The following is a 115,343-nucleotide window of genomic DNA, read 5'->3' on the forward strand; positions in this document are numbered from 1 at the left end:
GTCCGGCTTATCCGCGCCACCTGATCGAGATCGTCCCGACCGTATAGCCGGTCGGGGCTTTTCCCTGTTTTGGGATAAAGGCGGCGCAATATTGGGTTCAGCGCATCCGGCTTTCATTTTTCATCTCGGATCGGCATTTTGTCGAAACGGGTTGTTGTCGGCTAGGGGTTGTGGGGATTTAGGATTGAACGAACTCGCTGACGCTCGACTGGTGCCTGGGGGCTGGCGAGAATGACCCCCTGGTGGGAGGATTTGGTTGCTGAAGACCAACCCCTCACCAGGAGTTCATCCCATGACAGACGTCACAGTAACGGTCAGCCCGCTGCGCCGTCGTATGATCGACGACATGAGCTTGCGCAACCTGTCCCCCGCCACGCAACGCTCCTATCTGCACGCGGTGACGAAGTTCAGTCGCTATTTCGGGCGATCACCGGATCGGCTGGGGCCTGAAGATGTCCGCGCATTTCAGGTCTATCTGGTGTCGCAGGGCATTTCCTGGGGCTCTTTGAACCAGATCGTATGCGCGCTTCGCTTTTTCTACGGCGTCACGCTGGATCGGGCGGAGATCCCGGAGCGGATCGTCTATGCGCGCATGCCGCGCAAGCTGCCAACGATCCTGAGCGCCGACGAGGTCGTGCGCTTCCTGGAGGCGGTGCCATCATTGAAGGCGCGCGCCGCACTGACCACCGCCTATGCCGCAGGATTGCGCGCCTCTGAAGCTGCAAGTCTGAAGGTTACGGACATCGACAGCGACCGGATGGTGATCCAGGTTCGCCACGGCAAGGGCGCCAAGGATCGTACGGTCATGCTCTCGGCGCAGTTGCTTGGGATCCTGCGGACTTATTGGCGGCTCGCCCACCCGCAGGATTTTCTGTTCCCCGGACGCAGCGCCGATACGCCGATCACCACGACCTGTCTTCACGCCGCCTGCCGGTCAGCCACCAAGGCGGCAGGATTGACCAAGCGGGTCAGCGTTCACACGCTGCGGCATAGTTTCGCGACGCACCTGCTCGAGAACGGGGTCGATATCCGGATCATCCAGGTTTTGCTCGGGCACAGCCAGCTATCGACGACGGCGCGCTACACCCATGTCGCGACGACCACGATCGCCACGACTCAAAGCCCGCTCGACCGTCTCAGCCTGGACGTGGTGCCGCCCAGCTGAGGCCGCCGCTGTGCGTCCGGAGCTGGAGGTGGCGGATATATTCCGCCGCCATGGCCCTCCTTACCGCATTGCCCATGACGGCCACCTTGGCCGCGTTGAACGGCGCGTCATGGCGGCGATCGAGCTGTGCCGGACCCCAGCGCTCGGCGGCCATGTCGAGGCCTGCGACAACTGCGGCCATAGCCGGGTCTCGTACAATAGTTGCCGCAATCGGCACTGCCCAAAGTGTCAGGGGATCGCGCGCGAACGATGGCTGGCCGCGCGCGAAGCCGACCTTCTGCCGGTGCCCTATTTCCACGTCGTATTCACCGTGCCCGCCGAGGTTGCGGCGATCGCCTATCAAAACAAAGTTCTGGTCTACGCCATCTTGTTCGACGCGGTGGCCGAGACGCTCAAGACGCTCGGCGCTGATCCCAAGCATCTCGGCGGCGAGCTCGGCTTTATCGCCATTCTTCATACCTGGGGGCAGACGCTCACGCACCATCCGCATATCCACTGCCTCGTTCCGGGCGGCGCACTGTCGGCCGACGGCTCCCGTTGGATCACCTGTAAACCGCGCTTCTTTCTACCGATCCCCGTGCTCTCGCGCCTTTTCCGCCGACTGTTCCTGGCGCGGCTACAGGCAGCGGATGAGGCCGGACGCCTGCAGTTCTTCGGGGCACTTGGCGGTCTCAGCGACAGCCGCGCCTTTGTCGCCACGCTCAGGTCGCTGCGCAAGATGTCCTGGGTGGTCTACGCCAAGCCGCCCTTTGGCTCACCGGCGCATGTTCTCGCCTATCTGGGCCGCTACACCCACCGCGTCGCTATCTCCAACAGTCGTCTCGTCAGCATGGCCGATGCAACCGTCACCTTCCGTTGGCGCGACTATCGGCATGGCAATGCCCAAAAGCATATGGCTTTGGCTGCCGACGAGTTTATTCGCCGGTTCCTGCTCCATACTCTGCCCGACCGCTTCCATCGCATCCGCCACTACGGTTTTCTCGCCAACGGGTGCCGTCGTGCCCGGCTTGCGACGATCCGCTCCCTGCTGGTGATTACGCGGCCGGTGACGTCCGACCACGACATCGCCTTGCCACATCCCAAGTGCGCCGATTTCGATCCCACCGTCTGCCCATGTTGCGGCGGGACGTTACGGATCGTTGCGACAATGCCGCGCGATACGGCGTGGCGAGCGCGCGGACCGCCGGCAAAGCCATGAACCAGCGTTATTTCCTCCCTGATCATGACGGCACCACGGCGACGCAGCCAACTGGCGCACGGAGGGCCGCAGTCATCCTCCGCCTAGACCGACATTACGGTACTTGCCGCTCACCCTTGCCCTCGCGCAACCATTGCCCACTTCGGCCTTCATACCGTCCCGGACGCCTCCGTCTCCGGTCAGCCCCCTCTCACGACCGCCTGTTCCTCGACAAGGACCGGGACAGAAGCCACTAACCCCATAGCGTCTGCCCAGCCAGCGAGTGCGCTCAATCCGGCTTCAATGAGGTCGCGCACCGCGCCATGACGCACAACCAACCCCGCGCGACCTCACAGAACCCTCTGGATTCATGTGTGGACGACCCCCGGTGGGCAAGGGCGATTTTCGGCAGATGATGCTTTTCCTGGTCAGGTTCATTCATGTGTCCGGCCTATTCGCGCGGCGCGAGAGGCCGCTGGCCATGATGGTGTCAGTGGATCGGATCCTCATCACTGTGTCGCGCTCGCGGCGCGGTGGATCACGCAGGTTGTTCCGATCCCCGGCTTGACCGAGTTGGCATCATTCGTTTCGTTCTCTCCTGCCCAGACTTTGTTCCGTGCGTGCTTCAGGCGATGGCCGGAGCCGCGCGGTAATCCTCCTCTCGCGTCATGACCGCCCAGGCGATCCTCGCCGTCTTGTTAGCGACAGCGACGCTCACCAGTCTCGCCGGCTTGCGCTCCAGCAGCCGGTCCGCCCAGATGCTGACGGCCGTCGTCTTGCGGCGGGTGTAGCGTAGGACAGCAGTGGCGCCGACAACGAGGAGATGGCGCAGATAGCGATCGCCCATCTTCGATATCCCACCCATGCGCTCCTTGCCGCCCGAGGAGTGTTGTTTGGGTACGAGCCCGAGCCATGCGGCGAACTGGCGACCCGAGCGGAAGACGCGGGCGTCGCCGACGGTTGCCGCGAGCGCGGTGGCGGTGATGAACCCGATCCCGGGGATCGTCTCCAGCCTACGGGAAGCAATGGTGGCGCGATGCCATCTCATCAGCTCGATCTCAATCGCGCGGATCTGCCCGCTCAGCCCCTCGATCATGTCAGCGATCAGCAGCAGGGTCTGGCGTGCGAGCTCCGGTACCAGCGCCGTGCCACTGGCAAGCGCTTCGACCAGCTCGCGAACATGCGCGCGACCCTTGGGCGCGATGACCCCAGACTCCGCCAGGTGCGCCCGCATCGCGCTGACTTGTGCGGTCCGCTGCCGGACCAGCAGATGGCGGGCACGATGCAATATCAACACGCTCTGAGCGTCGGCGGATTTGATCGGTACGAACCGCATCGTCGGCCGCCGCACCGCCTCGCAGATCGCCTCGGCGTCGGCTGCGTCATTCTTGTTCCGCTTCACATACGCCTTCACATAGGCTGGCGGCATCAGCCTTACCTCGTGACCAAGTGCCTGGAGCTGACGCGCCCAATGATGCGCCGTCGCGCACGCCTCGATGCCGATCAGGCATGGCTGCAGCTCGCCGAGCAGCGTGAGCAGCTGGTTCCGCTTGACCTTGCGCCGTAGCACCACCTTACCTTCGCAATCTACGCCATGGACCTGGAAAACGTTTTTCGCGATATCCAGTCCGATCGTGGTAATCTCCATGTGGGCGGCTCCTTCCTACTGATGGTCGATGACAGCACCATCATGGCGACTCGATGCCGTTTGGGTGGGGGCCGTCCACCTCATCACTTCAGATGGAACGCTTCGTACTGACCGATGCCCAATGGGCAAAGATGGAACCGCACTGTCCGGGTAAGCCGACTGACCCGGGGCGCAGCGGCAGGAACAACCGGCTGTTTGTGGAGGCGGTGCTTTGGATTGTGCGGACGGGCAGTCCGTGGCGCGATCTTCCTGCGATGTTCGGCAACTGGAGCACGGCGTTCAGAAGGTTTCGCGACTGGCGCGAAGCCGATGTTTTCAAGCGGATTTTCGATGCCCTGTCGGACGAGCCCGACATGGAATACGCATGGTTGATGCCACCATCGTCAAGGTTCACCGGCACGGCCAGGGCGCAAAAGGGGGACTCAGAGCCAGGCCATTGGTCGTTCCAAAGGCGGCATGACGACCAAGATTCTGGTGCTGACCGATGCCTTGGGCAATCTTGTGCGCTTCGAACTCCTGCCAGGACATCGCTACAATACGATCGGCGTTGCACCACTGATCGACGGCATCGACTTCGACGCACTGCTCGGCGACAAGGCCTTTGACTCCAACTGGATCATCGAGGAACTCGATCAGCGCGGAGCAAAGGTCGTCATCTCGCAGCATCCCGGCCGCGCCCAGAAGCTCAGGATCGACGCCGAAATGTACAAATGGCGCCACCTGATCGAGAACTTCTTCTGCAACCTCAAGGAGTTCAAGCGCATCGCCATGCGCGCCTGCAAAACCGACCAGAGCTTCTCTGCCATGATCTATCTTGCCGCAGCCGTCATCAACTCAAGATGAATCCCCACAACCCCTAGTTGTGTCAGTGTAAGCTGACAGATCATGTGCGATGGCGGTAGACGAGAACTGGCGGATCGATTTGGAGCGATGGCTGGATCCTTTTCTGGCGGGGCTATCGCATCCATCGCAGCGCCGGATCGCCCGCTTAATATTGCTGGTGTGATCGGTCCTGAAGGCCGCAAAGAGCGTGCAGCTGATGGCAGTCCGCGCCGGCGAGGTCGGCTACGACCAACTCCATCATTTTGTTGCGGTGGCATTTAGCACAGCGCGCCATTGGAAGCGGCTCTGCTGGCAGAAGCCGACCGACTGGTCGGCAGTGTTGATGCCTTCCTGGCATCGATGACACAGCGCTGCCGAACAAAGGGCGTCATTCGGTCGACGTGGCGTCACAATATGCCTCCTCGATTGGCAAGACGTCGAACAGCCAGTCGCTGGTGTCCGTGACGCTGGCGTCGGGAGAAGTGCCGGTGATGGTAGGTCTCCGGCTGTTTTTACCAGAAAGCTGGACGAGCGATCAGGGTCACATCCAGCGCCCGGCGCTAAGGCTGGAAAAGCGCGTCGCCCGCGTCAGCATGGCAAGCGCCGACGGAAGCTTTCAATTACCCACAAGTGGTCCGACGCCAGATTCCACTGATCGCAGCGGCATTGCGGCCAGGGAATCGGTTATGATTCCTGTTCGCACACAGGATCGCCGTTGCGAGGTGCACGATTGTGGTCGGGGGCTCGGAATCTCAGGCCTGGATCGATGACGAACTTGCTGCTTCGCGTTTTAGCGATGTGCGTCTTGGGCGTCGTCTGCGCCAGTTGGTGACGCAGATGGCGGGTGCGGTGGGCGGTCCAATTCCACTCGCTTGTCAGGACTGGGCCAACACCAAAGCCGCCTATCGCTTTCTCTCCAACTCCGATGTTAGCGAAGGTAAAATTCTGCATGGCCATTTCCAATCTACGGCATTGCGTGTTGCAGCCGTCGAGGGGCCGATCCTGGTTCTGCAAGATACCACCGAATTTTCATATGAACGCAAAAAGCCGGAGCAGGTTGGGGCCATCGGCTATGCCCCAAGCAAGCGCGAGACTGTCGGGATTGTCAGGCGACACACCATTTGCGGGCTGTTGATGCATAGCAGCCTGGTGGTGACGACCGAGGGACTGCCGCTCGGGTTGGCGGCGATCAAATTTTGGTCGCGCAGTAAATTCAAAGGCACCTCTGCGGTTAAGCGTCATATAAATCCGACGAGGGTACCGATCGAGGCCAAGGAGAGCATCCGCTGGCTGGAGAATATGCGCGCCTCCACAGCTCTGCTGGGCGAAGGCCAGCGCCTGATCCACATCGGAGATCGCGAAAACGACATTTATGAGTTCTTCTGTGCTGCGCGCGAAGCCGGAACCCATTTCCTGGTACGGACATGCGTTGATCGCCTGGCGGGCGATGGCAAACACACCATTACTGCTGAAATGGCGGACGCACCCATTGCAGGTCGCCACATGATTGAAATTGCCGATGGCGTGCCACCAGCCTGGCACTGAAATATAAGCAGATCCGGGTCTTACCGCTGATCGGAAAGCAGAAGCGCTACCCTGCGCTCGACCTTACCATAGTCCACGCTCAGGAACAGGATGTCCCGGAGAACCGATCTCCCATCGACTGGAAGATGATCACTGACTTCCCCATCACGTCGCGAAAAGGGGCGATCGAAAAGCTTCAATGGTATGCTTTGCGTTGGAAGATAGAGGTCTTTCACAAGATCCTTAAATCTGGATGCCGCGCAGAAGATGCCAAATTGCATATCGCAGAGCGGCTTGTGAACCTGCTCGCGATTTACTGTGTTCTGAGCTGGCGGATGTTCTGGATGACCATGATCAACTGCACTGCGCCCACAGCTTCGCCAGATATCGCGCTGCCCAAAGATGAAATCGACCTCATCGACCGCATTGTGATACAGCGGACGGGCCAACCACCGCCACGACAATTATCAAGTTACCTAACACAGATCGCCAGACTTGGCGGCGGGGGCGAAGCCGGGCCAGCCTTGGGTGAAGCTGGCCTCGATAGCCTTGTGATGGGCCAGGGCCGTAACGAGGCCGTGTTCGATCCGGGCCATGTCGGCGGCACCAGGCCGGGATCGCGGACCAGCGGCAGTTGCAAGGCGGGGGGCGGCGTCGCGGTGCTCATGCCGCCAGGGCACTATCGCGGGCCGCCTGCCAGCGCCATGGCAGGAGTTCGTCGATCCGGTTGATCGGATGGTTGCCGATCCGCTCGATGACATCGGTGAACCACGCCTCCGGCTCGACGCCATTGAGCTTGCAGGTCTCGACCAGCGAGTAGAACAGCGCCGAGGCATGCCCACCCTTGATCTGAGGCAGGCACCTGGGATGGCGACACTTACCCTTCAGCCTTCTCCAGTTCAGGCGAGGAAGCCATCGACGACGCGTGGGGCTTGCGGCGCAGCACATCTGGAATAACACCGTCGAGATCGGCCTTAATGAGCAAGGCGAGACGTTCCGACCCCGGCCGCATCTGGTTGATGCCGCCGCCGTTGAACCAGAGGCCGCGCTGTCCTGTCTGCCCCCAGATGTTGGCCCATTCGCCCTCCGCATCTAGCCGCGCCACTTCGCCGATTTTCTTGCCCACCTCGGCACCGAAGAAGTCGATCACTTCCGAGATGCGGCTCTGATATCCCGTGGCGAGAATGACGACGTCCGCCTCGAGAAAGCTGCCGTCCCTGAGCTTGGCGCCTTCGGGCACAAAAGTCTCGATCTGGTCGTACTGCGCAATCTTGATGGTACCATCGACGATCATCTCCGACGTACCGGTATTGAGATAATAGCCGCCGCCGGTTCGCAGGAATAGGTCGAGCCAGCCCTGACCGTTGACGCCGTCGCCCAGCTTGAGACCCCGGGCCTCGAGCTGCTTCAGGAGAGCGCCGTCAAGATCCTTCGCCATCTTATGATAGGTTTGGCTGGCCTTTTCGCGCAACGGGTTGATGAGGCCGATACCGTAGCGAATATCAACGAGCTCGGTCGGGATTTCGGGGTCGATATAGCCTGCATAGGCGAGATTGGCTGTCTCCACATTGTTGATGACGACAGCGCCGCGCTGGATCATCGTGACGTCGACTCCGCCCTCGGACAGATTTCGGGCAATGTCGTGGGCGCTCGTCGCTACGCCGACGATGATGGCTTTCTTGAAGTCGTAGTCCGAGCTTCTCGAATATTGCGACGAGTGCATGACCGGCCCGGCGAAGCGATCAAGGCCGGGCAGCCGCGGCATCGACGGCTTTCCGCCGATACCCCCGGTGGCCATGACGATGTGGCGTGGATGCAATACGCGCTCCGAACCGTCCGCAGTACGCACATGTGCGGTCCATCGACCAGTCGCCTCGTCAAACGTCGCGCCGGAAAATTCCGTCGAACTCCATACGTTGAGATCCATGTAGCGCGCATAGAGATCCAGCCATTCGCCCATGAGGTCTTTCGGCAGATATTCGGGATAGTGCGGCGGGAACGCCAGGAACGGAAACCCGTTCATCTCGATCGGATTGTGAAGCGAGAGAGAGTCGTAGCGCTTGTTCCAGCTGTCGCCCACTTTCTCATAACGATCGATATTGAGAACGCTGACCCCGAACCGTCGCAGATAGGCGGCCGTAACGACGCCCGACTGACCGGCGCCGATGACGATCACATCCGGTTCGGCATCGGCATATTGGCGCGCCTCGTCCCGATTTTGGAGCCAGGTCTGCCCTGGATAGCCGGGCTCGTAGCCACGGCCGCGCGGAAACGGCGGCGGCCGATCGATCGTGTGAAGGTCCTCGATCCGCGTGAAGATCGCGCGGGCCTGGAGTTCGCCGCCTTCTGCGGCAATTGCGTTCAGCAGCAGAACCGCAGAACCGGCTTTGGTTTCGAAGTCGAAAAACGCTTCGATGAAAGCAGCTTCGCCTTCACCCATCTGATGCGGCGCGGGCCATTTGTCCGAAATCTTGAAGTTCCGCGGCTCGGTCAGCGCGGCGAGTTCTAGAAGCTTCGCGACGACCTCGTCGCGCCCGTGAAACTGCCTGTAGTCGAACGTGAGCGCTCCATTGTCTCGAAAATAGGCCGGATCGCAGAAGATCGGCGTGAGCTGGGCAGCGTCCCTGGACTCCAAAGCCTTTTCGAATGCGGCAACCCAATCTGCGGCGGCGACCTGGATATTCACGTCTGTCATGGAGGCATCCCAGTTGAAACAAAAAACTCGATAGGTCGGGCTCAAGCTCCGCTCGGAGGCCCGCCGCACCATCGGGTTTCACAGGGAGCCTCTCCGATCTCGCAGCGTCATTAAGCCACCGTGCCCGCCTGCTTGAGATCGGGATAGGCCCTCGCCTCTGGCTCCGCAATGTCGATCACGCGTCTGTTCTCAATGCGAACACATATCAGAACGCTGACGGGCCGTTTCGCTCGGCCATTGGTCGGCATACCGCTAGAGCGCGCATCCTACCCCACGCCAAATCCCGCCCAGGTTCACTTTGCGAACATTTCAATGATCGCAGTTGCCGGCCCACAACCGAAAGCGCTAACGGACAGCGCGCCCGGCAGACCATGTCCCCGCGAGCCGACACCGTCGTGCGAGGAATGGGACGCAAGCGCGAGAGCGGCACGGAAGTCCCGGGCAGGAGAAGGATTATGGAAACCGTCGTTTACGCGAGCCTAGCAGATAAAGTCGCCTGGATATCGGGAGGTGCGAGCGGCATCGGCCGCGCCACAGCCTTGAGGATGGCGAAGAGCCGCAGCAAGATCGTCGTGGCCGATATGGACGATGCGCTCGGAGCCGAGACCGTGCGAAGCATCGAGGAGAACGGCGGGTCGGCAGTCTTCGCCAAGACCAACGTGTTGGACGATGAAAGCGTAAAGGCCAGCATCGCCAAAGCGGTCGAGCATTTCGGCGGACTTGACGTGGTCGTCAACTCCGCCGGTCGCACGAGCACCGATGATTATGACGACTTCGAGCGCAACGTCGACATGTTCCTGCTGGGCACCTGGCGCGCGATGCGGGCGAGCCTGCCGATCCTGCAGAGGACTGGCGGCGGTTCGCTAATCAACATCGCCTCCATCGCGGGCCTGACGGGATCGATCGGCCCGGCCGGTTACGGCCCCTCCAAGCACGGCGTGATCGGCGCCACCAAGGATGCCGCGCTCAAATATGCGAAGGACGGAATTCGCGCCAACGTCGTCTGTCCTGGCTATATCGAGACGCCGATGACCAAGCCGTTCCAGCCCACGCCGGAAGAGAGCGACGCGCTCATCAAGGAAAAGCTGCGCGTTCCCATGGCGCGTTGGGGGCAAGCGGACGAAGTCGCTGCGGTAATCACGTTTGTCGCATCGGACCAAGCCGCGTTCATCACTGGCCAGGCCATTGTGGTCGATGGTGGCCTGACAGCCCGTTGAGACGCACGGGGCCGCGCAGTTCGCCGCGTGCCCTCAATCTCCGGCGATGCTGTTTCGCTCCGCAAAATCTTTTAGCGAACGTTCAACCTCTCGCACGCACATTCTGAGCTTCTCAAGATAACGGTCCGCGGCCTGCTCGGTCGTCATGACACTTCTGAAGAATACGATGTTCACGGCGCCAGCGACACGCTCCTGAGCCGAACGGACTGGCATCGCGATGGCGCTTATCTTGGCTTCTGTCTGGCCCGCCGAGCTCGCGTAACCGCGGGCGCGGACAGTATCGAGCGTACGGTGCAATGTCTCTCGATTGCGAACGTCCTCGGCGTTGGAGCCGCCCATTCGTTCGATGATCGAGAGCGACGATTCCAGTTCGTCCTCGGCCATTCCGGATAAAATAGCGAGCCCGAGCGCGGATCGCATGAGATAACGCTCCTTGCCGACCATCCCTCGATGGATCGACATGGGGCTGATCTTGTGCGTCGAAAGCCGGATCAGGACCTTGCCGCCCTCGAAGCTCGCGAAGTCGCAAGGCCACAGAACGTCCTTTGAGAGTTCGAACAGCGATGGCCATGCGAACTGGGTAACGATGTCGTCATCCTTGAGAGCGTCGGCGAGATAGGCAAATTTCGTCGTCAGGGCGACCGCGCCGTCGTCGCTCCGACGCGTTACATAGCCCAGCTGCTCGAGCGTGTTCACGAGCCGGTAGGCCGACGAGCGCTGTATGCCGGCGGCAGCACTCAATTCGCCAACCTTAGCCCAGCCGAGCTCGCTCAGCATCTCGATCACACGCAAGCCGCGGACAAGCGATCGGACGTCTTTGTATGGATTGCGATCCTCTGGCTTCATGGCTTCTATCCGTTCACTAAGTGAACACCGCTGCAATTTGTGTTGCAAAAGGTCAAGGGGTTTTCGATCACTGGCGCCAAGATTTCGAAGGCGCCGGGGCGCGCTCAGTCGGGTCAGGGGAGATATGCCATGATAGTCGGAACTGTGTGCCTGTCACACAGCCCTTTGAAGGAAAGCAACCGGCCCGCCCCCGAAGTGGAGGCGCAATTCGACCAAGCGCTGCGCGATGTTGCAGCGTTTGTGGACGAGCGGAATCCGGACCTGGCGGTGATTTTCTATCCCGATCATCTGAACGGCTTTTTCTACCAGCTTCTTCCCTCCTTCTGCATCGGCATGGAAGGCGCGTCGGTCGGCGACTACGGCACGGCGTCGGGCCGATTGGACATTCCCACACAGCGGGCGGAGGCGCTGGCGCGCGCGGTCCTGGATGCCGGCGTCGATGTCGCCGTTTCCTACGACATGCAGGTCGATCATGGCGCCATTCAGGCGCTCGAATGGTTGTTCGAAGGTCGCGCCGGATTTCCGATCGTCCCTGTCTTCGTCAACTGCGCAGCGGCGCCCTTGCCCACTTTCGAGCGCGCGCGCGCCTTGGGGCGCGCGGTTGGAGACTGGGCGCGCGCCGCCCCGGAACGCATCCTCATCATGGGTTCAGGCGGTCTGTCGCACGATCCGCCGATGGCGTCCTTGAATACCGCAGGCCCAGAAGTTCGCCGTCGTCTGGTCAGTGGCGAGCCTCTCGCGCATGCGCAACGGTATGCGAGGCAGAGTCGCGCGAAGATTGAAGGGAAGGCGATGGTCGCGGGCCAGTCCTCGCTACTGCCTGCCAATGCGAAATGGGACCGCATGCTGCTGGATGCGTTCGTGGCCGGAGACCTTTCGATCCTCGATGCCGTCTCAGACGACGACATCGCCAAGATCGGCGGTCGAGGCGGACATGAAGCGCGGGCCTGGATCGCTGCGCTGGCCGCCCTGTCCCCCGGTTACCGAGCAAAGGTCCACTTCTACGAGGCAATCGACGCATGGATCACCGGAATGGGTATATTGGCCGCGACCGAAAGCTGAGTCCGGCCATCGCCAATGTATCAGGCAATAGGCAGCGAGAGTGCACATATGAGTGAATTTCACAATTCGGTCTGGGCGGATCTTACCGCCGCATCGTTCTCACAAGGCTATATCGATGCCGGCGGGATCAAGACGCGGTTCATATCATCAGGATCGCCCGACAAGCCATTGCTCATCCTGATCCACGGTACAGGCGGCCACGCCGAGGCCTACAGTCGGAACTTCGCATCCCATGGCGAGCATTTCTGGACGGTCGCGATTGACCTTATCGGTCACGGATGGAGCGACAAGCCTCAAAGCGGGTATGAAATTCCCGATTACGGCGCTCACGTCCTGGCGGTAATCAAGGCGCTCGGTCGCGAGAAGGCCCATATCTCAGGCGAGTCGCTTGGCGGATGGGTCGCGGCCTGGATTGCCTTGCATCACCCGGAGAAGATCGATCGCCTCATTCTCAACACGGCCGGAGGCTGGACGGCGCATCCCGAAGTGATGGAGCGCATCAAGAAGCTTTCGATGGAGGCCGCCCGCGATCCCAATCCGGATCGGATACGTTCGCGCCTGGAGTTCCTCATGCACGACGTTTCGAAGGTGAACGACGATCTGGTCGAGACGCGCCGCGCTATCTACGCGCAGCCCGGCTTTCCGGAAGTGATGGAAAGGGTGCTGTGTCTTCAGGATATGGAAACCCGGCGAAAGCATATGTTCAGCGACGAAGAATCTGGCCGCATCGCCGCGCCAACGCTCGTTCTGTGGACCTCGCATGATCCGACGGCATCGCCCGAAGAGGGACGCCGCATTTCCGAACTCATCCCCAATGCACGCTATGAAGTCATGAATGGCTGCGGACACTGGCCGCAGTTCGAGGATCCGGAGAAGTTCAACAAGATTCATCTTGATTTCCTTCTCGAAAGTTGAAGCGAAAACGGTTTCCGACCGGCGATGGGTATTCGGGGCGCCGATACCTGTCCCAGCTTTCGCGACAGCGGCGACGCGACGACCGCAAAAGGACAATTAGGCCAATGCAGCAAGGAACGGGGCAAATGACGGAAGAGGTCGATGTCGTCATCATCGGCGCAGGACCAGTGGGCCTCACGATCGCCAACTATCTGGGCTGCATGGGCGTCAGCGCAGTCGTGCTGGAGCAGCGTGACAAGCTGATCGACTATCCGCGCGGCGTGGGCATGGATGACGAATGCCTTCGCAGCTTCCAGGCAATCGGACTCGGCGAGGCGGTAGCGCAGCACACCACGCCGGGTCAGAAGATGCGCTTCCTTACGATGACGGGGAAAACCTTCGCCCTCATCGATCCGCAGACGCGCGAGTTCGGCTGGCCCCGCCGGAATTCGTTCATCCAGCCCATGGTGGACGAGATATTGTACGAGGGTCTTCAGCGTTTCGACTGCATATCCACCTGGTTTGGAACTGAGCTGCTGTCATTCGAACAGACCGGAGACGCAGTTCAACTGCAGGTGCAGCAAGGCGATACCCGCCTTTCGATCCGGTCGCGATGGCTCGTGGGTTGCGATGGCGGGCGAAGCATCGTCCGGAAGTCGCTCGATATCGGATTCGACGGCATCACCGATTCGACGCGATGGGTGGTCATCGACATTCTCGACGATCCGCTGGGATTGCCCGATTCCTACCTCCATTGCGTGCCGTCGCGCCCATATGTCTCGATCGCGCTGCCCCATGGAATGCGGCGCCTGGAGTTCATGGTCTTCGGCGACGAAACAGAGGAAGAGCTTTGCTCGCCCGCCGGCATCCAAAGCCTGTTGAAACGAGCGCTTCCCTTTCCCGAGCGCGCCAACGTGCTGAGATCACGGGTCTACACCCATAATGCCCGGCTTGCGCAGCATTTCCGCAAAGGCAATGCCCTGATCGCCGGCGATGCGGCCCATCTCATGCCTGTCTGGCAAGGCCAGGGCTACAATAGCGGAATACGCGACGCGACGAACCTGGCGTGGAAGCTCGCGATGGTCATTCGCGGCGAGGCCTCCGCAGACATCCTCGAAAGCTACGAGTCCGAACGGCGCGAGCATGCCAAGGCGATGATCGATTTGTCCGTGACTGCGGGCCGCATCTTCGCCCCAACCAACAAATTTGTTGCGTGGCTTCGCGACCGCATCGCGCTGGCGCTCAACGCCATCCCTCCGGTGAAGCGCTATTTCGTGCAGATGCGCTTCAAGCCGATGCCGCGCTTCACCAAGGGTATCGTTTTGACGAATGCGTCCGGTCAGCCTGAAGGACGGACGACCGGCCGGCTCTTCCCGCAGCCCATGGTCATCGCCCAGGACGGCAAATCGATCCGCTTCGATGACGTCATAGGGATCCGTTTCGCAATCGTGTCGTGGGGAACAGATCCGCAATTGCACCTGTCCGAGGCTGGCCGCGATTACTGGCGAACGCTCGGTGCCCGGTTCATAGCCGTGGTTCCGGAGACCCAGCTCAACAATTTCAGAGGAACGGTTCAGGACGGCACCATCATGATTGGGGACGCGCAAGGCGTTCTCCATGAATGGTTCGCCCACCAAGATGCGGACGGCTCCATCGTGGTGCTGCGACCCGACAGGGTCGTAGCCGCCATCGTGCAGCCCCAGCACCTTGAAGCCGCCAGCGGACGGCTGATGTCGATGATCGGCGACCGAACCTCTCAGACGCAATGTGCCCCCGACGGTCCCAAGCCGACGCCAGCCCAGCGCGATAAAGGCGAACGCGGCGCACCGATGTCGGTGACGTTCCGGGAGCGTTACTGACGCAACATGAAGGATCATGGCGTCGAGCCGCCATCAGGTCGACGCTGAACGTGGAGCCTTGGGCCGCCCCGCGCGGCTGGCGAGAGAGAGGGGACGTGAAATGAACGAAGGCAGTCTGTCGCGGCAATTCGCAGATGAGCTGTTCCGCGCTTTGCGTGCATGCCGCACCGTTGCCCCCCTGCGTGACAGAGCATCGCTCACGATCGACGACGCCTACAATATATCGCTCGGCATTCTGGCGCTGCGCGAAGCCGAAGGCGAACGTGTAGTCGGCAAGAAGATCGGCGTCACGTCGAAGGCCGTGCAGGACATGCTTGGCGTGGATCGACCCGACTTCGGTTTCCTCACCGATCGCATGCAGGTAGCCCCGGACGCTCCTGTGCAGATAGCGGGAAACCTGATCGCGCCGCGCGCAGAGGCCGAAATCGCATTCATTCTCAAATCCGACCTCATCGGCCCAGGCGTCACCGACGACGACGTTCTCGATGCGACCGAAGCGGTGTGCGCCTGCTTCGAGATCGTCGACAGCCGGATCGAGAACTGGAATATCCAGATCATCGACACGGTGGCGGACAATGCGTCCTGCGGCGTGTTCGTGCTCGGCGATCAGCGGATCGACCCGCGCAGCCTCGACCTCCCCTCGCTCAGATGCGAAGTCTTCAAGAACGGCGTACTGATCTCCGAGGGTTTTGGTTCGGCCGTCCAGGGCTCACCGCTCACAGCCGTCGCCTGGCTCGCGAACACGCTTGGGGCTTATGGCGTGCCATTGAAGGCGGGTGAAATCATACTTTCCGGCTCGCTTGTCCCGCTTGCACCGGCTGCAGCCGGGGACACGTTCGTCACGAAAATCGACGGCATCGGAGAAGCGCAGGTTCGCTTCTGCTGATCTGCGGGGAGGCGCCATCGGCGCCCCCCCCCATCCCGTCTCCGAGCAACCTCTCACGCCGACTGTCGTGCCTTCAGCATGTCGAGCGCGACATCGACGATCATGTCCTCCTGACCGCCGACCATCTTGCGCCGTCCCAGCTCGACGAGAATCTCGCGCGTGTCGAGACCGTAGGTTTCGCTCGCCTTTTCCGCGTGGCGAAGGAAGCTTGAATATACGCCGGCATAGCCCAAGGCGAGCGTTTCGCGATCGACTCGCACCGGCCGGTCCTGCAGTGGACGCACCAGTTCCTCGGCCGCGTCCATCAGCGCCATAACGTCGCATCCGTGGCTCCAGCCCTTGCGTTCCGCGGCAGCGACGAAGACTTCGAGCGGTGCGTTTCCTGCCCCCGCGCCCATTCCGGCGAGGCTGGCGTCAATCCGTACGGCCCCGCACTGCGCGGCCACGATGGAGTTTGCCACGCCGAGCGACAGGTTGTGGTGCGCATGAATGCCACGCTGCGTGTCGGATCGCAGCACGCGATCATAGGCTTCCAGCCGGGCCTTCACGCCGTCCATGTCGAGTGCACCGCCGCTATCGGTGACGTAGACGCATTGCGCGCCGTAGCTTTCCATAAGCAGGGCCTGAGCCGCCAGCGCCTCCGCATCGATCATGTGGCTCATCATGAGAAAACCCGAAACGTCCATTCCGAGGTCGCGGGCGATGCCGATATGCTGCTTCGAGACGTCCGCCTCAGTGCAATGGGTGGCGACGCGGACGGACCGAACGCCGATATCGTATGCGCGCTTCAGTTCCTCGACCGTGCCGACGCCCGGAAGAATGAGCGTAGTGAGCACACTTCGTTCAAGAACATCGGCAACCGCTTCCAGCCATTCCCAGTCCGTGTGCGCGCCAAAGCCATAGTTGAAACTCGCTCCCGAAAGCCCATCACCATGCGCCACCTCGATCGCGTCCACGCCAGCCTTGTCGAGCGCCGATGCGATCGCCCTCACATGGTCGACGCCATACATGTGCCGAATGGCATGCATGCCGTCACGAAGAGTGACGTCCTGGATGTAGAGCTTTTCGCCGCCATCCACATTGTAGCGCTTGCTCATCATGCGGCCTCCTTTGCGAGAATACGCTGAGCGAGCAATTCGCCCGTCGCTTTTGCTGCAGCGGTCATGATGTCGAGATTGCCGGAATAGGACGGCAGATAGTCGCCCGCTCCCTCGACTTCGAGAAGTATCATCGTCTTGAGGCCCGTAAATTCGCCCATCCCAGGGATTTTGAGTCGGTTGTTGTCGCCGAACCGCTCGAACTGGACTTGCTGTTTGAGCCGGTAGCCCGGAACATATTTCTGAACTTCAGCGACCATCGCTTCGACCGATGCGCGGATCGTTTCCTCTTCCGCGCCTTCAGATAGCGTGAACACAGTGTCGCGCATGATCATCGGCGGTTCTGCCGGATTGAGGATGATGATGGCCTTGCCCTTGGATGCGCCGCCGACCGCTTCGATGGCCCGCGCTGTCGTGCGCGTGAACTCGTCGATATTGGCGCGCGTGCCGGGACCCGCAGATCGCGACGACACCGAAGCGACGATCTCCGCATAGTGGACCGTCGCGACCCGACTCACGGCTGCGACCATCGGAATGGTCGCTTGACCGCCGCAAGTCACCATGTTCACGTTCGACGCGCCGAGATTGGCTTCCATGTTGACGGGGGGCACGATGAACGGGCCGATGGCGGCCGGGGTGAGGTCGACGACCTGAATTCCGTCTGCTCTGAGCGCTTCGTCGTGCACCTTGTGGGCGTAGGCGCTGGTCGCATCGAAGGCGATGCCAAGTTCCGCGTAGCAGGGAAGGTTCTTCAGACCGTCGAGACCCTCATGCGTGGTCGCGATGCCGTGGGAACGGGCCATCGCGAGCCCTTCGGAGTTGGGATCTATGCCGACGACGGCGGCCAGTTCCATGTTTTGGGGATATTTTATCATCTTCATCATCAGGTCGGTGCCGATATTGCCGGAACCTATGATGGCGGCCTTCACTCTCGCCACTGGCGGCCTCCTCTCAGGATGTTGGATATGCCGTCGCCTCGCGGTGGGCGACATCGTCGTCATTCTCCTTTTAAGAGGGGCTGACAACGGCACGTCTTGAGCTTACTTCCAAAGAACGGAAATTGACGAATGGAAGCTTACAGCAGGTGCCGATTGAAAACCCGCATCTCATAGAGAAAACGCTCGACATCCTCGAAGCTGTCGGCGCACTCGGCAGCGCGTCCATGCCGCAGATACAGGCACAATGCGGGCTGTCTACCACGACGACACATCGCATCATGCAGTCGCTTGCGCGTCGCGGATACCTGTTTCGGGCGGGACGCGGAAACTTCCGCCTAGGTCGTGCGCTGCTCGCTTTGGCAGACAGAATCTCCAGTCATGATATCCTGGCCGCTTCTGCGCGCCCCTGTTTGCAGCGGCTGTCGAAAGAGACGCGTTGCCATTCGCATCTGGGAGTCTGGGAAGACGGGATGGTCACCTATCTCGTAAAGCAACGGTTTGGACGCACCCGTGTCCATTCCGCCGAAGGGATGCAGCTCGAAGCCTATTGCTCCGCGCTGGGCAAAATACTCCTCGCAGCGCTACCCGACGATATCCTTGATAGATATCTGGAGGACGGTGCGTTCGTGGCGCTCACGTCGAAGACGATCGTCGACCCCGGTGAAATCCGAGACGAGATCGAGCGCGTAAAACAGCGCGGCTGGTCTATGGACGACGAGGAGATCATGGATGGTCTGCGATGTGTAGCCGTGCCTGTGCGTGACATTAGCGGAACCATTATCGCGGCGGTTTCGATCAGTAGCATAGACGCCGCCCGGTCCGGGCCGGATGTGACGGCCCTGCTCCCGACTCTCTTCGATGCCGCCAAGGAGATCGAGGGCAAAGGGCCTTGAAGGGGAAACGGTCGCCGGCGTCGGCCCATCGGCTGCTCGGACCGTCGGCGAATGACGGCGCCTGATCAAGTATACAGCGCTCTCAACGGATATGCGCGTTCGCGATGTGAACAGCTTGTCGAAAGCTGTTGTTGCGCCACAAATCCCTTCCTATCGATTTTCTATAATTGGCGTTGCCGAGCCGGCGATGTCAGGGAGAGGACGATGGTAGATCATTTCATCCGGTCGGCAGAAGCGGAGAGCCGCGTGCCTCACCGGCCTTTCCGGCTCAGCCGGGCGTGCGCCCGGTCTCTTCAAGCGCGCGCACGATCCACCCCTTCTCGCTTCCAAGAACATGCCCCCGAAAGGACAGTTTGCGATGTGTGACCAGCATGATCACGGCCATGACGCCGATCGTCGGGTGAGCGCACTCCTGGCGAACGCGCCCAGAAACTGGGGACGATGGGGGGATGCCGACGAGGTCGGTTCGCTCAATTTCCTGACGAACGCGGAAGTGCTGCGTGGCGTCCGTTCGGTCAGGCAGGGGAAAGTCTTCACGTGCGGAGAGGTCATCGGCCATCCCGACGGCGACCCCCTGTGGCCGGGCCGTGCTCCCGCCAGGCGCGAAATGACCGTGGACAAGGACAGTTACGTCCGTGGCGACATGGCTCCCCTCCCCGGGGGCGCCGAATTCGCGGACGACCGGATCGATATGTTCCTGCAGGGTTCGACTCAGTTCGATGCCCTTGGGCATGTCTGGTATGACGATCAGCTCTGGAATGGCTACCCGGCCTCCGGAACCGTGGGTGGTCTGCGCAAGGCCTCGATCCTGCCGGTAGCGCAGCGCGGCGTCGTCGGCCGGGGCATTCTGCTCGATATGGCGACCTATATGGGTAAGCCCTATCTCGAAAAAGGCGATCTCTTCGGGCTCGAGGATCTGCTCGATTGCGCCAAGCGGCAGGGCGTCACGATCGAGAAGCACGATATCCTCTGCCTGCGCCTGGGCTTCCTCCAGCTCTTGCGCGTGCAGGGGCCTGAGCTCTTCTACCAGGACTTTCTCGAGCCGGGCCTCACCTACTCGCCCGAACTGGTAGACTGGTTCTACGAGATGGAAATCCCGTGTCTGTCGACAGACACGATTTCCAACGAAACCGAACTCGATCCTGCGATCGGCGTGCAGATTCCGTTGCATTGCGCGCTGATGCGCAACCTCGGCGTGACGTTCAACGAAGTCTGCAATTTCGAAGCGCTCGCGCAGGATTCGCAAGCAGACGGTCAATGGGATTTCCTCTATGCTGCGGCGCCGCTCAAGGTTGCGGAGGCCGCCGGCGCGCCCGTCAACGTTCTGGCGATCAAATGAGACCGCGTATCGACATAGCAGCGGGCCGGTACCGGCTCGGCGAGATGGACGGTCGGGCGTGAACAAGATCTACGACCTTGTCATCGCCGGATCGGGAGCAGCTGGGCTCTCGGCCGCGATTCTGGCGCACGCCAAAGGTCTGAGTGTGCTCGTCATCGAGAAGACGAACCTGATCGGCGGCACCAGCTGCTATTCGGGCGGCGTCGCGTGGGTCCCCACCAGCCAGCACAATCTCGCGACCGGCATTTCCGACAGCATGGACCAGGCGGCCCTCTATCTCGACAGCACCGTACGCAACGATCACGAGCGGGACGCGCGCGTGGAGTATCTCCGACGTGGTGCGGAGGCTATCGCCTCTCTTGAACGGGAGACCGGACCGCTCTTCTACGTGCGGGCGATCAACTCGCCCGACTACTACCCCGACGCAGACGGCGCATCGCAGGAAGGCCGCGCGATGACGCCGCTGACGGTGGATGGCCGGGTTCTCGGCGCCCATTTTCGCGACCTCAGGGCGCCGCTTCCCGAACTCTGCCTGTTCGGGCGGCAGATGCTCGAACTGATGGACGTGTATCATCTCCTCAACGCGCGCCGCTCCTTCAAATCAGCCGTTCACACCGCCAAGCTGCTATTGCGGGACTTGCGCGACCGAACGGTCTACCGCCGTTACGGGCGAGGCACGCGGCTAACGGGCGGCAACGCGCTTGTCGCCAATCTCTATCGCACCGTGCTCGCACGCCAGATTCCGGTATTACGCGAGACAAGTCTCGTCGATCTGGTGAAAGACGGCGACGTCGTGACCGGCGTCGTGGTCAGGCGCGCAGGACGGCGAGAACAGATCCGCGCGCGACGCGGCGTCATCCTCGCAACGGGTGGCTTCCCATGGAGCAAGCCACTTCGCGAGACGATGATGGAGGATGCGCCCATCGGCTTTTCCGCGACAAGCCCCGACAGCACCGGTGACGGGATCGCCATAGCCATCGCCAAGGGCGCAAAGCTGGACGCCGACAATGTCGAGCCGGCCTTCTGGTCGCCGGTATCGACGGCGAAGCGTCCCGATGGCACGGTGGCGCGCTTTCCTCATCTCATGGCCGATCGCGCGAAGCCGGGGCTGATAGCGGTCAACAAACACGGCAAGCGCTTCTACAATGAAGCCGAGAACTATCATGACTTCGTTCGGGCGATGCTCGGCCGGTTGAACAACGAGGACCAACAGCCGGTCCACTTCATCTGCGATGCGGACTTTGTGAGCAAATATGCTTTCGGCTCAGTGCCGCCCCTGGCGTCCGAACGCCGTCGGGCGGTACGATCAGGGTATCTCATCAAGGCGGCCACGATCGCCGAACTGGCCGGTAAGCTGGGACTGGAGGCAAGCGCTCTGCAGGAGACCATCAACCGGCTGAACGTCGATGCGGCGGGAGGCGTCGACACCGAATTCGGCAAGGGCGCAAGCGCCTACAACCGCTATCTCGGGGATGCGGGCAACCTGCCCAATCCCTGCCTTGGGCCGATCGCCAAGGCTCCTTTCTACGCTATTCGCGTGCATGTGGGCGACATCGGCACGGCCGCCGGCCTTGCTGCGGATATTCACTCGCGAGTCATGGACGAGCGCGGCGAACCTATACCCGGACTCTACGCCTGCGGAAACGACCGCAACTCCATCATGGGCGGCTTCTATCCCAGCGGCGGCATCACGATCGGCCCGGCCCTCGTCTTCGCCTTCCTCGCGGTCGAACATGCGGCGCGTCCCCAATCGACGCGCGCTGCTTGAAAGCGCGAGAGCCGATGCCCCTCGCTCCGCCTGTCGACGGGGCTGCGCGGCCCTTCCAAATTCCAGCCCTTTATGGGCAGGCTCTTCGGCCTGCCACATCGAACAGGAACCCGACATGACACACAGCACCGGCGCGGCGCCGTTCGAACGCAAGGAAATCCTCGTCGACGGTATCGAGACAAGTTATCTCGAAGCAGGATCGGGCTCCCCGGTCCTACTGCTGCACGGCGGCGAATTCGGCGGTGAGGCCGAAGTGTGCTGGGAGCACACTATCCCTGCACTCGCGAAGCATTTTCGCGTCATCGCTCCCGACCTCCTCGGTTTCGGGCAGACGGCGAAGATCATCGATTTCGTCGATGGCCGCATGCGCCGCATTCGTCATTTCGCGCGGTTCGTTGATGTTATGGGCGTGACCGGCGCGCCTTGCATTGGCAACTCCATGGGCGGCATGCTGCTGCTCTTCGATGCGGGATCGACACCCCCATTACTCAAGCCCCGGAAGATCGTGAGCATCAACGGCGGTGGCGCCCTTACAGAGTCCGAGCATACGAACGCGCTCTTCGCCTATGACGGCTCCACGGAAAGCATGCGCAAGGTGGTCGAGGCGCTCTTCCACGGGGAGCGGTGGTATCGGGACGACGCCTATATCGAGCGGCGGCGGGCGACCAGCCTCGCGCCGGGCGCCTGGGAAGCGATCGCCGCGGCACGATTTCGACGGCCCAAGGAATATCAGGAAGCCCGCGCGCCTTCGGGTATCGACTACGCCCGTATCGAAGCCGAGACACTCGTGATCGCAGGCGAGCGCGACAAGATCAAACCACACGGCTGGTGGGAGGAGCTGACGAGCCAGATGGCGAACGCGCGGGCCGCCATCGTACCCGAAGCCGGACACTGCCCGCAGATTGAACAGCCCGCCATCGTGAACCGGTTGCTGCTCGATTTTTTGACGGCACCCTGACCAACGGAAGCGACCAGGGCGCCGCGACGACATCAAGCGTGGCCGGAGAGGGACAATGACATGAACGGGGGGCATCGGCTCGCCATCGGAACCCGGCTCTATGCGGCGATCCTGTTGGTCATCTCGCTGCCACTGATTGGCGGAGGCGCCTATCTGCTTTGGCTAGGCGGCTCAGGCGACCCCGATCACCTATATCTCGCCGCGAAGCGGAAGGCAGTTCGTCGCGATCGCCGCAGGCGGCAACCCGATATTGGGCTCCGTGCTCGGCGACTACGTCGTCGCGTACGCGCTCGAGAAATAAAGGCGGGGCCATCGTGCCCGGGCATCACCACACAACCGCGCGATCAGGACGAATCCTGGAATGGAGAAAGACGATGGATCCAGTCGAGATGCTGACAGCGATCGAGGATATCCGGACACTGAAGGCGCGCTATTTCCGATGCGTCGATACCAAGGCATGGCGAGAGTTCAGAACGCTCTTCACCGATGACGCGATCCTCGACTTCCCCGAGAATGATTTCAATGCCTGCCCGATCGACACCTTCATCGGGTTGGCCGAGGAATTCCTCGCCGGCGTCTGCAGCATCCACCACGGTCACACGCCGGAGATCGTCATCGAGGACACGACGCGCGCGCGCGCGATCTGGCCTATGGACGACAGCCTGTACTTTCCCGCCGATCCGCCACGCTCGCACAATATGGCGCATGTGCGCGGCTACGGCCACTACCATGAGACCTATGTCCGCGATGACGGTGTCTGGCGCATCCGCACCTTGCGACTGTCCCGCTTGCGCCTAGAACGGGTGCTGAACCCGCAGGCAGTCGCCTGAGTGTCAACACGCGCGCGCCGTCCTTCTCGCCTGGCTACCCAGGTCTCGGCGACCCCTGCCGCCAAAGAAACGGAACGTCGCAACACGTCCGAGCCTTCACGCGCGGGATCGTGATTTTGACCTTCATTTTGCCAATCTGATCCATCGCGCCCGAGAGCCTTCAACTTCGCGACGGGCGGATGTAACAGGCGACACTCAACATGCTGGAGAGCGATATGCGACTTCGTGGAAAAACCGCCGCGATCACAGGGGCTGCAGGCGATATCGGGCAAGCGCTGGCTCGACGTTTTTCCGAGGAGGGCGCACGGGTCGCCCTGATCGACCGCGACGAAGCCGGTCTGGCGACGATCGGCGCCGCGTTCGGCGAGACGGCTACCACCGTTGCGGCCGACATCACCGATGAAAGCGCCGTCCGCGCCGCCGCCGATGCGGTGAGATCGGCATTTGGTCATGTCGACATCCTGATCGCCAATGCCGGTATCGAGCAGTCGTATTCCACAGTAACAGACTTGAGTCGGGAGGAATTCGACAGGGTCGTGTCCGTCAATCTGACTGGAGCATTTCTAACGGCGAAGCATTTCATGCCGATCGTAGCGGACGGCGGGAGCGTCATCTTCACCTCGTCCATCGCCGGCTTGATGGCGTTTCCAGCCTATTCGGCATACTGCGCGAGCAAGGCCGGCCTCATCGGCCTGATGCGATCGACATCCCTTGATGTCGCCAGCCGCCGCGTTCGTTGCAATACGATCCACCCCGGACCGGTGAAAAGCAAGATGCTCGCGCGTTCCGCGCACGAGGCGACCGATGGTGGCGACACCGACGGGTGGTACGCAGCGATGGCGGGAATGGCGAAGATGGGTCGGCTCGTCGAACCCGAAGATGTGGTCGGGCTGGCGCTCTTTCTTGCGAGTGACGAGAGCGCGATGATCGCCGGCCAATCCATCGCGGTCGATGGGGGCATTGTACAGTAAAAGGAAAGCCCGGACCAATATCGACCCGGGCTGGTTGGAACGACCGCGGTTTTCAGAGAAAACCGCAGAAAATCGGAAAGAGAAGCCATTATGAAAGCCCTCGTCATCGGCGCAACCGGATATGTCGGATCCCATGTCGCGAAGACCTTCGCACAGCGCGGCTACACTGTGTCAGGTCTCGCCCGCACGCCGGAGAATATTCGGAGCCTGGAAGAGCAGGGCGTCGCGCCGGTGGAAGGAAGTTTCGACGATTTGAGCGCGCTCAAGCGGATCGTCGGCGGTTATGATGTCGTGGTCATGGCCGCGATGGTCCCGTTTGACGACGAGTTGAGTGTCATGGACGCGCTCGTCGAGGGCTGTACCCAAGGCGACACCCAGAATCTCCTTTTCACGTCGGGTTCCGGCGTGCTCTCGATAGAATCGCTCGACGGTCGCTGGTCGCAATATACGTTCGCCGAGGACGACCCATTTCCATTCCCCGCGCGGCCCAACCGCGCGATGCGAATCCAGACCGAAGAGCGCGTTCGGTCGGCTTCGACCGAAAGGCTTCGCACCTATGTGATTCGTCCGCCGCTGATCTACGGGAACGGCGGAAGCATCCAGATTCCGCAAATTTTCGAATCCGTTCGATCAACCGGGCATGCCTGCTATCTCGGCCATGGTCTCAATCTCTATTCCGCCGTCCACGTCGAGGATCTGGCGGAGGCCTATGCTCTTGCGGTGGAGAAAGGCACGCCCGGCGCATTATATCATACCGTCAGCGGAGAAGCGAACTTCCGCAGCATCGCTGAGGCCGTGGCGCAAGTGACCGGGACGACCACGAGGAGTCTGGATTACGCGCAGGCCTGCGAACTGTGGGGTAAATTCTGGGTCGATATCGCTCTTGCGGTAAACAGCCGTTCGATCGCCAAGCGCACCGTCGCAGATCTTGGTTGGCAACCAAAACATATCGACGTCATTGAGGATATCCGGAGCGGATCCTATGCTCGGAAATTTCAGGGGGGCCTTGAGGCCTACAGCTGGCAAAGCCACGGTTGAGGAGAGCGCGCCACGGTCGAACGCGCTGCCTCGTCAACCGCCATCGCCTAGCGAAACATGCGTTGCCGGAAGCGGGATGCCCCCACGGCTATTGGGGAAGCGCGTTCAATTCTGGAGGCGCGTCCGAAATCCGCTCGGCGTTTCGCCCGAGATTTTTCGGAACGTCGAGGAGAAGGTGCTGGAACTGGCGAAACCGAGCCTATACGCGACTTCCTTTAGCGGAAGATCGCTCTCAGCGAGCAAAGACCGCGCCTTCCGAAGCCGAACATTCGTCACATATTGATGCAGCGTGTCCCCGGTGGAATGCTTGAAAGAGCGTCGCAGGTGCGCGGAGCTGATGCCGCATTGCTTCGAAATTTCTTCGGTCGTCGGGGACCTGTTCACCACGCTCTCGACATAGTCGTAGATTCGGTTGAGTTCCCGCAGTGACAACCGCCCCTCCTGCGTTCTGACGCGCTTCGCCCGCCCGCCCGGAAGAAAATGCCGTGCGAGGTCGACGGCTACGGACTGGGCGAGCGACTCCACCATCAAATGACTGGCAAATCCGGGGCACTCCGCTTCCATGCCCAGTCGTCGCACCGCCTGCTCGATGCTAAAATTCTTCATATCATAGCATTCCGCGAGATCATTATCATTCCAGTCGTCGCGATCGAACGAAATCCGCCGAAACCATTCATAGTCGAACATGCACACGATCGACCGGGAGCGTTCGCTGGCTTTCGCAGGCGTCGTCTCGACCGCGGTACAGGCCGGAAAGAACATCAGCTGACCGAAGGTTTGTAGCCGACCGTGCTTGAGATGCGCAGCTACGCTGATCGGCCTCGGATCAGGCCGATAACGGAGTATGTACCGGTTCTCACATTCCGAGATCTGCTCGTTGGCGCTCCACTTGTAGTCAATCAGCTGGACGTTGACGTCGTCAACCCCCATCGACGCCGATATATGACATGCTTTCACCGTCACTTCGCTCTCTCCTTCGATGCGCGTACGCCGCCAGTCTAGATACTGGTCTGTTGTTTGAGCCAAATAATGCGAACTGGCTTCCCGGCCAAGCCGAGGTCATGATCAGGCGACCGCCAGGGAGCAACAGCTCCCAGATTGTGGAAGTTCGGTCGGAGATGACATATCACCTGCCCCTCGCTGCGGTCGACCGGAGACGTTCGCAATACCCGTGGTTCAATCTGAGAATTGTTCCGGGTTCGCCATAACATTCCAACGCGGCACTTCGTACCATAACGAGCTGCTTGTCTGCCCCGTCAATGCCTGAACCGAAGCCAAAACCGCCGGAATCCGAAACAAAACCCCAGTTTGCGCAAGGCTGCCCTTCTCCCATCCCGACGCCAGCAGTGGTCTAAGCTCAGAACCAGGCAATGAAATGGTCTGAATTATGACCTTTACCGCCTTAGTTGCAACCCATTCCACGGGATCGTACATGGAGAACGAGTGTGCTCTCGAAGGGTTTAACGCCAATCTCGCGATCGATTTCGGTGCCTTTGGGATAATTGCCAACTCCATCGCACCCGGCACGGTGCGCATGGGAATGACACGAGATTTGTTGAACGACCTGGTCGTAGCGGATCATTTCACGTCCCGCGTTCCTGCGGGTCGCGTCGGGGAGGTCAAGGATATCGCGTCTGCGATCGCACTTCTCGCCGACGAAGACGCTGGCTTCTGTAAGGGAACGAAAACCCGTCTCGATGGCGGATACGCGCTAGGCTCCTACACCGGCAGTTGGTCACAATAGCGCTCACCAAGGGATACACGCGATGGACATGGACCTTAGTGGCAGGACGGCGCTGGTGACCGGCAGCAGCGCGGGTATCGGGGCCGCGATCGCGAAGCGGCTTGCGTCCGAGGGTAGCAGAGTGGTGGTACACGGCCGTAACGCAGACAGAGCGAAAGCCGTCGCTGACGAAATCAGGGCCAGCGGAGGCGAAGCGCGCGTCGTTATCGGAGACCTTTCAACCGATGGAGGCGCCGCTGCGGCTGTCCGCGCGGCCTTGGATTGCTGGGGCGGCATCGACATCCTGGTGAACAACGCGGGAGGTCCTTCCAATCCGAGCCTCAACTGGGACAATGCCGGCCCGTCGGACTGGGTCGCCACCTTCCAACTGAACGTCGTTTCAGCTGTCCGGATGATTGGCGGCTGCCTGCCGGGGATGAAGGAACGCGGCTGGGGCCGCGTCATCCAAATCGGCAGCATCGCCGGTATTTCCCCTGCCCCCTTCACGATACCCGACTATTCGGCCGCGAAGGCTGCACTTCACGCTCTCACCATCCATCTGGCCAAATCGCTGGCCGGGTCAGGTGTAACCGCAAACGCTGTGGCGCCTGGGCTGGTCATATCCTCGGTCCTAGAGGATTATTTCCGCTCCCTTCCCGGCAATGCCGAGCGTGCATGGGAAGATATCGAGAAAGACGCGGCCGAAAGCTTTTCGGTGAAAGTGGGCGAGCTGACAAAACCCGACCATGTGGCGTCGCTCGTCACCTATCTGGCCAGTCCGCTGTCGGCACATGTCCATGGTGCCGTGCTGCGAGCCGATGGCGGCATATTGTCGTCGGCCGCATGAACACAGGATTGGAACTACATCCGACAGGTGAACCATGACCCTGGAAGACCTCATCAACGTCCGTGAAATCGAGCAGCTCAAATACCGCTACATGCGCGCCGTCGACACCCAGGACTGGGCGTTGATGGCCGAGTGTTTCACCACCGATGCAGACGTGTGGTACGGCAGCGGCCTCTACACATTCGAAGGCAAGGAAGCGATCCTTGAATTCTTTCGAAGCACACTGACACCCTCGTTCGTAAGCAGCCATGTCGCGCTGCATCCTGAAATAACCCTCGGGGCGGCAGGGACTGCGAAAGGCGTGTGGCGGATGCAAGACATCGTTCACTTCGCCGCCGCCAACCCACATGCGAAGGAAAGCGATTTCCAGGGAGGAGAACGGCTGGAGGGTGCCGGCTACTATTATGACGATTATCGCAAGGACGCCGGCGAATGGCGCGTTCGGCGATCTGGATATGTGCGGCTATTCGATGTCGTCAACCCGGGTTCGGACCGACCTGGAGAGCATTTCAAAGCGGATCCGCAACGTGGCATGCTTGCGACACAGGCGGACGAAAGCCGATAGCTAGACTCGGGACACGACTGCACCGGCCCACGGAGCCGATTGGGAACCGGCCCCACATGTCTTATCAGGCGCAACATTTGCGAACGCGCAGCCATCGGTTTTTTGCCTGTTCCTGCTCAGCGGCCGCTGGCCAAAAGGTAGCGGGCGCGCATCGCAAAGCGATGTGCGCATCGTGTGCACAATGTCCGGAATGGCAAACTGGCATCCTTTGATTTTGTCGGCGCGCTCACGTTAGAAAGGCGCTTGTCCAATAAGGGCGTCTCCCGCTGAGAACCTTTCGGAGAGTATCGATGGAAACGGATGAAATCGGCGCCGCCGCGTCGGCAAATGGCACGGTCGAGTTGGAAGGTTGCCCGATAACCTTCACGAACCCGGAAACCCGGCGATGCCCCTTCCCAGCTTATCACAAGCTCCGCGAGGAGCAGCCGGTCTATAAAGACCCGGTAAGCGGAAACTATATCCTGACACGCTATCGTGATGTCCGTAAAGCCGCGATGGATACCAAGGTCCTCTCGTGCAAGACCGGTGTCATCCAGACCCGGGCATCCGCCATCAGCGACCAGATCAACAAGATGTTCGAAGAGCAGGGTTTCCTGCCGATGGATACGCTCGTAACCAATGATCCGCCGGAGCACCGGACCTACCGGACCCTCGTAGACAAGGCGTTCACCCGCGACAAGGTCCAGAGCCTGGAGCCCCAGATCGAGAAGGCCGTCAAGGAGATGATCGACGGCTTCATCGAAAAGGACGAGATTGATTTTTTCGACGAATTCGCGATGCGGCTGCCGCTCGCCGTCTTCACGGAAATCCTTGGCGTTACTGATCGTGATCTCGACAAGTTCAAACGCTGGAACGACATGTCGCTCGAGACGTCCAATCCGGCTCTCTCACCCGAGCGCGAGCTTGAACTCGTTCCTGCAGTTATCGAACTGCAGCAATATCTCGCAAAGAATGTCGAACGGGTCAGAGCTGCACCCGACGACAGTCTGCTGAGCACTCTCGTCCATGCCGAGGTGAACGGCCGGACTCTCAACATGCGCGAGCTCATCAGCATCCTGTGGCTTCTCTTTCTCGCGGGAGGAGAGACGACGGCCAACGCAATCGCGGGCGGCATGGCCATCCTCATCGAGAGGCCCGAGTTGATAGACGAGATCCGTAGCGATCCCAAGAAGCTGGACGCCTTCATCGAAGAAACGTTGCGCATCAAGACTCCGGCAACCACGATGTTCAGGCGCGCGACTGCAGACCTGGAAATTGGCGGCGTCCATATCCCGGCGGGCTCGCTCATCGAGACCAGGTACGGCGCCGCAAATCTCGATCCCGAGATCTTCCCTGAACCGGAGACGGTGGATCTTGAGCGCGAAAATGCCCGGTCCCACCTGACGTTCGGGAGCGGTATCCATCTCTGTATCGGCAATCAGTTGGCGCGCGAAGAAATGCGCGCTTCCTTCCGCCAGCTTGTGGAGCGCATGCACAACTTCCGCACGACGCGGGGCGAGCAAAGCTACAGCTATACCAGCACCTATGTCGCCTACGGATTGACGGAATTGTGGATGACGTTCGACAAACGTTGAACTGGCCCGCTGACCTGCCCCCACCAGTAGTCCGCGTGAATTGTTAGTGCATTGCGCCGCCGTCGCCAGTTTGGGCCGTAACGGCAGCGCAAAAAGCGGCATTATCAGGAGCCAAGTTGCAACGTCGCTGGTTCCCCTTGGATGTGAGAAATAGCTGCGGTCGCCGTAAACGTCTGGCCGGACATGAGCGAAAATCGTCCAAATCACGCCGACATATCGATTCTTGCGGCCGGTGTGTTCTGTGGCCTCTAGAGGGATTTCCAGTCAGATGGCATCATCTGACGTTTAAGAAATCGCGGTAAAACAAAGGAATAGAGCGGTCTATCTGATTCAATCAGATCGAAAACCGCTCTAGTCACAGAATCGGTTGGGCGCCAGACGCACAGGACGTGGACCGGTGAAAACCGTGTACCATCTGCGCCCTGCCGAGCTACGCTCCCAAGGAAATCGCATTTGGCCAATCAAACAGCAATCCGACACCCGCGATCAGCACGGGACTCTTGGCGATGCTCCGCATAAGGCTACGCAAAGCGGTAAACAATCTATCTCACAGGTTCAGTTCGATCGCCGCATTCACAAGAGGCTAACAACGCCATCAGGCGAAACCATCCGATTAGGCCTGTTCACATAGAGAACATTTTTTCCATTGATATTGTCCGTCACGTCCTCAAACCCTAATATAAACCCATATACTGTCGACAAAATAAAATCGTCAATAATTCTGTAATCTCGTGCAATTTGAACATGTCATAGTGTTTAATTTGGATTTTCATCCGGACGAAAATTGCGCAGATGATGGTCAATGGGCCTTTTAATTGATGTGGCGCGGCCAATTACTATCGGATTGATAGGGAGAGTATCTTGAAAAGGTTAGAAGGGAAGACTGCGCTTATCACTGGCGGCACTACCGGAATCGGGTTTGCTACTGCCCGCCGCTTCCTGGCGGAGGGTGCGCGCATAGCCATAACCGGCCAGAGCGCTGATCGCCTAGCTGCGGCTAGTGCGGAACTAGGCCCGGACGTTGTGACGATCAGGGCCGACGCGTCAAATCTGGATGACATTCGCTCGCTGACGCGGGAGGTTGAACGGCATTTCGGGGGACTGGATGTTGCCTTTCTTAATGCGGGAACCGGTAAGTTTCAGACGCTGGCAGAAATCGATGAGGCAGTTTTCGACGCCATCTTTGCAGTGAACGTCAAGGCGGTTCTGTTCGGTGCACAATCGCTTGCCCCCCTGATGCGCGATGGCGGATCCATCATCTTAACCACCTCGGTAAACAATCAAATGGGGATGCTCGCTTCCGGCGTCTATGCGGCTTCAAAAGGGGCAGTGGCAGCTTTTACTCGCGTGCTCGCGGGTGAACTGGCTGACCGTCGAATCAGGGTGAACGCCGTGAGTCCAGGGCCTGTCCAGACCGAGATGGGCCCCAAGCTGGGCATCCCGGACGAGTTACGCCCGGCATTTTTGCGGGTCATTCAAGAAAGCGTGCCACTCAGGCGGGTTGGTCAGGCAGATGAACTCGCGGCTGCGGTTGCATTTTTGGCGAGCGATGACGCTTCCTATGTCAATGCAATTGAATTGGCGGTCGATGGCGGATGGACGGGCGTTAAGCGGTAGCATTGATATTAGATATTTTCGAGTACTTTCGCAATCCTGACGAAATAGGAATGCCGATCATGAAAACTAAGTTCATTGTCCTTTTGAAACGTAAGGATGGGATATCACCTGCCGAATTTCGTGATCATTACGAGAATAGTCACGTACCACTTGGCGCGAAGTTCATTGGGCACCTTCTGGTACACTTTAGTCGGCATTATCCGGGAATGATGGCGGACTTCACAAGCGATGATTGGTCTACTGGGCGTATGGGTGATGAAGATGCCGGCTGTGCCTATGACGCGATCAGCATCTATGAGTTCCGCGATGAAGCGGCAATTGCCGAGATGGCCGAGATTCTAAAGCAACCGCACGTCTCGCAAGCGCTCAGCGAAGACGAGAAGAAGTTCCTCGATCGCGCGGCCTGCCGGATGGGACTTTGCGATGTGATCGAAGGCAGTGGCATGGTTGCCAAACAGTCTTAAATTGATCCTTTGAAAATTTTAGAGGCGATTTAATTGACGCGCGAAGAACGCGGGAGATGGGGAGGTTATGATGAACAGAATCGTTATTGGATTGTTGTGCGGTATTTCGCCGGTAGGACTGCTTGGTTTGCCCGCACCTGCGCATGCAATGGCCTCCGGACAAGACACCGCCCCTTCAAACGCGCAAGTGGACACATCCGGAGAGTCTACTGGCCCGCAGGTATCGGAGATCGTGGTTACTGCGCAGAAGAGGTCAGAAAATATTCAGAAAGTTCCGCTGGCGGTCACCGCCTTCTCGTCGGAAGCGCTTCAGACAAGAGCAATTACGAATGTCACCGAGATCGCCACGCTTACGCCGGGTCTTTCACTCAATCCAAATGCCGGAGCGATCCTTCCGATTTTGCGCGGTATCGGCAATCCATCAAACGCGGTCGGTAACGAATCCAGTGTCGCTGTCTACGTTGACGGCGTCTATTATTCGCGTCTTCCGGCGGGCTTCTTTTCGCTCGACAATATTGAGCGGGTAGAGGTTTTGAAAGGGCCGCAAGGAACCCTGTTTGGGAGAAACTCCAGTGGAGGCGTGATCCAACTGGTCACCTCCGATCCCTCTTCTACTACGAAGGTCAAAGGCCGTATCGGCTATGGGTCGTTCAACACCCTGCAGGGCGGACTGTACGCCACCACGGGGTTGGCAGAAAATCTGTCCGTTGACGTCGCGGTGTCGGGCGTCAAACAGAAAGACGGCTGGGGTAAGAATCTGGCAACTGGCAAGCGCGTGGGTTATCAGGATAACTTCACGGCGCGCAGCAAACTGCTTTGGGAGCCAAGTTCAGATACCCGTGTTTTGTTGTCGGCCTTCTATGCCTATTCGCTCGACTCGCAACTGGGAAACACGTATCCCGGAACGATCGCCGGTTATCTGTCACCTCCTTTCGATGCCCGTACCAACGCCGGGTTCTACAACACGAACCAAGATGTGGACTCCAGCCAGAAGTATAATGGCGCAGGGGGTTCACTCCGCATTGAGCAGAGCTTTGGGGCTGTTCGCTTCACCAGCACGACCGGCTATCTCAATGTGAAAGAACATGGAATAGTAGATCTTGACTATGGTCCCCGTCCGGACGCTAGAGCCGATTTCTTCGGAAAAACCGAGCAGTTCACGCAGGAGTTCCAGATTGGAAATCGCGACCCACAACCCCTGACGTGGATTGTCGGCCTGTTCTATTATAATACATTGAGCTCCTATCATCCTTTGCGCTTCCAGGGGCCGGCGTTTATTCCCGGTGACGTCCTTGGTGATGGGACATTAAACGCAGCCGATTACGACGCACGTCAACGCGCGAAATCATACGCCGGCTACGCCCAGCTAACCTACGAAGTGGCGCCGGGATTAAAGGTCACCGGTGGTGCCCGGTACAGCGCCGACAGGATGAGTGGCTCGGGAAGCGGTGAGCTGACGCTCGGGGGCGGGGCCATGGTTCTTCCCATTGCTCCGTTGATCAAGGATACCGATAAAACCAACAAAGCAAGTTTTAAGGCAGCGGTCGACTACGAGGTCGCTTCCGACGTTCTCCTCTATGCCACCTTCAGTTCCGGTTACAAATCGGCAAACTACAACCTCTTGCCCTTCTCGCCACCTGCAACCAAGCCCGAATCGATTGAGGCATACGAACTTGGGTTCAAAGCCACGCTTCTCGATCGCCGTTTGCGGATCAACGGGGCCGTATTCCAGTACGACGTCAAGAACCCGCAAGTTCAGCTCCTTGTGAATAACGCGATCGCCTTCTCGAATGCGGGCAAGGCGCGCGTGCGTGGGGCGGAGATTGAAGGGGAACTGGCGGTCATCGATGGCCTTTCTGTAAACTTCGCAGCTTCGTATCTTGATCCTAAGTATACGGCCTATGCCGATGCGCCTGCCTACACGCAGAACGCCGCGCCGCCGTACGGAGCCCTGCTTGGTACTACGGATGCTTCGGGCAATCGGCTACCCCAGGCGGCCAAGTTCACTTCAACCGTTGGCGCATCATATAAGTTCAGTTCCGATGCCGGTGAGTGGGTGATCGGTGCCGACTGGTATCATAACAGTGGGTTCTTTTGGCAGCCGGACAACATTCTGTCGCAGCCGGCGTACGATCGTATAAATGCCCAGGTGCGCTTCGCGCCCAGTGAGGCCTTCTACGTCACCGCGTGGGTGAAGAACCTGGCTGACGAGAAGATTGCGACCTTCCAAGGTTCGCAAGCCGGACCGTCGGGCTTTCCTTACATCCCGGCGCCGCCACGCACATACGGCGTGACGCTCGGCTTCGGATTTTGATAGCGCTGAACCGCAGCGCCGGAGCGGACTTGTCCCCCGCCGCGCGGTTCGGAGTTATAGGTTCAGTCGACCTACTTCGCGGGGCTGGTGTTGCGGCGCGACGCCAGCCTTACGGGTCGGGGAAAGCGGCGCGAGAGGGTATGATGAACACCCCGCCCCAAGGCGGGACAAAGCTCTTGGGGGCATACAAGCACAATGGATATGGCGCGCTACCGCAAGCGGATCCGTCAAGGATGCGCTAAAGATCGAAGAGAAAAGTCATGATCGACACCCCCATGCAATGGGGGGATCTGGGACAGGAGCGATAACTTGGCATTCCCAAAAGAGGTGAAGGATTTCAACCTTGTCGTCGCGGCCATCAACCCCGACGGAACCTCCTCATTCATCGACAGCTGCAAGCCGCTGACGGCGGAGCAGGAAGGTGTCTTTGAGGCTGCGTGGTTCTGGACAGTCGAAGATCGCCATTCCTTAGGCGCGTTTGGCTCGCCGTCCAAAGCTCTGGCGGTTGCTGGCAAGGGCGGCTCGACCTTCGGCATTATGCGCTTTCCCGCTCGATCGGCGGGCCAAATGGACGTCGCGGCGACTTCAGAGGGAAGCTTGGTTGACGGGCATCATCATGGTGACCCCTCGATGCATGCCACCCATACGATCGATTACGAGATAATCCTGTCAGGCAAGATCGACTTTGCCCTGCCGAGTGGAGAAAAACGTACGCTCAGCACCGGAGACCTAATAGTGGTGGCGGGTGCGCCCCACGCCTGGCTCAATCCCTACGACGAAGACTGCATCTACGCGGCCATCACCATCGGAGCAGAAGTCTGATCGAACGGAAGCGCGCAATCACAATGTATTGATCAGTTGTTTCAAAACGTAAGGCGGCAATGTCCGCGGGCGGAGATTATGAGTAACAGGAAGACAACCCGGCTCAAGGCCCTGTTCCAGCGCCCCGAAACGGTGCTCATGCCCTTTGGGACGCTTCCGATCCATGCGCAAATGGCGGAACGCGCGGGCTTCGAAGCCTTTGAAATTTCCGGAAGCATGACCGCGTGGTGGACCATGGGTATGCCGGATCTCGGGCTAGTAACTCTCACCGAAATGGTCCAGCACGCGACGAGGGTCGCTCGCTCGGTGGACATTCCGGTCTATTGCGATGCCGATACCGGATATGGCGGCGGACCAGCCAACATCCGTCGTACGGTGCACGAGTTCGCTCACGCGGGCATCGCGGGCGTCCACATTGAAGACCAGCAGGAGCCGAAAAAGGCCGGAGGACAGAGCGGAATCGCGATCGTGTCCGACGCCGAGGCGATTGGGCGGCTTAATGCGGCGACCGACGCGCGGGACGAGATCGACAAGGATTTCGTCATTGTTGCGCGAACAGACGGTTACGGCGCGGCCGGAGGTGGCCTCGACGAAGCGATCCGCCGGGGCCAGCTTTATTGTGCGGAAACCGATGCGGATGTCATTTTCTACGAAGGGCTGCACACCTGGGAGCAGATCGAAACCGCAATCGCGGCCACGCCCCGGCCGGCCTACGCCATCCCCTCCGTGAAGATCGGGCGACGCCCGACCCTAGCGGAGCTTTCGGCGATGGGACAGTCGATCGACATCGTTCCGTTCATCCTCGCTGGCGTGCAAGAGCCGTGGAAACTCCTGGTCGATATCAAGTCCAGCGGCGAATACGGGCCCATGGACGAATACTACGAAAAGCTGAATTCATACCGCGGGACCCCTTATGACATGGGGTGGGGCGAAGTTTTTGCCCGGCCAACTTATCGCGAAGTTCGCGATTGGGAGGAGAAGTACCTCCCTGCTCAACTGCACCGCGATTACGTGAATAACGTCAATAGCGAAGACTAGAATATCTGGTTTTCGCCTAGAAGATGAGAATTTCCAAATTCTAAGTCATCCGATGGCTTTTAATGTAACAAATGAAAATGCAGTGTAGAGGATACGGTTATGGACAGGCCGATGATTTTCAACTTTTTCGTCATGAACACGCCCTCGCACATTACCCATGGCACATGGCGCAAACCAGGATGCGAGTCCGTAGACTACAACAACTTGGACATGTGGGTCGAGCTTGCGAAGTTAGCCGAATCAGCGAAAATTGACGGCCTGTTCTTTGCCGATGTCTTCGGGCTCTACGCCGGTCCGCTGGAAACCATCGCACGCCATGCCATCCAGTTTCCGATCAGCGATCCCAGCATGCTGATCTCGGCGATGGCGTATGCAACCAAAAACCTCGGATTCGTTTACACCAACTCGGTCCTTCAGGCGCATCCGTTCGCATTCGCTCGTGCGATATCGACCCTCGACCACCTTACGAAGGGCCGCGTGGGCTGGAATGTTGTGACGAGCGCCTCCGACAACGGGTCGCGCAGCATGGGACTGCCGTCGATCGTCGATCACGACGAGCGGTATCGCTGGGCGGAGGAATATATCGAGGTCGTCTACAAGCTATGGGAAGGGTCGTGGGAAGACGGCGCAATCGTCAAGGACGCCGCCACCGGCGTTTACGCGGACGCTTCGAAAATCCACAAGATCCATCATAAGGGGGAACGCTACAGCGTGGAGGGGCCGCACCTCGTGGAGCCATCCCCGCAGCGTACGCCGGTTTTATTCCAGGCAGGTGCGTCGACTGCCGGATTGGCTTTCGCGGCCAAGCACGCAGAAGGCGCCTTCCTCATTTCGGGCGCTCCGGAGGCTTCCGCAAGGAAGATCGCGGAGATCAAGAAACTGGCGTGCGAGGCCGGTCGGAACGACGACGACATACTTTTCATCGAGGGATTGACGTTTGTGGTGGGTTCGACCGAAGAGGAGGCTCGTCGCAAGGAAGCTGAACTTGAAGAATGGATGAGCGACGAGGCACAGATGACGATCATGGGCGGCGGCACGGGGCTCGACGTCCGCGAAATGGATCCGGACACCCCTCTTGTGGACCTACTTGAAAAAATACCCGGCATGCGCGGGGGTATCCAGCTGGCTCTCGACGCCGCCCCCGAGGGTACGACGCCCCGCCTTCGCGACCTGCTGCGTTTCTCCACCAAACGCTGGCGCGTCGTCGGAACACCCGAGACGATTGCCGATCGAATTCAGGACTACCGGGAAGTCGGAGTGAACGGCATCAACATTATGTATATGGACCTGCCGGGCACCTATCGCGATTTCGTCGATTTCGTCGCGCCCGTACTGAAGGACCGCGGACTGATGCAGCGCGAATATCGCGAAGGAACGTTCCGCGAAAAGTTGTACCCGGGGCGAGGGTCCAAGCTCGAAGCCAGCCACCCCGCCATTCAGTATCGCACGATTGCATCCTGATAGCTTCCAGTCATTCTAATGCCCAAAGAATTGGATATCATCTGATGCCAGAGAGCACACCTTCGCTTGAGGAGCGGTTGCAGAAAGTCGAGGATCTACTCGCGATACAGCAGCTCATCGCAGCTTATGGACCGGCTGCGGATTCCCGATCGCTCGATCTGCTTCGTAGCTTGTGGACCTCGGACGGAACGTATGACGTCGGCGGCTATGGAAATCTTGAAGGCGCTGACGTCCTCCAAATGTTCGACGGTCCGTTCTTCGATGATCTGATGGCGCAGGGATGTGCGCATGTATCGACGAACCCGCACATCGTGGTGGACGGCGATCGCGCATCGGCCACGCACTACGCATTCCTGTTCATGCACGAGAACGGACATTTCAAAGCTGCTCGGCTGAGTTCGTCACGCTGGGAATTCCTTCGTATCGGAGCGGGCTGGAAAATCGCTAATCGGAAGAACCGGTTGCTCGACGGGAATCCCGAGGCTCGCGAGATACTAGCCAAGGTTCTTGCCCCACCGCCTTCGAACTCTCCGGCTTTGGCCGACTGAGTCGTCCCGCCGGGAAATGAGCGAGACCAGCGACACATCAGGTCCGGGATCGCCGGCGCAGAGGCAATGGAACGAGCCCGAGATGCAGACTGAGGTAATCGAGAATGACTGAACTTCGATTCGACGGACGCGTGGCCGTGGTCACGGGCGCAGCAAGGGGTTTGGGGCGAGCCTACGCCGAACTGCTTGCTTCGCGCGGCGCGAAAGTGATTGTCAACGACCCGGGCGGCAATCTTGCAGGTGAAGGGGGCGATACGCGGCCTGCTCAGGAAGCGGCGGATGCCATTGTCGCGGCAGGAGGCGAAGCCATCGCGAATTTCGACGCGGTGGGAACTGTCAACGCGGCCCAGTCAATTATCAGTCAGGCGATTGATGCGTTCGGGCGCATCGACATCATTGTCAACAATGCGGGCAATTTCCTGCCGCTCCATCCGTTCGAAGAAGCCACGCACGCCAGCTTCAACCGGTTCTTCAGTGTGCATGTTCTGGGCGCGATCGATCTCATCCAGGCAGCATGGCCACATTTCAAACGCCAGAATTACGGCAGAATCGTCAATACCGGCTCCAGCGTAGGCTATTACGGCTCGGCGGGGCGGATCGAATATGGGGTCGCAAAAGGTGCTGTACACGGATTGACCCGCTGCCTCGCGCATGAAGCCGGCGATGCCGATATCCGCGTCAATCTTATCGCGCCTGGCGCGCTCACCCGTCCCGGAGAAGAGCGATTGGGTAACGACGTCAGCGAGGAATTGCGGCGCAGCTTCGGCCCGGCGCTCGTCGCGCCCATCGTGGCGTGGCTCTGCCATGAAAATTGTCCGGTCAGTGGTGCATCTTTCACCTCGATTGCCGGTACGACGACCATGATCGGCGTGGGGGAGACACCGGGTTTTGCCAGCGACGCTCCGACGCTGGAGGATATTCGAGATAATTTCGACCGCATCTGTGGCGCTGGAATGCTAGAGGCGTCATCGCTTGATTTCTGGGACAATGGAGAGACGCAAGGTCGCGAACTCCTGTCACGCTACGGCCGTCGTTAATAGTCTAGAGCGATTTCCAGTCAGATGGCATCATCTGACGTTTAAGAAATCGCGGTAAAACAAAGGAATAGAGCGGTCGATCTGATTCAATCAGATCGAAAACCGCTCTAGAAGAAAGATACCACCTTTTACTTCTGCTTTGTCGAAGCCATCGACCAGCAGGCCTGATGTACGCTATCTGAGGATTGCTGAGTGACGAGTGACAGGCTATTCAGCGAAGTCGTACGGGCGCATTTCTGCCCGACGCTGTTCCGGATGCTAAGATGCGCGCGGTGCTCGACGACGCCCGGCTAGCCCCATCAAATTGCAATACGCAACCATGGCAAGTCCATATCGTCTCAGGCAAGGCGCGCGACGAGCTGAGCGCCGCACTTATTGCCGCCGATGATGCGGGCAACTTCACGCCTGATTTCAGTTTCTCGCTTGATGATTATCATGGTATCTACAGCGAAAGGTCGCAGGCGCAGGGTGCTGCATATTATCAGGCGATCGGCGTCGCCCGGGACGCGCTCATGGATCGCCGCATCGCTTCCCAGCGCAATCTGAAGTTCTTCGACGCGCCCCACGTCGCCATGCTGTTCATGCCGAAGATGGGCGATTGTGTGCGGACTGCAGGTGATCTGGGGGCCTGGGTGGGATCCCGCAGACCATGCTGGGCTTCTTCGCCCAGACGATCCGAGAGACGCTCCAAGTGGGCCAAGACTTGAAGATGCTGTTCGGAATCTCGTTCGGTTACGTCGATCGGTCGCATCCCGCGAACGACTATCGCATCCCGAAGGCGCCCTTGGAAGAAAGCGTGACGTTCCACACATGACAACGAACCGCACGCAATTGAATATTTGGCGGCCAGCTGCGACAATCCAGCATATTCAGCGGTCAGACGTGTGATGCTCCCGGAAAGAAGTAGGGCTTTCGCCGTTCCAGCGACGAAAGGCATTGCTGAAGCTGGCTACCTCAAAGTAGCCCACGCGGTCGGCAATTATTGAGATCGGAAGATCGGTGTCGGTCAACAGCCGCTTCGATTCATGCTGTCGAGCTGCTTCGCGAAGTTCCTGAAACGAGGCGTTTCTGCCGCTCAGGCGGCGTTGAAGGGTTCGCGGTGACAATCCTAACTTTGCTGCTACCTCCCTTATTTCCAGTCCGCAGTTGCCCGGCTGCTTGAGCAGGGTCAGCGTCTGGTGATCGATCTCGGAAGGGGCGCGGACCCAGGAGTCCGATCGGCTGGCCTGGTCGAGATATAACTGGAACAGACCTTCGTTTCCCCGTGGGAGCCTCACGTCCATCAAATTCGAAGACCAGACGAGCCGAGTTCGGTCGATACTGGATTCAAGACGATAGGAAAGGGCAGATGCAAGGCCGGGCGGAACCATTGCAAAAGGAATCCCAATGCATTTCATCGGAAAGGGCCCTTGCCAGAGGCTTTCCAGCATCGTGACCGCCGCAACCAGATCACGAATGACGCTGAAACGCGACAGCTGCGCCGTTATGGCGCTGTTTGCAGGGAAGATGAATTCCATGCCGGTCCAGCCATCGGCGTCGGGTAGCGGAAATGCCATAGCGCCGGTGTATTTGGCTTTGAGGTCCACAATCGTGTCTCTGAAATGCCGCAAGGTGGGTGAGACCACCATTGCTAGACCGAAGGCCTCGAATGCAGGGAAGGAATACTGCCGCCCTACCTCCACCCATGCCTGAAAATCGCCATCGGTTAGGGCCGCGAACTTGGCCTGGAGGGCCATTTCCTGCGCCCATCCTACCCGTCGTCCCGGCTGGTACATCACCTCTGGCGAAATGCCGACGCTCTTGAGGATCGCGACGGGATCACGTCCCTTGCGGCGCAAGGCCGCACTGAGAATCCCCACGCTGATCGCCGGGACCTCCAACCAGTAATGCGCACAATCGACATCGCGCAGTTGAGGATATTCGGACGATGCTGCCTCTCCGTTCTCCGCTGCGCTTGTCACCGACGAGGAACCTCGATCTGCCCGCTGTGTAGCCTAGATGCTTCCACGAAAAGCCAAGATAACGGCGACCAGCGGTAGCTTATAGCGCATGCTATCTCATGGCAGACGGCCGCGCAAGGTCGCGGTCTCGTTGCCGGTCGTAAACGAAATGTGAACAAGGCGGCGATTCTTTAAGCAGGCGCGACTCTCCTGCTCACGGTGAGCCATTCGCTCGTTTGACGTGAAGCAACAAAAGTTTGACGCATCTCCACAACTAGGAGGCGCGCGAAAAGATGTATGGAGGGAAACGCAAGATAAGACCAAACAGGCATTCCCGCAACAAAGGTTGTTTTCGGCTGATTCAAGGGGGCGGAGTTCTGCGACACCAGTTGCCACGTCCTTCCGATCGGGAGATCCCCGACGTCAGTTCCGGACATCCTGCTGGATTGCCATCAATTGCAGAGAGGATGGTATGACCCACATTCCCTTGGCAGTAATGCCACACATCGGCGGGTGGCATCTTGCATCGTGGCGTCGGCCGGCTTCGCAGGCCAGCCGTTCCTGGGACCCGTACCTTTGGATCGATCTCGCCCGCGCGGCGGAGCGTGCAAAATTCGATGCCATATTTTTCGGCGACCAGTATTCACTCATTCCGGTTCCGGAACATCTGCGCCCCAACACGGCCCGCATGGGCTCATGGGATGCGCTGGTCATCTCCACCGCGATAGCTGCTCAGACCAGCAAGGTCGGCATCGTCGCGACAGCCTTCACCGAGTTCGTGGCGCCCTATGCGATGGCCCGTCAATTTGCGACGCTGGACCACATCAGCGCCGGCCGCGTCGCCTGGAACGTGGTGACGTCAGGGACGCCCGGGGACCAGAGGAACTTTTCGAGCAAGCCTTTGGCCGACCCCGTAAGCCGCTATGAACGGGCAGCCGAATATGTCGATGTCGTCAAGGGGCTGTGGGACAGTTGGGAGGACGACGCGGTCATCAATGATCGCGAGAGCGGAGTCTTCTTCGATGCCGGCAAGCTGCACAAGCTCGACCACCACGGCAAGCACTTCGATATTACCGGTCCACTGAACGTGGCGCGCCCGGTGCAAGGGTATCCGGTGATCGCACAGGCCGGGGGTTCCGGGCCGGGCAAGCAGCTTGCCGGCTCCATCGGCGAGTTGCTCTTCACCCCCCTGTCTGGAACTGCCGCGGCCGCCTATTGCGCCGAAGTAAGGGAGATTGCGGGCAATGCTGGTCGTAAACCAGGCGAAATCATCGTGCTCGCCCAACTGACGCCGATTGTCGGTAAAACCCGGGAAGAAGCCGAGGAAAAATGGCGCTGGTTGCAGTCGAAGCTGCCCGAGGAACTGCTGCGCCAGCCGATTGAGCTGATGCTCGGAGGCGTGGACCTGGCCGAGTTCTCGCCCGACACGCTCATCACGGACCTTGAACTGAGTGGAGGCATCGAAGGGTTCCGCAACGCGGTTCTTTCCTATCGCAACGCCGACGGATCGGTTCCGACGATCGCAGAGCTCCTGAGAGGCTATCGCGGACCGGGAACCGTGGTCGGCAGCGCCGAGGACATCGCCGACTACATGGAGCTGGAAGTCGCGGGAGGGTGCTGTGACGGGTTTCTCTTGCTGCTTCACGGCGTGCCGGAGGACTTTGAGGACTTTTGCGAGCTCGTGGTTCCCGAGCTGCGCAAGCGCGGTCGCTTCCGGAGCGAATATGACGACGATGGCACGCTGCGTGGGCGCCTTGGACTCCAAAGGCCGGCCAATCGCCATGGCTGTCCTGTTTGATGAAAGCGCGAGCCAATGATGACCAATCAATTCGATTCCACCGACTTCCGCAATGTGCTGGGACACTATCCAACCGGGGTGTGTGCAATCACGGCCATGGATGCGGGCATGCAAGTCGGCATGATTGTTGGTTCCTTCACTTCAGTGTCGCTCGATCCTCCGCTCGTGGCATTTTTTCCCAGTCGTACCTCCACCAGCTGGCCGAAGATCGAAAGCGCGGGGCGCTTTTGCGTGAACGTTCTTGCCAGCGATCAGCGGGATGTGTGTCGGGCGATATCATCGAAAGCTGCAAATAGGTTTGCGGATGTTCCCCATGAAATCAGCGAGTCGGGCTTACTAATGATTAACGGCGCGCAGGCCTGGATCGATTGCACTCTCGTCGCGGTTCACGAGGCGGGCGATCATCTCATAACGGTCGGCCAGGTCCATGCCCTAGCGGCCGATCAATCGCGTTCGCCGCTCATATTCCACAAGGGCGGATTTAAACAGGTTGTTGATTGCCACTGAGAGTTTGACCCGTCCGATATTGTGTTTCGGATATCATTGGGGTCAAGACGCGGCACGACATCGAACATTCGCAGGACGGGCGCCGCCGCGAGTAGCAGCGCTGTCAGGGGTCAAAGCCCGGTTTATGATAATACTTCCCAAGGCCGTAGATGGCGATGCGCTCCTCGCTCTCGCTACGGTCGAGCAGATACTGGACTTTCTCTTCAAGCGTCATCGCATATATCCCTTTTGTGCAACGAGATGGCACGCCGCAGCGAACGACCTCAGCAAGGACGACAATATCTCATAAGAAACCGGAGAAGAGGGCCGGCACTGCTTCCTCCAAACGTCAATGGGGCGTTACTACCCGTGGAAAGTGACGCTCTCTTCGAGCGGCGCCTTGCCGATCCGATAGCTGTTGGCGTCAGATGACTCATCGGGATAACCAAAGGAAATGCCGAACAGCATCTTCAAAGACGGATCGATCCCAAGCGACTCCCGGATCGTCTCGGCGTAGAAGCCGAGCATGGTCTGGGGAATTCCGCCAAGGCCATGCGCGGTGAGCGACAACAGGAACGTCTGCGCATACATGCCGATGTCGCCAGCGACGCGAACGGAGTCGCCAAACGCCGGCATGAAAAGAAGGGCGACATGCGGCGCGCCGAAGAATTCCAGGTTGAACAGCGAGGCGGTACGGCGCTCATCGAAGGCGTCTCGCGACACGCCGATTGCCTGGTAATAGGCAGCTCCCTGCGCTCTGGATCGCTCACTATAGATGCCGTGAAAGTCAGCCGTCGCGAAGCTGAAATCGGGCGTCCACCGCCCCGCTTCGTCGGCGGCGAGCAGGGCCTGGCTGAGGGTATCTCGCGCGCCGCCAGATACGATGTGAACCTGCCAGGGCTGGGTATTGCAGTTTGACGGGGCGTGCTGGGCATCCTCGACCACCCGGCGGATCACCGCATCGGAAACCGGAGTCGGCAAAAAGCGGCGAACGGAATGACGGTCACGCACAACGTCATGGAACAGCGGGGATTGGGGCATCTTGCAGATTTCCTGTCGAACAAGGGGAAGCGAATCAACGCAATTGCATTTTACCTAGCGCGCAAGATGAATGTGCGCTAGGGGTTCCGCATGGACGCCGAAAGAAACCGTCGTAAAGCCGGAAGGCATCTGTCGTTTTCGCTGTACGGGGCGGCCAACCGGATGATCCGGTTGCACAAGCCGTTTCTCGCGCCCCTCGGCCTCACATTCCCGCAATATCTGGTGGTCCTCGCTTTGCTGGATGATACACCATGCTCCGTCGGCGCGCTCGGCGCTCGCACCGATATGGATACAGGAACGATCACGCCGCTGGTGAAGCGCCTCCAGGCTGCCGGCATCGTCACGCGGACGCGCGACGCGGATGACGAGCGCCGGGTGCTGGTCGACCTCACCCCTAAGGGACGCGGACTGGAAGCGGAAGTTCGGGCCGTGACGGGCAAGATCAAGTCCGCTTGTCAGCTCACTGACCGGGACATGGATGACCTTAGCCATACGCTCGACGCGCTGGCACGCGCGGCGCAGGAGTGAACCTCATTGTTGGAAGGACCGTTTCATGCGCAGCGCGTCCATGATCCCGGCGAGGTCCTCGCCGCTGGCGAACAGGTCCTGGTTGAGTCCCACCCGCGTCGAATGGGCGCTGATCCCCTTGAGCAGGCGCGCGAGATCGTCTGCTGTCAAATCACCCAATCTGGCGCGCAAGAGGCCCTAACGAAGGCGGCTGATCCGGCGCAGCAGGCAGGCATCAACGACGATACCGCCCTACCCTTCGCCGGTCTGGCCCGTCTCAACGCCCTTCTGTGTGCCGATCCGCTATTCGCGCCGGTGGAACGCGCGGTGAAGAGCTTTTCGCTCGGGGATCGTGAGGTGGCAATCGAGCAGACCGCCCCACGCACTCCGCTCTGGGCCGTCGGCACGGCACTGGGTCGCCTGCTGAGCGCAAGCGGGACTTGGGCCCGCGCCCTACCCTGCCCGGGCGCGGTGACCGCTGAGGCCCTTCAGCCGCAGCTCTGGCCGGGCGAACGGGCGCTGCTGGCCGCGCGCAGCCTCCATGCCAGCGCTATGCGGCTTTGTGAGCTGGTCGCCGACGCACGGAGGCGAGCGGCGCTGATGGGCGAGCAGTTGGGGCACCTGCGCTCGAGCGTGCGGGCACCGCAGGTATGGACCTTCCTCTCCGCGTTCGCGCCGCTCGGACTCAATCAAATCGGCTTGGCGTTCGGCGTCAGTCGGCGCGGCACTTATGCGATTAGCGACGCCCTCGAGGCAACAGGTTTGGCGCAGCGGAAGACGGTCAAGGGCAAGGTTTTGCTGGTCGCCGACGAACCCCGCAGAGATCGGCTCTCGCCGTCCCTGGACCAGGCTCCCGCCATCCCCCGTGCGGCAATGGCCGAATTTGATGCAGCGATGGCCGATATCGACCGGCTGCTCAGCGGCAGTTCTCGCCAACACTGACGAAGTCTCGCATCGATATTCCGTATAGAAAATGATCCAATCGTTGACTTTCGTACAGATATAGTACATATGAATGAGTAGAAGGAGATGGCCGATGGCCACAGCTGCCCATTCTGCCCGCCGGGAAAGACCCATTCGCGCCAAGGCGCCCAGCCGTAAGGATCTGACGGGTCCGGCGCTGCGCACATTCTTCCGCATCGCCGACGCATGGGGCCTCAAGGAAGCCGAGCAAATGAAGCTGCTCGGGCTCGACAACCGTTCGACATTCCAAACCTGGAAGCGCGGCGCAGTTGCGGCCATCCCCAAGGACGCGCTCGAGCGAATTTCCTATGTCATGGGGATATACAAGGGGCTGAAAATCCTCCTGCCTCGCTCGGCTGACGAATGGGTTCGTAAGCCCAACGAGGCACCGCTGTTCGCTGGACGTCCGGCGATCGAACGGATGGCCTCGGGCAATGTCGCCGATCTCTACGTGGTGCGCCAATATATCGACGCACAGCGCGGCTGATGGATGCCATTGCGATGACTCAGGTGCGGTGGCAACCGTGCTACCGGATCGTCGCAAGCCGCTTTCCGCCCATATCGCTGTTTGAAGACGTCGCAGACCCGGCCGATTTGGAAGCAGTCTATGCGATAGAGGCGATGACCAACGACCGGCTCCGCGACGAAGTCGGCGATCTCGCACTCGTCCCGCCGGATGACCGGGTCTCGGGATCCGGCACGACGGCAATCATGGCGGCGTTCACCCACCTCAATCCCGATGGCAGCCGGTTCTGTGACGGCAGCTTCGGGGTGTTCTACGCAGCCAGGACGATCGAGACCGCCGTCGCTGAGACGAGCCATCACCGAACCCGCTTCATGGCATATACCCATGAACCGGCCCAGGAACTCGATATGCGTGTCTATGCGGTCGACCTGGATGCCATGCTGCACGACATTCGCGACCTGCGCGATGAACGCCCTGCCCTCTACGCCGCAGACAGCTATGCGGCCGGTCAGGTGCTCGCCCGGGATCTCCGTGAGCAAGGCTCGGATGGCATCGTATACCAAAGCGTGCGCCACGCCGGCGGCGAATGCGCTGCGGTGTTCCGCCCTCGCCTGCTCGCCAACTGCCGACAGGAGCGTCACCTGTGCTACGTCTGGGATGGCCGCGCGATCATCACTGTCTACGAGAAGAAGGCGTTTATCTGACTGTTCGACAGCCAGGATGTCGGATTACCTCTCGTTGCGACGCGACTCTTCCTACGCCCAATGCCGGTCAAGCAGCGCTTTCAACGCAGTCTCTGCTTCAGCGCGGGTCCCACCGGCATGTGGCAGCAAGCTAAGCTTGAGACCCTTGCGATCCGCAGCCTCCACCTTCAGCAGCGGCTTACCCGCCTCCGACAGGATGGTTTCCGCCTTTCCTGACTTCTTGGGGGATCCTGACTTCTGGGGGGGATCAGCGGCGAGAGCGAGCGCGCGGATAACATCAGGAACCGCCATAGGCGCCGTAGAATCAACCTTCTGCTTTGCAAGCCGCGTCGCTTCGTCAAAAACGCGCTGCCGCCGCTCCTCGGGCTTCAACAGCGGCTTGATCGCTGTCACATGTTTGATCCTCAAATCCTGCGGCACCGCGAAGGCCGCCATCAGCTGGGGGGCAGCCGCGCAAGATCCAGATAGCGGCTGAGCCAGCTTTCGGTCACGTTGATCCGCTCGGCCATAATCTTCTGCCGACCTTCATAATAGGCATCGAGCGCGCGCAGATAGTCGCGGGCGCGCTCGAGATCGGTGAGATCATCCCGGGCCCGGTTTTCGAGATCGGCAAGGCGGAAGGTCTCCTCGTCGGTGAGGTTGCGGATATCGATGAGGAAACGAAAATCTGGATAGATGTGGGCATGCAGCCAGCTAATCGTCCAGTGCCGCCGGGCGCCGCAGATCACCTCTTCACGACGCCCGGAGCCGGCGGTTCGGTCGTGCCGCTGATCAGGGAAGCGATCGCTAACGGCGAACTCTTTCGTGCCCCCCATTTGAGTATGCTTGTGCCATCAACGACATTGATCATCGAACGACCAAGCCCAAACATCCATACACCCGGCGCACTTTCGCACAGCGCGCAATTGCAGTTCGCAATGTGAACACTCACCGCATTGCAATTGCAGGCGCGCGATGTTCGCATCATATTGGTTTCCAACAGTCAACCTTTAAATTGTGATCACGGCTCATATTAATTTCAGGCGGATTACAAGAAATCCCTGAACTGATGACGTGCGGGCAATGATCATTGTCACCTATTGATGATGTGTGCCGTCATATTCCAATAAATGCGGCGACGATCGCATATTTATAGCTCTTGCATATCATACCAGGAGGGGAGTTACATGAAAACCAGAGCGCAGCGCATTTGCGCATTGTCGATCTCGGCGTTGAGTATTGGACTCACTTCGCCGGCTTGGGCTCAAGCGGCAGGCAGCGCGCAGGATCTGACGGGCGCAGACGCTGAGCATGCGGCGACCGATATCGTCGTGACGGCGCAGCGTCGCGCCGAGAATCTTCAGAAGGTCCCTCTGGCGATCACCGCCTTGAGCGCCGATCAGCTCAACAGTCAGGGCATCGAGACGGTAGCCGATCTCGGCGGCAAGGTTCCCGGGCTTTCGGTCCAGAAATTCAATGGCATTGTGCAGCCCTTCCTCCGGGGGATCGGATCGAGCACGTCGACCGCCGGTGTGGAATCGAGCGTCGCCGTCTACCTTGATGGCGTGTATTTCTCGCGGCTTCCATCCAGCTTCTTCGACCTTGCAAATGTCGAGCGGGTCGAGGTTCTCAAGGGACCGCAGGGCACACTTTTCGGTCGAAATTCGACCGGAGGCGTCATCAATGTGGTCACGCGCGAGCCCTCGTTCAATCCCGAACTTAAGGCGAGCATCGGCTATGGTCGCTTCGATGCCGTCGATGGAAGCATGTATGTGTCATCAGGGTTGAGCGACACAGTGGCGATGTCCGCGTCCGTGACAGGCAAGACAAGCGACGGATATGGTTTCAACGCGATCACCGACAACCGCTACGCCTTCGAAGACAGCCTGCTGATTAATTCCAAGCTGATGTTCAAGCCGAGCGCAGATTCCAAGGTTCTCCTCAGCGGCTTCTATTCGTGGTCGGAAAACTCGGGCAACAAGGCCGCTTTCCCGGGAACGTCGAGCCTCGGCCTGAACTATTATTATGATCAGATTCTGGGTCTGGGCCTCGGCGTTCCGCGCGCGGGAAACGTGTATGGCGACAACGCGCCAGACGCCAGGAAGCTGGGTTTCTACGAGTCGGTCAGCGATCCCGACCAGCGCGACGAATTCAAGGTCTATGGCGGCTCGCTGAAGATCGAGCAGAATCTCGGCATTGCGACCCTGGTGAGCATTTCGGGATATTCCCACGTCTCGCAAAACAGCAGCTATGGCGATTACGTGCCGGCGCCCGCTCCGCCCGCACCGATCGAATTCCTCGTCCCCGCCTATTCGCGCGTCAACCTTTTCACACAGGAACTGCAGCTCGTTAGCAAGCGCGGCTCCGCGTTCGACTGGATTTTTGGCCTCTACTATCTCAACAGCAAGACCTCCTACACCGCGGATACGGTCTTCGACATCCCTCTCTTCTATGGAGATACCCCGCTGACCGCACCAGCCGCGGCGCGCGTCAAATCCTACGCGGCCTATGCGCAGGCGAGCTACAATGTGACTCCGGAACTTAAATTCACCGGTGGACTGCGCTATACATGGGACAAGACCTCGGGCGAGGGATCACAGGGAGGAGTCGTGGTCGTCCCGCCGGATACCAGCAAGGTCCACAAGCCCAGCTACAAGGTGGCCGTCGACTATCAGGTCACGCCGGACGTCATGGTCTATGCGCTCTACTCGCACGGCTTCAAGTCAGGGGCCTACAACATCCTAACCTACTCTTCGCCGGCAACCGATCCAGAGGAACTGGACGACTATGAAATCGGCTTGAAGACCGAACTTTTCGATCGCCGGGCGCGCTTCAACGTTGCGGCCTTCTGGTACGATATCAACAATCCCCAAGTTCAGCTCATCACCAACGGCACGACATTTCTGTCGAATGCGGGGGGAGCGAGGGTCAAAGGCGCCGAAGCCGACCTGACGGTCCGAGCAGCGCAGGGCCTTAATCTGCGTGGGAGCCTTTCCTATCTCGACGCCAAATATACCGACTATACAAATGCTCCCGCCGGGCGACCCAATTTCGTGCTGGGCGGGTCCGATGTCCTCCCGCCGATCGACGCATCAGGCAACCGCCTTCCCTTCGCGGCGAAGTGGAGTTTCAACCTGGGCGGAGACTATACGATCGACACCGGCGTCGGCGCTATTACCTTGACGGCGGACTGGTTCCACAACAGCGGCTACACCTTCGAACCGGACGAATTCCTACGGCAGGGGGCCTACGATCTCGTCAACGCGCAGATCAAGCTGCAGGCGAGCGACAATCTCGCCGTCCGCTTCTGGGGCCGGAATCTTCTTGATAAGAAAATCGTAGCCGGTGCCGCATCGCAATATGGCTATGCCGGCTATCCATGGAGTCCCGCTCCGCCGCTCACCTACGGCATGGCCTTCGACTTCTCGTTTTAGAACTACTTTGGCAGATAGAAGGCACCCACTGCAATCTTCGTTGATTCTAGAGGTCCGATCATGTCCTGCCGATGATGCGCTGGAGATGATATCCTCCTCCATGGCGATATCATTTGATGGCGCTCGATCGGGTTGAATTCCCGGTGATGGGATCGATGGCTATATTGCCTTGCTGGATGACGGTGATGGTCGAGTACTGATAATTTTACCGGCGATCGTTCATAAACATTGGATGCGCTCCCCTCCCGGCCTTTCGCCTGATGGATCGAAGTGCGGCATGATCGAGCTTGCGCAAGAACCTGGATAGGTCCGCCAGGGTTGGATTCATCAAATGTCGCATGGGCTGATGAGTTGGATGCTTCGTTCGCAAAGTCGCATAGGGGCGACACGGGGAAATTCAAGCGAGATTGCCTAAAATTTAGGCAGCCTCAGAGCCTCCTCTGAGAGGCAAAAGCGGCTGCTCCGATGTCGTCCTATGCCGGGACCGTCGTCAATGGCTGGCGAGCCTCCAGAAGCCAAATAAGGGCAATTCCACTTTTGTTCTCTCCATGCCGTTCTCATGCTCTATTCCATCGCAGCGCCGGAAGTTTGGAATGGCCGTCTGGCCGGGACAGTTGCCTTGCCGGGCGGGCAGCCGGAGAAGCCCAGGCCGGGGCAATCGTCCTTTTCAACAGAAGGCTGGCGGGAGCCGTCCTTTCATGGCATAAGCATGTCGGCTGGCGGGCCGTCGAAATTCGCCCCCTACCCCTCCCCTTATCCTCATAGTGTATACAACCAACCCTGCTCTTTGGTTGTAGGGCGATATGCGCTATATGTTGGAAATGCGCGATTTTTCGTCTTCCGCGGATCATGCCCTCCTCCTTCTTGGACGGCTTGACGGGCGGCTTTGCAACAGCCCGGCGACAGATATCTGGCTGGCCAGGGCAAGATTGAAGGGCGCGGCGGCATTGGCCAGCTTCGCGGGCGTGCCGGTTTTTGTCGCGGACCTGCAAAACTGGATTTGCGGACGGACGCCGCCGCCCCGCCATAGCGAGGGGCTGAACGATCCGCTGTCGGTCGCGGCCCTGTTCCATTTCGCCCTGTCCGCGACGGACGGCCACGACCCGATCGTTCGGGCGACGCTCAACATTTCGCGGACGCTGCTGGATGACCGGAAGGAAGCGGATTTATGGGCGCCGGAGGATCTGGTGCGCTTCGGTCCCGCCTGGCGGATGGCGCGGATGCTGATCGAGGCCCCCTACCCCACCGCTTCCTTTCAGGCGATCGCCCAGCGGCTGATCGACGCCAGGGCCAGCCTGGACGCACCGGTCGCGGAAGGGCCGCTGGTGACCACCGCGGATGGACGCCAGTGGCGCATCGAACCGCGGCGCTTCGACATGGGCTGGCTGCTCGCCTGCCATTTGCCCGGAGCGTTCGCCGCGACCGGGCTGAGCCTGCGCCGCTTGCCCTCGCTGGTGGATCTGCCGCGCTTCCTGCCGGACGATGCGGGCCTGCTGGCGGAAAGGATCGCCGCCATGGTCGCGCGGCAGGCTGGGCAGGGATTGACCGATCTGGACCGGCTGGAGGCGAAGCTGAAGCGCCTGCCCGCCGAATTGCAGGTGACGCGGCGGAGCAAGGCGCCGTTGCTGATGCGGCTGTTGCTGGCCTATCCGGGGCTTGGCAAGGCGGCAGTGGCCCGGTTGCTGGGCATTTCCCACCAGGGCGCGACGAAACTGCTGGCGCGGGTCGAGAGCCTGACGGAAGGGGTTTAAAGGAAGCCGGCCTCCTGCCCCCGTCCAGAATCCTTCAAAGCGGGAATCTCCCAGAGAGTTATAAGGTTTCTAGTAGAGTTAAAGAGTTACGGGTCGGTGCGATGCCTTGCGAATCGCCACATTCGCACGAGTCGGGTTGGGAAAGGCGTTCCCATAAGGTCGAATGTCCGTTCCCATAGTGTCGACAGAACCGTTCCTGAAATGTCGGGCAAGCGTTCCTGAAGGAGCGTGAAGCGTTCCCATAGTGTCGAAGGTAGCGGAGCCGTGGCGCTTTGCGTTGGGGGATTGAATCATATTGAGGAGGGTCGGGCGGAAGGAGGTTCAAAACTCGCGGCGGATTTGGGGCGGCGGATTTGGTGGAAGGCGGCTGAGGATTTCGGGGCTGTTCGACCCGACACTTCGGGAACGGAGCCTTGCTCTTGATTTCCGTATTTTTCCGAGCCGTCGGGCGATGCCGCCTGACTTGAAATGCTCTAGAGGCGATGCCGGTTCTTTTCGTCGAAACGGCGGACGAAGCCGATGAACGCCTTCTGATAATTGACCGGGGTGCGGGCCGGATCGGCCCCCAGCCAGTCGCGAAATTCCTGATGCAGGGTCTGATAGTCCCAGCCGGGATATTCGGCGCGCAGGGTCGCCAGCGTCGCGTCCGTGATTTCCCCGGCGCTTGCCCGGGCGGAAAGCCCGGCCAGGGTACGGCGGATCATGTTGCCGGCGTCGACCAGGGCTTCCTTGTCAGCAGCGTGGGCGGATGGGACGGGCCGTGAGGGGGTGGTCGAAGCGCGTGGTTCCGCGGTCTTCGGGGTAGTCTGCATGGTGGGGAGCGGGTCGGCCAGGGTGCGGCGGCGCATGCGGAGCGACGGTTCGCGCTTGCCGTCCGGCTGTTCCAGTTGCACCGTATAACCCGGCAGGGGATCGCGTTCGGCGATCTTGGCGATCTCGAACTTGAAGCGGCGATAGGCGCCTTCTGCTCCGGATTTTTCGAACAGGGTCGGCATGGAGATGGCGAACCCCCCCTCCCCTGCCCCGCCGGCATGTTTGCGCGCAACCTTGTAGAGCCAGCGTTCGCGGCCCCCGGTCAGGTCGAAATAAGCGCGGTCGATGCTGAGCACGCCGCCCTGCATCAGCACGCCTTCATAGAACCAGTTGCTGAGTTCGATGGTCATGCCACGCGAGCGTTCGGTGCGTTCGTCGACGAGCTGGGTCCAGCCGTCGAGCCAGCTAAAGGTCGCTTCGCGGCGGTTTTCGGCGCGGATATTGGTCTTGATCGTGGTGGAGACGAGGCGGTCGAGCGACTGGCCCAGCAATTCATAGGCGCGGCCGGTGGTCGGGCGATGGATGGCGCGCAGCAGGTCATAGGGCATGAGGTGCAGCTTGCGCGGAATGTCGTTGAGACCGCGGCGGGCCATGTCCGCCAGGACGGAAGCGCAATAGATCAGGATGTCGGCGTCCCAGATGGTCGCCATGCCGTAATCCGGATTGGCCGAGACATGGACCCAGGCCTTGCCGTCGGGGGATGTGTAATCGATGGGTTTCACCCGCTTCGACTTGGCGAGGCTGAAGAAGGGGCGCTCCATCATCTCGCGCTGGTCGCGCAGGGGCATGTCCGCAATATAGGGGAGGAAGAGTTCGAATTGGTCGTTGATCGCGGTGCTGGCGGCGCGGGTCATGGGCGGTTCCTGATCATGAAACGCGGCGGCGATGCCATGAATGAATTGGAGAAGTGGGAAGGCCGGGTAGGGGGGTGATGATGATGTTTCCCCAGGGAAACGGTGGGGCTGTTTCCCTGGGGAAACAGGATGCGAGCGGGAACAGGCCAGCCTGAATGGCCGCCCTGCCCTTGCCCGCGCCTTTGCCCTGCCCCCCGGTTTCCATCAGCGCTGAAGCCCCATGCCCTGCCGTTCCAGATGTTCGAGCGTGTCGCGCAGCGCGTTGGCCAGCGTTTCCATGTCGGCGCCCGATCCGGCGTGGAGGCGGATGGTGATGCCCTGCCGGTTGATCGACTGCACCGTCAGCGCGGGGCGGCCATAGGGGGTGGTCCAGATGAAGGGTTCCTGCCGGGGCGCGGATTGGGCGGCGCGGGGGGCGTCGAGCAGGCGTTTGAGCACGTCGGCCGCCGGGATCGGCGATGCGCCCGCCGCCCGCAGGGCGCGTTGCTCGGTGGCGAGGCGGCCAGCTTCCGCCCGGATGGCGGGCGCGGCCTTCGCATCGTCCAGCGCCTGGGCCAGCGCATAAGCGGGCTTCAACTGCACGTCCGCCGGGGAGGCGAAGGCGTCGATCACCCCGTCATCGATCCCGGCGACCTTGATCATCTTGCTGAGCCAGCCCTTGGAGAGTTTCAGCCGTTCGGCCATGCGGGTCAGGTGGCTGCCATAATGGGATTTGAGCGCGTCGGCATAGTTGCGCGCGCGTTCCAGGTCCGACACGTCCTTGCGCGCGCGGTTTTCCAGGTCGGCGAGGCGGAAGGCGGCTTCGTCGTCAAGCTGGGCGACCTGCGCCACGAACATCATGCCGGAATAGCTGTTGGCGCGCAGCCAACTGATCGACCAGTGGCGGCGGGTGCCCGCGATCACTTCATAGTCGTGATCGGGGTCGTCCTCTATCCGGCGGACCACGGCGGGCACCTTCTGCCCGCCCTCCGCGATGATCGAATCGATCAGTTCGCGGCAATTTTCCTCGTTGAGATGGGCATAGTGCCGGGCGTTGCCGGTCCAGACGCGGACGCGGGCCGGATCGAGCAGCAATTGCGTGACCTGCCGCACTTCGCCGGAGGCGAGGCGGGCAAGGGCGGATTCGCGGCCGAGCAGCGTCGTGCCGCGAGCGCGGTCCTGACGGGACGCCGCCGGGTCGGGGGAGGGGGGCGCCCCGGGCGCCCCGGCCTCTTCCCGTTCGACGGGGGCAGGCGACTCCGCCTCATCCGACAGAAGCGCCGCCAGATAATCGGATTGTTTACGCGCCATGCCATTCCCCCTTGCCGAATCGGGAACATATCGGGAACAATTGCCGGTAGGACAGAGATTTATGCCGCATTGACAATGTCCTCCTCCCGCGCCGGGGCGACACGGCCCCAGCCCTGGCGGACCAGCGCCTCGATCTGGCCCATGGCTCCGTCCAGATTGGCGCGGCAGCGCTTGTGGGTGCGGGGCGTGCCGATCGGCTTTTCCAGTTCATAGACCGTCATCATGCGCAGCGCCGCGTGGCTGATTTCCGCACTGTCGAGGATCGGGATGGGGAGCAGGGCCGGGCCGAAGCTCTGCTCCATGATGGCGCGGACCATCGAATGGCTGGGATCGTTGCTGTCGAATTTCGAACAGAGCAGGCGGACGAAATGATAGTCCACCTCTATCCCCGCCTGCTGCAACTGGCCGATCACCTGATCCATCATGGAGAGGAACTGGACGGTCGAGCAGAAGTCGGGCGTGGTCGCGGCCAGCGGCACCAGCAGGGCGTTGGCCGCCTGCATCACCGCCAGGCTGATCGTGCCCAGCGCCGGCGGCGGATCGAGCAGCACCACGTCATAATGGCGGGCAAGGTCCATCAGCCCCTGTTTCAGCTTGCGGAAGCGCGCCGCGAGGACAGAGCCGCCGTCGCTGCCCGCCGCCGCCAGCTCATATTCCACGTCGAACAGTTCGAGGTTGGACGGGATCAGATCGACATTGGGCCAGGCGGTATGCTTGACCGCATAGAGCAGGTCGACCTGCGTCGGATCGATGGAGAGATAGGGGTAGAGCGTCTCTTCCCGCTGGATGTTGAAATGCGGGTTGAAGCCGAACAGGGTGGTGGTCGTCGCCTGGCTGTCGCAATCGACCACCAGCACGCGATAGCCCTGCACCGCGAAATAATGGGCGAGATGGGTGGTGACGGTCGACTTGCCGACGCCGCCCTTGAAATTCTGCACCGCGATGATGGCGGGCACGTCCATCGGGGCGCGTTCGGGCGAGGCGCCCAGCACCTGCCGCATGTTCAGCAATTCTTCGACCTTGTAGCCGGGGCGGCGGCCATTTTCGGTCGGCGGGGCAGGGGGAAGGCGTCCATCCTCCTCCGCCATGCGAATCCGATTCGTGGAGCAACCCAGAAGCTGCGCCGCCTCCGCAATGCCGAAGCGGATGTTGAGTTCCTTGCGGCTATCCGGCAGAAAAGCCTTGCGCCGCAGGCGTTCGACCATCTTTTCGCCGGCCTCCGCCAGATCGCCGATCTGGGTTACCACTGCGTTCATTGCTGTCCTCATGCCCGAAGTTGAAGCTTGTTTAAGACAGATATGGCATAAATCCTTCAAATCGGCAAATGATCGGGATTTGGGATGCGGATGGCGGCTCAGGCCCAGCAAATGAATCCCTTTTGCGGGACAAGCGGGCCGGGTTCGGGCTATGCACGGGCCGGTACGGAGGATTCGCCATGAACTGGTACGATCGGCAGGAAAATTGGCAGGCGCAGAGCGAGGATGCCCGGAACGAGGCGGATATCGACTATGCGCGGGTCATCCATTCCGCGTCCTTCCGCCGGTTGCAGGGCAAGACCCAGATCCTCAATCTGGGGGACAGCGATTTTTATCGCACGCGGCTGACCCATTCGCTGGAGGTCGCGCAGATCGCGGGCGGGATAGCCCGCCAGTTCCGGCAGGATTTCCCCGATCATCCCGCCATCCCCCATCTGCCCGACCATAGCCTGATCCAGGCCATCGGCATCACCCATGATCTGGGCCATCCGCCCTTCGGCCATGGCGGGGAAGTCGCGCTGAATTACTGCATGCGGCAGGCGGGCGGGTTCGAGGGCAACGGACAGACGCTGCGCATCCTGTCCCGGCTGGAGAAATTTTCCGCCGGGGCCGGGGCCAATCTGATGCGGCGGACGCTGCTGGGGGTGCTCAAATATCCGGTGCCTTTCTCCCAGGCGTGCAATCCCGCCTGCGCGCCCCGGCTGAACGACAGGCCCACCGCCATCCGCATCATCGACGGGGCCGCGTCGAAGCCGCCCAAATGCTATCTGGATACGGAGCGGGAGGTGGTGCAGTGGGTGCTGGCGCCGCTGTCCAGCGCCGACCGGGAGGCGTTCACGGCGCTGGAGACGCGGACCGGCGCGCATCATCGGGCGATCCACAAAAGCTTCGATTGCAGCATCATGGACGTGGCCGACGATATCGGTTTCGGCGTCCATGACCTGGAGGACGCCCTGGCGCTGGGGCTGATCGGCGAGGAGGAATTCCGGGCGCTGGTGCCGGAGGAGGAATGCGCGTCCTTCCTCAACCATCTGAAGCGCAAATATCCCGGCGAGTCCGAGAATAATGTCTATGAACGGCTGGTCGAGACGCTGTTCGGCGAAGGGGGCGAGCGCAAGCGTTGCATCGGGCGGATGGTCCATCATCTGATCACCCATTGCCGGATCGACGTGCTGGAGCCGTTCGAGGAGCCGCTGATCCGGTACAGGGCGGGCATGCAGGAAGGCCCGGCGCGGTTTCTGGGAGCGTTGAAGAACGCCGTCTACCGGGCGGTGATCCAGAGCGCGGGGGTGCGGCAACTGGAGTTCAAGGGGCAGCAGATGGTGGTGTCGGTGTTCGAGGCCCTGGCTTCGGAGCCGGAGACTTTGCTGCCCGCCGAGCAGGGGGCGCTGGTGCGGGCGGGGGAGGACGTGCCCAGGGTGATCTGCGATTATATCGCCGGGATGACCGACGGGGCCTTGCTGAAAGCCTATGACCGGTTGTTCAGTCCGCGCATGGGGTCGATTTTCGACCGGTTTTGAGGGGGGTGGGGGGCTTCCCTTGTACGGTGGACGAATTCGGGACTTGGCGGCTGGTCGATTGGGGTGAGAGGGTTGCGATCCACAGGATCGCGCGGACCGCAGGCCCGCTCCCCCTCATCCAACTCCGCCTAGCTTCGCTGCGCTCAGCAAGGCTCCCTATCCTTCTCCCTCGAGGGAGAAGGAATATCTTGGTTTGGCCATTTGCGGCCATTTCCGAATTTGCTTACGCTCCCTTAGCCTCAGTCCGAATAGATTTTGATGTCCTTGACGATCATGTCGCCGGAGCCGTCCGCATAGTCGCCCGTCGTCTTCACCGCGACGTTCATGATCGGGTACCAGCGGAAACCGGCGAAGGGGTTCACCGCCTGGTAGGTTTCCTTCCCGTCGATGAACCAGGTGATATAGTCGGGCTGTATGTCGACCGCGAAACGGTGGAAGCCCGTGGTGAAGCCGCCAATGCCGTAAATCTCGTCCGTGTTCATGAAGACGCCCTGCTGGAAGGTGCGGGTGATGTTCGCGCCGCCGTGCAGCGTGTTGGCGGTGTAGCGGTCGAAATCCCACCAGCTTTCGAAGCCGAACCCTTCGTAAATGTCGATTTCCGGCGGCCATCCGGCGGTCGAGATCAGCCAGAAGGCGGGCCAGGAACCGCGCCGGTTGGGCATTTGCGCGGTGAATTCATATTGGCCGTAGCCGATCTGAACCGGGCGGGTGTTGTGGCCGCTGAGCACGATCGCGCCGTAATGATAGGGGACGCCGTCCCAGGATATGGGCTGTTGCAGCTTTTGCGTGTGCATGATCAGCCCCTCGTCCGTGTAGCGGAGCGGGGCTTCTATGCCATAGTCGCGGTAGACCCAGCCGTCGAGATAGATGCCGGTTTCCTGATTGCCCGGTTGCGAGCGGCCATTGGGCAGCTTGGTCGACCAGGCCTTGTCATGGCCGGCGTCCGACCATTTCAGGGTTTCGCGGCTCATCTTCCACTGGAGCGTGGCCGAAGGCTGGAAGGTGCGCGGTTCGCGGCCCTCTGTCTGTTCCACGGTCGGCGGCTGCTGGAAATCGCATTGCACGAAGGCGCGGTCCGTGCCCATCTTGCCGCCCCAGGGGGCCTCCACGAAGCGGACGATGAAATCCGCCTGCGGCACGCCCAGCAGGATGGGCACCGAGACCGTCTTGGTCAGCGGGTCGCCGGGGCGGAAGATCACCGCCTTGTAGATGCTTTGATAGTTGATGCCCGCCACGCCCCGGACCAGGCCCGGCCCATCCTCCGTCATCACGCGCGCGATCACGGTGTTGGGCGTCGGCCGGTCCAGCGTGATCGGCACATGGGCGACGGTCGATCCGGGAAGGTAGAAGGCCGGGCCGACCGAAGCGGTGGCGAGTTCGGGATAGCGGGTGCCGCCGGCGAAGTCGAAATTGGCGAAGTCGCCCGCCTGCGCGGTGCCGGTGGCCATCGACAGGCTGGTAGTCGCGGCCGCCATTTTCGTGCTGGCGCCCCATAGGGAACGGCCGGTCGCGCCGATGCCGGCGGTGGGGGGAAGGAGCGCGGCGGGATTGCTGCTGCCAAGGGCGGTGGCCCAGGGACTGGGCAGGGGGGTTGCCAGGTCGATTTCCGGCGATGGGTCCGCCGCCTGGCCGAAGAAGCCGTTGGTGACGATGGAGGCCATGCCCGGCCTGCCTTTCGCCGCGTGGGCGGGCGCGGAGATTTTTTCGGTGTCGGCGGTGAGGGACAGGCCCCACTCGCTCAGGCAAAATATCAGCACGCACGCGAATAAAGCGCCCGCAAGCGGGCGGAGAGAGAAAATGCGCATGGTACGACCCCTGTTTTTTGAGCGGCCCAGTGCCGCCTTCGTTGAACCTCCTTGTCGAAGCGGCGGATTTGCCCCCCGCCGCTCCGGCGGCATGATGGTTGACGGTAAAATTACCTATAACATTGAATAATAATGGATTTTCAGGCGGGTGAAAAGACTGTGGCCGCCATGTGTCGATGTTCGTGCACGGTTCGCCCGAACATGTGCGGCCTTCCGCCAGGGGATCAGGTGGGGGGCGTCAGATGCCGTCTTTCCATTTCATCCAGCACGGCCTGTTCGAACCCGGACGGACGTTTCGGGTCGGCGATCCTGCGGTAGATGGCGGCGAGTTGCTCGTCCGTCAGGTCGGCCGCGGCGGCAGCGTCCTTCAGATGATCGTGCACGGCGAGTCTCCGCTTCCTTGCGGGGGCAGTGTCGCACGAAAGTTACGCAAGCTCAATCAAGCGAAAGCCTTAGGCGGCGTTCTCGGTAAACGACAGATTGACCATGGCGTGGGCCATATGATCCAGCGCCTGCGCCATCGCCTGGGCGAGTTGCGGGTCCAGGCCGGCTTGGGCGGCGATGGCGCGCGTCATGGCGGCGGACCATTGATCCGCCAGCGCGGGCGTGATCGGGAAGGCGCGGTGCAGCGACATGATGCATGGGCCGTGGTCGAACCAGTCGCGGGGACCGCCTGCCCAGCCCGACAGAAAGCGGGTGAGGCCGTGACGGACGGCGGCAAGATCGGCGGCATGGAGGGCGCGGAGGTCCGCAAAGGCGGCGTCCTGCTCGACCAGGTCGTAGAAGCGGTTGACGATGGCGGCGACGGCCGGTTCGCCGCCGATGCGGGCATAGGGGGTGGTCATGGGGCCTCCTGCTGATGGCAGGAGCGTGGCGATTGCGGCGGATCTGTCCTTGATCCGGGACAAATTCGGATATTTTGACGCGAGACGGGGCGGCGGCCTTTGGTTATGGCAGGGGCATGACGCGGGGATCGAGGAAGCAGCGGGGCGAGGTGGTTTGGCTGACGGAGGCGCGCCGGGCGGGGCAGGGCCGCTTGCGGCGGAAGAGGGCGAAGCGGTCGTCCTTCGCGATGCTGGTGATTGGCGGGATGCTGATCGGCGGCGGGCTGGGCTGGTTCGGGCCGGATGTGGCGCGGCGCTTTTCCGGGGGGCAAGCGGTGATGCCGGTGGCCCGCGATACGCTGTCGGCGCGATTTGGATTTTGTCATAGCGGCGGCGGGACCAATTGCGTGGTCGATGGCGACACTTTCTGGTTCCAGGGGGAGAGGGTGCGCGTGATGGACATCGACGCGCCGGAGACTCATCCGCCGCGCTGCGCGGAAGAGGCGGCGCTGGGCGCGCGGGCGACGCAGCGGTTGCAGGCGTTGATGAACGCCGGTCCTTTCTCGCTGGAGAGCGGGGACCGGGATACGGACCGCTATGGGCGAACGTTGCGGGTGGTGACGCGGGGCGGGCAGTCGATCGGGGAGATGCTGGTGGCCGAAGGACTGGCGCGGGAATGGGATGGGGCGCGGCGGCCCTGGTGCTGAACAGGCTGGGGGAGGGTGGCCCCTCCCCCAGTCCTTGAGCGTTAGCGGCAGTTGAGATTGCCGCGGTCGATTTCGCGGCCGAGCAGCGCGCCTGCGCCTGCACCGATGAGGACGCCGGCGGTGTTCGAATAGCCGCGATCAAGCTGGCCGCCGAGCAGGCCGCCCAGCGCCGCGCCGACGATGAGGCCGGTGGTCCCGTCCGAGCGGCGGCAATAATAGCGATCGTCATAGCCGCGATAGATGCGGGTGCCGCGGGTCACGCGAATCGGCTCGTAACCGCCGCGATAATAGCGGTCGGGGCGGTAATGGCGGCCATAGCGCGTGTCCGGGCGGTTCCAGTCGTAATGGTAGACGACGCGGCCGGGGCGTTGGTAGCGGTCATGCTTGCCGCCATGTTTCCAGTCGTCGCGGCCATGGCCCTTGCCGTGACCGGCCCAGGGCGGGGGATCGGCGGCGGCGGGCGTTGTGCTCAACGCCACGGCGCTGAGCGACAGCGCGGCGAGGGCGGTTTTGAGGGTGAACTTCATCGAGATACTCCCTTGGTTATGATGGGAGGAGAACATCCCAATGCGCATAAACGTTGCATGAACGGAACAAAACAATCCATTCATACGCCGGACAGGCAGCAGGGAGGGGAGGGAATTTCACACGCCAATTCGGTGTGAGATTGAACCGAAATGGTGTGGTCGCCTTGCAATCGGGCGGATTGAGGGGCATCTTCGTCGCATGAAGAGCCGCACGGATCCGCACGATAAACTGGCCGAGCAAGGCAGTGCGCCTGAGCGCGGCTATGCTGCGTGGAAGCGCGCGAAGATCGAGCGCGGTTTGGCGCAGGCGGAAGATAGGGCCGGGATGATCCCGGTCGAACGGATATTGCGCGACTTCGGTCTTGAACGTTAATTTCACGCCGCAGGCGCGGGACGATCTGGCGGCAATCAGGGATTGGATCGCGCAGGATGATGAGCGGGCGGCGGATCGAGTTGTTGCGCGGGTCGTGCAGACAGCGATGATGTTCGGGCAGTTTCCGTTGCTTGGGCGTACGGGGGTTGTGGAAGGCACGCGGGAGTTTTCGGTGGTCGGATTGCCTTATCTGATCGTTTATCGGATTGCGTCAGATATTGAGGTGGATGTGCTGACGATCATTCATACGCGGCGGGTATATCCTCTGTCTTAAGTCTTATCAGGCTGAGACGATGCTGGCCGGAATTGTATTTCCGACATCAACCTTTACGGATGTTTCACCTCGCAGCAGAGCTAAGGTTTCGCTGCGGAGTGATTGAATGGATGCTTGCTCATCTGCCCAACCGCGTGGAGCGTAGACACGGCTGCGAAGATCGACCCCCGTTAGATCGATGTGCAATCGACGTGCAATTTGCTGAATCAATTCGATGAAGGCTGCCTCTGCTCTTTGATATGCGTGAGCAAGATGTTCCCCACCATCAGAAAACCGCGATCGTTTAGCTTAACTATCAAGCCATTAAATGCAGAGATTATATCTGCGCGCCCAGAAAACTCCACTGGGATCATGTTCAAAGCACCCACCCAATCGGGATGTAGCCAATTTGCTCGCTATTGCATCAACGACCGGAATATCTGAATTTGCCGAGAGTAGTCGTTATCACGCTTCTGATACCAGAGCGTAATAACGACTGCCACAATCGGGCCAACCAGCGTAGCTAATATTATAGCCCAATCACCGATTCTCATCTCTCTTATTCCGCCGCGATGCCCGCTGCCTTGAACATGTCGGGGTCGCCTGCTTCATCCGCGTTGGCTGCTTCGCCGCCCTTGAGCTTGGTGCGGCGGTCGAAGGCGTCCCAGACGTCGTTCCACTGGCCGCGGGTTGCCGCCTTCGAATATTCGGTGGCGCGGGTTTCGAAGAAGTTGGCGTGCTCCACGCCGTTCAGCAGCGGGGTCAGCCAGGGGAGGGGGTGTTCGTCGATCATGTAGATCGGCTTCAGGCCCAACTGCCCCAACCGCCAGTCGGCGATGTAGCGGACATATTTCTTGATGTCCTTGGGCGTCATGCCGGGGACCGGCCCCATTTCGAACACCAGGTCGACGAAGGCATCCTCGATCCGGACGGTCTTCTGGCACATGTCCATGATGTCATCCTTGACCGACGCGGTCAGGCAGTCGCGTTCCTTCACGAAGGCGTGGAACAGGCGGATGATGCCTTCGCAGTGCAGCGTCTCGTCGCGGACGGACCAGCTGACGATCTGGCCCATGCCCTTCATCTTGTTGAAGCGCGGGAAGTTCATCAGCATCGCGAAGCTGGCGAAAAGCTGCAAACCCTCCGTAAAGCCGCCGAACATGGCCAGCGTCTTGGCGATATCCTCATCCGTGTCGACGCCGAACTGCTGGAGATAGTCGTGTTTGTCCTTCATCTCCTTATACTGCATGAAGGCGCTATATTCGCTTTCCGGCATGCCGATGGTGTCGAGCAGGTGGGAGTAAGCGGCGATGTGGACCGTTTCCATGTTGCTGAAGGCGGTCAGCATCATCTTGATTTCGGTCGGCTTGAACACGCGGCCATATTTTTCGTGGTAGCAGTCCTGCACCTCCACGTCGGCCTGGGTGAAGAAGCGGAAAATCTGCGTCAGCAGGTTGCGCTCATGGTCGCTGAGCTTCTGCGCCCAGTCGCGGCAATCCTCGCCCAGCGGCACTTCCTCCGGCAGCCAGTGAAGCTGCTGCTGGCGCTTCCAGAACTCATAGGCCCAGGGATATTCGAAGGGCTTGTAGACCTTGCTGGCTTGAAGAAGGGACATGGTGGTTACTCCGAATATTCTCTTATACACCTCTCCCACCGGGAGAGGGAGGGGCCCGCGCCGTCAGGCGTGGGAGGGTGAGGGTGTTGGATGGGTTGCGCTTCGACTGTCCTCACCCTTCCGGCGCTTTGCGCCTCCCTCCTCGAACGGAGGCACGTGACTCCGTTCGACCTGCAGGGAGAGGGAAATCTGGGTCAGGACTCCGTCAAGATTTTCCATCACTTCGTGGTTCCAGAAGCGGAGAACGTGATAGCCTTCTGCTTCGAAATAGCGGGTGCGGGCGGCGTCCTGTTCGGTGCGTTCCGCGTGGGTGGCGCCGTCGACTTCGATGACCAGTTTGGCGGCGAAGCAGAGAAAGTCCGCTACATAGGGGCCGTGAGGGACCTGGCGGCGGAATTTCGCTTCCGGGAGCTTTTCGCGCAGGGCGTTCCAGAGGCGTTTTTCCGCCTCCGTGGCGTTGCGGCGGAGGGTTTTGGCGCGATCGACCGAGCCTGAGGGGAGATCGCGGTAGTTGCGCATCATCCTCACCCTTCCGCCGCTGCGCGGCTCCCTCCCTCTCCTGGAAGGAGAGGGATTTTGGTGCTTACTGGCAGGCGAGGCACTCGTCATAGTCGGTGGTCTCGCCAATTTCGAATTTCGGGGCGTCGATGGTGTTGTCCGCTTCCACGCCGCCAGCGAAGCCGGCGCGCTGGACCGACTTGGAGCGGAGATAATAGAGCGACTTGATGCCCAGTTCCCACGCCCGGTAGTGGAGCATCAGCAGATCCCATTTTTCCACGTCCGCCGGGATGAACAGGTTCAGCGACTGCGCCTGGTCGATGAAGGGCGTACGGTCGGCGGCCAGTTCGAGCAGCCAGCGCTGGTCGATTTCGAAGCTGGTCTTGAACGTGTCCTTCTCTTCCTGGGTCAGGAAGTCGAGATGCTGGACGCTGCCACCCTTTTCCAGGATGGAGTTCCAGACGGCGGTGCTGTCCTTGGCCTTGGCCACCAGCAGCTTTTCCAGATAGGGGTTCTTGATCGCGAAGCTGCCCGACAGCGTCTTGTGGGTGTAGATGTTCGCCGGGATCGGTTCGATGCAGGCGCTGGTGCCGCCGCAGATGATGCTGATCGACGCGGTGGGCGCGATCGCCATCTTGCAGGAGAAGCGTTCCATCACCCCCATGTCGGCGGCGTCCGGGCACGGGCCGCGCTCGACCGCGAGCTGCATCGAGGCTTCGGCGGCCTTTTCGCTGATATGTTTGAAGATGCGCAGGTTCCAGCTTTTCGCCATCGCGCCTTCAAACGGAAGTCCCCGGGCCTGGAGGAAGGAGTGGAACCCCATCACCCCCAGGCCCACTGACCGTTCACGGCTCGCACTATATTTCGCCCGCGCCATTTCCGGCGGCGCGCGGTCGATATAGTCCTGCAGCACATTGTCGAGGAAGCGCATGACATCCTCGACAAACTGCTTGTCGTCCTTCCACTCATCCCAGGTTTCGAGATTGAGGGAAGACAGACAGCAGACTGCCGTGCGGTCATTGCCGATATGGTCGCGACCCGTCGGCAAAGTGATTTCGGAGCAAAGGTTCGACGTCGACACCTTGAGGCCCAGATCGCGGTGATGCTTGGGCATCATGCGGTTCACGGTGTCGTTGAAGACGATATAGGGTTCGCCTGTGGCCAGGCGGACCTCCACCAGTTTCTGGAACAGGGCGCGGGCGTTGACGGAGCCGCGCACCGACTGGTCCTTCGGGCTGCGCAGCGCGAATTCCTTGCCGTCGCGGACCGCCGCCATGAATTCGTCGGTCAGCAGGACGCCGTGGTGCAGGTTCAGCGCCTTGCGGTTGAAGTCGCCGCTGGTCTTGCGGATTTCCAGAAACTCCTCGATCTCCGGATGGGAGATGTCGAGATAGCAGGCGGCGGAACCGCGGCGCAGGCTGCCCTGGCTGATCGCGAGGGTCAGCGAGTCCATCACGCGGACGAAGGGGATGATGCCGCTGGTCTTGCCGTTGAGGCCCACCGGTTCGCCGATGCCGCGCACATTGCCCCAATAGGTGCCGATGCCGCCGCCCCGGCTGGCGAGCCAGACATTCTCGTTCCAGGTGTTGACGATGCCTTCCAGGCTGTCGTCCACGCTGTTGAGATAGCAACTGATCGGCAGGCCGCGACCGGTGCCGCCGTTCGACAGGACCGGCGTGGCGGGCATGAACCAGAGGCGCGAGATATAGTCGTAGACGCGCTGGGCATGGTCGGCGTCGTCCGCATAGGCGGCAGCGACGCGGGCGAACAGATCCTGATAGGATTCGCCGGGCAGCAGATAGCGGTCCTGCAACGTGTCCTTGCCGAAATCGGTCAGCAGCGCGTCGCGGCTGTTATCGGTCTCGACATGGAAGCGGCGCTCCAGCACGGTGGACGAGCTGGGCGTGGGATCGGCCTTGGGAGTCGGCGCTGCCTTTTTCTGTTCCGCCACGGTTTCGACCACTTCGTCAATCACGGTTGCCACGTCGTTTGCACTCACCTGTTCGCTGTCTCGAAAATCCATGACCAGCCCCCGAATGTTCCTGTTTCGTTCGATTCGGTCAAGCCCTTGCCGGCCCGGGCCGAAAGAAGTTAGCATTTTCGACCCGGTCAGGCACGGAGATGGGGCCAGCAGCCCGGATCGCAAGGGCAAAACCCCCTCCTTCCGGGAACCAGCCCGGTTGGCGCGATCACAATCTGTTGGGTAACCCCCGTTAACCCGATACAAGGGATAGTGCCACAGCTTCATTTGCTTGCAAGGGGGTAAATGACAATATGAGGACTCGGTTCGTCGCCGCGGGGACTCATTTCACCGACGGTTCGGCACGCCGCATCGCAGCGACGCATGGACTTTGCTGGAGTATGGAAAAGGCAAGAGGGACAATTGCGCCGGTAAAATAAATTTGGCTTGCCACGCAATTGCGTGGGAGGGTCGATTCACCTGTGCCGGATGCGACCGAAAGATGACAATATGCTGTGTCCGCCATCGCCGGAGGGAAGGCCGCCATGATTCTCTATTATCATCCGCTATCCTCCTGTTGCTGGAAGGTGCTGATCGCCCTTTATGAAAATGGCACGGCGTTCGTGCCCCGGATGCTGGAGGAGCCGGGCGCGGCGGAGGAATGGCTGGCGCTGTGGCCGATCGGGAAATTCCCGGTGCTGCGCGACGGCGGCAGGGTGGTCGCGGAAACCAGCGTCATCATCGAATATCTGGGGCAGCATCATCCCGGACCGTTTCGGGCGATTCCGCAGGATGCCGACGCCGCGCTGGAGGTGCGGCTGATGGACCGGCTGTTCGACCAATATGTGATGACGCCGATGCAGAGCCTGGTCGGGGACCGCATCCGGCCCGAAGGCGTGGCGCGCGATCCCCATGGGGTGGAGCAGGCGAAGATGCTGCTGCGCAAGGCCTATGCGTTGCTGGAGGCGCGGATGGCGGGGCGGCGCTGGGCGGCGGGGGAGGCATTCTCGCTGGCCGATTGCGCCGCGGCGCCCGCGCTCTTCTATGCGGACAGGATCGTGCCGGTGCGGGAGGGGTTTCCGGGGCTGGGCGCCTATCTCGACCGGCTGGAGGCGAGGGAGAGCTTTGCAAGGGTGCTGCGGGAAAAGGAGCCGTGGTGGCATCTGTTTCCCTATGCCGATGGGTAGCGGCTCACTCTGGACTCATGCGTCCAAAGGCCTATAGCCGCGCCTGCATGGACCCGCCGTGCAGGGCGGGCCGCTAGTTTGGGGACCAGGGTAGATGACCGTCATCAAGACCGCCGATCTGATCGAGAGCGTTGCCGATGCGCTCCAGTTCATCAGCTATTATCATCCGATGGATTATATCCGCGCGCTGGGCAAAGCCTATGACGCGGAGGCCAATCCGGCGGCGAAGGACGCCATCGCCCAGATCCTGACCAACAGCCGCATGTGCGCGGAGGGGCATCGCCCGATCTGCCAGGATACCGGCATCGTCAATGTCTTCGTCAAATGGGGCATGGAATGCCGCCTGGACGATAACAGCCGCTCCATGCAGGAGGTGATCGACGATGGCGTGCGCAAGGCCTATCTGAACCCGGAGAACCGCCTGCGCGCCTCGATCCTGAAAGACCCGGCGTTCAGCCGCGTCAATACGAAGGACAACACGCCCTGCGTGCTGACTGTCGAGATGGTGCCGGGCAACAAGGTGACCGTCGACGTCGCGGCCAAGGGCGGCGGGTCGGAGAACAAGACCAAGTTCAAGATGATGAACCCCAGCGATTCCATCGTCGACTGGGTGCTGGAGATGATCCCGCAGATGGGCGCGGGCTGGTGCCCGCCCGGCATGCTGGGCATCGGCATCGGCGGAACGGCGGAAAAGGCGGTGGCGCTGGCCAAGGAATCGCTGATGGAGCCCATCGACATGGGCGAATTGAAGGCGCGCGGGCCGCAGAACGAGATCGAGAAGCTGCGCATCGAGATTTTCGACAAGGTCAATGCGCTGGGCATCGGCGCGCAGGGGCTGGGCGGGCTTTCGACCATATTGGACGTCAAGATCTACGACTATCCCTGCCATGCGGCGGGCAAGCCGGTGGCGATGATCCCCAACTGCGCGGCGACCCGCCATGCGCATTTCACGCTGGACGGGTCGGGTCCGGCCTATCTGGAGGCGCCGAAGATTTCGGAATGGCCGCAGGTCGACTGGAAGCCGAGCAAGGAAGCGATCCGGGTCGACCTCGACGAGCTGACGCCCGAAGTGGTGCAGAGCTGGAAGCATGGCGACCGGTTGCTGCTGAACGGCAAGATGCTGACCGGGCGTGACGCCGCGCACAAGCGGATTCAGGACATGCTGGCGCGGGGCGAGGAGCTGCCGGTCGATTTCAAGGGCCGCGTCATCTATTATGTCGGGCCGGTCGATCCGGTGCGCGACGAGGTGGTGGGACCGGCCGGGCCGACGACCGCGACGCGCATGGACAAGTTCATGGACATGATGCTGGAGCAGGGGCTGGCGGCGTGCGTCGGCAAGGCGGAGCGCGGGCCTGCGGCGACGGATTCCATCGCCAAGCATAAGAGCGCCTATCTGATGGCGGTCGGCGGCGCGGCCTATCTGGTGGCGCGGGCGATCAAGGCGGCCAAGGTGGTCGGCTTCGAAGACCTGGGCATGGAGGCGATCTACGAGTTCGAGGTACAGGACATGCCCGTGACCGTCGCCGTGGATAGCGAAGGCCAGAATGTCCACCGGCTCGCCCCGCTGGTGTGGCAGGAGAAGATCCGGAAGGAAGGGCTTCTCGAAAAGGCGTGAGGCTTTTCTTGTTCCTCCCCATGCTTGCATGGGGAGGGGGACCGTTTGCGAAGCAAATGGTGGAGGGGAAAGGGCGCTATGCCTCCCAAAAGGAAGACGGTGGCGCAGGCGCGGGGATTGCGCCGGGAGTTGTCGCCGCCTGAGGTTGCGCTCTGGCAATGGATGCGGGAGCGGCCTGATGGGGTGAAGTTCAGGCGGCAGCATCCGGTTGGGCCTTTCGTGTTGGATTTCTATTGTGCTTCGGCGCGGCTGGGGGTGGAGGTCGATGGCTCTGGGCATGATAGCGCCGACCGAGTGGTTCGGGATGAACGACGGGATGCTTGGCTCAACGCTCAGAATATCCATGTTCTGCGGATCAAGGCCGTCGATGTTCTTCGGGAGTTTGAAGCCGTGACGGTGCATATCCTGCACCACTGTCGCGCATTTCCCCTCCACCACTCGCTTCGCGAGCGTCGAAGAGAGTCACGTGCCTCTCTTCGACCCTCCCCATCTTTCGATGGGGAGGATTTTTAGGTGATCTGGTTGGCGGCGGCTTTGTTGGCGGGGGTGGCGCAGGCTTGGCGGACGGCGGTGCAGCGGCGGGTCAGTCATGATCTGTCCGTCAATGCGGCGGGGGTGGTGCGCTATCTTTATGGGCTGCCTTTTGCGGTGATGTTGCTGGCGGGGTATCGGCTGGTTTTTGCCGGGCCTTGGCCCTCGCCCGATGCTTCTTTCCTGCTCTTTTGCCTGGGGGGCGGGTTGGCGCAGATCATTGCGACCAATTTGCTGATCATGGCCTTTGCCCATCGCAATTTCGTCGTCGGCACCGCTTATTCCAAGACGGAGGCGGTGCAGGGCGCCATCCTTTCCTTCCTGCTGATGGGCGAGCGGCTGCATCCGCTGGCCTGGGTGGGGATCGGTTGCGGGGTGATGGGCGTCATGCTGCTGTCGGGCGGGGGCAAGCGGGTGGGCTTCATCCGCGCCTTGGGGCAACCGGCGGCGCTGTGCGGGATCGCTTCGGGTTTCTTCTTCGCGCTGACGGCCATCGCTGTCCGGCGGGCGACGCAGCAGGTGGGGGGTGGCGATCCGGTCCTGGCCGCGCTGATCGTGCTGGTGGTGACCGTCGCTTTGCAGACCGTGATGCAGGGCGGCTATCTGCTGCTGCGCGAGCGGGAGCAGATGCGCGCCGTGCTGCGCGGCTGGCGGGTTTCGGGGCAGGTCGGGCTGCTTTCCGCGCTGGGTTCGGCCTGCTGGTTCACCGGATTCGCGACGGCGCCGGTCGCGCTGGTGCGGATCGTCGGGCAGGTCGAGGTGGCCTTCACTTTGGGCTTCGGCCATTTCTATCTGGGCGAGCGGGTGGCGCGCAGCGAGGTCATGGGGCTGATGCTGGTGGCGGGCGGGGTAGTGCTGGCGCTGATGGGATCCTTGTAACGGCCCGCCGCATCGCTAACGGATATTTTACTATCGACCGATAGCCCTTTTTCCCGTGGAAAATCAGGCAAGAAACCGGAGCGTCGAGCAGGCGGTGATGAAGGTGGCCAGGCTGTCGGGCGACCTGGGCATCCGCACGCTGGATTTGCAGGCGGACATCAGTGAACTGGCGGACCGCGTCACCCATCAGGCCCGCACGATCGAGGCGATCAGCGGCGCGGCGGCGCAATTGTCCGACGACGGCGAAAGCGTGTCGCTGGCCGGGCAGGATGCGCGGGAGAAGGCGGTCGCGGCGCGGAGCATCATCGATGATTCCGGGCGGCAATTGTCCGACGCCAACGGCAATTTCGTGGACCTGATCGAGCGGGTCGGCAGCGTGCATGAGCGGCTGGACGGCTTTCGCGACGCATTGAAGACCGTGGCCCATGTGACCGGCGTGATCAGGGGCATCGCCAGCCAGACCAATTTGCTGGCGCTGAACGCCACCATAGAGGCGGCGCGGGCGGGCGATGCCGGGCGTGGATTCGCGGTGGTCGCCGCGGAGGTCAAGAAGCTGGCGCAGGAAACCGCCGCCGCCACCCAGACCATCGACCAGTCGATCGGCGCGCTGACCGGCGAGGCGGGCAAGATGCTGGAGGGCATCGTCCATGGCGCGGAGACGGCGCGCACGGCGCTGAACGACACGAAGAATATCGAGTTGCTGGTCGAGCGGCTGGGCGCGTTGATGGAGGATTTGTCCAGCAACAGCGAGGGGGTGGCGGCGCGCATCGCCTCCATCGTCGGATCGGTGGACGAGATACGCGGCGGGCTGGCAGCGCTGGCCAGCACCTCCACCGACAATGCGGGGGGCCTGCAAAGGCTGTCGGGCCGCATTTCCACCGCCAGCGACGACACCAACCAGTTGCTGCAACTGGTGGCGGAAAGCGGCGTGGAGATTCCCGACACGCCCTATATCGATTTCTGCCTGGACGCCGCCCAGGCGGTGAGCGCGGCGCTGGACCAGGCCATTGCCGAGGGGCGGCTGAGAGAAGGCGAATTGTTCAGCGAAGCCTATGCGCCGATCCCCGGCACGCAGCCGGTGCAATATAGCCATCCGGTCCAGCCGGTGCTGATCCCGGCGGCGCGGGTGCAGCAGGAGCGGGCGCGGGCCTTTCCGGGGCTGTTCGGCATGACCTTCACCGACCGCAACAGTTTCGGCGCGGTGGCCATGCCGGAACGGTCGCATCCGCAGCGGCCGGGCGACGACGACTGGAATTTCGAATATTCGCGCCAGGGGCTGATCTTCGATTTTCCCGACACGCGGGAACAGTGCCGGATCACCCAGCCCTTCTGCATCAAGGCCTATCGGCGGCTGAACGCGGCGGGGGAGGTGATCCTGCTGAAGCAGGTGATCGCGTCCATCCATGTGCGTGGGCGGCATTGGGGGATTTTGCAGATGGCCTATCAGGATCAGGGGTAGGGGTTGGTCTAAAGCGGACCTATCCTATTCCTCCCCATCGGGAGATGGGGAGTTGAACGGAGGCGCGTGACTCCGTTCAACAGCGCGAAGCGCTGACGGAGGGGAAGGGGCGCGACCTCCGAATTTCCCCTCCACCATCGGCTGCGCCGACGGTCCCCCTCCCCACGCTGCGCGTAGGGAGGAATAGGCGGCGGGGAGAAAGTCAGGCCGGCAGGAACATTTCCGGTTCCAGCGCCATCAGGCTTTCCGCGCCGCCCTCTATCTTGCGGCGGAGGGCGCCGGCGTCGGGCAGGATGCGTTCCGCGAAGAAGCGGGCCGTCACCAGCTTGGCTTCCAGGAATTTCGCGTCCTCGGCCCCCGCCGCGAGCAGGGTCGCCGCCGCCTTCGCCATGCGCAGCCACATCAGGCCGGTCGCGACAATGCCCAATATGTGCATATAATGCACCGCGCCCGCCCCGGCATTGTCGGGGGTCTTCATTGCATTCTGCATCAGCCACATGGTCGCCGCGCCCAACTGGCCGCTGGCCTTTTCCAGCGCCTCGGCCAGCGGGGCGAGCTTTTCGTCGCCCTTGGCATCGGCCACTTCGTCCGCGACGATCTTCAGGAAGAACTGGAGCGCGCGGCCGCCGTTCATCGCCAGCTTGCGCCCGACCAGATCCATCGCCTGAATGCCGTTGGTGCCCTCGTAAATCTGGGCGATGCGGGCGTCGCGGACAAATTGTTCGACGCCATTTTCCCAGATATAGCCATGGCCACCGAACACCTGCTGCGCCGTCACCGCGACATCGAAGCCCTTGTCCGTGCCATAGCCCTTGATCACCGGCGTCAGCAGTTGGAGCAGGTCGTCGGCGGCCTGCCGCTCCTCTTCCGTGGCGGCATGGTGGGCAAGGTCGACCTGCAACGCGCCCCACAGCATCAGGGCGCGCAACCCTTCCGTCAGTGCCTTCGATTCCATCAGCATGCGGCGGACGTCGGGATGGACGAACAGCGTGTCGGCCTTTTCCTCCAGATCCTTGGGGCCGGTCAGGGCGCGGCCCTGGCGGCGTTCATGGGCATAGAGGGCGGCGTTCTGATAGGCGATCTCCGCCTGGCCCAGCCCCTGAAGGCCGACGCCCAGGCGCGCCGCGTTCATCATGATGAACATGGCGGCCAGCCCCTTATTCTCCTCACCCACCAGCCAGCCGGTCGCGCCGTCATAGTTCATGACGCAGGTGGCGTTGCCGTGAATGCCCATCTTATGTTCCAGCGATCCGCAGGACAGGGCGTTCCGTTCGCCCGGCGATCCGTCCGCGTTCAACAGGAATTTGGGGACGACGAACAGGGATATGCCCTTGCTGCCCTCCGGCGCGTCCGGGGTCTTGGCGAGGACGAGGTGGATGATGTTTTCGGTGAGGTCATGTTCGCCCGCCGAAATGAAAATCTTGGTTCCGGTGATGATGTAGCTACCGTCTGCCTGCGGCACGGCGCGCGTCTTGATGAGGCCCAGGTCAGTGCCGCAATGCGGCTCCGTCAGGTTCATCGTGCCGCTCCATTTGCCCGACACCATGTTGGGAATATAGGTCTGCTTCTGTTCGTCGCTGCCCTTGGCGATCAGGGCTTCCACCGCGCCGTTGGTCAGGCCGTCATACATTTTGAAGCTCTGGTTGGCGGCCACCATATATTCGCTGACCGCCGTGGCGACGACGATGGGCAGGCCCTGTCCGCCAAATTCGGCGGGCGCGTGCAGCGTGGTCCAGCCGCCCTCCACATAGGCGTCATAGGCCGCCTTGAAGCCGGTCGGGGTGGTGACGCTGCCGTCCGGGTGGCGGGTGCAGCCTTCCTTGTCGCCCACGGCGTTCAGCGGGAAAAGCACTTCGGCGGCGATCTTGCCGCCTTCGGTCAGGATCGCCTCCACCAGATCTGCGGTCGCATTTTCGAAGCCGGGCAGGTTGGCGTGGCGATCCAGCCCCACGACATGGTCGAGCACGAAGCGGGTGTCGCGGACGGGGGCGGTGTAGCTGGGCATGATCTTCTCCGGGCGGTTCTGTTCTGTCGAAGGGGAATTATTTGAGGAGGACGGTCACGAACTGGGACAGTTCCGCGATGGCGGCGTCGATATCGTCCTTTTGCCGGGTGAGCAGGGCGATGCGCGCCTCGCACTTGGCGATGGTGACGCGGCGTTGCGCCTCATGCTCATCGTCCGCGTCGTAGAGGTCGATCATCTCGCGAATGTCGGACAGGCTGAAACCGACCCGCTTGCCGCGCAATATCCACGCCAGCCGGGCGCGGTCGCGGCGCGAATAGATGCGCGAAAGGCCCTGGCGCTCCGGCGCGATCAGCCCTTCATCCTCATAGAAGCGCAGGGCGCGGGCGGTGACGCCGAATTCCTCCGACAGGTCGGTGATGCTGTAACTCTGCCGGTCGCGGTGATCGGGCAGTTCGATGATGCCGGCAATGCTGGTGCGTTTGTCCATGGCGGTGATTTAGCGGCGCCTTACGTTTACGTCAAGGTTAGTGCAGGCCTTCTTAATCCTCCCCATCGGGAGATGGGGAGGATTTAGGTGGGGCGATATGGCATGGTGACAGGGCGGGGCGTGGCGGCTAGGGGTTTGCTCCATGATGGGGGCAGTCAGACGTTCGGAGTCGGCGAGGGGCCTGTTGGCCGCGCTGGCTCTGCTCGTGCTGGCGATTCAGGTGATCGCGCCGTCGGGCTTCATGCCGGTGCGGACCGAGCGGGGCGTCGTGGTGACGCTGTGCACGGGGCAGGGCGCGGTCAATGTCGTGGTCGACCGGGGGCAGGCTCCCTCCAGGCATGCGCCGGATGACGGCATGGCGGGGCAGCAGCACTGCCCCTTCGCCGCGTCGGTGCAGCCGGCGGTGCCGCCGCTGGTTCTGGCCGACCTGCCGCTGCCCGCCTGGCAGCTTGGCTTCGGGCCGATCGCCTTTGCGATCAAGACCGGGTGGATCGCCCGGCTGGCCGCGCCGCCGCCGCCTTCTTCGGGACCGCCCGCCGCCTTCTGAAAAATCCGCCGTTTTTCGTGCTTTTTCAGTAAGGTTGCCTTTTCATGTCCGCTTTTTCCCTTCTGCGCGGCGTTTCGCTGTGCGCGCTTGCCTGTTCCTTTTCCGCTCCCGCCCTGGCCGATGAAGCGGCGGAGCAGAGCCGGATCATCGTTACCGCCAGTCCCATGGTCGAGGAGGCGGCGGAGCGGCTGCTCCGCACGCCGGGCGGGGTCGGTGTCGTGCCTGCCGAGGCATTCGGCGACCGGCTGGCCGTTTCCCTGCGCGATGCGCTGAGCTTCTCGCCCGGCGTCTATACCCAGCCGCGCTTCGGGCAGGAGGTGCGGATTTCCATTCGCGGATCGGGCCTGTCGCGGGGTTTTCATATGCGCGGGCTGACGCTGTTGCAGGACGGCATTCCGATCAACATGGCCGACGACAATGGCGATTTCCAGGAACTGGACCCGCAGGTCTTCCAGCATCTGGAGGTGTATCGCGGCGGCAATGCGCTGCGGCTGGGCGGGTCGACGCTGGGCGGGGCGATCAACGCGGTGACGCCGACCGGGCGGACGGCGCCGGGGGCGGAAATGCGGGTCGACGGCGGGTCGTTCGACACGCTGCGGGGCAAGGCGGCCTATGGCTATAGCGACGGGCGGGGGGATGCGTGGGCCGCGCTGACCGCCGACCGGTCCGATGGGGACCGGGATCATGGGCGGCGCAGGGCGTTGCGGTTCAACGGCAATGTCGGGTTGAAGCTGAATGACCGGGTGGAGACGCGCTTCTATGCCAGCGTGCAGACGATCCGGCAGAAATTGTCGGGGGCGCTGAACGAAGGCGATGCGTTGGACCATCCGGCCAAGGGCAATTTCGCCGGGGATCAGGCGCGCAACATCGATTCGATCCGCTTGCAGAACCGGACCACGGTGGCGCTGGACGGCGGGGAACTGGCGTTCGGCCTCTATTATAACGCCAAGGCGCTGGATCATCCGATCTTTCAGGTGGTCGACCAGAAGTCGGAGGATCGCGGGGTTTTCGCCAGCCTCGATCTGGCGGGGAATATCGGCGGCGTGCCGGTCGAACTGACGCTGGGCGGACAGGCGCGGTTCGGGCAGGGGCGGTTCCGCCAGTTCGTCAATCTGAACGGCAAGGCGGGCGCGCCGCGATCCTATCAGAGGGCGCGGGCGCAGACGATCAACAGCTATGGCGAGGTGCGGGTTGCGCCGGTTGCGGGGCTTTGGCTGATCGCGGGGGGCATATACAGCCATGGCGAGCGGCGGCTGGACAATCGTTTCGCCCCGGCGGCGAGCGGGGACGTGTCGTTCGACGCCTTCGCGCCGAAATTCGGGCTGCTGTTCGAACCGGCGCAGGCGGTGCAATTTTACGCCAATTACAGCCGGTCGGTGGAATTGCCGGGCTTCATCGAACTGGGGCAGACGCAGTTCGACACGCTGGCCGTCGGTTTCGTTCCGCTGAGGACGCAAAAGGCGTGGACGGCGGAGATCGGCGCGCGCGGGACGCGGGGCATGGCGCATTGGGACATCAGCCTCTATCGCGCCGACCTGCGCGGCGAGTTGCTGCAATATGGGGCGGGCGACAGCGCGATTCCCGCGGCGACCTTCAATGCGGGGCGGACGCGGCATCAGGGGGTCGAGGCGGGGCTGGACCTGGCGCTGACCCCCTGGGCGAGCCTACGGCAGGTCTATCAATATAGCGATTTCCGCTTCCGCGAAGACGCGCATTTCGGGGACAATCGTCTGCCGGTGGTGCCGCGCCATTTCTATCGCGCCGAACTGAAGCTGGGGACGGAGAAGCTGAGCGTCTCGCCCGCCGTGGAATGGCTGCCGCAGGGGGCGTGGGTGGATTATGCCAACACGAAGCGGGTCGGGGATTATGCGACGTTGAACCTGGGCGCGCAGGCGCAGGTGAAACCGGGCGTCACGCTGTTCCTGGATGCGCGCAACCTGACGGCGGAACGGGCTGTGGGCGATATTAGCGCGGTGGTCGACTATTCGAAGCTGGCGCCCGCGTCCCGGGCGATCTTCTATCCGATCGAGCGGCGCGCCTTCTATGGCGGCGTGCGGGCGCGGTTCTGATCATGGAAGGCGGTTCCTTCTATCAGGCGATGTGGCGCTGGCATTTCTATGCGGGGCTGATCGTCCTGCCGGTGCTGGCGTTGATGGCGGTGACGGGCGCGCTCTATCTCTACAAGCCGGAGATCGAGCGGGCCGTCTATCATGACAGGATCGTGGTGCGGCCGGGCGGGGCGCTGCTGCCGCCGCCGTCATGCGGACGGTCAAGGATCTGCACAGTCTGGCGCTGACCGGGCCTGTCGGCAACCGGCTGGTGGAGGTGGTGGCGGGCTGTCTTTGTTTGCTGCTGCTGTGCGTGACCGCGCCGGTGCTGTGGTGGAAGCGGCGCCTGGGTGAGCCGCCTGCCGCCGGGACGGGCGACAGGCGGGTCGTGGCGGGGTTGATGCTGGGGCTGGGCGCGCTGTTTCCGCTGACGGGGTTGAGCATGGCGGTGGCTTTGGTTGGGGAGTGGGTTTTGGGGAGGTTGCGCTCCGTTCGGTCTTGATGCGTTGCGCTGCTGCGTAGCGGGAGCGGGACTGACTGGTTGGGGTGGAGAGCGGACGTTCAGTTTTCCGTTCGCCCTGAGCCCTTCGTCTACCTGCCAGGGCAGGCGCTCAGGATAAACTTGCCTTCGGCAAGTCGAAGCCTTCAGCCGAGCGGAGCGAGGCTTCCATGCTTCGCCTCCGCTCAGCAGAGCCCTTCGACTTCGCTCAGGGCGAACGGATATCTAATGTCCGCAACTGGCCAATTGCCGACGTTCCAATCCTCAGGATCGCGACGGGGGCTGGAGCCGACTCGGCTTTAGGTCTAGGGGCGTCTGGATGTTGCGCCTTTCCGGATTGAAACTGCCCCTCGACCATAGCGCCGATGCGATGCCCGCCGCCATTTGCGAGCGGCTGGGCATCGAACCGCACGAACTGTCGCGCCATGTCCTGGTGCGGCGGGGCAATGATGCGCGGCGGAAGAATGCGATCCAGCTTGTCTACACCGTCGATGTCGAGGTGACGGACGAAGCGGCGGTGCTGGAGCGTTTCGCCAAGGATCATGACGTGCGCCCGCGTCCGGACACCGACTACCGGTTCGTGGCGAAGGCGCCCGGCGGCTGGTCGGGCAAGCGGCCCGTCGTCATCGGCGCGGGGCCGTGCGGGCTGTTCGCCGGGCTGATCCTGGCGCAAATGGGTTTTCGCCCGATCATCCTGGACCGGGGCAAGGTGGTGCGGGAGCGGACCAAGGATACCTGGGGCCTGTGGCGCCGGGCCGAACTCAACCCCGACAGCAATGTCCAGTTCGGAGAGGGCGGGGCGGGGACATTTTCCGACGGCAAGCTGTATTGCCGGGTGAAAGACCCGCGCTTTCTGGGGCGCAAGGTGCTGGAGGAATTCGTCGCGGCGGGCGCGCCGGACGATATCTTGACCGAGGCGCATCCCCATATCGGCACATTCCGGCTGGTCTCCATGGTGGAGGCGATGCGGCGGCAGATCGAGGGGCTGGGCGGCGAATATCGCTGGCAGCACCGGGTCGACGAACTGGAACTGGAGCGGCAGGGCGACGGCGCGCAGAAGCTGCGCGGCGTGCATCTGGCGGACGGCGGCTTCATCGAGACGGACCATGTCGTGCTGGCGGTGGGGCACAGCGCCCGCCCGACCTTCGAGATGCTGCATGCGCGGGGCGTGCATATCGAGGCGAAGCCCTTTTCCATCGGCGTGCGGATCGAGCATCCGCAAAGCTGGATCGACCGGGCGCGTTTCGGCAAGTGCGCCGGGCATCCCGCCTTGGGCGCGGCGGCATACAGCCTGGCCCATCATTGCGCCAACGGCCGCACCGTCTACAGTTTCTGCATGTGTCCCGGCGGGCGGGTGGTGGCGGCGACTTCGGAGGAAGGGCGCGTCGTCACCAATGGCATGAGCCAATATTCGCGGGCCGAATTCAACGCCAATTCGGGGCTGGTCGTCGGCATCGAACCGGAGCGCGACTATCCCGGCGGGCCGCTGGCGGGGATAGAGTTGCAGCGCCATTGGGAAAGCATGGCCTTTATCGCGGGGGGCAAGACCTATCATGCGCCGGGGCAGAGGGTCGGGGATTTCCTGGCCGGGCGGGCTTCGAGCGAACTGGGTGAGGTTGTCCCCTCCTACAAGCCGGGCGTCACCATGACCGACCTGTCGCGATGCCTGCCCGAATTCGTGCTGGAGGCCTTTCATGAGGCGATCCCGGTCTTCGGGCGGCAGATCGCCCATTATGACCACCCCGACGCGGTGATGACGGGGGTGGAGACGCGCACCTCCTCCCCCATCCGGATCACGCGGGGGAAGGATTTTCAGAGCCTCAACGTGGCGGGCCTTTATCCCGCCGGGGAAGGTGCGGGCTATGCCGGGGGGATTTTGTCGGCGGCGATCGACGGGATCAAGGTGGCCGAGGCGGTGGGGCTGAGCATCGCGGCGGGGTGAGTCGCTGTCCTCTTATCCGGGAGGCCGTCCATCAAAACCGATACTGCGAAACGGGTTGGCCGCTGTTGCTGCGACGGCATGGGAGCGATGTGCCAAATCGGGACGGACGGGCGCGGTTTTGAAATTTTTCATATGTCAGTGAGATTGCTGCTTTATATTCATTACTAAGCTGGGGGCGTTTGTAATATATAGCTTCGTGCTGCTTTTCGGCCGGTCACCACCGCCGCAGCCGCATTCCAACGATATCGATAAATCCTGGCAGAGGAGGCCCTCATGCATGCCAAGCCCTTTATTTTGGCGCTTTGCTCATCCCTGCTGCTTTCAACAGGGGTTGGTGCCAGACAGCCCGGCGATCAACTGACCGTCGTTGCTTCACCGGAAAAGGAAATCACCTATCGGAATTGGTCGAACCGGACCGAAAACCGGTTGGCCAACAGCGTGCGCCGGAACGCCGGGCACTTCGACAATCATAGTTCGGTCGGCTTTGCCCGCGTGCAGTTCCGTCTGGACGGCAACGGGCGGCCGCAGGCCGTCGCCTTGGCCCAGCCGTCCGAATCCCGGACGATCGACCGCATTTCGCTGCGCGCGGTCAAGACCATGGGCAGCCTGACGCCGCTGCCGCAGGGAATCTCCGCCGATTCCAAGTTCGAGGCGTGGATCATCGTCGCCAATGACGTGTGGCAGAGGGACGACATGATGAACCAGTTGCGCGCGGCCCACCGCACGCGGACGCTGGCTGAGGCGGATGGGGAACGGCCCGTCCTGATTGCGTCGCGCTGACCGCTGCCTCCCCCCTTGGCGGTGTTCCGCGTCGCGAAGTCTGGAGAGGCGCTCAACGGGGCCGATGGTCCTGCGCCCCTCCAGCTTCCCGCGAAGCTTATTGATTTATCCGCGAAATTGAAGATTAAGATAGGATTGTCCGAATAGGCGGATGATTGTTGCTATTTTGATCATTTTTATAACTGAATAAATATAAAAGATATTTCTTTGGTTATAGATTGGGCGATGGAAGGGGAATTGGGGCGGACATGTTTCCTGTCGGTGAAACCGCTTTCGCAGTGGCGGTGCGCGAGGAATGATCGCAGCCTTGTTCCTTGCCTCGGCCGTGGCGGTCGTCGACGGCGGCACGCTGCGGGTGAATGGCGAGCATATCCGGCTGCTCGGCATAGAGGCGGCCGATGTCGCCGCCCGATGCGGCAAGGGCGGGAATTGCCCGTCCGCCGACCTGCGGCGGAGCAAGGACAGCCTCAAACATTCGCTGCGCGATCCGATCACCATCATCCCCGTGGCGCGAGACGCCGCGGGGCGGACGGTGGCGATCATCTACGCCGGGGGCCTGAACGTGTCGTGCGAGCAGTTGCGCAAGGGCATGGCGGTCTACAAGCCCCGTTGGGACAGCGAACGCCGCCTGGCCAGGGAGTGCCGGTTTGCCCGCGTCGAGGGCAGATAGGCTTTGTGCCCGTTGCGTTATTGGCGTGTGGGTCGTGGACGTGAAAATAGTGACCGATCGGTTGGGCACGACGGTCAACACCGCCGCGGCGCTGATCAACGATCTGATCGCTTATGGAATATTAGCGGAAATGACAGGGCGGCAGCGCAACCGCTTGTTTGTCTTTCGTGAATATCTCGATCTGTTCCGTTAAGGGGGCCTATGCCCGGCACTGGAAGTGCAGGTCCGGGCAAAGGCTTGATGTGCAGGATGGATGCCCTGCTTCAGCAGGTCATTGCGGGCTGACTGTCCCTTGCCCGTGGAGATGGGCGCGGTGGTCGTCGATTTCTGATGGCTGACGCCGCCGTTCAAGGATTGCGTCTGGGTCTGCACCGATCCTGAAGGGCTGACCGGCGATTTATGGATCGATGCCGATGCATTATAGTCCGCCTGCGCCTGGTTGGATCCGGCTCCCTGTCCCTGACCGGCGCCATTGCTTCCGTTCACCTGATATTGGCTTTGATACACGGACTGATTGTTCTGGGTCTGATATTGCGATTGGGTTTGGGCGCAAAGCGGCGCCAATGGAACGGTCGAAATCAGCGCGAACGAGATGAGTTTCAACATAGCTGTTCTCCTCCACAGATGCGACCCGATCGACGGTTTAGCCGGTCATCCCTAAATGCAGGTAAATGGGGGTGGTCGCGTGGGTAGGCCTTTGCCCTCCCATTTGGGTGGCTCTTATCGACTGCTGTGGAAGCTGGATGCCCGACGAGGATTCGAACCTCGATTGACGGAGTCAGAGTCCGTAGTCTTACCTTTAGACGATCGGGCATCAAAGTGGGCCAGCGGCTCACCGGAGACGCGCAGATAGGCGGGGATTCGGCTTTGGTCAAGAGGGTTTGCGGCGGGTCTTCCGCACAATTGCCGGGCCGTTGACGACCGTCCGTCAAAAGAAAAACCCGCCGGACAAGCTGTCGCTTCCGGCGGGTTCTTTCCATGGCCGATGAGCCATGAAGGCTGGGAAGCCGCTTCCCAGATAGGAAGCGGGCCCCTTTATTTCAAAGCGCTTATTCCATGTCCTCGGTGGTGAAATCCTCACCCTGGACCACGGCCAGCGGGTCGTCGCCGATGGCGGCTTCCGGACCCTGCGCCAGTTCGGCGGCATGCTCTTGCGCGGCCGTCTTGGGTGCGATCAGGTCGACCTGGGCGGAGGCGCGCAGCGCGGCCCGCATCGCCGCGTCACGCGACGATGCGGCGACGCGCATGCGGTTCATGCCAGCGCCGGTGCCCGCCGGGATCAGGCGGCCGACGATGACGTTTTCCTTCAGGCCCACCAGCGTGTCCTTCTTGCCCTGGACCGCCGCTTCGGTGAGGACGCGGGTGGTCTCCTGGAAGGACGCGGCCGAGATGAAGCTGCGGGTCTGGAGCGAGGCCTTGGTGATGCCCAGCAGCACCGGCTTGCCCTGCGCAGGCTGGAAGCCCGGCTGGAGCTTCGCGTTGATCTCGTCCATTTCCTCACGGTCGATCTGTTCGCCCACCAGCAGGGTGGTGTCGCCGGACTCGATGATCTCGACCTTTTGCAGCATCTGACGAACGATCGTCTCGATATGCTTGTCGTTGATCTTCACGCCCTGCAAGCGATAGACTTCCTGGATTTCCGCGACCAGATATTCAGCCAGCGGCTCGATGCCGAGCACTTCGAGAATATCGTGCGGGTCGGGCGAACCACCGATCAGGTTGTCGCCGCGCTTCACATAGTCGCCTTCCTGAACGTCGATCACCTTGCTCTTGGGGATCAGATATTCGACCGGCTCGCCGCCATCCTCCGGATTGATGGCGATCTTGCGCTTCGCCTTGTAATCCTTGAGGAACTGCACGCGGCCCGACACCTTGGCAATGATCGCATTGTCCTTGGGCTTGCGGGCTTCGAACAGTTCGGCGACGCGCGGCAGACCGCCGGTGATGTCGCGGGTCTTCGCGGCTTCGCGAGAGACACGCGCCAGCACGTCGCCGGCCTGCACCTGCGCACCGTCGTCCACCGACAGGGTCGCCCCCACCGCCAGCATGTAGCGGGCGGCTTCGCCGGACTGGTCGTCCAGCAGGGTGAGGCGCGGACGAAGGTCTTCCTTGGTCCGGGCGGCGCCGCGATGTTCCGTCACGACGCGCTGGGCGATGCCGGTGGCTTCGTCGGTCTGTTCGGTCAGCGTCTTGTTGTCGATCAGGTCGACATATTTCACGATGCCCGGCTTTTCCGTGATCACCGGCATGGTGAACGGATCCCACTCGGCGAAGCGGTCGCCCTTCTTCACGGTGTCGCCATCCGCGAACAGGATGGTGGCGCCGTAGGGCAGGCGGTGCGTTTCGCGCTCGCGGCCTTCGCTGTCGATGATCGCGATCTCGCCATTGCGGGCGAGCGACAGGCGACGGCCATTCTTGTCGGTGATGGTCGGCATGTCGCGCAGTTCGATCGTGCCGTCCGCCATCGATTCCAGGTTGGACGTTTCGTTGAAGTTCGCCGCGCCGCCGATGTGGAAGGTACGCATGGTAAGCTGCGTGCCCGGTTCACCGATGGACTGCGCCGCGATGACGCCGACCGCTTCGCCGATATTGACCGGCGTACCGCGGGCGAGGTCACGGCCATAGCATTTGCCGCACACGCCCATCTTGCTTTCGCAGATCAGCGGGCTGCGGATCTTCACGGCCTGGGTGCCGATCGCCTCGATCTGGGCGATCATCGCTTCGTCCAGCAGGGTGCCGATCGGGATGACGATGCTGCCATCCTTGCTGTCGACGATGTCCTGCGCCGTGGTGCGGCCCAGGATGCGTTCGCCCAGCGATGCGATGACCGAACCGCCCTGGACGATGGCCTTCATCTCCAGCGCCTTTTCGGTGCCGCAATCCTCCTCGACGATGGTGCAGTCCTGCGACACGTCGACCAGACGGCGGGTCAGGTAACCCGAGTTCGCCGTCTTGAGCGCGGTGTCGGCCAGACCCTTGCGGGCGCCGTGGGTGGAGTTGAAATATTCAAGGACGGTCAGGCCTTCCTTGAAGTTCGAGATGATCGGCGTTTCGATGATCTCGCCGCTCGGCTTGGCCATCAGGCCGCGCATGCCGGCGAGCTGCTTCATCTGCGCCTGCGAACCGCGGGCGCCGGAGTGGGCCATCATGTAGATCGAGTTGATCTGGGCCATGCGCCCATTCTCGTCCTTGGGCTGGGCGCGGATCTCGTCCATCATGGCGTTCGCCACCACGTCGCCGCAACGGCTCCAGGCGTCGATCACCTTGTTGTACTTTTCCTGCTGGGTGATCAGGCCGTCCTGATATTGCTGTTCATAGTCGGCCACCAGCGCCTTGGTTTCAGCGACGGTGCCTTCCTTCGAATCCGGGATCACCATGTCGTCCTTGCCGAACGAGATGCCGGCCTGGAATGCGTGGCGGAAGCCCAGCGCCATGATGGCGTCGGCGAACAGCACCGTGTCCTTCTGGCCGGTGTGGCGATAGACCTGGTCGATGACGTCGCCGATTTCCTTCTTGGTGAGAAGGCGGTTGACGACGTCGAAGGGCACCTTGTGGCTCTTGGGCAGGCATTCGCCCAGAAGCATGCGGCCCGGCGTGGTTTCGAACCGCTTCATATACTGGTTGCCGGCTTCGTCGGTCTGCGGCACGCGGCTGGTGATCTTTGAGTGCAGGGTGACGGCCTTGGCATAGAGGGCCTGATGGACCTCCTGCATGTCGGACAGCAGCATGCCTTCGCCCGGCTCGCCTTCGCGTTCCATGGACAGGTAATAGATGCCGAGGACCATGTCCTGCGACGGGACGATGATCGGCTTGCCGTTCGCGGGGCTGAGGATGTTGTTGGTCGACATCATCAGCACGCGGGCTTCAAGCTGGGCTTCCAGGCTGAGCGGCACGTGGACCGCCATCTGGTCGCCGTCGAAGTCCGCGTTGAAGGCCGAGCAGACCAGCGGGTGAAGCTGGATCGCCTTGCCCTCGATCAGCACGGGTTCGAACGCCTGGATGCCCAGGCGGTGGAGCGTCGGGGCGCGGTTCAGCATCACGGGATGCTCCCGGATCACCTCGTCCAGGATATCCCAGACTTCCTTGCGTTCCTTCTCCACCCACTTCTTCGCCTGCTTGAGGGTCATGGACAGACCCTTGGCGTCGAGACGGGCGTAGATGAACGGCTTGAACAGTTCGAGCGCCATCTTCTTGGGCAGGCCGCACTGGTGCAGCTTGAGTTCCGGACCGGTCACGATGACCGAACGGCCCGAATAGTCGACGCGCTTGCCGAGCAGGTTCTGACGGAAGCGGCCCTGCTTGCCCTTGAGCATGTCGGACAGCGACTTCAGCGGACGCTTGTTGGCCCCGGTGATGACGCGGCCGCGGCGGCCATTGTCGAACAGGGCGTCGACCGCTTCCTGCAACATGCGCTTTTCGTTGCGGACGATGATGTCCGGGGCGCGCAGTTCCATCAGCCGCTTCAAACGGTTGTTGCGGTTGATGACGCGGCGGTAGAGGTCGTTCAAATCCGACGTCGCGAACCGGCCGCCGTCCAGCGGAACCAGCGGGCGCAGTTCCGGCGGAATGACCGGCACGACGTCCAGGATCATCCATTCGGGGCGGTTGCCCGATTCCAGGAAGCTCTCGACGACCTTGAGGCGCTTGATGATCTTCTTGGGCTTCAGTTCCGACTTGGTGACGGCCAGTTCGTCCAGCAGCGCCTGCTTCTCGCCCTCCAGGTCGAGGTCCATCAGCATCTGCTTGACCGCTTCCGCGCCGATCCCGGCGGAGAAGGCGTCTTCGCCATATTCGTCCTGCGCGTCGAGCAGTTCGTCTTCGGTCAGAAGCTGGAACTTTTCGAGCGGGGTCAGGCCCGGTTCGGTGACGATGTAGCTCTCGAAGTAGAGGACGCGCTCAAGCTGCTTCAACTGCATGTCGAGCAGCAGGCCGATGCGCGAAGGCAGCGACTTCAGGAACCAGATGTGCGCGACGGGCGCCGCCAGTTCGATATGGCCCATCCGCTCGCGGCGGACCTTCGACACCGTGACTTCGACACCGCACTTCTCGCAGACGATGCCCTTGTACTTCATGCGCTTATACTTGCCGCACAGGCATTCATAATCCTTGATCGGACCGAAGATGCGGGCGCAGAACAGGCCGTCACGTTCCGGCTTGAACGTGCGGTAGTTGATGGTTTCCGGTTTCTTGATCTCACCGAAGGACCAGGACCGGATACGCTCCGGGGAGGCGAGGCCGATCTGGATCTGGTCGAAGGTTTCCGCCTTCTGGACCGGGTTCGCGAAGTTCGTCAGTTCGTTCATATTTCATGTCCCTCTAGAGGGTAAAATTTTCTCGGGCGAAGGAGGGGGGAGGGGCGCTGCCGAAACAGCGCCCGGCTTGCCCCTTATTCCGCCGCCTGCGCGAAGCCGTCGTCGTCCTCGACCTCGTCCATCGCGGCGAGTTCGACGTTGAGGCCCAGCGAGCGCATTTCCTTGACCAGCACGTTGAAGCTTTCGGGAATACCGGCCTCGAACGTGTCGTCGCCCTTGACGATCGCTTCGTAGACCTTGGTGCGGCCGACCACGTCGTCCGACTTCACCGTCAGCATTTCCTGCAAGGTATAGGCGGCGCCATAGGCCTGGAGCGCCCACACCTCCATTTCACCGAAGCGCTGGCCGCCGAACTGCGCCTTGCCGCCCAGCGGCTGCTGGGTGACCAGGCTGTAGGGGCCGATGGAACGGGCGTGGATCTTGTCGTCGACCAGATGGTGCAGTTTCAGCATGTAGATGATGCCGACAGTCACCTTGCGGTCGAAACGGTCGCCGGTGCGGCCATCGTACAGATCGCTCTGACCCGACGAGTGCAGGCCCGCCAGTTCCAGCATCGCCGACACGTCGGCTTCGCGGGCGCCGTCGAACACCGGGGTCGCCATCGGCACGCCGCGTGCAAGATGTTCGGCCAAGTCGACGATCTGTTCGGCGGTGCGGCCGTTGATCTGGTCGGCATAATGCTCGCCATAAGTTTCCAGCAGGCGGGTCTTGACCGCATCCGGCATCTCACCGGCCTGCGCGTTCGGATTGGCTTCGCGCCAATCCTCCAGCGCATGCTTGAGCTGCTGGCCGAGGCCGCGGGCGGCCCAGCCAAGATGGGTTTCGAAGATCTGACCGACGTTCATGCGCGACGGCACGCCCAGCGGGTTCAGCACGATGTCGACATGGGTGCCGTCCTCCAGGAACGGCATGTCCTCGATCGGCAGGATGCGCGAGATCACACCCTTGTTGCCGTGACGGCCGGCCATCTTGTCACCCGGTTGCAGCTTGCGCTTCACCGCGACGAAGACCTTGACCATCTTGAGCACGCCCGGCGGCAGTTCGTCGCCGCGTTGCAGCTTGTCGACGCGATCCTCGAACTTCTCGACGATCAGCTTCACCGCTTCGTCATATTGCGCCTTGACCGCTTCGATGCCGGCTTGGCGGGCGTCGTCCGCGACCGCGAACTTCCACCATTCATGACGCTCGACCTCGCCCAGCAGGGCTTCGTCGATTTCAATGCCCTTGCGCACGCCCTTGGGCGCCGCCGTGGCGGTCTGGCCCAGCAGCATTTCCTGGAGGCGGTTGAAGGTGGCGCGGTTGAGGATGGCGCGTTCGTCCTCGCGGTCCTTGGCGAGGCGGTCGATTTCCTCCCGCTCGATCGCCATGGCGCGTTCGTCCTTGTCGATGCCGTGGCGGTTGAACACGCGGACTTCCACGACCGTACCGGCTACGCCCGGCGGCAGACGCAGGGATGTGTCGCGCACGTCGCTCGCCTTTTCGCCGAAGATGGCGCGGAGCAGCTTTTCTTCCGGGGTCATCGGCGATTCACCCTTGGGGGTGATCTTGCCGACCAGGATATCGCCCGGCTCCACTTCCGCGCCGATATAGACGATGCCCGCCTCGTCGAGGTTGCGCAGCGCTTCTTCGCCGACGTTCGGGATGTCGCGGGTGATGTCTTCCGGCCCCAGCTTGGTGTCGCGGGCCATGACCTCGAACTCCTCGATATGGATCGAGGTGAAGACGTCATCCTTCACGATCCGCTCGGAGATCAGGATGGAGTCTTCATAGTTGTAGCCGTTCCAGGGCATGAACGCGACCAGCGTGTTGCGGCCCAGCGCCAGTTCGCCGAACTCGGTCGACGGACCGTCGGCGATCACGTCGCCGCCCTCGATCAGGTCGCCCACCTTCACCAGCGGACGCTGGTTGATGCAGGTGTCCTGGTTCGAACGCTGGAACTTCTGGAGCGTGTAGATGTCGACGCCCGACTGGCCCGGCGCGATGTCGCCGGTGGCGCGGATCACGATGCGGGTCGCGTCGACCTGATCGACGATGCCCGGACGCTTGGCGGTGATGGCCGCGCCGGAATCCCGCGCGACCGTGCCTTCCATGCCGGTGCCGACGAACGGCGCCTCTGCGCTGACCAGCGGCACGGCCTGGCGTTGCATGTTCGATCCCATGAGCGCGCGGTTGGCGTCGTCATTTTCCAGGAACGGAATGAGCGAGGCCGCGACCGACACCAGCTGCTTGGGACTGACGTCCATCAGCGTGATATGGTCCTTGGGCGCCATCAGGAATTCGCCCGCTTCACGCGCGGAGATCAGGTCTTCGGCCAGCGTGCCGTCGGCGTTCAGTTCGGCGTTCGCCTGCGCGATGGTGTGCTTGGCTTCTTCCATCGCGGACAGATAGACGACCTCATTGGTCACCTTGCCGTCGATCACCTTGCGATAAGGCGTTTCGATGAAGCCATATTTGTTCACGCGGCTGAAGGTGGCCAGCGAGTTGATCAAACCGATGTTCGGGCCTTCCGGCGTTTCGATCGGGCAGATGCGGCCATAATGGGTCGGGTGAACGTCGCGGACTTCGAAACCGGCGCGCTCGCGGGTCAGACCGCCCGGCCCAAGCGCCGACACGCGGCGCTTGTGGGTGACTTCCGACAGCGGGTTGGTCTGGTCCATGAACTGCGAAAGCTGCGAGGAGCCGAAGAATTCGCGCACGGCGGCCACGGCGGGCTTCGCGTTGATGAGGTCGTTCGGCATCACGGTCGACACGTCGACGGACGACATGCGTTCCTTGACGGCGCGCTCCATGCGGAGGAGGCCGACGCGATACTGGTTTTCCAGAAGCTCGCCCACCGAGCGGACGCGGCGGTTGCCGAGATTGTCGATATCGTCGATCTCGCCCTTGCCGTCCTTCAGGTTCACCAGTTCCTTGACCACGGCGAGGATATCCTCCGTCCGCAGCGTCGTCACGGTGTCCTCTGCATCCAGATCGAGGCGCATGTTGAGCTTGACGCGGCCCACGGCCGACAGGTCATAGCGTTCCGGATCGAAGAAGAGGCCGGCGAAGAGGGCTTCGGCGGTTTCCTTCGTCGGCGGCTCGCCGGGGCGCATCACGCGATAAATGTCGGCCAGCGCCTGGTCGCGTTCCTCGGCCTTGTCGGCCTTCAGCGTGTTGCGGATCCAGGGACCGGTGGTGACATGGTCGATGTCCAGCAGTTCGAGGCGGTCGATGCCCGCCTTGTCCAGCTTTTCGAGATTTTCAGGCGACACTTCGTCGCCGGCCTCGATATAGATTTCGCCGGTGCTCTCGTTGATGAGGTCATAGGCGCTGTAGCGGCCATAGACTTCCTCGGTCGGGATCAGCAGGGTTTCGAGGCCGTCCTTCTCCGCCTTGTTGGCGGCGCGGGGCGAAATCTTGTGACCGGCGGCGAACACGACTTCGCCCGACTTGGCATCGACGATGTCGAAGGCGGGCTTCTGGCCGCGCCATGCTTCGGCGGTGAAGGGGATCTGCCAGCCGCCTTCGCCGCGGACGAAGACCACCTTGTTGTAGAAATAGCCCAGCATCTCCTCCGGCGTCAGGCCGAGGGCATAGAGCAACGCGGTGACCGGCAGCTTGCGCTTGCGGTCGATGCGGACGTTGACGATGTCCTTGGCGTCGAATTCGAAGTCGAGCCAGGAACCGCGATAGGGGATGACGCGGGCGGCGAACAGATATTTGCCCGACGAGTGGGTCTTGCCACGGTCATGGTCGAACAGCACGCCCGGCGAACGGTGCATCTGCGACACGATGACGCGCTCGGTTCCGTTGACGATGAAGGTGCCGTTGCCGGTCATGAGCGGCATGTCGCCCATGTACACATCCTGCTCCTTGATATCGAGGACGGAGCGGGTTTCGGTGTCCTGGTCCACTTCGAACACGATCAGGCGCAGCGTGACGCGCATCGGCGCGGCGTAGGTGATGCCGCGCTGACGGCATTCCTCGACGTCATATTTCGGCTCTTCCAGCTCGTAATGGACGAAATCCATTTCCGCCGTGCCCGCGAAGTCGCGGATCGGGAAGACCGAGCGCAAAGTCTTTTCCAGGCCGGAGACATAGCCGATCTTCGGGTCGGAGCGCAGGAACTGTTCATAGCTCTCCCGCTGGACCTCGATCAGGTTCGGCATCTGCACCACTTCGTGGATGTCGCCGAACACCTTCCTGATGCGCTTCTTCGCGCCGGTATTGCTGATCGTGGGGAGAGCTTTGGTCGCCATTGCGTATCCTGCCTGTTTGTTCGTCGCATTTTTTCGCATCGCAGCGAAAATTCAGCCTGGCGAGGCAAGCGAAAGGGGTGATTCGCCCCTCTGCCGCCACGCAAAAAAGTGCGGGCCGGGACTGTCCGATCCGCACTGTCAGCATGTCGTAACCCGCCGTTTTCGCCCCATTCCGCCGGATTCGCGTGCTAGGCGAAGCCGGACCCCGAGCGATCCGGGGGACGGTTCATGCTAGGCCGGGAGGCGTCGCACGGACCGGATTTGAACGCCCCATATAGGCGCGATGCCGCCCCTTGTGAAGAGGCCAGAATGATGGGACCGGAATGGGTGAAGGGGGTTTGATCCACTTTAGTTGCCGCGCCGGATCGTTGTTGTAGAGAGGTGGGATGATATTGGGGGACGTTCAATCTCTTCTGCCGATCAAGCGCCCTGCGTGAGGGGGGCGGCGTTCGTCTGTTGCGCGTCGGCGCTGGCCTCGCCTGCCTTGGGTCAGGATGGCGAGGGTCATCAGGGGCAGATGGCGGGACGGCCCATCGTCATCGTCACCGCCCGCCGCGTGGCGGAGGCGCAGGACAAGGTGCCGATCAGCATCGCCCGGCTGGACAGCGTCGAACTGGAGCGGCGCGGCGTCGACACGTTGGACGACCTCGCCGGGGTCGTGCCCAATTTGGCCATGCCGATGGTCGGCGGTTTCGGGGCGCGGCAGCCGATCATGCGCGGCGTCTTTTCCCCCATCGGCGCGGCGACCGTCGGCCTTTATGTCGATGACGTGCCGGTGCAGATCCGGTCGCTGGAGGTGGCGGGCAATCCCAACCTGCGCCGGTTCGACCTGGATCGGGTGGAGGTGCTGCGCGGGCCGCAGGGCACCCTGTTCGGCGCGGATTCCATGGGCGGCACGATCCGCCTGCTGACCCGCCAGCCGGGCCTTGACGGCATGGACGGGCAGGCCAGCGGGGAGGTGGCGGCGGTGAAGGGCGGCGGCCTGACGCGGGAGGCGCAGGCGGCGCTGGGCGGCGCGATCCTGCCGGGGCGGATCGGGGCGCGGATCAGCGGCTATTATCGGCGCGATGCCGGGGCGGTCGACCGGATCGATCCGGTTTCCGGGGCGCTGCTGACGAAAAATGCCGATCATGGCGCGGCATGGGGCCTGCGGATGGCGGTCAAGGCGGCGCTGAACGAGCGGCTGGAACTGACGCCCACCCTCTTCTACCAGCGGACGGAGCGGGCCGACCTGCCCTTTCAGGAAAACGGCCTTGGCCCCTTCCGCCAGTCCGCGACGCTGCGTCAGCCGGGGCGGGACCGGTTGCTGCTGCCCGCGCTGACGGCGCGGCTGGACCTGGGCGGGGCCACGCTGACCAGCGTCACCGCATGGCTGGACCGGCGGAACCGGCAGGTGGTGGATTATTCCGGCTTCTTCGGGGAGATCGTGCTGGGCGGCGCGGTGCCCGGCATCCGCACGCCGGGCGGCAGTTACAGCCGCACCACCGTCCACCAGCGCAATTTCACGCAGGAAGTGCGGATCGCGTCGGACCATGACGCCCCCGTCCGCTGGCTGATCGGCGGCTTTTACGGCCGGTCGCGCATCGTCATGGAGCAGCGGGTGGTGGAGCCGGGCATCGCCGACCTCGCGCAATCGCAGCTTGGCCTGTCGGTCGAGGAGATTTTTGGCCTGCCGCTGCTGCCCGGCGGGCAAAGCTATCATAGCCGCCAGACGATAGGCGAGCGCATGCTGGCCGCCTTCGGCCAGGCGACATGGGCGCTGGCCCCCCGGTGGGAGGTGACGGCGGGGCTGCGCCTGTCGCGCAATCCGCTGACCTTCCGCCTGATGTCGGAGGGGCCGTTCGCGGGCGGCAGCAATAGTGTTGGACCCCGGCGGCAGCGGGCCGCGCCGGTCACGCCCCATGCCAGCCTGTCCTGGCGTCCGGACGGCGACAGCCTGGTCTATCTGAGCGCGGGCAAGGGCTTTCGCAGCGGCGGCACCAACGGGGCGGTGCCGGTGGGCGGTTGCGCCGCCGATCTGGCGGCATTCGGCCGCCGCGCCGCGCCGGACAGCTATGGGCCGGATTCGCTCTGGAGCTATGAGGCGGGGGTGAAGGCGGGGATTCCGGGGCGGGGACTTCATCTTTCCCTGGCGGCGTTCCGCATCGACTGGCGGCGCATCCAGCAGTCGATCACCCTGCCCGGTTGCGGCTTTTCCTATGTCGACAATCTGGGCGCGGCGCGGAACCAGGGGGTGGAGCTGGCGGTGCGGGCGGAGCCTTTGCGCCGGCTGGTGCTGGATTTGTCGCTGGGCTTCGTCGATGCGCGGTTCCGGCGGGATGTCGGGGCGGGCAGCATCGTCGCGGCGGGGGACCGGCTTCCCTATGTGCCGCGCTGGTCCGGGACGCTGGCGGCGGACTATGGCTTTGCGTGGCCGGGGGGGATGGACGGCTTCGTCCGGGCGGAATGGCGGCATGCGGGGCGGTATCGCCGGGCGCCTTCGACCCTGTCGGTCGCCTATGATCCCCGCGTCTATGTGGGGGCGGTCAGCGATCTGCTGTTCCTGCGCGCCGGGTTCGGGCGGGACGGGTGGCGATTGTCCGCCTTTGCGGACAATCTGCTGGACAGCCGGGCGGTCCTTTATCGCAATGCGGAACTGGCGCCGGTCACGGGATCGCCGCTGCGCGAAATGGCGCAGCGTCCGCGCACCGTCGGCCTGTCAGCCAGCGTCGCCCTTTGACGGGCGGACCAGCGCAATGATCGGTGCGGCCGTCAGCGCCAGCGCCGCATAGACCAATATCGGAAGGGCATAGCCGTCGCCCGCCGCCCGCATCCGATCGGTCAGCATCGGCGCGAGCGCGCCGAGCAGGCCGATGACCGCGGTGTTGATGCCGAGCAGCCGGGGAAAGGCGTCCGCCCCCGCCACATCGGCCAGCAGCATCGATCCCGATTGGCCGGGCAGCGCGCTCGCCGTGCCCCAGAGCAGGACGAACAGCCAGACCCCGGCCATGGTCATGGCGCCAACCCCCAGCAGCGCCGCCGTCCCCGCCGCCAGCAGCAATGCCGTCGCGATCAGGCTGCGCCGGGGGCCGATGCGGTCGGCCAGCATGCCGCCCATCAGCAGCGCGGGCAGGCCCAGAAGATTGGCGCCGCTATAGGCCAGCACCGCGCCGGATCGCGGCAGGCCCTGCGCCATCAGGCTGTCCACCGCCGCGAACAGCACGCCGTTGATCGCAAGCTGCAACAGCGTCGACGCCAGCAGGATAAGGAGGAAATCGGGGCTGATCGCGGCGGCTTTCGTTTTTGTCCCTTCACCGTCGATCCGCCCGTTGGGGACCAGCAGCAGCAGCGGCGGGCAGGCCAGCGCCATGACCGCCGCGCAAAGCAGCATGGCCGAGCGCCACGACCAGAGGGCGATGGCCGTCCCGACAAGGGGGGGCACCAGCGCCCCCGCGACGACCGCCGCGCCCAGGAATATCGCCAGCGCCAGTCCGCGCCGCGCCGCATGATGCCGGGTGATGACGGCGATGCCGGGCACGATGGTCGACGCGCCGACGCCCATCCCCGCCAGCGCCAGCCCGGCGGTCAGCGCGAACATGTCCTGCGCGACGGCGGCAAGGGCGTATCCGGCGGCGCCAAGCGCGATGCCCGCCAGCAGCACCGGCCGCGCCCCGATCCGCCCCAGCGCCCAGCCGACCGCCAGACTGGCCAGGCTCATCGCCAGCAGGAAGGCGGTGGCCGCGCCGCCCGCCTGTCCGCCGAAATCGGGCGCCAGATCGGGCAGGAACACGCCCAGCGACATCAGCGTGCAGCCCTGGATCAACAATGTCATCGCGGACAGGGCGGCGACCGTCAGCCACGGGTTCCGAACCGTCCGAACGGCGGAAAGCGGAGCAAGAGGGGAGAGGGCGCGGAACACGCCAGCAGCAATATCGTTTTTTACTGCAATTTAAACGGACTAATGTCCGATTTGTGCAATGCGGTAAAGGCAAGCTGCGTATATTCCCTGCGGCTGGGATTTGGGGAGTTGGGACTGGCTGTGATCCGGACGGAGGAAATCTACGACGCGGCGACCGACGATGCGGCGTTCGATCGGTTGGCCTCCACGCTGGCGGAAGCGGTGGGGGCGCGGTCGGGCGTCCTCCATTGGGGGCGCGCTCCGCATCATGTCGCGGAAATTTCCTATTCCGGCTATTTCTCCGAAGCGCAGATGGCCGCTTATGATCGTGATTTTCAGGACGACGACATTTGGGGCGCGGCGCTGAACCGGATAGAGGCGGCCAATCGCGTCTGGAATATCGAAGCGCTGGTGCCCAGCCAGGCCTATGAAGGCAGCCGGATCTACAATGAGTGGATCAGGGGCATGGGCGACGACACCTATCGCTGTCTGGGCGGGGTGATCCGGCAGGACGGGACGACCGGCAATATCGGCCTGCATCGCGGCCGCGCGCAAAGGCCGTTCAGCGAGCGGGAGGTGCGGGCGATCCAGGACAGCGTCGGCCATATCGGCCGCATGTTCGGCATTCGCGGCAAGCTGGACCGGGCCAATCATTATGGCCGGTCGCTGCATGCCACGCTCGACCTGGTGGGCCATGCCGTCTTCACGCTGCGGCCCGACGGCGCGCTGATCGATTGCAATAGCCGGGCGGACGCGCTGCTGCGCCGGGCCGATGCGCTGACCACGCGCCAGCGGCAGTTGAAGGCGCGTGATCCGCGCGACGACGAAGCCTTGCAGGCCGCGCTGCGGGCGGCGGCGGCGCGGCAGGGCGGGCAGGCGAGCGCGATCTTCATCCATCGGGAACAGGGCCTGCCCTATATGCTGTCGATCGCTTCGGTGCGGGTGGGGATGGACCGGCAGATCGTCGCCATCGCGACCGATCCGGCGGACCGGGATCTGAGCATCGCCAGCCGCATCCGCGCGCTTTACGGCCTGACCAGGGCGGAGGCGGAGGTGGCCGAGGCGCTCTGCGCCGGGCGCGGGCTGGAGGAGCTGTCGCAGGAACGCGGCGTGGCGCTCCATACGGTGCGCACCCAGATCAAGAATATCTATGCGAAGCTGGATTGCAGCCGCCAGTCGGAACTGGTCGCCCGCATCGGGGCTTTGCCGCGTTTGAGTGGGTGCGGGGATCAGGATTGAGGGGGCGTGCTCCGGTTTGGGGGGCGCTGGGATCATTTGGAATGCCCGGCGATGGCCATTAACGGTCACAAGAAAACCGTTCGGGCTGAGCCCTTCGACTGCCTGCCAGGGCAGGCGCTCAGGATAAACTTGCCTTCGGCAAGTCGAAGCCTTCAGCCGAGCGAAGCGAGGCTCCCTTTGCTTCGCCTCCGCTCAGCAAGACCCTTCGACAGGCTCAGGGCGAACGGAAAACTGAACGTCCGCTCTCCACCCAAATCGGCCAGTCCGAAAATGTCGAATTGTCCACTTGCCCTATGGCTTGTCGGGCGCGGCGGTCGCTGGCGGCGGCGGCGCGATCTTCACCACCTCGAACCGTTCCCTGCGCCGGACGCCCGCCAGTTCCGGCGCGGTGGCAGCGGCGGGAGCGGTCGGAACCCGCTGGCGCATGCATTGGTCCTTGTCGGCTCGCGGGGTCTGGATGCAGTTCCAGAGCGACCGCTGCAATCCCGTCGCGCTGTTGTGGATATAGGCGAAGGCCATGCTTTCCATCTGGTCGCCCGACAAGGGCAGGCCGCCCGGCGCGGTTCCGGCGCGCCAGGCCATGATCCGGCATTCGGGCCGCCCGGCGCAGAAGGTCTGGGCCAGCACCGGCCAATTGTCGGGCACGGCGGTCCGGCTCAGTTCGACCAGGAAGCTCCTCGCCCCCGGCGCGATGGCGATCAGGCGCACGCCCGCCATCATATGGCCCAAAGACTCCGTCCCGATCATCTGCTGGGGCCGGGCCGCGAGATCGGTCACCGTGCCGCCGGCCAGGACCAGCGGCGACAGAGTGCCGGGCGCGTCAAGGCCGCCCTGATGCGCGGCGGACAGGCGGGCGATGCGCTGCACCAGCGGCTCGCCATTCTCCCCCGTCCGGCGGAAGGCGGGTGGCGTCCCCCACCAGCCGCGCCAGCGGAAGAAGAGGTGCGTGCCGACCGCGCCGATCTTGTCCAGGCTGCCGCTCCAATAGGGGACGACCCAGTCGGTGTGATAATGGGTGGCATAGCCGACCGGCTTGTAGACCTTGCCCGCCAGCGCCGATCTCGCGATGTCCCGCGCCCTTTCCCACGCCGCCTGGGTCGGCGTGCGGGCGAGTGCGCCGTCGCAGGTGAAGGTGAACTGGCACCCGGTCGCCCGTTCCTGCCCCTGGAAGACGACGCCGCAGACCGTCTTGGGGAAGGCGGGGTGGCGCACGCGGTTCAGCACCACCTGCGCGACGGCCCGTTCGCCCACGGCGTCGTCGCCCGCCTCATAGAGTTGCGCCGCCGCCAGGCAGTCCGTGGCGCGGGCGAGGTCGATTGGCGATCCTGCGAAGAGGAAGGGCCGCGCCGCCGGATTGGGCAGGCGGGAAAAGGGAATGGCCGCGTTGAGCGCCTGTGCCCGATCGCGGTCCAGCGCATAGATCCGGACGGGCGCGACCGCCGGGGGCGGGGTCGCCGGGCGCGTGAGGAGGGCGGCATCGAGGCGCGGCTTGCTGAGGGGCGTCCGCGCTTCCCATGTGGCGACCAGGGCGGGCAGGCCGACGAACAGCGCGAGCCAGATCAGCCACATCGAAGGATGCGGCTGGCCGGTGGTGGAAGCGTCGGTCATGCCCGGTCCGGTGCTGCCCTATTCAGGCAGGAAATCGGGCACCGACAAATAGCGTTCGCCGGTGTCATAGTTGAAGCCCAGAACGCGGCTGCCCGCCCGGAGTTCCGGCAGCTTCTGGGCGATGGCGGCCAGCGTCGCGCCGGAGGATATGCCGACCAGCACGCCTTCCTCCCGCGCGGCGCGGCGGGCATATTCCTTGGCGTCGGCGGGGTCGACCTGGATCACGCCGTCCAGCAACTGGGTGTGGAGGTTCGCCGGGATGAAGCCCGCGCCGATGCCCTGGATCGGGTGCGGGCCGGGCTGGCCGCCGCTGATGACATGGGACAGGGTCGGTTCGACCGCATAGACTTTGAGGTTGGGCCAGAGCGCCTTCAGCACCTGCGCCACGCCGGTGATATGGCCGCCGGTGCCGACGCCGGTGATCAGCGCGTCGAGGGGGGCGTCGGCGAAGTCGGCGGCGATTTCCTGCGCCGTGGTGCGGACGTGGACGTCGATATTGGCGGGGTTTTCGAACTGCTGCGGCATCCAGCTATCGGGCGTCTGCTCGACCAGTTCCAGGGCGCGCTCGATCGCGCCCTTCATGCCCTTTTCGCGGGGCGTCAGGTCGAAGCGGGCGCCATAGGCCAGCATCAGGCGGCGCCGTTCCAGGCTCATGCTTTCGGGCATGACCAGGACCAGCTTGTAACCCTTGACCGCCGCGACCATGGCCAGGCCCACGCCGGTATTGCCGGACGTCGGCTCTATGATGGTGCCGCCGGGTTTCAGGTCGCCGCACGCTTCCGCCGCCTCGATCATGGACAGGGCGATTCGGTCCTTGATCGACCCGCCGGGGTTGGACCGTTCGGACTTGATCCACACTTCGGCGTCACCGAACAGCCGGTTGACGCGGATATGCGGCGTGTTGCCGATGGTTTCCAAGATGCTGGATGCCTTCATTGCACTATCTCCTGGGTGGATTCGGCCATCTTTGTTTCAGGTGGGTCGAAGGTACGGGCAAGGCGGAGTTCTGGAAAGAGCTTCGCCCAGATGAGGGTTATCGCGATGGCGCCGATGCCGCCGCCGATCACCGCCGCGACCGGGCCGACCAGCGCGGCGAGGAAACCGGATTCCGCCTCCCCCAGTTCGTTGGAGGCGGAAATGGTGAGTTGCGACAGGCTGGACACGCGGCCGCGCATCTCGTCGGGGGTGTGAAGCTGGATCAGCGACTGGCGGACATAGACGGACACCATGTCGGCCGATCCCAGCAGGATCAGCGCGGCGATGCCGACTTCCGGCGCGATGTTGCGCGGCAGGAAGGCGGTGGCGCCGAAGACGATGGTGGCGATGCCGAACAGGATGACCGAACCCAGCATCTTGAGGCCGACCTCCGTCTTCATCGGGCGGAAGGAGAAGAAGAGGGCGGTGACGGCCGCGCCGATGCCGGGGGAGGCGGCCAGATGGCCGAGGCCCGCCGACCCCACATGCAATATGTCGCGGGCATAGACCGGCAGCAGCGCGGTCGCGCCCGCCAGCAGCACCGCGAACAGGTCCAGCGTGATGGTGGCCAGCACCAGCCGGTTGGTGCGGACATAGGTCAGGCCGTCGATCATCTGGCGCACCGGATGGCGGCTGGTGTCGCGGGGCGGCTGGGGCACCGGGCCGATCAGCATCATGCAGAGCAGGGCGACGGTGAACAGCGCCGACGCCAGCGCATAGGCGCCCCAGGGCTGGATGGCATAGGCATAGCCGCCCAACGCCGGACCCGCGATCATGCCCGCCTGCCAGACGACGCTGGAAATGGCGATGGCGTTGGGCAGCACTTCGCGCGGCACCAGATTGGGGGCGAGCGCGCTGTACGCCGGGCCGTTGAAGGCGCGGGCGACGCCGACGATGGCGGCGATGCCGAAGATCAGCGGCAGGCTGACCCAGCCCTCATAGGTCGCGAAGGCCAGGGTAGCCGAAGCCAGCACCAGCAGAAGCAGGGTCAGGCGGGTGATCCTGCGCCGGTCGAAATGGTCGGCCACCCAGCCGGTCACGGGCGTCAGGAAGAAGAGCGGCAGGAATTGCGCCAGGCCGATCAGGCCAAGCTGGGCCGCCGCGGCGCCCGTGCTCATCGTTTCGCGGGCGACATTATAGGCCTGCCACGCCAGCACGATCATCATGCCATATTGCGCCAGCACCGCCGTCAGCCGTCCCAGCAGATAGGCGCGGAAATTGCCGAAGCGCAGGGGATGGGCAGGGATGGAGGGGCGATGCATGGCCCTCTCCTTAGCGTTTGCGCGGCGCGTTTCGCAACCGCACCGGTAGAGAAAAGGCGCAGCAATATTTGGGGTGGGAAAGGTTGGGCTTTAGGCGGGGGATGGCCAGTCCAAGACATTCCTTCTCCCTTGAGGGAGAAGGATACAGAGCCTTGGCGACGAAGGAGCCTAGGCGGAGTTGGATGAGGGGGAGCGGGCCTGCGGCCCGCGCGATCCGTTGGATCGCAACCCCCTCACCCAGCTACGACTAAGGCAGCAAGCTGCCAGTCTGCGCAACCCTCTCCCTCAAGGGAGAGGGATTTGGAATGTCCGCTTCCCACCCAAATCGGTCAGTCTGGCGAGTGCAGCATGATCCCGCTCACCGATCCGTTGCGAACCGAGCAGACGAAGGGCACGGAGCGCCGGTCGCCAAGGGGGCCGACTTCGCCTTCCACTTCCCAGCCGGTGGACATGGTGCTGGCGGCGATCCGGCCCAGGATTTTCGTGCCGGGTCCAGCCTCTTCCCGTGCCTTGGCGGCGCAGGCGTTGCGGGCCGCCGTGGCGGTGTGGATCGCGCCATGGCCGGGTGAGGCATAGGGCTGGCGCCTGGCGTCACGCTCCGCCTGACGGTCGCGGGCGATGTCGCTGGCGATGGCGGCGTCGGCGGCGCGGTGCAGGTCGCGATAATCCTGCGCATGAGCGGGAACGGCGAACGCCAGCGCCAGGGCGGCGACGAGAATCTTCTGCATGACCTTCTCCTTTGCCGCAGCCCTATTTGAACAGGCTGCCCAATATGCCCCGCACCAATTGCCCCGCGATCCCGCCGGAGCTTTTGCGGCTGGACCCGCCGAACACGGCGCGTCCCAGTTCATTGGCGACCTGACGCCCGACCGTCGAGGCGGCGGAGCGGGTGGCGGACTGGATCGCCCTGTCGAAACCGGATGGCCTGGCGGCCTCCCGGGCGGCGGCGGCTTCCTGCCGGGCCTGTTCCTTGAGCTGGGCCTCGCGCTGCCTGGCTTCTATCTTGGCCTGTTCGGCGGCGGCCTTGTCGGCTTCGGCCTGCGCCTTGGAGGCCTGCGCGGCGGCGGCGGCCGCCTGCCCGCGCGCGGCCAGGATTTCCTCGGCGGATTCGCGGTCCAGGGTCGCGTCATATTTGCCCGCGCAGGGGGAGATGGACTGGATGATCGCCCGTTCCTTGGCATCGACCGGGCCGAGGCGGGATCGGGGCGGGGCGATCAGCGTGCGCTGGACGATGCCGGGCGAGCCGTCCTCCTGCAACAGCGACACCAGCGCCTCCCCCACCTTGAGTTCGATGATCGCGGTTTCGACGTTCAGGTCGGGATTGACGCGGAAGGTCTCCGCCGCCGCCTTGATCGCCTTCTGGTCGCGGGGGGTGAAGGCGCGCAGGGCGTGCTGGACGCGGTTGCCAAGCTGGCCCGCCACATCCTCCGGAATGTCGATCGGGTTTTGCGTCACGAAATAGACGCCGACGCCCTTGGAACGGATCAGGCGGACGACCTGTTCGATCTTGTCGGTCAGCGCCTTGGGCGCGTCGTCGAACAGCAGGTGGGCCTCGTCGAAGAAGAAGACGAGGACGGGCTTGTCCGGGTCGCCCACTTCGGGGAGGGTTTCGAACAGTTCGGACAGCAGCCAGAGCAGGAAGGTGGCGTAGAGCTTGGGGCTCTGCATCAGCTTGTCGGCGGCCAGCACGTTGACATAGCCGCGCCCCTTTTCATCGACCTTCAGCATGTCGTGAATGTCGAGCGCGGGTTCACCGAAGAAATGCGCGCCGCCCTGGCTTTCAAGCTGGAGCAACTGGCGCTGGATCGCGCCGACGCTGGCCTTGGTCACATTGCCATATCGGGCGGACAGACTGTCGGCATTTTCCGCGCAATAGGCGAGCATCGCCTGCAAATCGCCCAGGTCGAGCAGCAGCAGCCCTTCCTCATCGGCATATTTGAAGGCGATGGAGAGCACGCCCTCCTGCGTTTCGTTGAGGTCCATCAGGCGGGAAAGCAGCAGCGGCCCCATTTCGCTGACGGTGGTGCGGATGGGATGGCCCTGTTCGCCGTACAGATCCCAGAAGATGGCGGGGTTGTCGGCATAGCTGTAATTTTCAAGGCCGATTTCCTTGGCGCGGGCCACCAGCTTGTCGGCATTTTTGGCGGTGGGGGAGCCGGCCATGGAAATGCCGGACAGGTCGCCCTTCACATCCGCGAGGAAGACGGGAACGCCGAGCGCGGAGAAACTTTCGGCTATGCCCTGCAACGTCACGGTCTTGCCAGTGCCGGTCGCGCCCGCGATCAGGCCGTGGCGATTGGCCCTGCGCAGGTTTAGCGTCTGGGGGATGCCGCCATTCTTGTCCGGTGCGCCAAGGCCGATGAAAATGCCGTCGCTCATCTGCGTCATGCTCCCTCTTAGTGATTTCGAAGCAGGTGGAATCACCTGCTGGCTCGGAAATCACGGCAAACAACGACTCAAATATCATGGGCCGCGCCCGCCGGAGTCTGCCGTCCCCTTTGTAGAGGGGAGACAGGGTTTCCGGCAAGCGCGGCCCGTAACGATCCGCTGATTTTCAGACTGTTATTTATCGCGCAGGCGCACCGGCAGGAACACGGCGGGCTGGCCCCGGCGCAGCACCTGGAGCAGGATCGCGCTGCGGCCCTGGGACGACACCGCCTTCACCTGCGCATCCAGTTCCGCCTGGGTGGCGACCGGGCGGTTGTTGGCGGTGATGATCACGTCGCCCCGGCGCAGGCCCTTCGCGCCCGCGTCGGTCGAACCGTCGACGGCGGTGATCACGATGCCGCGCGTGTCGGTGGGAATGCCAAGCTGGCGGATGATGGTCGAGTTCAGCGGGATGGCGGAAATGCCGAGCGACTGTTGGGCCGCCTGGCCGCCGCTGGACTGGCCGTCCTGCTGCTGGCCGAAATCATCGTCCTGTTGCTGGGCGAAGGCGTTCAGCTCATCTTCCGACGGGCGTTCGCCCACCACGGCGGTCACGGTCTGGCGCTGGCCGTTGCGCAGCAGCACGATGGGCACGCGGCTGCCGATCGGCTGGTTGGCGACGATGGACGACAGATTCTGGTCCGGCGTGACTTCCTGACCGGCCACGCTGACGATCACGTCGCCTGCCTTGATCCCGGCCTTGTCCGCGCCCTTGCCCGGCTCCACGCCCTGCACGAATTCGCCGCGATTCTTGGCAAGGCCGAGCGAATCGGCCAGATCCTCGCCCAACGGGCTGATCTGGATGCCCAGATAGCCGCGCTTGACCGCCTGGCCCTTGCGCAGCGTGTCGACGATCGGCGCGGCCTGTTCGGACGGGATGGCGAAGCCGATGCCGACATTGCCGCCCGACGGCGAAAGGATCTGGCTGTTGATGCCGATCACATTGCCGCGCATGTCGAACATCGGGCCGCCGCTATTGCCCTGGTTGATCGACGCATCGGTCTGGATGAACTTGTCATAGGTGCCGCCGGTGCCGCGATGCACGGCGGAGATGATGCCCGCCGTCACCGTGCCCGAAAGCGCGAAGGGGTTGCCGATGGCGATCACCCAATCGCCCACCCGCGCCTTGGTGCTGTCGCCGAACTTGACGAAGGGCAGGGCTTTTTTCGGATCTATCTTCAGCACGGCGATGTCCGTCGCGGGATCGCGGCCGATCAGCCTGGCCGAATATTCCTCGCTATTGGTCAGCGTGACCGTGATGGAATCGACGCTGGCCCCTTCCGCGCCGGCGGACACCACATGGTTGTTGGTGACGATATAGCCGTCGGCCGAAATGATGAAGCCCGACCCCAGCGACTGGGCCTGCCGGGTCTGGGGCTTGCCGCCCTGTTGCCCCTGGCCGAATAGGTCGCCGAAGGGCGTGCCCGCGAAGGGGTTCTGCACCTGAACCCGCTGCTTGGTGGAGATGTTGACCACGGCGGGTTGCAGCTTTTCCACCATGTCGGCCAGGCTGGCGGGCGCGCCTGCGGGGGCAGCGGCCTGCATGCCTTCATTCTGCGCGACCTGCGCGCCGACATTGGAACTGGTCGTAACGGCGATGGCGGTGCCGCCGAGCAGCAGGGCGCCGGTAATGGCATAAGCGTAACGCACTCGTGACGGTCCTCTCATGAACTTGGCGAAGGAAAGGCGGGACTCTGCGCTGGGCTGGATGCGCCGCACTCCCTTAACCCTCATTGAATGACACTCGTTCCGTAATGAAATCAACGCCCCTGAAACTGTTTCAGGAAATCATTGTCGCGGGACAGGACCATGGAGGTCGCCCCCTGCTTGTCAGACGCGAAAGTATAGCGATAGGCCTGCATGGCGCGATAGAAATCGTAGAATTGCGGATCCTTGCCGAAACTGTCCGAATAGATGCGGGCGGCGTTGGCGTCCGCCTCTGCGCGGATGATCTGCGCCTGCTTGGCCCCTTGTGCGCGGATGGTGAGCGCTTCCTGCTCGCGCGCGGTGCGCATGCGGGTGAAGGCGCTTTCCAGCGGCGCGCCGTCGGGCAGGTCGGCGCGCTTGATGCGCACATCCACGATCTGCGCGCCATATTGGCGGGCGACGCGGTTCAACCCCGCTTCGATATTGTCCATCACCTGCCCGCGTTCGGGGCTGAGCAGCGCGGCGAAGGGCCGCTTGCCCAGTTCGTTGCGCAGCGCGGAGCCCAGGATCGGGCGCAGCGCGTCGGACACCCGCTCCTCGCTGCCCGCCGCGATATACATGCGCAGCGGATCGACGATGCGGTAACGGGCGAAGGCGTCGACCTGCAGGCGCAACTGGTCGGTGGACAGCACCTGCTGGCGCTCCATCTCCACCGACAGCACGCGCTTGTCGATCCAGACGACCTGGTCGATGAACGGCCAGCGCAGGATGATGCCCGCGCCGGTCTTGCCGAAATCCTCGTTCGGGCGGTAACGGTTGATGATCTTCTTGGGATCGCCGAAGCGCACGATCACGCCCTGCTTGGTTTCGGGCACGATGGCGATGGTGCTGCCCAGCAACAGCAATGCCGCGATGGCGAGCAGCGCGAGCGCGACGGGATGGCGGACAAGGCTCTGCATCACTGGCCCTCCCCGGCGGCGGCGCCTTGCGCGGCGCTGGCCTGCGCCCGGCGCTTGATTTCGGGCAGCGGCAGGAACGGCGTCACATTGCCGCTTTCGACGATGGTCTTGTCGACGTTCGACAGGACGCCCTCCATGGTTTCATAATACATGCGGCGGCGGGTCACGTCGGGCGAGAGCTTGTACTGCTCATAGACCTTGTCGAACGCGGCTGCCTCACCCTGGGCCTTGGCCGTCACCTGCTGCGCGGCGGCGCGGGCTTCGTTGAGATAGGTCTGGGCGGTCTGCTGCGCGGCGGACACGGCCTTGAACGCATCGTTGACGGCGGTGGGCGGGTCGGCCTGCTTGATGGCGACACCCTGCACGAGGATGCCGGACCGGTAGCCGTCCAGTATTTCCTGCATCCGCTGTTCGACCTGCTGCTCGATCTCCGTGCGGCCTGCGCCCAGCGCATCCTCCAGGCTGACGCTGGCGACGACGGATCGCATCGCGCTTTCCGCGACTTCGCGGACCGAGGAGTCGGGATCGGAAAGCTGGAACAGATAAAGTTCCGGGCTGCGGATGTTCCAGCGCACCGAATAGGCAAGGTCGATGATGTTCTGGTCGCCGGTCAGCACCAGATTCTCGCTCTCCGCCCGCGTCGAGCCGACGTCGATGGCGCGGATTTCCTCCACGTCGACGGTCGTCACATTTTCCAGCGGCGCGGGCAGGGTCAGGCTGATGCCGGGGGAGAGGGTGCGGCTATATTTGCCCAGCAGCGTGACGACGCCGCGCTCCTGCGGGCCGACGCGGTGGAAACAGGTCAGCACCAGCCACAGCACGACCAATATGCCGATGGCCGCGGGCCACAACGCCTTGCCGGAGGGGCGGGGCGGCAGGTTGCCGAAGCCGCCGCCGCCCCCGCCCTGGCCGAAGCTTTCCTTGCCGCGGCGCAGCAGTTCCTCGATCGCGGAAGGCCCCTTGGCGCCGGGGCGTCCGGGTTGCGTCCAGGGATTGCGCGGGCCGCCCTCGCCCCCCTTGTCCTGGCCGTCGCCGTCCGGCCCGTCATTCTTGCCGCCCCAAGGGCCCTGGGCCATGGCGCTTGCAATAGCCGGCATCCACCCGAAAATTCTCTTCATCGCTCCTCTATAGGAAGGCTTTCCCGCGAAAAACAGTGCCCTTCGTCAGGATTATTGTTTCGGATGATGTCGTGACCCGTTTCGCTCCGGGACGAACGGCATTACATGGCGCTTCCATGACCGACCTTGAAGATTTCGCCGCCCGCCTGAAAACGCTGACCGACGGGCGCGCCAGCGCGCCGCGGCTGAAGGATGGGGTGATCACGCTGGCGCTGGACGTGGCGGGCCTGTCGCCGGAGCAGCGCGACGCCGTGGCCGCCGCCATCCGCGAGGGCGCGCTGACCGTGCCGGGCGTCAGCGACGTGCGCATCGCCATGACGGCGGAGCGCAAGCCGCTGAGGATCATCGCCGTCGCGTCGGGCAAGGGCGGGGTGGGCAAATCGACCCTGTCGGCCAATCTGGCGGTGGCTTTGCAGCGGCTGGGGGTGAAGGTCGGGCTGGTCGACGCCGATATTTACGGCCCATCGCAGGCGCGGCTGATGGCGAGCGAGGACAGGAAGCCGCAGGCCAAGGACAAGCAGTTGATCCCCGTGCAAAGCCCGTTGGGCATTCCGATGCTGTCGATGGGCCATCTGGTGGAGCCGGGCAAGGCGCTGGCCTGGCGCGGGCCGATGGCGGGCAATGCGCTGGCGCAACTGATCGACGCGGACTGGGGCGATGCGGAGGTGCTGATCGTCGACATGCCGCCGGGCACGGGCGACGTGCAATTGTCGATGGTGCAGAAGCATAAGCCCGCCGGGGCGGTGATCGTGTCGACGCCGCAGGATCTGGCGCTGATCGACGCGACGCGGGCCGTCAGCCTGTTCGAACAGACTGAGGTGCCGATGATCGGGCTGGTGGAGAATATGGCGGGCTATGCCTGCCCCCATTGCGGGGAACTGTCCGACCCCTTCGGTCAGGGCGGCGCGGAAGCCGCCGCCGGGGAGATGGGCATGGCTTTCCTGGGCCGCATTCCGCTGGCCATCGAGATTAGGCGCCGGTCCGATGCGGGCGATCCTCCGGCGGCGGGGGACGATGTGCATGGCGTGGCCTTCCGCGCGATTGCCGAGAAGGTGGCGGCGTGGTTGAGAGGTGGGCGCTGAAGCCTTTCCACCATTTTACCCGTCATCCCAGCCTTCGCAGGGATGACGGAAGGAGGGAACGTCTTGCGTCCTTCCTGCGTCCTTCCCATGTCGAAAGAAATGAGGAGGCTGGCCGATGCCACTTACCCAAGCGCAGGATATCGCCGATCTGTTGAACGAAACCCGCACCATAGCGCTGGTCGGCATTTCCGACCGGCCCGACAGGCCAAGCTATGGCGTCATGAAAACCCTGCAGGACCATGGCTATCGCGTCCTGCCGGTCAATCCGCAGATTGCGGGCGAGCATGTCCATGGCGAGTTCGTCTGGGCGAGACTGTCGGACATTGGCGTGCCCATCGACATGGTCGACATCTTCCGCCGCAGCGAGGCGGCGGGGGAAGCGGTGGACGACGCCATCGCCGCCGGGGCGAAGGCGGTATGGATGCAGTTGGCCGTGGTGAATGAAGCCGCCGCCGCCCGCGCCGAGGCAGCCGGCCTCAAGGTGGTGATGGACCGCTGCCCGGCTATCGAGATACGCCGCCTCCAGCTTGAGCCGGTCGGCTCGCAATAGGGCTTTCCAGAGCTTCCAAGCCTCTTTATCAGCAGTCTCATGGGGCGCGCACCGCGGAAGCAGGGTCAGCAGACGGAAAAGGGCTTGAACCGGCGCACGCTGCTGATCGGCGGGGGCGCGGCGGCGGGGTTGCTGCTGGCATGGGCGGTCTGGCCGCGTGCCTATCGCCCCAATCTTAACACCGCGCCGGGCGAAACCGCCTTCAACGCCTTCCTCAAGATCGACCGGTCCGGGCAGGTCATCGTCATCGTGCCGCAGGCGGAGATGGGGCAGGGGGTCAGCACCCTGCTGCCGCAGATATTGGCGGATGAGTTGGGCGCGGACTGGCGCACCGTGGGGGTGCAGAGCGCGGCGGTCGGACCGCTCTATGCCAATACGCTGCTGGCCCGTGAATGGCTGGCCAATGACTGGAGCAGGCTGGCGGGCGAGGCGGGCGACTGGACCATCGATCAATATGCGACCCGCAGTGCGTTGATGCTGACCGGCGCGGGCACCTCCATTCCGATGTTCCACCAGGCCTATCGGGAGGCGGGCGCGGCGGCGCGGGTGTTGCTGTGCAAGGCGGCGGCGGCGCGCTGGGACGTGGCGTGGGAAAGCTGCGACATCCAGAATGGCATCATCTCCGACGGGGGGCAGCGCAGGCTGAAGCTGGGCGAGGTGGCGGAGGATGCCGCGACTTTCGACCTGCCCGACATATTGCCATTTCGTCAGGGCGATGTGGACCGGCTGGCGGGGCAGGAGCTTCCCCGGCTGGACACGCCGTCCAAGATCGACGGCAGCCATAATTTCGCCGCCGACATCCGCCTGCCGGACATGGTCTTCGCCTCGATCCGGCAGGGACCGATCGGGGACGCCGTGCTGAAAAGCGTCAATGAGGGCGCGGCGAAATCCGTCACCGGCTTCCTGAAGCTGGTCCGGCGGGAGCGTTGGGTGGCGGCGGTCGCCAGCAACTGGTGGGCGGCGAACAAGGCGCTGGACCTGGCCGATCCGCTGTTCGAACTATCCGGCAGGCCGGTGGACAGCGCGGGGATGGAGGCGGCGCTGGAGCAGGCCTTTTCCGGTTCCGGCGAGCGGCTTTATGCGCGGGGCGATTTGAAGCCGCTGTTCGAGGATGCGACCATCCTTGCCAGCGAATATCGGGTGCGGCCCAGCCTGCATCTGGCGATGGAGCCGATGTCCGCCACGGCGCGGATCGGCGACGATGGGGCGGAGGTGTGGATGGCGACGCAGGCGCCCGGCCTGGCCCGCGCCGCCATCGCCAGGGCGCTGGGGCTGCCGGCGGGGGCGGTGACGCTCTATCCGCTGCATGCGGGTGGCGGCTATGGGCGGCGCATGGATTTCGAGGCGGGGGTGCAGGCGGCGCTGCTTTCCCGCGAGATGGGGCGTCCCGTGCAATTGCTCTGGTCGCGGCTGGAGGATGTGATCCAGGACCGGCCCGGCGCACCCGCCCATGCGCGGATGGCGGCCAAGCTGGGCCGCAGCGGCGCTATCGAGGGGTGGTCGGCGAAGGTCGCCGCCCCCTGCGCCATGAGCCAGACATGGGCGCGGATCGCCGATGGCAAGCCGCCGCATGAAGCCAGCGCGGAGGCTGCGGGGGTATCGACCCGGCTGGCGGTGGCGGGCATGGAACTGCCCTATGCGGTGCCCAACTGGGCGGTCGATCATTTCCCCGCCGATGTCGGCCTGCCGCTGGGTTTCACGCGGGGCAACGCGCATCTGCACGGCGCCTTCTTCACCGAAAGTTTCATCGACGAACTGGCGCATCAGGCGCGGATGGAGGCCATGTCCTTCCGTATCCAGATGCTGGGCGGCAACCCCCGGCTGGCGCATTGCCTGACCACCGTGGGCGCCATGGGGGGCTGGCAGGGCGGTGTCGAGGGAAGCGGGCAGGGGCTGGCCGCGCATGTCATGAACAGCGCGTTCATCGCGGTCATGGTGGAGGCGGGCATAACCGAGGGCAAGTTGCAGGTCGGGCGGATCGTCGCCGCCGTCGACGGCGGGGAGCAGGTCAATCCCGATATCGCCCGGCAGCAGGTCGAGAGCGGACTGATCCATGGGTTGGCGATGGCCATGGGGGCGTCCGTGCCCTATGCGAAGGGCATGCCGACGCGGGCGATATTGGGCCGCATGGGCCTGCCGCGCCTGGGGGACATAGGGGAAGTGACCGTCGAACTGATCCGCAGCACCGCGCCGCCCGCCGGGCTGACCGACCTGGGCGCGCCCGTGGTCGCGCCCGCGGTCGCCAACGCGCTGTTCACCACGACCGGGCGGCGATTCCGCAGCCTGCCGCTGCTGATGGAAGGATGAGGGCCATGGGCGGGATCGGCATATTGGTCATCAATCTGGGCACGCCGGACGGGCCGGACCCGGCGTCGGTACGGCGTTATCTGGCCGAATTCCTGTCCGATCCGCGGGTGGTGGAAATCCCGCAACTGATCTGGCAGCCGATATTGCGCGGCCCGATCCTGCTGACCCGGCCCAGGAAATCCGCCCATGCCTATCGTCAGGTGTGGATGGAGGAGGGGTCTCCGCTCGCCGTCTACACCCGCGACGCGGCGCGGGGGTTGCAGGAAAGGCTGGGGCCTGCCGCGATGGTCGATTGGGCGATGCGCTATGGCAATCCCTCCATCGGCTCGCGGCTGGCGGCGATGATCGGGGCGGGGTGCGACCGCATCCTGCTGGCGCCGCTCTATCCCCAATATTGCGCGGCGACGACGGCCACCGCGCTGGACGCCGCCTATGCGGCGCTGGCGAAGATGCGGGCGCAACCGGCCATCCGCACCCTGCCGCCCTATTACGCCGATCCGGATTATATCGAGGCCCTGCGCGCATCGACGCAGGCGCAACTGGCCGCGCTGGATTTCGCGCCGGACCTGCTGATCGCCAGCTTCCACGGCATGCCGGAGCGGACGCGGCAATTGGGCGATCCCTATCGCGACCAGTGCGTGGAGAGCGCCCGTCTGCTGGGACAGGCGCTGGGGCGGGAGGTCCGGGTCACGTTTCAATCGCGCTTCGGCCCTGCGAAATGGCTTGGCCCGGCGACCGATGCGGTGTTGCGCCAGCTCCCGTCCGAAGATGTCCGGAATGTTGCTGTCCTGACTCCCGGCTTTTCGGCGGATTGCCTGGAAACGCTAGAGGAAATCGCCATTCGCGGCAAAGAGGAATTTATCTCTTCCGGTGGTAATAATTTTGTCCATTTGAGTTGTTTGAACGCTTCTCCGGACGCTATGAATCTATATGAGAATCTGGCCCGTCGCGAACTGGCCGGCTGGTTGGAGAGGTGAGTTTCGTCCAGTTTTTTCTTGAGGAGAGCCACAATGAGCAAAGTTGCAGTCGTCACGGGCGGAACACGTGGTATTGGCGAGGCGATCAGCCTGGCGCTCAAGGAAATGGGGTTCACGGTCGCCGCCAACTATGGGGGCAACGACGCCAAGGCCCAGGCCTTTTCCGACAAGACCGGAATCGCATCCTTCAAATGGGATGTGGGCGATCATCAGGCCTGCCTGGACGGGTGCGCGCGGGTGGCCGAAGCGCTTGGCCCGATCGATGTCGTGGTCAATAATGCCGGCATCACGCGGGACGGCGTGCTGGCGAAGATGAGCTTCGACGACTGGAACGAGGTGATGCGCATCAACCTTGGCGGTTGCTTCAACATGGCGAAGGCGACCTTTGAGGGGATGCGCGGGCGCGGCTGGGGCCGTTTCGTCAATATCGGATCGATCAACGGGCAGGCGGGCCAATATGGCCAGGTCAACTATGCCGCCGCCAAATCCGGCATCCATGGCTTCACCAAGGCGCTGGCGCAGGAAGGCGCGAAATATGGCGTCACCGTCAATGCCATCGCGCCCGGCTATATCGATACGGACATGGTCGCGGCCGTTCCCCCGGCGGTGCTGGAAAAGATCGTCGCCAAGATTCCGGTCGGCCGCCTGGGCCATGCCGATGAAATCGCGCGCGGCGTCGCCTTCTTTTGCAGCGAGGATGGCGGTTTCGTGACCGGCAGCACGCTGTCGATCAATGGCGGGCAGCATATGTACTGATGGAAGGGGCGACCGACCCTGAGGATGAGGCGTCGGCGCCCTCGCCCTTCGCGCCGCCGGTCAAGCGCAGCGTGACCATTGCGGGCCATCAGACCGCCATCAGTCTGGAACCGATATTCTGGGAAGCCCTCCGCGCCGCCGCCGCGCGCGTGGGCTTGCCCGTCAATGCGCTGATCGCGCGCATCGACGTGGCGCGCATGGCGGCGGCGACGCCCCCCAATCTGGCGAGCGCGATCAGATGCTGGCTTTTCAGGGATATTATGCGGCCATAAAACAATAATTATTCGCAATAGCATTGACTCTGCGAACCAGTCGCAATAGCAGGCGCCCCTGAGTTATAAAAAAGGGGATCTGTTTCATGTCCAAAGCACTGTCACGACCATCCTTCCTGGCGCTGAGCTGCGTCGGCGCGATGGCGTTCGCCTCCGGCGTGCAGGCGCAGGAGGGTGCGCAGGGCGCCAAGCTGGGCGGAATGACGGTCACCGACACGGCGATCGACGAATCGCCGATCAAGGTCGAGAAGGCCGAGTCGCCCAAATATACCCGCCCGCTGCTCGACACGCCGCAGACCATCACGGTGATCAACAAGGAAACGATCCAGCAGCAGAACCTGCTGACGTTGCGTGACGTGCTGTCGACTGTGCCCGGCATCACCTTCGGCGCGGGCGAGGGCGGCTTCGGCTATGGCGACCGCATCATCCTGCGCGGCCAGGACGCGAAGAACGACGTCACGGTCGATGGCGTGCGCTCCGGTGCGTTCCTGAACCGCAACGAAGTCTATAATATCGAACAGGTCGAGGTCACCAACGGCGCCAATTCGGTCATGAACGGCGGCGGATCGGTCGCCGGAACGATCAATCTGGTGACGAAGCGCCCCCTGGCCGACGACCGGACGATCCTGAACGCGGGCATCGGCACCGACAATTATTATCGCGCCACCGTCGACGCCAACAAGCGCGTCAATGATCTGGTCGCGGTGCGCCTGAACGCCGTCTATCACCGCAACGACGTGCCGGGCCGCGATGTCGAGGATTATGAGCGCTGGGGCATCGCGCCCGCCGTCACCTTCGGCATTGACGGGCCGACCAGCCTGACGGTTCAGGGCGAATATCTGGATGACAAGGCGATGCCGCAATATGGCGTCCGCTACTATCCCGATCAGGGCGGCATCCTGGATGAGTTCGACCGCGAGGGCTATTATGGGTTCGCCAATATCGACCGGCAGGACAGCAAGACGAAGTCGTTACAGGCGATTTTTTCCCATGCGTTCAGCGACACGCTGAAAATCCGCAACCTGACGCGGTATGAGAATATAAGCCAGCATACCGTCACGAGCCAACCCAATGGCGACTTCTGCCTCTCCACGGGGGTCCAGCCCAGCGGAGCGGCCTGTCTTGCGACCGTGCCCCCCGGCTATTTCATGCCGAACCGGGGCAATGGCCGGGGCAATACGCGCTTCATCAAGAATGAGACCGCCTATACGCAATTCGACCTCAGCGCCGATTTCGACACCGGCGGCGTCGGCCATACGCTGGTGCTCGGCGCATCGGCGCTCTGGGAAAAATACAACCAGTTGAACGGCAACATCATCCGCAACGCGGACGGTTCCAATCCGTTCGCAACCGCCTATCCGCTGGTGAACATTTCCAATCCGGGCGAATTCATCACTGGCCCGGCTGGCTTCACCTATGGCCGCAACATCTATGAAGGGCCGATCAACTTCATCCGGTCCGGCCGTAATCTGGGCGAGCAGACCAGCTATGCCGCTTATCTTTTCGACACGCTGAAATTCGCCGACTGGTTCGAGATCAACGGCGGTCTGCGGTATGAAAAGGCCAAGGGCTGGAACCGGAACGTCACTTATGACGCTACGGCCGGCTCCGCCACGCTCGGCGATCCGACCGGCGTATCGGCGGCGACCCGCATCGACGATACGCTCTTCTCCTACCGCGTGGGCGCGGTGGTGAAGCCGACGCAGGCCACCAGCCTCTATGTCGCCTACGGCAATTCCAAACTGCCCTCCAAGGCGTCGGTCGATGGAAGCTGCACGGTAACCGATGCCGACAACCAGGTCGGCACCTGCTTCCTAAAGCCGGAAACGACGGAAAATTACGAGATCGGCGCGAAGGCCGAACTGTTCGACCGGCAGTTGCTGCTTTCCGTTTCCCTGTTCCGCAACGACCGGAACCAGATCAAGCTCGCCTCGGGGGATCCCACGGTGCCCAACCAGGTGCTGGACGGCAAGCAGCGGGTGGAGGGCTTCTCCTTCGGCGCGTCGGGCAACATCACCCCGAACTGGACGATATCGGCCAACTACATGTATCTGAAGGCGAAGATCCGGCAGGGCGTCTCCGACTTCTGCCTGGCCAATCCGGGTCAGGGCGGTTGCACCAACACGCCCACCGATCCCGATCCCACGGCCCGCACGCTGCTGCCCAACACGCCGAAGCATTCCGGCAGCCTGTTCACCACCTACCGCTTCGACTTCGGGTTGGAACTGGGTTACGGCATCACCTACCAGGGCAGCTTCCAGCTCAACCCCACGGCGGCGGCGATCTACAGCGTGCCCAGCTACACCATCCACCGCTTCATGGCCTCCTATCCGATCACGGAGAATCTGAAGGCGCAGGTGAACGTCCAGAATTTCACGAACGAGAAATATGTGACGACGGTACGCAACAATCTGAACAACAGTTGGGCGCAGCCGGCCCCGACGCGGTCGGCGGTGTTCAGCCTCAACTATCAGTTCTGACCCATATTCCTCCCCCCGGCATTCGTCCCTTGCCGGGGGAAACGGGCGGGCGGCGATGCACTCCTCTCCTCCTCGGGTCGCCGCCCGTCCGGTCCCTTTTAAAGATGCGATTGAGTTGCAATAGGATTCGCGTTATGGGGCCTCTCGCCCGCAGGGCCGCAAAGGGGATCAGGCATGCTTCGCGTAGCGGATAGATTTGTGGAAGAGGCGGCGGACGACCCGTTCGTCTCGTCTCCCGTCGCCCTGCCTTCCAGGCCCATCGCGCCCCCCCCATTCGACGCTGCTCCCGCTCGCTATGGCGCGCGGCGTGGGCTGAACTACCCGGCCGTCCTTGTCATCGTCCTGCTTCACGCTGTTCTTATCACGGCGCTGGTTCAGGCCCGGCATCATGTTCAGCGGGCGCGGGAAGCGCGCTTGTCGGTCGTGAACCTGATGCCGCCGCCGCCTCCGCCGCCATCTGCGGAGGAGCCTCCGCCCCCGCCCCAAACCAAGATCGTCGCGCCGCCGCCCCTGGTGCAAGTGCCCTTGCCGCCCATATCGACCGTGGCGACCACGCCGGATATCGTGCCTCCAGCACCGCCCGCTCCCCCCGTCGCGGTTTCCGCGCCGCCCGCGCCCGCGGCGGCGGCCATGGGTTCCAGCGTCG

97 protein-coding genes, 1 tRNA gene and 7 pseudogenes (1 of these 105 only partly in view) are annotated in these 115,343 nt (G+C 62.6%); 66 read left to right on the top strand and 39 right to left on the bottom strand.

The genetic code is table 11. The features are described from left to right. Window positions 1–292: 292 nt before the first annotated feature. Window positions 293–1,165, top strand: a complete 873-nt coding sequence (locus NUH86_RS21055) for a tyrosine-type recombinase/integrase (protein ID WP_267252293.1) — start codon at window positions 293–295, stop codon at window positions 1,163–1,165. A gap of 10 nt (window positions 1,166–1,175) precedes the next feature. Beyond that, window positions 1,176–2,363 carry an IS91 family transposase gene (locus NUH86_RS21060; RefSeq protein WP_267252436.1) on the top strand — a complete coding sequence of 396 codons (1,188 nt, stop codon included), beginning with the start codon at window positions 1,176–1,178 and terminating at the stop codon, window positions 2,361–2,363. 604 nt (window positions 2,364–2,967) lie between these two features. On the opposite strand, the gene NUH86_RS21065 is transcribed toward NUH86_RS21060, so the two are convergent. Next, entirely contained in the window at window positions 2,968–3,990 is a 1,023-nt protein-coding gene (locus tag NUH86_RS21065; protein WP_267252437.1) for an IS110 family transposase, read from the bottom strand. A 92-nt stretch (window positions 3,991–4,082) separates the two neighbouring features. On the opposite strand from NUH86_RS21065, the pseudogene NUH86_RS21070 reads away from it, so the two are divergent. The 4 genes and pseudogenes from NUH86_RS21070 (at window position 4,083) to NUH86_RS21080 (ending at window position 7,067) form a co-directional block, all read left to right on the top strand. After that, window positions 4,083–4,833, top strand: a pseudogene (locus NUH86_RS21070) (IS5 family transposase). A gap of 49 nt (window positions 4,834–4,882) precedes the next feature. Beyond that, window positions 4,883–5,399, top strand: a pseudogene (locus NUH86_RS24920) (transposase); the annotation flags it as partial. A 145-nt stretch (window positions 5,400–5,544) separates the two neighbouring features. Next, window positions 5,545–6,357, top strand: coding sequence for a transposase DNA-binding-containing protein (locus tag NUH86_RS21075; RefSeq protein WP_267252438.1), 813 nt, complete (start codon window positions 5,545–5,547; stop codon window positions 6,355–6,357). Between the two features lie 125 nt (window positions 6,358–6,482). Then, complete coding sequence (locus tag NUH86_RS21080) at window positions 6,483–7,067, top strand: hypothetical protein (protein WP_267252439.1); 585 nt, start codon at window positions 6,483–6,485, stop codon at window positions 7,065–7,067. On the opposite strand, the pseudogene NUH86_RS21085 reads toward NUH86_RS21080, so the two are convergent. After that, window positions 7,000–7,179 (bottom strand): annotated as a pseudogene (locus NUH86_RS21085) (transposase domain-containing protein); the annotation flags it as partial. The gene NUH86_RS21080 and the pseudogene NUH86_RS21085 sit on opposite strands and share 68 nt — an antisense overlap. A 34-nt stretch (window positions 7,180–7,213) precedes the next feature. Then, a complete protein-coding gene (locus NUH86_RS21090; protein ID WP_267252440.1) occupies window positions 7,214–9,031 on the bottom strand; it encodes a flavin-containing monooxygenase in 1,818 nt (605 codons plus the stop codon). A 455-nt stretch (window positions 9,032–9,486) separates the two neighbouring features. Between NUH86_RS21090 and NUH86_RS21095 the strand changes: the two genes are divergently transcribed. Next, the gene (locus NUH86_RS21095) at window positions 9,487–10,248 is read left to right on the top strand and encodes an SDR family NAD(P)-dependent oxidoreductase (RefSeq protein ID WP_267252441.1); all 762 of its coding nucleotides are present in this window, start codon (window positions 9,487–9,489) and stop codon (window positions 10,246–10,248) included. Window positions 10,249–10,281: 33 nt separating this feature from the next. Here NUH86_RS21095 and NUH86_RS21100 read toward each other — a convergent pair whose 3' ends face one another. After that, window positions 10,282–11,094 carry an IclR family transcriptional regulator domain-containing protein gene (locus NUH86_RS21100; protein WP_267252442.1) on the bottom strand — a complete coding sequence of 271 codons (813 nt, stop codon included), beginning with the start codon at window positions 11,092–11,094 and terminating at the stop codon, window positions 10,282–10,284. Between the two features lie 129 nt (window positions 11,095–11,223). Here NUH86_RS21100 and NUH86_RS21105 point away from each other — a divergent pair, with 129 nt between their 5' ends. From NUH86_RS21105 to NUH86_RS21120, 4 genes are all read left to right on the top strand, one after another. After that, window positions 11,224–12,156, top strand: coding sequence for a 3-carboxyethylcatechol 2,3-dioxygenase (locus tag NUH86_RS21105; protein ID WP_267252443.1), 933 nt, complete (start codon window positions 11,224–11,226; stop codon window positions 12,154–12,156). 48 nt (window positions 12,157–12,204) lie between these two features. After that, window positions 12,205–13,071, top strand: a complete 867-nt coding sequence (locus tag NUH86_RS21110) for an alpha/beta fold hydrolase (RefSeq protein WP_267252444.1) — start codon at window positions 12,205–12,207, stop codon at window positions 13,069–13,071. Between the two features lie 125 nt (window positions 13,072–13,196). Further along, on the top strand, window positions 13,197–14,909 hold the full coding sequence (locus tag NUH86_RS21115; protein ID WP_267252445.1) for a bifunctional 3-(3-hydroxy-phenyl)propionate/3-hydroxycinnamic acid hydroxylase: 1,713 nt from the start codon (window positions 13,197–13,199) through the stop codon (window positions 14,907–14,909). A gap of 100 nt (window positions 14,910–15,009) precedes the next feature. After that, complete coding sequence (locus NUH86_RS21120) at window positions 15,010–15,795, top strand: fumarylacetoacetate hydrolase family protein (RefSeq protein WP_267253018.1); 786 nt, start codon at window positions 15,010–15,012, stop codon at window positions 15,793–15,795. Between the two features lie 53 nt (window positions 15,796–15,848). On the opposite strand, the gene dmpG is transcribed toward NUH86_RS21120, so the two are convergent. Both dmpG and NUH86_RS21130 read right to left on the bottom strand, forming a co-directional pair. Next, on the bottom strand, window positions 15,849–16,892 hold the full coding sequence (gene dmpG, locus NUH86_RS21125) for a 4-hydroxy-2-oxovalerate aldolase (protein ID WP_267253019.1): 1,044 nt from the start codon (window positions 16,890–16,892) through the stop codon (window positions 15,849–15,851). Then, a complete protein-coding gene (locus tag NUH86_RS21130; RefSeq protein ID WP_267253020.1) occupies window positions 16,892–17,830 on the bottom strand; it encodes an acetaldehyde dehydrogenase (acetylating) in 939 nt (312 codons plus the stop codon). Before NUH86_RS21130 ends, dmpG begins: the two co-directional genes overlap by 1 nt. A 122-nt stretch (window positions 17,831–17,952) precedes the next feature. Between NUH86_RS21130 and NUH86_RS21135 the strand changes: the two genes are divergently transcribed. Beyond that, complete coding sequence (locus NUH86_RS21135; protein WP_267252446.1) at window positions 17,953–18,723, top strand: IclR family transcriptional regulator; 771 nt, start codon at window positions 17,953–17,955, stop codon at window positions 18,721–18,723. Between the two features lie 268 nt (window positions 18,724–18,991). On the opposite strand, the gene NUH86_RS21140 is transcribed toward NUH86_RS21135, so the two are convergent. Then, entirely contained in the window at window positions 18,992–19,282 is a 291-nt protein-coding gene (locus NUH86_RS21140) for a hypothetical protein (protein WP_267252447.1), read from the bottom strand. Here NUH86_RS21140 and NUH86_RS21145 point away from each other — a divergent pair. The 6 genes from NUH86_RS21145 (at window position 19,217) to NUH86_RS21170 (ending at window position 25,627) form a co-directional block, all read left to right on the top strand. Beyond that, the gene (locus NUH86_RS21145) at window positions 19,217–20,062 is read left to right on the top strand and encodes a cyclase family protein (RefSeq protein WP_323749038.1); all 846 of its coding nucleotides are present in this window, start codon (window positions 19,217–19,219) and stop codon (window positions 20,060–20,062) included. The two genes, NUH86_RS21140 and NUH86_RS21145, sit on opposite strands and share 66 nt — an antisense overlap. 58 nt (window positions 20,063–20,120) lie before the next feature. Further along, window positions 20,121–21,830 (top strand): FAD-dependent oxidoreductase, encoded by a 1,710-nt coding sequence (locus tag NUH86_RS21150; RefSeq protein ID WP_267252449.1) that lies wholly within the window; start codon window positions 20,121–20,123, stop codon window positions 21,828–21,830. A gap of 115 nt (window positions 21,831–21,945) precedes the next feature. After that, window positions 21,946–22,788 (top strand): alpha/beta fold hydrolase, encoded by an 843-nt coding sequence (locus NUH86_RS21155; protein ID WP_267252450.1) that lies wholly within the window; start codon window positions 21,946–21,948, stop codon window positions 22,786–22,788. Window positions 22,789–23,162: 374 nt separating this feature from the next. After that, window positions 23,163–23,618, top strand: coding sequence for a nuclear transport factor 2 family protein (locus NUH86_RS21160; protein WP_267252451.1), 456 nt, complete (start codon window positions 23,163–23,165; stop codon window positions 23,616–23,618). 200 nt (window positions 23,619–23,818) lie between these two features. Continuing rightward, window positions 23,819–24,589 (top strand): SDR family NAD(P)-dependent oxidoreductase, encoded by a 771-nt coding sequence (locus NUH86_RS21165; RefSeq protein ID WP_267252452.1) that lies wholly within the window; start codon window positions 23,819–23,821, stop codon window positions 24,587–24,589. 90 nt (window positions 24,590–24,679) lie between these two features. Next, window positions 24,680–25,627 carry an NAD-dependent epimerase/dehydratase family protein gene (locus tag NUH86_RS21170; RefSeq protein ID WP_267252453.1) on the top strand — a complete coding sequence of 316 codons (948 nt, stop codon included), beginning with the start codon at window positions 24,680–24,682 and terminating at the stop codon, window positions 25,625–25,627. Between the two features lie 105 nt (window positions 25,628–25,732). Here the strand turns inward: NUH86_RS21170 and NUH86_RS21175 are convergent, their stop codons facing one another. Beyond that, window positions 25,733–26,590: a helix-turn-helix transcriptional regulator gene (locus NUH86_RS21175; RefSeq protein ID WP_267252454.1), complete on the bottom strand. Its 858-nt coding sequence runs from the start codon at window positions 26,588–26,590 to the stop codon at window positions 25,733–25,735. 424 nt (window positions 26,591–27,014) lie between these two features. Between NUH86_RS21175 and NUH86_RS21180 the strand changes: the two genes are divergently transcribed. From NUH86_RS21180 to NUH86_RS21240, 13 genes are all read left to right on the top strand, one after another. After that, on the top strand, window positions 27,015–27,371 hold the full coding sequence (locus NUH86_RS21180) for an SDR family oxidoreductase (protein ID WP_267252455.1): 357 nt from the start codon (window positions 27,015–27,017) through the stop codon (window positions 27,369–27,371). Window positions 27,372–27,393: 22 nt separating this feature from the next. Further along, window positions 27,394–28,197, top strand: a complete 804-nt coding sequence (locus tag NUH86_RS21185; RefSeq protein WP_267252456.1) for an SDR family NAD(P)-dependent oxidoreductase — start codon at window positions 27,394–27,396, stop codon at window positions 28,195–28,197. A gap of 34 nt (window positions 28,198–28,231) precedes the next feature. Continuing rightward, window positions 28,232–28,762, top strand: a complete 531-nt coding sequence (locus NUH86_RS21190) for a nuclear transport factor 2 family protein (protein ID WP_267252457.1) — start codon at window positions 28,232–28,234, stop codon at window positions 28,760–28,762. Window positions 28,763–29,052: 290 nt separating this feature from the next. Further along, window positions 29,053–30,336, top strand: a complete 1,284-nt coding sequence (locus tag NUH86_RS21195; RefSeq protein ID WP_267252458.1) for a cytochrome P450 — start codon at window positions 29,053–29,055, stop codon at window positions 30,334–30,336. Between the two features lie 861 nt (window positions 30,337–31,197). After that, entirely contained in the window at window positions 31,198–31,953 is a 756-nt protein-coding gene (locus NUH86_RS21200; protein WP_267252459.1) for an SDR family oxidoreductase, read from the top strand. A gap of 59 nt (window positions 31,954–32,012) precedes the next feature. Further along, the gene (locus NUH86_RS21205; RefSeq protein WP_267252460.1) at window positions 32,013–32,417 is read left to right on the top strand and encodes an EthD domain-containing protein; all 405 of its coding nucleotides are present in this window, start codon (window positions 32,013–32,015) and stop codon (window positions 32,415–32,417) included. Between the two features lie 67 nt (window positions 32,418–32,484). Further along, on the top strand, window positions 32,485–34,731 hold the full coding sequence (locus NUH86_RS21210) for a TonB-dependent receptor (RefSeq protein WP_267252461.1): 2,247 nt from the start codon (window positions 32,485–32,487) through the stop codon (window positions 34,729–34,731). Window positions 34,732–35,040: 309 nt separating this feature from the next. Next, window positions 35,041–35,553 carry a hypothetical protein gene (locus tag NUH86_RS21215; RefSeq protein WP_267252462.1) on the top strand — a complete coding sequence of 171 codons (513 nt, stop codon included), beginning with the start codon at window positions 35,041–35,043 and terminating at the stop codon, window positions 35,551–35,553. Between the two features lie 78 nt (window positions 35,554–35,631). Further along, window positions 35,632–36,591 (top strand): isocitrate lyase/PEP mutase family protein, encoded by a 960-nt coding sequence (locus NUH86_RS21220; RefSeq protein WP_267252463.1) that lies wholly within the window; start codon window positions 35,632–35,634, stop codon window positions 36,589–36,591. 99 nt (window positions 36,592–36,690) lie between these two features. Further along, window positions 36,691–38,052, top strand: coding sequence for an NtaA/DmoA family FMN-dependent monooxygenase (locus NUH86_RS21225; RefSeq protein WP_267252464.1), 1,362 nt, complete (start codon window positions 36,691–36,693; stop codon window positions 38,050–38,052). A 44-nt stretch (window positions 38,053–38,096) separates the two neighbouring features. Beyond that, window positions 38,097–38,600, top strand: coding sequence for a nuclear transport factor 2 family protein (locus NUH86_RS21230; protein ID WP_267252465.1), 504 nt, complete (start codon window positions 38,097–38,099; stop codon window positions 38,598–38,600). A gap of 104 nt (window positions 38,601–38,704) precedes the next feature. Continuing rightward, window positions 38,705–39,637: an SDR family NAD(P)-dependent oxidoreductase gene (locus tag NUH86_RS21235; RefSeq protein ID WP_267252466.1), complete on the top strand. Its 933-nt coding sequence runs from the start codon at window positions 38,705–38,707 to the stop codon at window positions 39,635–39,637. Window positions 39,638–39,900: 263 nt separating this feature from the next. Further along, on the top strand, window positions 39,901–40,344 hold the full coding sequence (locus NUH86_RS21240; protein WP_267252467.1) for a nitroreductase family protein: 444 nt from the start codon (window positions 39,901–39,903) through the stop codon (window positions 40,342–40,344). Window positions 40,345–40,506: 162 nt separating this feature from the next. Here the strand turns inward: NUH86_RS21240 and NUH86_RS21245 are convergent, their stop codons facing one another. Next, a complete protein-coding gene (locus NUH86_RS21245; protein ID WP_267252468.1) occupies window positions 40,507–41,598 on the bottom strand; it encodes a helix-turn-helix domain-containing protein in 1,092 nt (363 codons plus the stop codon). Between the two features lie 451 nt (window positions 41,599–42,049). Between NUH86_RS21245 and NUH86_RS21250 the strand changes: the two genes are divergently transcribed. Both NUH86_RS21250 and NUH86_RS21255 read left to right on the top strand, forming a co-directional pair. Then, a complete protein-coding gene (locus NUH86_RS21250; protein ID WP_267252469.1) occupies window positions 42,050–43,375 on the top strand; it encodes an NtaA/DmoA family FMN-dependent monooxygenase in 1,326 nt (441 codons plus the stop codon). Between the two features lie 18 nt (window positions 43,376–43,393). Continuing rightward, on the top strand, window positions 43,394–43,882 hold the full coding sequence (locus tag NUH86_RS21255; RefSeq protein WP_267253021.1) for a flavin reductase family protein: 489 nt from the start codon (window positions 43,394–43,396) through the stop codon (window positions 43,880–43,882). Window positions 43,883–44,224: 342 nt separating this feature from the next. On the opposite strand, the gene NUH86_RS21260 is transcribed toward NUH86_RS21255, so the two are convergent. Beyond that, window positions 44,225–44,902 carry a nitroreductase gene (locus NUH86_RS21260; protein ID WP_267252470.1) on the bottom strand — a complete coding sequence of 226 codons (678 nt, stop codon included), beginning with the start codon at window positions 44,900–44,902 and terminating at the stop codon, window positions 44,225–44,227. Window positions 44,903–44,992: 90 nt separating this feature from the next. On the opposite strand from NUH86_RS21260, the gene NUH86_RS21265 reads away from it, so the two are divergent. After that, the gene (locus NUH86_RS21265; protein ID WP_267250378.1) at window positions 44,993–45,430 is read left to right on the top strand and encodes a MarR family winged helix-turn-helix transcriptional regulator; all 438 of its coding nucleotides are present in this window, start codon (window positions 44,993–44,995) and stop codon (window positions 45,428–45,430) included. A gap of 21 nt (window positions 45,431–45,451) precedes the next feature. Here NUH86_RS21265 and NUH86_RS21270 read toward each other — a convergent pair. Next, window positions 45,452–45,598: pseudogene (locus tag NUH86_RS21270) on the bottom strand (integrase); the annotation flags it as partial. Between the two features lie 138 nt (window positions 45,599–45,736). On the opposite strand from NUH86_RS21270, the gene NUH86_RS21275 reads away from it, so the two are divergent. The 3 genes from NUH86_RS21275 (at window position 45,737) to NUH86_RS21285 (ending at window position 47,542) form a co-directional block, all read left to right on the top strand. After that, complete coding sequence (locus NUH86_RS21275) at window positions 45,737–46,351, top strand: hypothetical protein (RefSeq protein ID WP_267252471.1); 615 nt, start codon at window positions 45,737–45,739, stop codon at window positions 46,349–46,351. Between the two features lie 94 nt (window positions 46,352–46,445). Beyond that, complete coding sequence (locus NUH86_RS21280; protein WP_267252472.1) at window positions 46,446–46,859, top strand: antitoxin Xre-like helix-turn-helix domain-containing protein; 414 nt, start codon at window positions 46,446–46,448, stop codon at window positions 46,857–46,859. Continuing rightward, window positions 46,859–47,542 carry an RES family NAD+ phosphorylase gene (locus NUH86_RS21285; protein WP_267252473.1) on the top strand — a complete coding sequence of 228 codons (684 nt, stop codon included), beginning with the start codon at window positions 46,859–46,861 and terminating at the stop codon, window positions 47,540–47,542. The genes NUH86_RS21280 and NUH86_RS21285 overlap by 1 nt, the downstream gene beginning before the upstream one ends. Before the next feature lie 51 nt (window positions 47,543–47,593). Here NUH86_RS21285 and NUH86_RS21290 read toward each other — a convergent pair. Continuing rightward, window positions 47,594–48,273 (bottom strand): annotated as a pseudogene (locus NUH86_RS21290) (ParB/RepB/Spo0J family partition protein); the annotation flags it as partial. Window positions 48,274–48,651: 378 nt separating this feature from the next. On the opposite strand from NUH86_RS21290, the gene NUH86_RS21295 reads away from it, so the two are divergent. Continuing rightward, window positions 48,652–50,955, top strand: coding sequence for a TonB-dependent receptor (locus NUH86_RS21295; RefSeq protein WP_267252474.1), 2,304 nt, complete (start codon window positions 48,652–48,654; stop codon window positions 50,953–50,955). A gap of 821 nt (window positions 50,956–51,776) precedes the next feature. After that, the gene (locus NUH86_RS21300) at window positions 51,777–52,706 is read left to right on the top strand and encodes a hypothetical protein (protein ID WP_267253022.1); all 930 of its coding nucleotides are present in this window, start codon (window positions 51,777–51,779) and stop codon (window positions 52,704–52,706) included. 473 nt (window positions 52,707–53,179) lie between these two features. Here NUH86_RS21300 and NUH86_RS21305 read toward each other — a convergent pair whose 3' ends face one another. From NUH86_RS21305 to NUH86_RS21315, 3 genes are all read right to left on the bottom strand, one after another. Further along, window positions 53,180–54,373 (bottom strand): replication initiator protein A, encoded by a 1,194-nt coding sequence (locus NUH86_RS21305; protein ID WP_267252475.1) that lies wholly within the window; start codon window positions 54,371–54,373, stop codon window positions 53,180–53,182. A 204-nt stretch (window positions 54,374–54,577) separates the two neighbouring features. Next, window positions 54,578–55,663, bottom strand: a complete 1,086-nt coding sequence (locus tag NUH86_RS21310; protein WP_267252476.1) for a ParB/RepB/Spo0J family partition protein — start codon at window positions 55,661–55,663, stop codon at window positions 54,578–54,580. A gap of 59 nt (window positions 55,664–55,722) precedes the next feature. Beyond that, on the bottom strand, window positions 55,723–56,919 hold the full coding sequence (locus tag NUH86_RS21315) for an AAA family ATPase (protein WP_267252477.1): 1,197 nt from the start codon (window positions 56,917–56,919) through the stop codon (window positions 55,723–55,725). 179 nt (window positions 56,920–57,098) lie between these two features. On the opposite strand from NUH86_RS21315, the gene NUH86_RS21320 reads away from it, so the two are divergent. Continuing rightward, window positions 57,099–58,439, top strand: a complete 1,341-nt coding sequence (locus tag NUH86_RS21320) for an anti-phage deoxyguanosine triphosphatase (protein WP_267252478.1) — start codon at window positions 57,099–57,101, stop codon at window positions 58,437–58,439. Between the two features lie 239 nt (window positions 58,440–58,678). Here the strand turns inward: NUH86_RS21320 and NUH86_RS21325 are convergent, their stop codons facing one another. From NUH86_RS21325 to NUH86_RS21335, 3 genes are all read right to left on the bottom strand, one after another. Beyond that, window positions 58,679–60,244, bottom strand: a complete 1,566-nt coding sequence (locus NUH86_RS21325; RefSeq protein ID WP_267252479.1) for a family 16 glycosylhydrolase — start codon at window positions 60,242–60,244, stop codon at window positions 58,679–58,681. A gap of 224 nt (window positions 60,245–60,468) precedes the next feature. Next, window positions 60,469–60,627 carry a hypothetical protein gene (locus NUH86_RS21330; protein ID WP_267252480.1) on the bottom strand — a complete coding sequence of 53 codons (159 nt, stop codon included), beginning with the start codon at window positions 60,625–60,627 and terminating at the stop codon, window positions 60,469–60,471. 69 nt (window positions 60,628–60,696) lie between these two features. Further along, complete coding sequence (locus NUH86_RS21335; protein ID WP_267252481.1) at window positions 60,697–61,089, bottom strand: group II truncated hemoglobin; 393 nt, start codon at window positions 61,087–61,089, stop codon at window positions 60,697–60,699. Between the two features lie 116 nt (window positions 61,090–61,205). Here NUH86_RS21335 and NUH86_RS21340 point away from each other — a divergent pair, with 116 nt between their 5' ends. Then, the gene (locus NUH86_RS21340; protein ID WP_267252482.1) at window positions 61,206–61,775 is read left to right on the top strand and encodes a thermonuclease family protein; all 570 of its coding nucleotides are present in this window, start codon (window positions 61,206–61,208) and stop codon (window positions 61,773–61,775) included. 41 nt (window positions 61,776–61,816) lie between these two features. Here NUH86_RS21340 and NUH86_RS21345 read toward each other — a convergent pair whose 3' ends face one another. Further along, window positions 61,817–62,302 carry a glycine zipper 2TM domain-containing protein gene (locus NUH86_RS21345; RefSeq protein ID WP_267252483.1) on the bottom strand — a complete coding sequence of 162 codons (486 nt, stop codon included), beginning with the start codon at window positions 62,300–62,302 and terminating at the stop codon, window positions 61,817–61,819. Between the two features lie 199 nt (window positions 62,303–62,501). Between NUH86_RS21345 and NUH86_RS21350 the strand changes: the two genes are divergently transcribed. Together NUH86_RS21350 and NUH86_RS21355 are read left to right on the top strand one after the other, a co-directional pair. Further along, window positions 62,502–62,675, top strand: a complete 174-nt coding sequence (locus NUH86_RS21350; protein ID WP_267252484.1) for a hypothetical protein — start codon at window positions 62,502–62,504, stop codon at window positions 62,673–62,675. Then, window positions 62,665–62,949 (top strand): type II toxin-antitoxin system RelE/ParE family toxin, encoded by a 285-nt coding sequence (locus NUH86_RS21355; RefSeq protein WP_267252485.1) that lies wholly within the window; start codon window positions 62,665–62,667, stop codon window positions 62,947–62,949. Before NUH86_RS21350 ends, NUH86_RS21355 begins: the two co-directional genes overlap by 11 nt. Window positions 62,950–62,955: 6 nt before the next feature. On the opposite strand, the pseudogene NUH86_RS24925 reads toward NUH86_RS21355, so the two are convergent. The 5 genes and pseudogenes from NUH86_RS24925 to NUH86_RS21370 all read right to left on the bottom strand — a co-directional run. After that, window positions 62,956–63,180: pseudogene (locus NUH86_RS24925) on the bottom strand (DUF6680 family protein); the annotation flags it as partial. Further along, a pseudogene (locus NUH86_RS24930) lies at window positions 63,156–63,482 on the bottom strand (DUF6680 family protein). The pseudogenes NUH86_RS24930 and NUH86_RS24925, both read right to left, overlap by 25 nt. Before the next feature lie 5 nt (window positions 63,483–63,487). Beyond that, entirely contained in the window at window positions 63,488–64,543 is a 1,056-nt protein-coding gene (locus NUH86_RS21360; RefSeq protein ID WP_267252486.1) for a ribonucleotide-diphosphate reductase subunit beta, read from the bottom strand. Window positions 64,544–64,606: 63 nt separating this feature from the next. Next, complete coding sequence (locus NUH86_RS21365) at window positions 64,607–65,065, bottom strand: endonuclease domain-containing protein (protein WP_267252487.1); 459 nt, start codon at window positions 65,063–65,065, stop codon at window positions 64,607–64,609. 61 nt (window positions 65,066–65,126) lie between these two features. Further along, entirely contained in the window at window positions 65,127–67,064 is a 1,938-nt protein-coding gene (locus NUH86_RS21370; protein WP_267252488.1) for a ribonucleoside-diphosphate reductase subunit alpha, read from the bottom strand. 482 nt (window positions 67,065–67,546) lie between these two features. On the opposite strand from NUH86_RS21370, the gene NUH86_RS21375 reads away from it, so the two are divergent. From NUH86_RS21375 to NUH86_RS21395, 5 genes are all read left to right on the top strand, one after another. Then, the gene (locus NUH86_RS21375; RefSeq protein ID WP_267252490.1) at window positions 67,547–68,188 is read left to right on the top strand and encodes a glutathione S-transferase family protein; all 642 of its coding nucleotides are present in this window, start codon (window positions 67,547–67,549) and stop codon (window positions 68,186–68,188) included. Window positions 68,189–68,282: 94 nt separating this feature from the next. Next, on the top strand, window positions 68,283–69,803 hold the full coding sequence (locus NUH86_RS21380) for a fumarate hydratase (protein ID WP_267252491.1): 1,521 nt from the start codon (window positions 68,283–68,285) through the stop codon (window positions 69,801–69,803). 78 nt (window positions 69,804–69,881) lie between these two features. Next, window positions 69,882–70,316 carry an endonuclease domain-containing protein gene (locus tag NUH86_RS21385; RefSeq protein ID WP_267252492.1) on the top strand — a complete coding sequence of 145 codons (435 nt, stop codon included), beginning with the start codon at window positions 69,882–69,884 and terminating at the stop codon, window positions 70,314–70,316. Next, window positions 70,317–71,213, top strand: a complete 897-nt coding sequence (locus tag NUH86_RS21390) for a DMT family transporter (protein WP_267252493.1) — start codon at window positions 70,317–70,319, stop codon at window positions 71,211–71,213. It begins immediately after the preceding gene. A 97-nt stretch (window positions 71,214–71,310) separates the two neighbouring features. Beyond that, window positions 71,311–72,672, top strand: coding sequence for a methyl-accepting chemotaxis protein (locus NUH86_RS21395; protein WP_267252494.1), 1,362 nt, complete (start codon window positions 71,311–71,313; stop codon window positions 72,670–72,672). Between the two features lie 202 nt (window positions 72,673–72,874). On the opposite strand, the gene NUH86_RS21400 is transcribed toward NUH86_RS21395, so the two are convergent. Both NUH86_RS21400 and NUH86_RS21405 read right to left on the bottom strand, forming a co-directional pair. Continuing rightward, window positions 72,875–74,677, bottom strand: coding sequence for an acyl-CoA dehydrogenase C-terminal domain-containing protein (locus NUH86_RS21400; RefSeq protein WP_267252495.1), 1,803 nt, complete (start codon window positions 74,675–74,677; stop codon window positions 72,875–72,877). A 37-nt stretch (window positions 74,678–74,714) separates the two neighbouring features. Further along, window positions 74,715–75,125 carry a MerR family transcriptional regulator gene (locus tag NUH86_RS21405; protein ID WP_267252496.1) on the bottom strand — a complete coding sequence of 137 codons (411 nt, stop codon included), beginning with the start codon at window positions 75,123–75,125 and terminating at the stop codon, window positions 74,715–74,717. A gap of 142 nt (window positions 75,126–75,267) precedes the next feature. Here NUH86_RS21405 and NUH86_RS21410 point away from each other — a divergent pair, with 142 nt between their 5' ends. The 8 genes from NUH86_RS21410 (at window position 75,268) to NUH86_RS21445 (ending at window position 81,804) form a co-directional block, all read left to right on the top strand. Beyond that, on the top strand, window positions 75,268–75,672 hold the full coding sequence (locus NUH86_RS21410) for a DUF2946 family protein (protein WP_267252497.1): 405 nt from the start codon (window positions 75,268–75,270) through the stop codon (window positions 75,670–75,672). A gap of 44 nt (window positions 75,673–75,716) precedes the next feature. Next, window positions 75,717–77,741 (top strand): TonB-dependent receptor family protein, encoded by a 2,025-nt coding sequence (locus tag NUH86_RS21415; RefSeq protein WP_267252498.1) that lies wholly within the window; start codon window positions 75,717–75,719, stop codon window positions 77,739–77,741. A gap of 2 nt (window positions 77,742–77,743) precedes the next feature. Next, complete coding sequence (locus tag NUH86_RS21420; protein WP_267252500.1) at window positions 77,744–77,968, top strand: PepSY domain-containing protein; 225 nt, start codon at window positions 77,744–77,746, stop codon at window positions 77,966–77,968. Next, a complete protein-coding gene (locus NUH86_RS21425; protein WP_267252501.1) occupies window positions 77,932–78,222 on the top strand; it encodes a hypothetical protein in 291 nt (96 codons plus the stop codon). The genes NUH86_RS21420 and NUH86_RS21425 overlap by 37 nt, the downstream gene beginning before the upstream one ends. A 316-nt stretch (window positions 78,223–78,538) precedes the next feature. Then, entirely contained in the window at window positions 78,539–80,161 is a 1,623-nt protein-coding gene (locus tag NUH86_RS21430) for an NAD(P)/FAD-dependent oxidoreductase (protein ID WP_267252502.1), read from the top strand. Window positions 80,162–80,434: 273 nt separating this feature from the next. Then, window positions 80,435–80,941: an energy transducer TonB family protein gene (locus NUH86_RS21435; protein ID WP_267252503.1), complete on the top strand. Its 507-nt coding sequence runs from the start codon at window positions 80,435–80,437 to the stop codon at window positions 80,939–80,941. A gap of 295 nt (window positions 80,942–81,236) precedes the next feature. Next, the gene (locus NUH86_RS21440) at window positions 81,237–81,611 is read left to right on the top strand and encodes a thermonuclease family protein (protein WP_267252504.1); all 375 of its coding nucleotides are present in this window, start codon (window positions 81,237–81,239) and stop codon (window positions 81,609–81,611) included. A 40-nt stretch (window positions 81,612–81,651) separates the two neighbouring features. Further along, complete coding sequence (locus tag NUH86_RS21445; RefSeq protein WP_267252505.1) at window positions 81,652–81,804, top strand: hypothetical protein; 153 nt, start codon at window positions 81,652–81,654, stop codon at window positions 81,802–81,804. Here the strand turns inward: NUH86_RS21445 and NUH86_RS21450 are convergent. From NUH86_RS21450 to rpoB, 4 genes are all read right to left on the bottom strand, one after another. Continuing rightward, window positions 81,801–82,217 carry a hypothetical protein gene (locus NUH86_RS21450; RefSeq protein WP_267252506.1) on the bottom strand — a complete coding sequence of 139 codons (417 nt, stop codon included), beginning with the start codon at window positions 82,215–82,217 and terminating at the stop codon, window positions 81,801–81,803. The genes NUH86_RS21445 and NUH86_RS21450 overlap by 4 nt on opposite strands. Window positions 82,218–82,351: 134 nt before the next feature. Continuing rightward, window positions 82,352–82,425, bottom strand: a tRNA-Gln gene (locus NUH86_RS21455). Between the two features lie 235 nt (window positions 82,426–82,660). Then, a complete protein-coding gene (gene rpoC / locus NUH86_RS21460) occupies window positions 82,661–86,914 on the bottom strand; it encodes a DNA-directed RNA polymerase subunit beta' (RefSeq protein ID WP_267252507.1) in 4,254 nt (1,417 codons plus the stop codon). Between the two features lie 83 nt (window positions 86,915–86,997). Next, window positions 86,998–91,161, bottom strand: a complete 4,164-nt coding sequence (gene rpoB, locus NUH86_RS21465; protein WP_267252508.1) for a DNA-directed RNA polymerase subunit beta — start codon at window positions 91,159–91,161, stop codon at window positions 86,998–87,000. A gap of 433 nt (window positions 91,162–91,594) precedes the next feature. On the opposite strand from rpoB, the gene NUH86_RS21470 reads away from it, so the two are divergent. Beyond that, complete coding sequence (locus tag NUH86_RS21470; protein ID WP_267252509.1) at window positions 91,595–93,880, top strand: TonB-dependent receptor; 2,286 nt, start codon at window positions 91,595–91,597, stop codon at window positions 93,878–93,880. On the opposite strand, the gene NUH86_RS21475 is transcribed toward NUH86_RS21470, so the two are convergent. Next, entirely contained in the window at window positions 93,860–95,059 is a 1,200-nt protein-coding gene (locus tag NUH86_RS21475) for an MFS transporter (RefSeq protein ID WP_267252510.1), read from the bottom strand. The genes NUH86_RS21470 and NUH86_RS21475 overlap by 21 nt on opposite strands. A gap of 120 nt (window positions 95,060–95,179) precedes the next feature. On the opposite strand from NUH86_RS21475, the gene NUH86_RS21480 reads away from it, so the two are divergent. After that, window positions 95,180–96,277, top strand: a complete 1,098-nt coding sequence (locus NUH86_RS21480) for a helix-turn-helix transcriptional regulator (protein ID WP_267252511.1) — start codon at window positions 95,180–95,182, stop codon at window positions 96,275–96,277. Window positions 96,278–96,568: 291 nt separating this feature from the next. Here NUH86_RS21480 and NUH86_RS21485 read toward each other — a convergent pair whose 3' ends face one another. The 8 genes from NUH86_RS21485 to hflK all read right to left on the bottom strand — a co-directional run bounded on the left by NUH86_RS21485 (window position 96,569) and on the right by hflK (window position 106,273). Further along, on the bottom strand, window positions 96,569–97,885 hold the full coding sequence (locus tag NUH86_RS21485) for a cell wall hydrolase (protein ID WP_267252512.1): 1,317 nt from the start codon (window positions 97,883–97,885) through the stop codon (window positions 96,569–96,571). Between the two features lie 18 nt (window positions 97,886–97,903). Further along, a complete protein-coding gene (cysK, locus tag NUH86_RS21490) occupies window positions 97,904–98,821 on the bottom strand; it encodes a cysteine synthase A (RefSeq protein ID WP_267252513.1) in 918 nt (305 codons plus the stop codon). Beyond that, window positions 98,818–100,122, bottom strand: a complete 1,305-nt coding sequence (locus NUH86_RS21495; protein WP_267252514.1) for an MFS transporter — start codon at window positions 100,120–100,122, stop codon at window positions 98,818–98,820. Before NUH86_RS21495 ends, cysK begins: the two co-directional genes overlap by 4 nt. Window positions 100,123–100,451: 329 nt before the next feature. Further along, window positions 100,452–100,850 (bottom strand): hypothetical protein, encoded by a 399-nt coding sequence (locus NUH86_RS21500; RefSeq protein ID WP_267252515.1) that lies wholly within the window; start codon window positions 100,848–100,850, stop codon window positions 100,452–100,454. 22 nt (window positions 100,851–100,872) lie between these two features. Then, complete coding sequence (locus NUH86_RS21505) at window positions 100,873–102,501, bottom strand: helicase HerA-like domain-containing protein (protein WP_267253023.1); 1,629 nt, start codon at window positions 102,499–102,501, stop codon at window positions 100,873–100,875. Window positions 102,502–102,684: 183 nt separating this feature from the next. Continuing rightward, the gene (locus tag NUH86_RS21510; protein WP_267252516.1) at window positions 102,685–104,199 is read right to left on the bottom strand and encodes a Do family serine endopeptidase; all 1,515 of its coding nucleotides are present in this window, start codon (window positions 104,197–104,199) and stop codon (window positions 102,685–102,687) included. Window positions 104,200–104,309: 110 nt separating this feature from the next. After that, complete coding sequence (gene hflC / locus NUH86_RS21515; protein WP_267252517.1) at window positions 104,310–105,155, bottom strand: protease modulator HflC; 846 nt, start codon at window positions 105,153–105,155, stop codon at window positions 104,310–104,312. Further along, window positions 105,155–106,273, bottom strand: coding sequence for an FtsH protease activity modulator HflK (gene hflK / locus NUH86_RS21520; protein ID WP_267252518.1), 1,119 nt, complete (start codon window positions 106,271–106,273; stop codon window positions 105,155–105,157). The genes hflC and hflK overlap by 1 nt, the downstream gene beginning before the upstream one ends. A 314-nt stretch (window positions 106,274–106,587) precedes the next feature. Between hflK and NUH86_RS21525 the strand changes: the two genes are divergently transcribed. The 8 genes from NUH86_RS21525 to NUH86_RS21560 all read left to right on the top strand — a co-directional run. After that, window positions 106,588–107,355 (top strand): Mrp/NBP35 family ATP-binding protein, encoded by a 768-nt coding sequence (locus NUH86_RS21525; RefSeq protein ID WP_267253024.1) that lies wholly within the window; start codon window positions 106,588–106,590, stop codon window positions 107,353–107,355. Window positions 107,356–107,470: 115 nt separating this feature from the next. Continuing rightward, window positions 107,471–107,905 (top strand): CoA-binding protein, encoded by a 435-nt coding sequence (locus NUH86_RS21530; RefSeq protein WP_267252519.1) that lies wholly within the window; start codon window positions 107,471–107,473, stop codon window positions 107,903–107,905. 39 nt (window positions 107,906–107,944) lie between these two features. After that, window positions 107,945–110,212 carry a molybdopterin cofactor-binding domain-containing protein gene (locus tag NUH86_RS21535; protein ID WP_267252520.1) on the top strand — a complete coding sequence of 756 codons (2,268 nt, stop codon included), beginning with the start codon at window positions 107,945–107,947 and terminating at the stop codon, window positions 110,210–110,212. Window positions 110,213–110,217: 5 nt separating this feature from the next. Continuing rightward, a complete protein-coding gene (hemH, locus tag NUH86_RS21540; protein WP_267252521.1) occupies window positions 110,218–111,189 on the top strand; it encodes a ferrochelatase in 972 nt (323 codons plus the stop codon). A gap of 33 nt (window positions 111,190–111,222) precedes the next feature. After that, on the top strand, window positions 111,223–111,945 hold the full coding sequence (gene phbB / locus NUH86_RS21545; RefSeq protein ID WP_267252522.1) for an acetoacetyl-CoA reductase: 723 nt from the start codon (window positions 111,223–111,225) through the stop codon (window positions 111,943–111,945). Then, window positions 111,945–112,217 (top strand): ribbon-helix-helix domain-containing protein, encoded by a 273-nt coding sequence (locus NUH86_RS21550; protein WP_267252523.1) that lies wholly within the window; start codon window positions 111,945–111,947, stop codon window positions 112,215–112,217. The genes phbB and NUH86_RS21550 overlap by 1 nt, the downstream gene beginning before the upstream one ends. 86 nt (window positions 112,218–112,303) lie before the next feature. Further along, the gene (locus NUH86_RS21555) at window positions 112,304–114,697 is read left to right on the top strand and encodes a TonB-dependent receptor (RefSeq protein ID WP_267252524.1); all 2,394 of its coding nucleotides are present in this window, start codon (window positions 112,304–112,306) and stop codon (window positions 114,695–114,697) included. 174 nt (window positions 114,698–114,871) lie between these two features. After that, window positions 114,872–115,343: the 5' portion of an energy transducer TonB gene (locus NUH86_RS21560; protein ID WP_267252525.1), read on the top strand. 293 nt of this gene lie beyond the right edge of the window; only the first 472 of its 765 coding nucleotides appear in the window; the start codon lies at window positions 114,872–114,874; its stop codon lies off the right edge, out of view.

Origin of the sequence: Sphingobium sp. JS3065 (genome assembly GCF_026427355.1) — a bacterium.
Taxonomy (GTDB): domain Bacteria; phylum Pseudomonadota; class Alphaproteobacteria; order Sphingomonadales; family Sphingomonadaceae; genus Sphingobium.

Bases quoted from the DNA above. Each gene is read 5' to 3' on its own strand.
- NUH86_RS21055 (WP_267252293.1), top strand. From the start codon at position 293: ATGACAGACGTCACAGTAACGGTCAGCCCGCTGCGCCGTCGTATGATC.
- NUH86_RS21065 (WP_267252437.1), bottom strand. From the start codon at position 3,990: ATGGAGATTACCACGATCGGACTGGATATCGCGAAAAACGTTTTCCAG.
- NUH86_RS21080 (WP_267252439.1), top strand. From the start codon at position 6,483: ATGATCACTGACTTCCCCATCACGTCGCGAAAAGGGGCGATCGAAAAG.
- NUH86_RS21090 (WP_267252440.1), bottom strand. From the start codon at position 9,031: ATGACAGACGTGAATATCCAGGTCGCCGCCGCAGATTGGGTTGCCGCA.
- NUH86_RS21095 (WP_267252441.1), top strand. From the start codon at position 9,487: ATGGAAACCGTCGTTTACGCGAGCCTAGCAGATAAAGTCGCCTGGATA.
- NUH86_RS21100 (WP_267252442.1), bottom strand. From the start codon at position 11,094: ATGAAGCCAGAGGATCGCAATCCATACAAAGACGTCCGATCGCTTGTC.
- NUH86_RS21105 (WP_267252443.1), top strand. From the start codon at position 11,224: ATGATAGTCGGAACTGTGTGCCTGTCACACAGCCCTTTGAAGGAAAGC.
- NUH86_RS21110 (WP_267252444.1), top strand. From the start codon at position 12,205: ATGAGTGAATTTCACAATTCGGTCTGGGCGGATCTTACCGCCGCATCG.
- NUH86_RS21115 (WP_267252445.1), top strand. From the start codon at position 13,197: ATGACGGAAGAGGTCGATGTCGTCATCATCGGCGCAGGACCAGTGGGC.
- NUH86_RS21120 (WP_267253018.1), top strand. From the start codon at position 15,010: ATGAACGAAGGCAGTCTGTCGCGGCAATTCGCAGATGAGCTGTTCCGC.
- dmpG (WP_267253019.1), bottom strand. From the start codon at position 16,892: ATGAGCAAGCGCTACAATGTGGATGGCGGCGAAAAGCTCTACATCCAG.
- NUH86_RS21140 (WP_267252447.1), bottom strand. From the start codon at position 19,282: ATGGCCGATGACCTCTCCGCACGTGAAGACTTTCCCCTGCCTGACCGA.
- NUH86_RS21155 (WP_267252450.1), top strand. From the start codon at position 21,946: ATGACACACAGCACCGGCGCGGCGCCGTTCGAACGCAAGGAAATCCTC.
- NUH86_RS21160 (WP_267252451.1), top strand. From the start codon at position 23,163: ATGGATCCAGTCGAGATGCTGACAGCGATCGAGGATATCCGGACACTG.
- NUH86_RS21165 (WP_267252452.1), top strand. From the start codon at position 23,819: ATGCTGGAGAGCGATATGCGACTTCGTGGAAAAACCGCCGCGATCACA.
- NUH86_RS21170 (WP_267252453.1), top strand. From the start codon at position 24,680: ATGAAAGCCCTCGTCATCGGCGCAACCGGATATGTCGGATCCCATGTC.
- NUH86_RS21180 (WP_267252455.1), top strand. From the start codon at position 27,015: ATGACCTTTACCGCCTTAGTTGCAACCCATTCCACGGGATCGTACATG.
- NUH86_RS21185 (WP_267252456.1), top strand. From the start codon at position 27,394: ATGGACATGGACCTTAGTGGCAGGACGGCGCTGGTGACCGGCAGCAGC.
- NUH86_RS21190 (WP_267252457.1), top strand. From the start codon at position 28,232: ATGACCCTGGAAGACCTCATCAACGTCCGTGAAATCGAGCAGCTCAAA.
- NUH86_RS21195 (WP_267252458.1), top strand. From the start codon at position 29,053: ATGGAAACGGATGAAATCGGCGCCGCCGCGTCGGCAAATGGCACGGTC.
- NUH86_RS21205 (WP_267252460.1), top strand. From the start codon at position 32,013: ATGAAAACTAAGTTCATTGTCCTTTTGAAACGTAAGGATGGGATATCA.
- NUH86_RS21210 (WP_267252461.1), top strand. From the start codon at position 32,485: ATGATGAACAGAATCGTTATTGGATTGTTGTGCGGTATTTCGCCGGTA.
- NUH86_RS21220 (WP_267252463.1), top strand. From the start codon at position 35,632: ATGAGTAACAGGAAGACAACCCGGCTCAAGGCCCTGTTCCAGCGCCCC.
- NUH86_RS21225 (WP_267252464.1), top strand. From the start codon at position 36,691: ATGGACAGGCCGATGATTTTCAACTTTTTCGTCATGAACACGCCCTCG.
- NUH86_RS21230 (WP_267252465.1), top strand. From the start codon at position 38,097: ATGCCAGAGAGCACACCTTCGCTTGAGGAGCGGTTGCAGAAAGTCGAG.
- NUH86_RS21235 (WP_267252466.1), top strand. From the start codon at position 38,705: ATGACTGAACTTCGATTCGACGGACGCGTGGCCGTGGTCACGGGCGCA.
- NUH86_RS21240 (WP_267252467.1), top strand. From the start codon at position 39,901: ATGCGCGCGGTGCTCGACGACGCCCGGCTAGCCCCATCAAATTGCAAT.
- NUH86_RS21250 (WP_267252469.1), top strand. From the start codon at position 42,050: ATGACCCACATTCCCTTGGCAGTAATGCCACACATCGGCGGGTGGCAT.
- NUH86_RS21255 (WP_267253021.1), top strand. From the start codon at position 43,394: ATGACCAATCAATTCGATTCCACCGACTTCCGCAATGTGCTGGGACAC.
- NUH86_RS21260 (WP_267252470.1), bottom strand. From the start codon at position 44,902: ATGCCCCAATCCCCGCTGTTCCATGACGTTGTGCGTGACCGTCATTCC.
- NUH86_RS21265 (WP_267250378.1), top strand. From the start codon at position 44,993: ATGGACGCCGAAAGAAACCGTCGTAAAGCCGGAAGGCATCTGTCGTTT.
- NUH86_RS21280 (WP_267252472.1), top strand. From the start codon at position 46,446: ATGGCCACAGCTGCCCATTCTGCCCGCCGGGAAAGACCCATTCGCGCC.
- NUH86_RS21285 (WP_267252473.1), top strand. From the start codon at position 46,859: ATGGATGCCATTGCGATGACTCAGGTGCGGTGGCAACCGTGCTACCGG.
- NUH86_RS21295 (WP_267252474.1), top strand. From the start codon at position 48,652: ATGCGGCGACGATCGCATATTTATAGCTCTTGCATATCATACCAGGAG.
- NUH86_RS21300 (WP_267253022.1), top strand. From the start codon at position 51,777: ATGCGCGATTTTTCGTCTTCCGCGGATCATGCCCTCCTCCTTCTTGGA.
- NUH86_RS21305 (WP_267252475.1), bottom strand. From the start codon at position 54,373: ATGACCCGCGCCGCCAGCACCGCGATCAACGACCAATTCGAACTCTTC.
- NUH86_RS21310 (WP_267252476.1), bottom strand. From the start codon at position 55,663: ATGGCGCGTAAACAATCCGATTATCTGGCGGCGCTTCTGTCGGATGAG.
- NUH86_RS21315 (WP_267252477.1), bottom strand. From the start codon at position 56,919: ATGAACGCAGTGGTAACCCAGATCGGCGATCTGGCGGAGGCCGGCGAA.
- NUH86_RS21320 (WP_267252478.1), top strand. From the start codon at position 57,099: ATGAACTGGTACGATCGGCAGGAAAATTGGCAGGCGCAGAGCGAGGAT.
- NUH86_RS21325 (WP_267252479.1), bottom strand. From the start codon at position 60,244: ATGCGCATTTTCTCTCTCCGCCCGCTTGCGGGCGCTTTATTCGCGTGC.
- NUH86_RS21335 (WP_267252481.1), bottom strand. From the start codon at position 61,089: ATGACCACCCCCTATGCCCGCATCGGCGGCGAACCGGCCGTCGCCGCC.
- NUH86_RS21340 (WP_267252482.1), top strand. From the start codon at position 61,206: ATGACGCGGGGATCGAGGAAGCAGCGGGGCGAGGTGGTTTGGCTGACG.
- NUH86_RS21345 (WP_267252483.1), bottom strand. From the start codon at position 62,302: ATGAAGTTCACCCTCAAAACCGCCCTCGCCGCGCTGTCGCTCAGCGCC.
- NUH86_RS21350 (WP_267252484.1), top strand. From the start codon at position 62,502: ATGAAGAGCCGCACGGATCCGCACGATAAACTGGCCGAGCAAGGCAGT.
- NUH86_RS21360 (WP_267252486.1), bottom strand. From the start codon at position 64,543: ATGTCCCTTCTTCAAGCCAGCAAGGTCTACAAGCCCTTCGAATATCCC.
- NUH86_RS21365 (WP_267252487.1), bottom strand. From the start codon at position 65,065: ATGATGCGCAACTACCGCGATCTCCCCTCAGGCTCGGTCGATCGCGCC.
- NUH86_RS21370 (WP_267252488.1), bottom strand. From the start codon at position 67,064: ATGGATTTTCGAGACAGCGAACAGGTGAGTGCAAACGACGTGGCAACC.
- NUH86_RS21375 (WP_267252490.1), top strand. From the start codon at position 67,547: ATGATTCTCTATTATCATCCGCTATCCTCCTGTTGCTGGAAGGTGCTG.
- NUH86_RS21380 (WP_267252491.1), top strand. From the start codon at position 68,283: ATGACCGTCATCAAGACCGCCGATCTGATCGAGAGCGTTGCCGATGCG.
- NUH86_RS21385 (WP_267252492.1), top strand. From the start codon at position 69,882: ATGCCTCCCAAAAGGAAGACGGTGGCGCAGGCGCGGGGATTGCGCCGG.
- NUH86_RS21395 (WP_267252494.1), top strand. From the start codon at position 71,311: ATGAAGGTGGCCAGGCTGTCGGGCGACCTGGGCATCCGCACGCTGGAT.
- NUH86_RS21400 (WP_267252495.1), bottom strand. From the start codon at position 74,677: ATGCCCAGCTACACCGCCCCCGTCCGCGACACCCGCTTCGTGCTCGAC.
- NUH86_RS21405 (WP_267252496.1), bottom strand. From the start codon at position 75,125: ATGGACAAACGCACCAGCATTGCCGGCATCATCGAACTGCCCGATCAC.
- NUH86_RS21410 (WP_267252497.1), top strand. From the start codon at position 75,268: ATGATGGGGGCAGTCAGACGTTCGGAGTCGGCGAGGGGCCTGTTGGCC.
- NUH86_RS21415 (WP_267252498.1), top strand. From the start codon at position 75,717: ATGTCCGCTTTTTCCCTTCTGCGCGGCGTTTCGCTGTGCGCGCTTGCC.
- NUH86_RS21420 (WP_267252500.1), top strand. From the start codon at position 77,744: ATGGAAGGCGGTTCCTTCTATCAGGCGATGTGGCGCTGGCATTTCTAT.
- NUH86_RS21425 (WP_267252501.1), top strand. From the start codon at position 77,932: ATGCGGACGGTCAAGGATCTGCACAGTCTGGCGCTGACCGGGCCTGTC.
- NUH86_RS21430 (WP_267252502.1), top strand. From the start codon at position 78,539: ATGTTGCGCCTTTCCGGATTGAAACTGCCCCTCGACCATAGCGCCGAT.
- NUH86_RS21435 (WP_267252503.1), top strand. From the start codon at position 80,435: ATGCATGCCAAGCCCTTTATTTTGGCGCTTTGCTCATCCCTGCTGCTT.
- NUH86_RS21440 (WP_267252504.1), top strand. From the start codon at position 81,237: ATGATCGCAGCCTTGTTCCTTGCCTCGGCCGTGGCGGTCGTCGACGGC.
- NUH86_RS21450 (WP_267252506.1), bottom strand. From the start codon at position 82,217: ATGTTGAAACTCATCTCGTTCGCGCTGATTTCGACCGTTCCATTGGCG.
- rpoC (WP_267252507.1), bottom strand. From the start codon at position 86,914: ATGAACGAACTGACGAACTTCGCGAACCCGGTCCAGAAGGCGGAAACC.
- rpoB (WP_267252508.1), bottom strand. From the start codon at position 91,161: ATGGCGACCAAAGCTCTCCCCACGATCAGCAATACCGGCGCGAAGAAG.
- NUH86_RS21485 (WP_267252512.1), bottom strand. From the start codon at position 97,885: ATGACCGACGCTTCCACCACCGGCCAGCCGCATCCTTCGATGTGGCTG.
- cysK (WP_267252513.1), bottom strand. From the start codon at position 98,821: ATGAAGGCATCCAGCATCTTGGAAACCATCGGCAACACGCCGCATATC.
- NUH86_RS21495 (WP_267252514.1), bottom strand. From the start codon at position 100,122: ATGCATCGCCCCTCCATCCCTGCCCATCCCCTGCGCTTCGGCAATTTC.
- NUH86_RS21500 (WP_267252515.1), bottom strand. From the start codon at position 100,850: ATGCAGAAGATTCTCGTCGCCGCCCTGGCGCTGGCGTTCGCCGTTCCC.
- NUH86_RS21505 (WP_267253023.1), bottom strand. From the start codon at position 102,501: ATGAGCGACGGCATTTTCATCGGCCTTGGCGCACCGGACAAGAATGGC.
- hflC (WP_267252517.1), bottom strand. From the start codon at position 105,155: ATGCAGAGCCTTGTCCGCCATCCCGTCGCGCTCGCGCTGCTCGCCATC.
- hflK (WP_267252518.1), bottom strand. From the start codon at position 106,273: ATGAAGAGAATTTTCGGGTGGATGCCGGCTATTGCAAGCGCCATGGCC.
- NUH86_RS21525 (WP_267253024.1), top strand. From the start codon at position 106,588: ATGACGGCGGAGCGCAAGCCGCTGAGGATCATCGCCGTCGCGTCGGGC.
- NUH86_RS21530 (WP_267252519.1), top strand. From the start codon at position 107,471: ATGCCACTTACCCAAGCGCAGGATATCGCCGATCTGTTGAACGAAACC.
- NUH86_RS21535 (WP_267252520.1), top strand. From the start codon at position 107,945: ATGGGGCGCGCACCGCGGAAGCAGGGTCAGCAGACGGAAAAGGGCTTG.
- hemH (WP_267252521.1), top strand. From the start codon at position 110,218: ATGGGCGGGATCGGCATATTGGTCATCAATCTGGGCACGCCGGACGGG.
- phbB (WP_267252522.1), top strand. From the start codon at position 111,223: ATGAGCAAAGTTGCAGTCGTCACGGGCGGAACACGTGGTATTGGCGAG.
- NUH86_RS21550 (WP_267252523.1), top strand. From the start codon at position 111,945: ATGGAAGGGGCGACCGACCCTGAGGATGAGGCGTCGGCGCCCTCGCCC.
- NUH86_RS21555 (WP_267252524.1), top strand. From the start codon at position 112,304: ATGTCCAAAGCACTGTCACGACCATCCTTCCTGGCGCTGAGCTGCGTC.